The sequence below is a fragment of the Pantoea sp. X-Soil-ISGK-259 genome (assembly GCF_059730705.1).
Genome location: NZ_AP035988.1, coordinates 1 through 115,343, shown reverse-complemented (window position 1 = coordinate 115,343; position 115,343 = coordinate 1). Strand labels below are relative to the sequence as shown.

The following is a 115,343-nucleotide window of genomic DNA, read 5'->3' as shown; positions in this document are numbered from 1 at the left end:
ACTCTTTAGAGTTATATGATTAGGTTTGTTTTTTTCGTGGTTTTTATATTCGGCTAATAGCGTAATGATAATTAATCAGATAGGGTGCGGATATTTGTTATCGGCGATTTCCGAGTCGACTTTAATTTCTTTATTTTCAAAACAATAATGCTGAAGACACGCTAACGGCTTAAGGTGTCCGCCGAAGGGTTTGTTTTTTATCTTTATGATAAATATGGTTATTTTTAAGTTTGAGTTAGGTTAATCTTGCAGTAAATATCGTCATTTTATTCACTGAAAAATAACGGAACGCAATCTATACTCCTTTCTGTTGTTATATGTGTTTCTGAATTTCATACAAAACTCATCTCTTCATACCAATACTGTGCTGCATGAAGCACGTCTGGCTATGTAAAAGAAGAAGTAAAAATAAAATTACAAACCTTATTTTGTCCAGGGCTCACCTGCACGCCTCATACATCAGAGCGGAAAAAATGAAAAAAATACTCGACCGAATTAATCTGCCAGCGAAATTCCTGTTACTGGGATCTTTTGCGCTGGTCCTGTTTATATTACCTACATTTTTGTTTATTCAGACAGGCAATCAGCTTATCAATACAAAAAAAGTTGAGCTCACTGGTATTCCGGTTGAGAAAAAAGTCCTTCAGTTACTGAACCTGCTACAGCGTCATCGGGCTGAAAGCGCAATCGCAATCGGTCAGAACAAACCGGATAATCCGCCGCGTATGGCGTTGGTGACCCAGATTAACAGTTTGTCTGAGAGCATTGCTGACGATTTGCGTCAAAGCGATGAGCAGGCACAGCCATTAAAGCGACTTGAGAAGGTTAATCAGGAATGGCGTCAGCTGCAAGAGGAGCTCAATGGTGGCCGACTGACGCTGGCGAGCAGCCTGGTGCAGCACACTCATCTGATTCAGGTGCTGCTGGACACTAATCAGGATGTGCTGGATTTCTATCAGCTGTCGCTGGATGCTGACTTAAATACCTATCAACTGATTGTTAGCATTTTTGGCCGACTGCCGCTGCTGACTGAAACGCTGGGTCAGATTCGCGGAAATGGTGCTTCATTGATTGCCAGCGGTAAAGCCTCTGATGCTGATCGCAGCCGGCTGGCATTTCAGATTGATAATGGCAAAACGGTACTGTCGCAGTTCAGCAGTAATATGGATAAGGTGTTTATGATTGAACCTGATCTAAAGGCGACTTTTGGTGACCTTGCGCAGAATGCAAAACAACAGGCCCTGAGTGCATTACAGCTGGCTGAAGGTGCCATCATAACCGGACAGGTCAGTATTACGCCGGTTGAATATGTGAGGGTCTTAACCGAGGCGATTAACCGCTACGCCATGCTGGGCAATCAGAGTAGTGGTCGACTGCAGGAACTACTGCAATCTCAAATTGATGAACGTCGTCAGGCGCAATACCTGCTGCTGGCAGGCCTGCTCACCGTCGCGCTGCTGGCTATTCTGCTGGCTGTCATGATCACCCGTTCAGTCACCCGTCCGGTCAAAGAAGCGGTCGAAGTTGCCAGCCGTGTTGCGGCCGGCGATCTGACGGCAGCGCTGACTGTTTCCGGCAGCAATGAAATGGCTGAACTATTGAATGCGCTGATGCGGATGCAGCAGCGTCTTGCCCAGCTGGTTTCGGATATCAAAGGTAACGCAGCCACTATCGCCAATTCCTCTGAAGAGATTGCTCGTGGCAATGGCGACCTTTCATCACGCACCGAACAGCAGGCTGCATCTCTGGCTGAAACAGCGGCCAGTATGGAACAACTGGCATCAATCATTCAGCAGAATGCGGATAACACCCGCTTTGCCTCTGATCGCGCAGAATCAGCCACTCAGGCGGCACTGTTAAGCGGTGCGGCGATGGATTCCGTGATGCAGACGATGCAGAAAATCCGGGGCAGTTCTGGACAGATTGAAGAGATCACCTCCGTCATTGACAGCATCGCTTTCCAGACCAATATCCTGGCACTGAATGCGGCCGTTGAAGCGGCACGTGCGGGTGAGCAGGGCAAAGGCTTTGCGGTTGTCGCGTCGGAAGTGCGTGCGCTGGCACAACGTTCAGCCAGTGCAGCGAAAGAAATCAAGAGCCTGATCGAGCAGTCGGTGACGCATGCGCATGAAGGGATCGCGATGGCCCAGAACGCAGGCGACAAAGTGAAGCAGAGCGTCAGCGCGATTGAACAGACCTCTCAGCTGATGCGCGATATCTCTGCTTCATCTGAAGAGCAGAGCAGCGGTATTTCGCAGGTTAATATTGCGGTGAACCAGATGGATCAGGTGACGCAGCAGAACGCCGTGCTGGTCGAAGAGTCTGCCTCCTCTGCAGAGGAGCTGGCTTCGCGCGCAGGTCAGTTGCGTACGATGGTCGCGGTATTCCAGACCGCATAAGTGAGTTAAAACAGCCGCCACCTGTGGGCGGCTGTTCTCTTCTCCGTGTTTATCGTCCGCTACGCCTGATGTTCCTGCAGACAGGCCAGATACTTCTCTCCTGACCGCATCACTTTCTCTTTTGCCTGATGATGAATATCCTGACCTTCGAACGCGCCATAAAGCTGTCCGAACGTCACGCCGGAAAGCCGATGCATGATGTCACTCACGGTCGCGGCTGACAGTGGCAGCATATTCGGGTAGCTCCACAAAAACGACACGCCATGCGCACCCGGCGTGACCTGAATAATATCACCCGCCAGCATCACGCCTTCGCCTTCATCCCAGTGCAGCACGCAGCCGCCGGGAAAATGACCGCCCAGCCGTAACAGCGTCACACCGGGCATCAGCGTCAGCGACTCACCCTGCCAGAGCTGGATATGCGGACTCTGCCGCACAATCCATTGCCTGTCGCGGGCATGCAGATGAATAGGCGCGTTAAAGACCTCAGCCCACTCCTGCATGGTGGTGTAGTAATGCGGATGTGAAATCGCGATAGCATCAATGCCACCCAGCGCGGCAATAAGCGTATAAGTTGCATCATCCAGGTTGGCAATACAGTCCCATAGCACGTTGCCATGCGGCGTACGCAGCAGAAAAGCGCGCTGGTTGATGGCAAACTCAGGCACAGTTTTAAGGCTTAATAGCGCATCGCTATGGGCCGTCCACTTATTGGCGTGGCTGCCGCGCAGTTCATCAAATGCGATCCAGCGCTGACCCGCAGCCGGAACATACTGGCGTTCATCCTCACAGATTTTACAGTGCTCATCAGGGGCAGCAGAGGGATAAGCGGTTCCACAGGCGGTACATAACATCGTCATAGTGATCTCCTTTGTTTCACTCAAGCTTATGCACACCTGCGAAAACCGCACTTTCGTGAGGCTATTTCGTCACGCGATTAGGGCTGGCGGCGCAGGGTAATCCGGGTCAGTTCGGAGGGACGACCCAGCCTGACCGCCATGCCTGGCCAGAGTGCCGTGCCGTTATTCACATAGAGCTGCATTCCGTCGACCTGATAAAGCCCGGACACAAAACCGCCATTGGGTTTAGCAAACAGCCGGTCCAGCCCGATAATCAGTCCGCCATGCGTATGGCCGGAGAGCTGCACATCTACCCCCTGCGCCGCGTTCTGGCGGGCATTTCGTGGCTGATGATCCAGCAGAATCACCGGCGCGCTTTCAGGTGCCTGTTCCAGTGCGCGGGCCAGATCCGGACCGGTCGCGTTCCTGCCTGGCGCGGAGGCGTCCGGCAGGCCAGCAATCACCAGCTTTGCGGCTCCGCGCTCAATAACGGTATGGTTGTTGAGCAGAGGCTGTAGCCCCAGTGAGGCCAGATGCGCCGTCCAGATTGCCTGATGGAAGAAATATTCGTGATTGCCGGTGATGGCCCATACGCCGTCGCGCGCGGCCAGCTTCCGCAGCGGCGCGACGTCATGCCGACGATGCTCCAGGCTGCCATCGATCACATCGCCTGTCACCACAATCAGATCGGCTTTAAGAGACATCGCTCTTTCAACCATCCTGGCGGTCCAGGCGGCATTAAATAACCGGGTGATGTGAAGATCGGTCAGCTGAAGCAGCTGATAGCCATCGAACTCTGGAGGCAGGTTGGGTAGCACCAGCGTCACCTCTTTGACCGGGGGCACCCGTATCGCCTGCTGAACACCAAAGGCAGCCAGCGCCATTGCCAGCACGACGGCCAGATAGCGAATACCGGGAACCAGCTCCAGCGGATGCCGTAACAGCAGGGCAATCAGCATGACCGCATCCATCAGCATCTGCAGCAGCGCCAGCAACAGTACGGTGCTGTATGCCCAGTTAAACAGGATGATGATGATGCGGGGCATTTCGGCGGAAAAAATTCCGCCTGAGGTAAAGCGGCTTACCAGCAGATACTGTGAAGCCAGCAGCACCAGTGCGGAGAGCAGGATCTTGATGGCCAGAGGCATAGATAATGGAATAATGACGCGCGCAATAACATACCAGCTGGGTAAGCTGAAAATCAGGTGAAACATGGCATTTTTCCGGTAGGGCGCTGAATATCCGCGCAGGCAAAAAAGAGACAAGGGTTTATAGAGCCGTTTTCAGCACTGTAGTGTATACGATGCTGCCGTCAGGGTTACTTCACGCCAGGTGCTTTAACGGGGATAAAGCAGAGAGAAAGGATGAGCAAAAACATCTCTGCAGGGCGGAAAAACAAAAAAGCGTGACCGGTGCACCGGCCACGCTGACAACATTCATATTCTGACATGTCCGATTAGCGTAGAACGCCTGAGGTCATCTGCGTCTCGTCGGTGACGCGCGTCATGGAGATAGGAATGCTTTTATAAGCGGGGATACCGCTTTTGGTATCGTGGCTGTCGAGCGGAACCATCACATTCGCTTCCGGATAGTAAGCGCCAACCGAACCTGAGGCCATATCGATAATCACGATAGTCAGGTTTTTCATCTGGCGAGAAGTGGGATTGCCATCCGGGTCCAGCGCCATCAGATCGACACGGTCACCGACCCGCAGCTGGCGTTTTTCCGCCTCTTCAGCATTGATAAATAGCACGTCACGCCGGCCCGTCACGCCCCGATAGCGGTCATTCAGGCCGTACAGCGTGGTGTTATACTGGTCGTGACTGCGCAGGGTGGTGAGTACCAGATCATGGCATTTCAGCGAGCGGGGATCTTCATTGATGCCCTGCATCACCTTAAACTGAGCACGGCCAGATGGCGTCAGCCAGACGCGTTCTGACGCAGCGTTATGAAGCCGGAATCCTCCCGGATGCTTAATCCTCTCATTGAAGTTTTCAAACGCCGGGAACACCGCTTCAATGGCATCACGGATGCGGCTGTAATCGGCCGCCATGGCTGACCAGTCAACCACGCTGTCTGGCAGAGTTGCCCTGGCAAGGGAGGCCACCAGCGCCGGTTCAGATTTGAGATGAGGCGAAGCCGGGTCCAGCGAGCCGCGTGAGGCATGCACCATCGACATTGAATCTTCAACAGTCACGCTTTGAACACCGGTAGCCTGAACATCGCTTTCAGTACGCCCCAGTACTGGTAGCAGATAGTTGTGCTTACCGAGTAACAGGTGTGAGCGGTTGAGTTTGGTGGCCATATGCACCACCAGATCCAGTTTGCGCATCGCCGGGAACGTGACCTGTGGGTCGGAAATCGCCTCTGCCAGATTGCCGCCCAGACAGAGCAGCGCTTTAGCTTTGCCGTCGCGCATCGCCTTAATCGCCTCAACTGCGCCGTGACCATGCTTCTGCGGCGGGTGGAACCCAAACACCTTCTCTATGCCATCCAGCAGCGACTGCGGCGGGATCTCCGTGATGCCCACCGTGCGATCGCCCTGCACATTGGAGTGACCGCGTAACGGACAAATACCTGCGCCAGGCTTACCGATGTTGCCGCGCATCAGCAGCAGGTTGGCAATTTGCTGCACGTTCTGGGTGCCATACTGGTGCTGGGTAATCCCCATGCCGTAACAGATGATGGTGCGTTCAGCACTGGCGTAGAGCCGGGCGATATGCTGGATCTCTTCGCGCGCCATGCCGGAGACGTTCAGAATATGCTCCCAGTCGGTACTCTCCAGGTCGGCTTTCAGGGCGTCAAAACCTTCGGTGTGTTCAGTGATAAAGGCTTCATCAATGACGCCGGGTTCGCCTTTGCTCAGCGCCTCCTCGTGCATAGTGAGCAGGATCTTCATCACCCCTTTCAGCATCGCCGCGTCGCCGCCTACCCGCACTTTGTAGTAGGTCGATGCCAGCTCAGTGGAGCTCATTGACAGCATCTCAATCGGGCTCTGCGGTGAAGTAAAACGCTCCAGTCCGCGTTCACGCAGCGGGTTGATCGCCACGATAGTCGCACCGCGTTTAGAGACTTCACGCAGCGTGCCCAGCATGCGCGGATGGTTGGTACCTGGGTTGTGGCCGATACAAAGCACCAGGTCGCAGTGATCAAAATCTTCCAGTTCTACCGTGCCTTTGCCGACACCAATTGATTCCGGCAGCCCGACGCTGGTCGGTTCGTGACACATATTTGAGCAATCGGGGAAGTTATTGGTGCCATATTCGCGGGCGAAAAGCTGCCACAGGAACGCCGCTTCATTCGAGGCGCGACCCGAGGTATAAAACTCCACGCTGTCCGGATCGTCATAGCTGCGCAGATGCTCACCAATTTCCCGGAATGCCGTATCCCATTCAATAGGCTGATAGGTGTCGGTAGCGGCATCGTACTTCATCGGATGGGTCAGCCGTCCTTCGCCCTCCAGATGGAGTGCGCTGCGCTCCCACAGTTCAGTCACGGTATGAGCCGCAAAGAACTCTGGCGTGGTGCGCTTGCTGGTCGCTTCCCACGAGACGGCTTTTGCGCCGTTTTCGCAGAACTCAAAGGAGGAAGCATGTTGCGGGTCGGGCCAGGCGCATCCCGGACAGTCGAAGCCCTGCGGCTGGTTGACTTTAAACAGGGCGATCACATCCTGCTTTACTGACATCTGGCCGCGGATCGCATCCGCAACTGCCTTAAGTGCGCCCCAGCCACCGGCAGCCCCCCCATAAGGAGCGATGCCATTTGTGCGATTTTGCTCTTTCATAATGCTCCACAGTGTCTCTATTGTTATCCGATAAGCCTGGTACAGAAACAGTGGCAACAACGTGGAAACTGGCTGTAATTCAGGGAAATTATTTCTCAAAATGTTTCGACAGCCCGAAACGTAAGCCGCACATCAGATGAAGCGCAGCGCATCCGGGCTGTTGCAGAGTAAGCTGCGCCCGAGTTCCGCCGACAGGATGATGAGGCAGGGAAAGGAGGAAGGATAAATCTTTACCATCAGGCAACGGCGGGTAAGTGAGCCCGTTTATTATGGCTGGACGGCGATTGCAGTAACGCACGCCATGTCTGAACAGATGCACCATAATCCGGAGAGCAACCTTATGAAAAGAGCCTTACTTTTGCTGGTTTTACTTTCCACTTATAGTCTGATGCCCGTTAAAGCCAGTGGCCCGGATCGGGCTGGAGAGCTGCGTCCCATGAAGATTATTATGACGATCAACCATCAGTCGTATGAGATTGCGCTGGCGGATAACCCCACCGCGAAAGCATTTTTACAGCAACTTCCGCTCACCATGACGATGGAGGAGCTGAACGGCAACGAGAAGTTTGCAGACCTGCCTGCTGCCCTTAAAAACGATCCGCATAAACCCGGCACGATCCAGCAGGGCGATGTGATGCTGTATGGCAATAAGACGCTGGTGCTTTTTTACGAGACATTCCAGACCTCCTATAGTTACACGCCGATAGGAAAGATGCTGTCGACAGGTAGCCTCAAAAAGAGTGTCGGTGAGGGGGGGATTGATGTACGGTTCACCCGGTCATGACGGATATCAAAATCTGAAATAACCGGCTGGTACAGGATTCATATCGCGCGGAGTCTGGTGAGGGTGGCATCTGGCATGACGGACTACGGTGCGTTGTGGCCGCGGCCAGACGTTGAGATCCTCTTCGGGAAGCGAGACTGTCGGGCCGATCGGCCAGCCTGACAGTTAAGCCATTACTTCTTCTTATTCAGCATCGACTTCAGGTCAGCAAAGGGGTTGTAGGTAGCCTCACCGACATCTTTTTGTGCATCCTCGCCTGCCACTACGCGGGTGCCATACTGGTCAGCCTCGGTGTACTTTGAGTGCTCATGGTCATGACAATAGAGACACAGCAATTCCCAGTTACTGCCATCTTCCGGATTGTTGGTGTGGTCGTGATCGATATGGTGAACCGTCAGCTCGCGCAGGTTTGAATAGACAAACTCGCGTGAGCAGCGTCCACACACCCATGGATAGATTTTAAGTGCTTTCTCACGATAGCCGCCTTCCAGCCGCGTATAGTTTTTGGGGATCAGAGCCATTGCCGGGAATACCTGTTATTCAGAGTAAATGTCACGAGAGTGCAGCTAATATATCCCACAACGGAACCGAAGGAGAAATCATCGTGTTCCGCGGGAAGGGAAGCGATACAATCCGGTATGACTATGCCACCTGGCTAACGAGGCCTGTTTTTAATCTTTATGCGCTTAAGCTCCACCGCCAGCCTGATAATCATCCCTTTGCATGCGTCTTGCTTTCCTCTCTGTCAGCGTTTTACCCGCCGCAGTTCATCATCTCCAGTCCGGCATAAAAGCGACGGTTTTACCCGGCTGCTCAGATCAGCTCAGAGAATCACCATCCTGCCAGCGCTAACCTGGCTTGTCAGCAGCTAAGGGGCAAAATATCGCTGCATTCAGCCTGGTGTAAGAAAAGGTAATGTCAGGATGTTTATCCGAAAGGTACAACCTATAATCAACGCAGTTTGTTGGCCCGCAGGAATGCAGGTCTTGCCCCCGCCCAAAGGAAGAGATCCCGCTGATGTTTTCTCGTTTTTTTATTTATCGTCCCGTCTTTGCATGGGTTGTTGCCATTTTAATTATGCTGCTTGGCGCACTCTCTATCACCCTGTTACCGGTAGAACAGTATCCCGATGTTGCACCGCCCTCAGTGAATATCAGCGCAACTTACACCGGGGCGTCAGCGGAAACGCTGGAGAACAGCGTCACGCAGGTGATTGAACAGCAATTGACCGGGCTGGATAACCTGCTCTATTTCACCTCCAGCAGCAGCTCGCAGGGGAACGTGTCAGTCACTGTAACGTTCAGCCAGGGCACGGATCCCGACACCGCTCAGGTGCAGGTACAGAATAAGGTGCAGCAGGCGCTTTCCCGTCTGCCCAGCGAGGTGCAGCAGCTTGGTGTCACCGTGACGAAATCGCAGTCAAATTTTCTGCTGGTGATGGGGCTGTATGACACCACGGGTAAAAGCAACAGCACAGATATCGGTGACTGGCTGGTCAGTAATATGCAGGAGCCGCTGGCCAGGACCGAAGGGGTCGGCGACATCCAGGTGTTCGGCGGTCAGTACGCGATGCGCATCTGGCTCGATCCTTTCAAACTAAACGCTTATGCGTTGCAGCCGTCTGACGTGTCGGCGGCGATACGCTCGCAAAACATTCAGGTCTCAGCCGGTAAAATCGGCGGCCTGCCATCACCCGATAATCAGCAACTCACCGCCACGGTCAGAGCGCAGTCGCGACTGCAGACGCCAGAGCAGTTCCGCAATATCATCGTCAAAAGTGATAAAAGCGGCGCGATCGTGCGGGTGGGTGATGTGGCGCGGGTGGAACTGGGCGGCGAATCCTATGACATGACCACACGACTTAACGGGCATCCTGCAGCCGGGGTCGGGGTGATGCTGGCACCGGGCGCGAATGCGCTGGCCACCGCGACGCTGGTGAAAAACAAAGTTGAAGAGTATCGCCACTCAATGCCGCAAGGCTACGAAGTGGCCTATGCGCTCGACAGCACCGATTTCATCAAAATCTCCGTTGAGGATGTGGTGATCACCCTGATCGAAGCGATCGCGCTGGTCGTGGTAGTGATGTACCTGTTCCTGCAGAACATACGCGCGACGCTGATCCCGGCGCTGGCGGTGCCGGTCGTGCTGCTCGGCACCTTCGGTGTACTGGCGTTATGCGGCTACACCATCAACACCCTGACGCTTTTTGCCATGGTGCTGGCCATCGGGTTGCTGGTGGACGATGCAATCGTAGTGGTCGAGAACGTCGAACGCATCATGCATGACGAAGGTTTGCCGGCACGAGAGGCAACGGAAAAGTCGATGAAAGAGATCTCCGGCGCGCTGGTGGCTATCGCGCTGGTGCTCTCGGCAGTCTTTCTGCCGATGGCGTTTTTCGCCGGATCGACCGGCGTGATTTACCGGCAGTTCTCCATCACCATCATTGCGGCTATGACCTTCTCCGTGGTGGTGGCGCTGACCCTGACGCCCGCGCTGTGTGGCATGCTGCTGCGGCCAACAACACCGCATCGTAAAGGCTTCTTTGGCGGTTTTAACCGCTTTTATGCCGCCACCGAGCGCCAGTATCGCCACAAAGTGGTCAGCACCTTGCGTCGTCCGCTGGTCATGGTGTCGCTTTATGCGGCAATGGGCGTGGTGCTGTTTGTGATGTTCACCCGATTACCAGGCAGTTTCCTGCCGACCGAAGATCAGGGCAGTATCATGCTTCAGGCTACATTGCCAGCGGGCGCTACGGCCAGTCGTACAGAGGCCGTCAACCAGCAAATAGTTGACTGGTTTCTGACTGAAGAAAAACAGAATGTTGATGTGATCTTCACCATTAACGGCTTTAATTTCAGCGGTGCTGCGCAGAATGCCGGTATGGCGTTTATCAAGCTTAAAAACTGGGACCAGCGACCCGGCAGTGAGAACTCCGCCGAGGCGATTGCCGGACGCGCGACCTATGCGCTGGCGTCGATTCGGGATGCGCAGATCTTTGCACTGACGCCGCCATCGGTGCCAGGTCTGGGACAGAACAACGGCTTCACCTATGAGCTGCTGGCCAGCGGTGGCACCACGCGTGAACAATTGGGTAACCTGCGCGATCAGCTATTACAACGCGCAGCGCAAAGCCCGGAGTTAACGGGCGTGCGGGCGAATATCCTGCCGCAGACCCCGCAGTTGCAGGTTGACATTGATACCAGCAAAGCGGTGGCGCTGGGACTGAATTTGGATGATGTGACCGATACGCTAACCAGCGCCTGGGGTGGTGCTTATATCAATGACTTCATCGATCGTGGACGGGTGAAGCGGGTCTATGTGCAGGGCGACAGTCAGTATCGTTCAGCACCGTCAGATCTGAATAAGTGGTACATCCGGAACAGTGAAGGCACTATGACGCCATTCTCGGCCTTTGCCTCGACCCGGTGGACCATGGGACCAGAAAGCCTTGATCGTTATAACGGCTCTGCCGCCTATGAAATTCAGGGTCAGAATGCCGAAGGGTTTAGCTCCGGCGATGCCATGAATACGATTGAGCGGCTGGCTAATCAATTACCTGCAGGCACGACGGGCGCGTGGAGCGGGCTTTCGCTGCAGGAAAAACAGGCGGGCGGGCAATCGACTACGCTTTATGCGATCTCGATTCTGGTGGTTTTCCTCTGTCTGGCTGCGCTGTATGAAAGCTGGTCGGTGCCGTTCTCAGTGCTGCTGGCGGTGCCGCTTGGTGTGTTGGGTACCGTGCTGGCAGTGGCGCTGCGGGGATTGAGCAACGATATCTATTTCCAGGTGGCGTTGCTGACCACGGTCGGACTGACCTCTAAAAACGCGATATTAATCATCGAATTTGCAGAAGATGCAGTGCGCCGGGGCAGTTCGCTGAGTGCAGCTGCATTGCAGGCAGCACGAACCCGTTTGCGGCCGATTATGATGACGTCACTCGCCTTTATTGCTGGCGTGATCCCGCTGGCGGTGGCAACCGGTGCGGGTGCTAATAGCCGCATTGCCATCGGGACCGGCATCATCGGTGGCACGCTGGCAGGCACGGTCCTGGCGTTGTTCTTTGTTCCGCTGTTCTTTGTGCTGGTGAAGCATTATCTGACCCGCCATCGCAAAGGCTAATCACGCAGACAGCCCGTCTGCAGTTTTCTGCAGACGGGCTGGAGTCGATGAGCAGAAGATTACAGATTCTGTTTAAAGAAAGCCGTCAGTTTGGCGAACGGGATCAGATCAGTGCGATCATAAAGGTCGACATGACCTGCATCAGGTACGATATACAGCTCTTTGGGCTGAGCTGCGCGCTGGAAAGCATCTTCACTGAACTCGCGTGAGTGCGCTTTATCACCGGTGATGAAGAGCATTGGGCGCGGAGAGATGGTCTCAATATCATTGAACGGATAGAAGTTCATGAACTTCACATTGCTGGTGAGCGTCGGGTGCGTGGTTAGTGCAGCTGACGAGCTTTTTGGGGTGAACTCGCCCCGAGGTGTCCGGTAAAAATCATAAAACTCTTTAGCAACTGGCGGTGAATCAGCATCAATTTTGTGTGGTGTACCGCCTGTGTAAGCGATTTTACCCCCGGTAAATTCCGCATAACGTTGCTGTGCTGCTGCTTCAATGATCTGCTTGCGCTGAGCCAGCGTCTGGCTTTTATTCAGCGCATTACGGTTGGCTGATCCCATGTCATACATGCTGACGGTAGCTATCGCTTTCATGCGGGGATCGATCTTTGCCGCGCTGATGACGAAACTGCCACTGCCACAGATGCCCAGCACACCAATCCGATTGCGGTCGACAAATTCGCGTGTCCCCAGGTAATCGACTGCGGCACTGAAGTCTTCGGCATAGATATCCGGAGAAACCGCATTACGTGGCTGGCCTTCACTTTCGCCCCAGAATGAGAGATCGATTGCCAGGGTAACAAAGCCCTGCTCAGCCATCTTTTGCGCATAGAGACTGGCGCTCTGCTCTTTGACTGCGCCCATCGGATGCCCCACCACTATCGCCGGAAGACGCGCTGTTTTACTCGCTTCTTTAGGTCTGAACAGGGTGCCGGTGACGCCCATCTGATACTGGTTTTTAAACGTCACTTTTTCGCGGGTCACTTTATCGCTTTGATAAAAGTTGTCGGCGCCGCGTGACATATCGGCAGCGCTGGCTGCAAATGAACTGATCAACAGTCCAAACATCAGGGTTAATGCTCTCATGAAAGGATCCTCAGGGTTGACGAGAAGTGGGCAACAGGCTGCCCGGTTAAACAATGAATCTGCTATCAGGCGGCGCTTTCTTTGCGCGCAGTGATCAACGCCAGTCCAGCGGCAGCGATGAGTAATGTGGCGCTGATGGCAAAGGTGAGCTGCCAGCCTGCATGGTCAAAGGCCAGACCGCCCAGCGTCGATCCCAGAGCAATCGACAGCTGGACAATGGCAACCATTAATCCGCCACCCGTCTCCGCGTTATCCGGGAAGGTTCTGGCGACCCAGGCCCACCATCCGGTGGGTGCGGCAGTTGCCACCAGTCCCCAGATGCCCAGCAACGGTGCCACCAGCCACAGCTGATGACCGAATACCATGAGCAGCCCTGCGACTGACGCCATGATCAGTGGAATAATCATCAGGGTGAGATAAAATCCACGCTGCAGAACAACCCCGACGATCAGTGTTCCGATAAAACCGGCAACGCCAATGGTCAGCAGCACCAGCGATAGCGTAGAAACGTCAACCTGCGTGACGGTTTCCAGAAACGGACGGAGATAGGTAAAGAGGGTGAATTGCCCCATAAAGAGCAGTCCGCAGGCGGCAAGACCTATTGTTACCAGCGGTGAACGCAGCAGCTGCAGGAGGTTTGCGCTTCGCTGCCGTGCTTTATCGACGGGCATTGACGGCAGTGTAAATCCTTGCCAGAGCAGGGCGAGCAAGGCCACCGGCACCAGACTGAAAAAAGCGCCACGCCAGCCGATGACAGAACCGAGATAGCTCCCCAGCGGTGCAGCGATAACTGTCGCCAGCGCATTACCGCCGTTAAAAATAGCCAGTGCACGCGGCACCTGCCCGGTGGGGACCAGCCGGATAGCCACCGCAGCTGACATCGACCAGAACCCGCCAATCACCACGCCAATCAACGCCCGGCCAGTCATGTAGGTGAGATAGTTGGGTGCCATCGCGACCATCAATCCGGATAGCGCCATTAGAAGTGTCAGCGTCAGCAACAGGATTTTGCGGTCGAGATTGCCTGCAATACGGGTGATCAACAGGCTTGTCATCACCGCCAATGCGCCGGAGATAGCAATGCCCTGTCCGGCCTGACCTTCACTGACCGCCAAATCACGTGATAACGGTGATAAGAGGCTGACTGGCATAAATTCAGATGCGATCAACGCGAATACGCAAAGCGTCATCGCCCAGACGCCACCCCAATGAGCGACGTTGTGCTGAGGGGAATATGCTGTTGTTTCCGGAGAAGTCATGCTGAATCCTGTTTCATTGTTGGGGGTCATGATGAACTCAGGAAATTTTACGGTTTAACTTTATATTGACTAGCTAATGAATCCTTAATGGGGTTATAACCAGCGATTATGAATTCATCGACGGGAGCGCAACATGAAGCGCAACATGAATGATCTGCAGGCTTTTATTACCGTAGCGCGTGAGGGCAGCTTTACCCGTGCAGCGGCACTGCTGGGCGTTACGCAGCCCGCGCTGAGTCAGACGATTACTGCCCTGGAAAACCGGATGGAAATTCGGCTGCTGACCCGCACGACGCGGAACGTCTCACCGACCGCAGCAGGTGAACGGTTAATCCTGGCGATTGGCAATCGATTCGATGAAATTGAGGCGGAGCTGGATATGCTGACTGCGATGCGTGACAAGCCCGCCGGCACGGTACGCATCACTTGTGGCCCGCATATTCTCAGTTCACTCCTGCTGCCAAAACTGACGCCACTGCTGGAGGCTTATCCGGATATCCGACTCGAATTCGATGCGAATCATGGCTTGCGAAACATCGTGGCCGATCGGTTTGATGCCGGAGTCAGAATGGGTGACACAATTGATAAAGATATGGTGGCGATGCCCATAACCCCACCGTTACGAATGGCTGCGGTGGCGGCGCCAGACTATTTTCGTCGTCATGCTGCGCCTCAGGTCCCACACGATCTGCTGCATCACAACTGCATTAATATGCGACAGGCAACAGCGGGTGGGTTGTATGTCTGGGATTTTGACGGAGAAGAAGGGCCGTTGAATGTGCGGGTAAATGGACAGTTAACGTTCAACACTTCGGCACACATTGCAGAAGCGGCAGTGGCCGGTTTGGGAATTGCTTTTCTGCCTGAACAGGAAGTCGCAGAAGGGCTGGAGCAGGGCACGCTGATCCGGGTACTGGAGCGCTGGTGCGAACCGTTTCCCGGTTATTATCTCTATTATCCCAGCCGCAAGCAGCATTCACCGGCTTTTAATCTGGTCAGAGAGGCGTTGAGGCTAAAAGAGGGGGAATGATGAACAGATTCAGAGTGTTGATGGAAGAGATGCCACTCCATGGCGTAATACGTCCTAAAGCGCTTTATTCAGAATTACTTAGAAGGACGTCGACTAATCTTGCCTCCTTTCCGACCGGCTTCCCTGGCCTTTTCAGGATCGTTTCTGAAGTTGCCCCCACTGACCTTGCCTCCTGCACTGCCAGCTTCACTCGCTCGTTCTGGATCGTTGGCAAAATTGCCGGCACCACCTCTGTACTTCTGTTGTGTCATAGGAAGACCTCATATCAATGTTCCATTAGATAAAAAGGACTAGCTAGTCACACCAGGAAGCATAGTCGTCCGCTTCGTTTATGCAAATGCACAGACTGAAGTTGTTGATAATGCTGACATTAATTTTTAATAAAGCGCTGGCGTCGGCATGGTAAGGAGAGATGAACTGCGCATAAAGGCCTGACGAAAAAGGAGAATGTTATGAGTAAAGCGACCTTGCTCGACACGCGGGGAGATTGGCGGGGATCTGCCCGCCGTAGCACGCAAACGCTGCGAAAAGCAGAGGCAACAGATGAGTGACAGATAAACAGGAATAGTGCCAGGCCCTCATTCTGGCTTATTTTATGCTACTAAAATGTAACAACTTCATTCATTAAACCAACTACAGCAATTGCTAAAGGTTTTCCCGCTAGTGGCGATAACCCAATGGCGTTGAGCGCGCCGATCAATGATGAACCCGGTACTCAGCGACGAGTTCTGAACGCGAACGGACCTGCATTTAGCCCTCCTTTTAAAAAACACCAGCAAGCGCGAGTTTAAGCGCAACCTACTCTGATAAAAGCGAAAATAATAATATGTCGATCATTAAGACGATCAAAAGTCGCCTGCCTGTTGCCCGTCTCAGGCGTAGCAGCCAGCCAGCGAATGGCACCTGGGATTGTCGTGCGCTGCCGGAATCACTCTCTTCCATCGGGTTAAGCTCGCGCGCGGGCGGGATCCTGATGACTTTTGTTCCGCCTGAAGCCGATTTTCAGCGGGTCAGTCAGGCCTGGCAACGCTTTAATTCCGCCGATTTGACCGTGCTGACACTCTCTTCCAACGGTGCGCTGAGCAGCAGCCGATCGCAAAGTACTTACTGTGATGGCAATGGCCCGGAGGGAAGTTATCTCTGGCTGCCTGACACGCTGATCGCCAGCCATGAGACGCACATTGTCGACCTGCATGTCGCGGACACTCAGACTGCCAGCCAGCGTATTACCGCCATCCAGCAGGAACTGATGCGGTTGCAGGTGCGGATGCCACTTTCGGCAGACCGTACTTTCGCGATGATTTATTGCGACGGATTGTCCGCGTCCGAAGGTTTTCTGATGCAGGCCTGGTACAACTGCGGACGTTTCCCATGCCTGGCGATTGGCGGTTCAGCGGGCGGTAAAATTACCTTTGATGGCACCTGGATCGGTACTGGTGGCAAGGTGCTGCAGGGCAAAGCTGTGATTATGTTCTGTCAGATGGCACCCGGAAAATCATTTGCTCCGTTTAAAAGTCAGAACTTTACGCCACGCGAACAGAGCTGGCTGATTGCCGAAGCCGATCCGGTTGCGCGCACCGTCACCTCTGTGTTTAATCGCCAGGGTCAGCAGCAGCCGTTTGTCGCATCGCTGTGTGAACACCTTAACTGCACTGAAGCGCAGCTGACCGAACGGCTGAAAGGGTTAACCTTTGGCGTTAAAGTCGGCGGGGAATACTTCATTCGCTCGATCGCCAGAATTGAATCGGGTGGCGTGCAGTTTTTTTGTGACCTCGAGTTTGGTGACCGGCTGTTCCTGATGGAGGAGAAAGACTTCAAACAAGCGACGCAGCAGGAGTGGCAGGCTTTTACCGCGCAGCATGGCAAACCGGCGGCGATTCTGATGAACGACTGTATCCTGCGTCGTGTGGGTAATGCTGATAAGCTTCACAGCGCCCACTTTTTTAAAGGCATCGCTGCCGCCGGCTTCTCCAGCTTTGGCGAAATTCTGGGCGTGCCAATCAATCAGACGCTCTCTGCACTGGTGTTCTTTAATCATGACGTTAAAGCGATGAGCCAGTTCCCGGTGGAGTATGCCGGTTACGCCGCACATTACGCGCAGCGTGCGTTGCGTCGCTGGGAAGCGCTGAACAGTATTCAGACGCGGGTCCTTGATCGGGTTATCAACTATCAGCAGGCATTGACGCCGCTGATGGAAGCGTTGCCAGTGCTGGAAACGGCTACCCAGAGCCAGGGTGAAACGTTGAGCCTGGCAGAAAGCAGCATCCGTAACATCAGCAATATCGCCACTGAGAGTCAGCAGGCCCAGGGACGACTGGACGATGGGTTGGACGATCTGGAAAAAATCTCCAACGGCATCAATGAGATTACGCATGGCATCAGCAATATTGCTTTCCAGACCAACATTCTGGCGCTGAATGCCGCAGTAGAAGCAGCTCGTGCGGGCGAGGCTGGCCGCGGATTTGCCGTGGTCGCGGGCGAAGTCCGGCGTCTGGCGCATTCATCGAAAGAGCAGGCTGAAGCCACAGCCAGTAACATTGGTGAGGCGGTCAGCACCATCTCACGCATCCGGCTGGTGGCCAGTGATTCGGCGCAGACCGCCGCGCAGATGGCAGAGCGCAGTATTTCAGCAGCCGATACGCTGGCGGCGATGAACCAGCAGACGCGTCATGAGCGCGCCGACATCGCGAAGCACCTCGGCAGCCTGCGCGAACTGACGCAGGGAATGGATGCGATGCAGGAAGCCGTCGCGCAGCTCAAGGTGTTACAAACTCTTTCAGGTGCGCAGGTTAAAGGCTGAATTATCTGAATAAAAGACAAAAAAGTGCGGTGTAAGCGCAACGGCCAGGCAAGGCCGGCTTTCAGTTGTTACACTTGTCTGTGATTAATCACGCAGAGGTATGAATGAAAATTAAAAGTTATGCAGCCATGCAGGCTGGCCAGGCCCTTGAACTCTATGAGTACGATGCCGCCGAGCTGGCAGCCGAAGAAGTCGAAGTCCAGGTCGAATATTGTGGCGTCTGCCACTCAGACCTGTCGATGATCGATAACGAGTGGGGCATCTCTCAGTTCCCAGTGATTGCAGGACATGAAGTGATTGGTCGGGTTTCTGCCCTGGGCGAAGCGGCCAAAAATAAAGGTCTCTCAATCGGCCAGCGTGTAGGAATCGGCTGGACAGCAAAAAGCTGTCAGCACTGCGATGCCTGTATTAACGGCGAGCAGGTGAACTGTCAGCAGGGCAGCATCCCGACCATCATGAACAAAGGTGGTTTTGCCGAGAAGCTGCGCGCCGACTGGCAATGGGTTATCCCGCTGCCGGAAAAACTGGATGTAGCAAGCGCCGGTCCGCTGCTGTGTGGTGGTATCACCGTGTTTAAACCACTGCTGATGAGTAACATCACGGCGACCAGCCGCGTAGGTGTGATCGGTATCGGTGGGCTGGGTCATATTGCCATCAAAATCCTGCACGCGATGGGTGCAGAAGTCGTGGCATTCAGCTCAACGCCAGATAAGAAGCAGTCAATCCTGGATATGGGCGCAGATGAAGTGGTAAACAGCCGCGATCCTGAAGCCCTGAAGCAGCAGGCGGGTCGCTTTGACCTGATCCTGAGCACTGTGGCGGTCGATCTGGACTGGAAACCTTATTTCGCCGCGCTGGCACCTCAGGGTAAATTCCACACCGTGGGCGCAGTGATGAAGCCGATTGAAGTGAGTGCTTTTGATCTGATTCTGGGCGACAAAGCGGTAACCGGTTCATCAACCGGCTCACCAGGTCAGCTGCGCTCGCTGCTGCGTCTTGCTTCCCGTGCAGATATCGCCCCACAGGTTGAGTTCTTCCCGATGTCGGACATCAATAAAGCGCTGGATCACGTCCGCGCCGGTAAAGCCAATTACCGTGTCGTACTGAAAGCCGATTTCTGATGGGAATCTAAATGATATGCCGCAGCCTGCTGCGGCATTTTTTTTGCCTTTATTTTGTCAGCAGTCCATCAGACAGGCCAGCCGCAATCACGCTGATTGGGTTTAAGGGTCAACAGTTTAAAAAACCACGCTAAGATTATAATGTATTGTTTTTATTAACAAGTATTCGTTCAGAAAACCCGGCAAGCGCCAGGTTTGTTCTGAGGATTAATGTCCTGAATTTTTTGCGGTTTCTTGTCTGACTTCGTCAATCGTGTCACGCATATTGCTCAGACATTTTGCAGCAGCAGCTCCAGCTTTTTCCAGCACGGGTTCTGCCTTCGCGAAATACTCCTCAATTTTCATCTGATTTGCATGTGTGATTAAAGGTATACCGCATACCATTGATGTGCCAAATCGCTGCTTTAAGGCGTCGGTACTTTTGTCCAGCGAGTTGGTTGCGTTAATTACAGATATTGGATCTTTAATTAACGCCATGCTAAGAGCTGTGGTCAATTCCTCTGTATGAGCAGCGTCAAGGGTATCACCAATACTGTCAATTTTTCCCGGAAACGCATGGAGCGTTTTGTTGTCTGCCTGCTCAATCAGTTGGATATAAGCTTTCCATTCATTTGATGATGCTATGCAGGAGGACGGAATAGTGCAGGCGATCAGCAAGATGATTCGCAAAATCATCTCACTACCTCCAGCGTTTTATCTGTTGACTGAATGATTTTTGTGCGAATAACCGGCCCAAGGATTATGCAACCCTCAGAAGCGAATCCAGGTACTTTCGGCGGCTTCCTTTCACCGTGTATACGAAATAAAGAGCGGCCATAACTTTCGCCAGAGGTTTGTGTCAAAATTATGGTAAATGGTCCCTTTGAACTGGTATGTCCGCCAATATGCCAGGTACCGCGAGGAATTGGCCCCATACCTTTAACGTGTTGACGATCCGGGTTGTTTTTGTTGGTCAGGCTCCCTGAATAACCTTTACCCATTAACTTACCGCGGTGCTACAGTTCGCCGGTACTCTGGTGATATATCCATGCCATATGTTGTTCTCCTATGCCGCGCTACGCTCTTTCCAGGAATCAGAGTGAATAATATTGCCGTCCAGATATTTCCAGGTGATTTTTTCATACGTCATTTCGAGCACTTCAAGGTGATCGTGACGTTCGTAATCCCGGTCCTTAACATCTTCCATAAAGGGTACGACACAGGTAATGCGGACATTTTCAATAAATACGTTAAAATATTCTTCTTTCTGTCCGGCGTAATTAATGCGATAGAATTTAAGCTCGGCAGACTTTAAAAGCTTTCCAGCGCTGACGAACTGATAAAGGTATGGACTTGAAGAGTCCAGCGCTTTGGTCAGCATAAAGGGCGCATGCTCGCGAGTGGCCGTTATCTTACCGGACAGATTATCCGTAGGGAGTCATATGCCGTGAGCCAGTGCGGTTATTTCTATACTTCCTTCTCGTTGCTGCACATCAACAGAGCCTTTGACGGGATTTCCACCATCATCCTTCAGCCATAAGTAAACAGGTATAGCCATTCTGTGAACTCATGTTTCGTGATTAAAGAGCAGGGATTATCGCCTTCTGTTCCTTTATGGCGGAAATGCCAATTGAGTTTTTATTGATTTAAATCAATGGAATGAATTGCTTTTAATTTTCGTTTCGGACGGAAATATGTGGCGTGGGATATGCCCGTTTTCTCTGCCGCTGTTTTAAATGACTGCCCCGGGCGGATCAATCTCAGTGCTGATAATGTCGCACTATGTGGTTTTCAGCCGAACTTCACAGCGGACTCCCTTGCAGCAGCCCGACCGTCATTGGTCCGCTCTTTAAGACCGGTTCTCCCACCTGCCAAAAGATAATTTCACATTTTGGCCCGATCCCATCGAATGCTGACCTTTGGGCCTGTCATGCACACGATGAACAGTGACGTAAAGTAATCGCATAAGCGCCAGTAAAGCTGGCTGATTTTACTGAAACTGTTTATGGAGCCTGGCATGAAGCTAACCCAAATTCGCAACGCTACGCTGTTACTGGAGTATGCAGGAAAAAAATTCCTTATCGATCCTATGCTGGCCGAAAAAGAGGCCTGGCCAGGCTTTGCCGGCAATGCCCGACCTCACCTCAGAAATCCGATGGTAGATCTGCCAGTCCCGCTGGACGAACTGCTGGCAGTAGATGCGGTCATCATCACCCACACCCATGCCGATCACTGGGATGAAGCTGCGCAACAGCAGGTGCCAAAGAATATGATGATTTACAGCCAGAATGAAAGTGATGCTGCGCTGCTTCGTTCACAGGGTTTTGAAAACCTGCGGGTGCTGCAGGATGAAAACCGTTTCATTGATGGTCTCACTCTATATAAAACCGATGGGCAGCATGGCAGTAATGCATTGTATGCTGACAAAGCAATGGGCGAGATTCTGGGTGATGCCTGTGGTCTGGTGTTTATTCATCCGGCAGAAAAAACGCTGTATGTTGCTGGGGATACAGTGTGGGTCAAACCTTATGTCAGAAGTCTGCAACGTTTCCAGCCGCAGGTTGTGGTGTTAAATATTGGCAATGCTACCAACGATCTCTATGGTCCGATTATTATGGGCAAAGAGGATACGCTGCGTACCCTGAACATCCTCCCTGGCGTGATAATTGTTGCTTCTCATATGTAAGCCATCAACCACTGCCTGTTGACCCGTGCTGAACTGCGCGCCTATACCTCAGAACAGGGTATTGCTGACAAAGTGCTGATCCCGGAAGATGGTGACTCCATGACGTTCTAATCGACCCTTCACTGAAGCGAAGGCGCTTTGTGAACGGCTTATGCTTTACAATCGGTTTCCACCGGCATGCTTGTACAGTGAGGGAAGATAATGGCTGGGCTCAGAGTCGCAGTGCTGGCAACCGCAGGTTTTAGTCCATTTCACTTTTCAGTTCCCTGCATTTTATTTGGATCGGCTATGCCCCAGCAGGCGCTGTTTCAGGTTGATGTTTTTGCAGAAAAACCTGGCGTGGTTCGTTCCGATATGGGACTGTCAATCACCGTAGAATATGGCCCAGAACTCCTTGATCAGGCTGCGATTATTATAGTTCCCTACTGGCACAATCTGGCTGAACAACCGGCGCAGGTGCTGCTTAATAAGCTGGTAGCGGCCTGGCAGCGTGGTGCGGAAGTCGTTGGACTGTGTCTGGGCACATATGTACTGGCTTATGCAGGTTTACTTGATCAGCGCCGGGCTGCCACACACTGGGAATTTGAGCAGGACTTCAGTTCCCGCTTTCCGGCCGTTCAGCTCGATAGCAACGCGCTCTATGCCCGTGACGATCGTCTGATAACCTCTGCTGGTACCGCTGCAGGGATCGACTGCTGTCTGGATATCATCCGTCATCACTATGGTAGTGCCATTGCCAATCGGGTAGCGAGACGAATGGTGGTGCCGCCCTACCGTGAAGGCGGTCAGGCGCAGTTTATTGAGCGTCCGGTTCCGGAAACAACGCGTGACAGTAAGATTAATGCACTGCTGGCGTCACTGCGGGAGAATCTGCATAAGCCGCAGAATCTTGATTCCCTCTCGCGCAGGCTCAGCATGAGCCGGCGAACGCTGACCCGTCACTTCCAAAGAGCAACGGGTATGTCTCTGGGTGAGTGGTTGACGGCTGAGCGCCTTCAACGCAGCCAGTGGCTATTGGAAACAACCACTATGAATATTGAAAGTGTGGCCGAAAAGGTGGGTTTTGAGTCGCCGGTTTCATTTCGTCAGCGTTTTAAATCGCGGTTTGGTGTTTCACCCAGCGAGTGGCGTCGAACGTTTCGTGGTTCTGAGCCAGTGATGGCCAATGATAACGTGGAAAAGAAGGACGCCAGGACACCAGGATAAATATCTGTGCCATGGGACTCTGCGGACCGGAATATTGCCGCCCATTGGCGGTCAACACTCCGGCAAGAAATTAGCGCGATTAAATCAGGAAATCATCCAGTGACTGGCCATTTTCGATCGCAGTTTTAATGGCTGAAGGGGTTCGGCCCTGACCCGTCCAGTAACGAACCTGACCGTTTTCATCATTGTAACGATATTTAGCCGGACGCTTCGCCCGTTTCTTTTTGCCGGTTACCAAAGGAGAAGCGCTATTTACCAGTTCCAACGGATTAATTCCTTCTTCCATCAGCAACTCCTGATAAAACGCCAGCTTTTCAGCTTTCTCACGGGCTTCTGCCTCTCGTGCACTTTCCTCTTCACGACGCTCATTTACCACTGTTTCTAATTTCTGGTGTAGCTCTGCCAGCAGATCCAGCGTCATATTGCGTGCCTCAGCACGCATTGTGCGGATATTATTCAGGCTGCTCAGATTCTTACTCATACCAATCCTCAAATACTCAAGTTAATCAATAAAGTGCAAATTATTCAGCCAGCAAAGGTAACATTTCCGTACGCGGCATTTGAAGGGCCAATGTGGTTTTATTCGCTGTTTATCAGGTGAGAATGGTGGTATCTAATCCAGTAAATCGTACAGTTTAAGCGTAATCTGCTGGCTAATGCCTGGTTTTCGTTATAGAAGCGGAGCTGGGTTTAGAATTTTCTTTTTTATTAACTGTGCGTGAATCAGAAATGAGGTTTTATTCAGGACAGGCATGATGCCTTGCCATGATAGTGGTTGGCCATCGCCAAAAATTCGTCGTGGTTTTGAAGCATTATCCTTTGAGATGTTCTGCTCAACGTGGCGGCAACAGGTTTAAATCTGAGGACGAGGCAAAAACCGGAAGAAGGTCGATAACGCGAAAAATATGGCGACAAAGATCCTGCTCATCATCTTGCAGTGTTGCGCTGGTGCGGGTGCAATCTGACAACAGTAAAGATACGCCGCCGGGTCCCTTTGGTTATATTGGTGTGGCCTTTACCCGTCGTGAAGGGATAGATGTCAACGTTGCCCGCGCACGGCTTGACGGTGTTTTGCCTAAGGGACGCTCAGCAATCTGATGCACCAATGGGTAACCGGGCGTTTTTTCCGACCCTGATGGCAATACGCGTGAACTCTCTTATAGTCAGCAGATCGGCCTGGAAATTATCAGCGCTCGTAACATGTAAGCGCTGAATAAATAAATCAGCTCAGGGGAAGAATGAAGCCGGGTGTCTGTTGCGGAAGATGTTCAGCAACTAAGTGTAGTGAAACGCCTGGGAAGAACTGTAGATTGACGGATGAAACAAATTGCAGAAGGGCGGGGTAAGGGCCGACGGATAATGTCAGAGCTACTACCGGATGTCGATGTGATATAAAACAGCCTGCTTAAAGCAGGCTGTTTTCATGTATGCAGACTGAGTTAAATCAGGAAATCATCCAGTGATTTACCTGCATCAACGGCTGATTTAATAGCTGAGGGTGTACGGCCCTGGCCAGTCCATTGCTTAACTTCACCATTTTCGTCGGTGTACTGATATTTAGCTGGTCGAGGTGCGCGTTTTTTCTTCTCAGCGGGTGCAGTTGGCATACCATTTAACAGTTCATTAGGATCGATACCCTCCTGCAACAGTAACTCGCGATATTTTGCCAGTTTCTCGGCTTTTTCACGATTAGCTGCTTCCGAAGCCTGAGCTTCTTCCCGACGCTCACTCACTACAACTGACAGTTTTTCCAGCATTTCTTCCAGGGCAGCCAGGTCAAGCTCGCGAGCGTTTGCGCGAAGGGTACGGATATTATTCAAGCTGTTGAGAGTGTCACTCATCAAAGTCACCATAGTCATGTTCAGATAATAAAATACAGAGCGGGTTCACGCTGATGCTTTTCGTCAGACCTGCTTTTTTAGAATGCTTGCCTTCGAAGAATCAAAATACAGAACCGATAGTTCAACGCTAACATATTAATCGCTTTCTACAAGAGTTTAAACTGTAATTACCGTATCACTCTTAAATTGAAGCAGAGTTACTCTTTGCGGTGCTCTTAGCTCAAAATGTCAAAAAAACGACATCTGAAAAGTTAGTTAATTGGGAGCGGGTATAGGGAAATTGTGCTTTAACGCTGTTTTCAGCAAAGTCGCTTCGCAAATCCTGTACACGCATTGCTCTGAAAATTAAAGGTAATGATTCAGGGCAGACAGCTAAAACTGGATAAGATCATGATGTTAATCGTAATTTTGTTGAATGACTGGCACGGTGACGCTTTAAATAATTAGCCCACTGATTAACTGTGGTTATTTGTAACGCCATGATAATGGGTTGTTTTTTTCTTATGCAGCGCATAGGGTTATTTAAGAGCGGGCCGGCCTGCGTTATGGCTGATTTAAGCGTTTGCATCCACCTACAGCCATCAAATAAATGGATACAAACTCGTCAAAACGAGAGCCACCCGTTGTGGGCTAAAGTCAATTATTTACAAGAGTCATGATTTTTGAAGCTCTGTAAAGATTCAAAGAGGGAGGTAGTTTACAACGTAATCATAGACAGCATTATTTCCCCACGTTATTACCCTGTTGTCATTGATGCTGATAACGGAAGCGATAGCATTTTTCATCGATATTCATTCAGCTCAGTCCGTGAACCATGTGATTTTGCAATCACCTCGCCAGCCTGTCCCAAAACACATCGATGGACATGCTGCCAGACACTGAACTGAAAACGGTGTGCCAGGAAGCGGCTATTATTAACCTGGCTAATTAATTCGTCGTCAGCAGCGCATAATGCCAAAAACCTGTAATAGATATTTCACAGTACAATGTCAGAGCAAATGGGGTCGTCGAAGAATAATCATAGAACAAGAGAGTATGAAAAAAAGCAGTCTGCTAACTTTGTCGCCCATTGTCATCAGTTATCCAGTGCGACGGTTAGCTATACTGTATATGGCATAGGCTTTGTCAGTGTCCTGGGTTTTCTGGAGGATTGACGTGTTCAAAGGCAATAAAAAGTCACTACCGGTGCGCTACTGCAAAACGTGTAACAAACCGATGTCATGGCGAAAAAAATGGGAAAGGTGCTGGGAAGAGGTTCTGTATTGCTCGGAACGGTGCCGTCGGCAGCGTACTGCACAGCAGCAGCAGGATGATGCCCGAATAAATTCCGGCCACAATCGATAAAACCTGTCGGGTCAGTGCTGGCCAGGATTTTACCTGGCCTCTGACAGTTCAATGTCGTTAGTGCTGAATCTCAATCTGTTGCCAGCCTTGTTTGAACATACAGTCTTTCACCAATATGTCTCGCTGACTTTCATTAGCATCGCTGGTTGAGTAATTCGTATCAGTTGTCTTGTGTTTCTTGTCTTTTGAGGTGTATTTACCGCTAACGACATTGTCTGGCGGTAAATCCCTGAGTGCCTGAGCTTTACAGGCTGTTTCTGCCACGAACTCCTGCTGCTCAGATGCGTCAGGCTTGACCCATTTATACTGGACACATCCTGTCAGACAAAGGGTAAATAACATCAACATGAGTGGTTTCATCATCTGTTTCTCACTGCTTTCCGTCAGAGTCATAACGAAAAATGGGTAAAGAAACCGATCAGTCAAGCTGGCTGGTTTCCTCACCCTATAGAAGAGGAGCGTTATCTGATATTAAAATGTCAGGCCGCCACCAATGTAAGGCCCATCGATCAGGGTATGGCCCGGGCGTCCATCTTTGCCATCAACACCTGCATAACGGTAGCCGGCTTTCAAGACCAGCGGCCCCAGCGGTGACCAGCTTATGCCGGCGTTCGCTTCCACAAAATTCTTAACGCTGTTAGTCAGTTGTTCCGGAGCAGAATATCCCTCACCATAAATCGCAAAATCAGCGGGCAGATTGATTTTCACACCGCCACCGACAGGAAATGCGACGCCGTTATCCCCTTTCTTGCCACCAAGATAAGTGGCTTTGGCGCCAGCAGTCAGCATTACCGGACCAAGTTCAAGATTATAACCGGTACCCGCCTGACCAATCTGAACACCATCCGCCGTATTTTTGATCCACTGGCTATCCAGATAAATTCCGCTGGATGAGCGGCCAATTTCTGCGTCCAGCGCAGTGGTATTTTTACCTTGCTCCACATTCAAGCCAATGGCCATTGCAGACGAAGAGACGCACAGCAGCATACCCATGCTGATTACAGAAAGTTTCATTGTTCAGTTCCACTGCTTTTAAATTTTAAAATTAATGATTACGATTGCTGGCTGAATTGATTTATTTTTGTACAATTTCTTTAACGTCGTGCTGCTGCAACTGATGCATATTTCCGTCTGCATCTTTATACGAGATCATGCCAGTTTGTTTATCTTTGGCGGGTTTACCATGAGTCGTGATCATGTGCCCGTCATTGGTAGAGATGACATAATTGCTTGAGCAGGCGGTCATGGATATTACTGCAGCCGTCATCACAATAGCGCAGACGAATTTTTTGCCAGAATTGAAAGATGTCATTTCACTGTCCTGTCATTAGTTTTTAAGAAGATGTGGCATTATTAGCTAAAATTGTTAAACGACACGATAACAATTCCAGCCTTCGGAAAATTATCTGCCAAAAGACTGATGCAGATCAATTGTAATGTGTTGGGGTGTATGATGATTAAGCATGTTTTGTTAAAAAGCTGCAACAGAAAATCAAACATGTATTTGCGATAAATGAAACTTTCAATTCAGATAAAGAAAATCCTGAATGTGCCTCTGATTATAAAATGAACGACGCACTATTTAAATAAGCTGAACTTAAATTTATAACCGCTTTTCTCAGATGATAAAAAATCGGGATGTGAAGGGAATAAGTGTTAGCCGTTCCACAGGAAAATGGAAAGTATAATTTATATTAAGTGATAAAAGAGCAATAACGCGACAGGTTAGTTACAACACCCTGTTAAATTAGTTTCAATAACACGAGAAGGCCTGCTGATTTTGTGTGTTTATTGACGTACTAAAAACAAAGTTATTCTGGAATTCCGAGTGCCTTTTGACTAGCCGCCCCCGCGCCCCGAAGGGGCGTACATAGACGTGATAGACTTATGTATGATGTAACTAATTTTCTGCAAGATCCTGTTTAAGTGCTATTATTGGGTTCTGATTTTTCCCTTTAAATTGATGAATGTATTAACTTTTAGCAGCGATCCCGTAACTGTCCTCTAATCCTTAACAGCTACAACATTAAAACTTGCGTAAGGCTCATATCAGCAAACTATAAATACGTTCCAGCTAACTTCAACGGCGGTATAATCAGCCCTTAAACGCATAGGCCGTAGCCTCAAAGGGCATGTTTCGGTTTTGGCTCTGCCGTTTTATCAATGGGAGGATTAAGACTTGCTACATGCCATGATAATCAACCGTAAATGCCCTTGCAGCAAATAAAAGAGGGAAGATCAGTGTGTTTTTTCACTACTCAGAAACGATATCATCTGAATCGACAAAAACCACAGTTTTATAATCGGTAAGATTCTTTTACGAAGTCCAGTGAAGCTGGAGAAGCGTCATTTTTAACAGAGTGTCCGGGAATATTGTAGTGGTTACACATCCGTAATGCGCACTCCCCATAAATCAATACCGTGAACCGCTGGTGTATCCGCCATTTAAACTACGGTTATAGAGGATGAATTATAAAAATAACTTTTCAATAAAGCTCAAAGGTGGTTAAAAGACAAATTCCTCAGCCTTATTTCGAATGTAAGGCTGATGACGTTTATTGCCTCTCTGACCTCAATAGTGCAGTGGAGACGTCTGAAATGGCGCTGCCTGACCTGATAGATGGCTTAATGCTCAATTTACTGCATCATCCGAATGGTCTGTTTCAAATGCTAAGCTACTACCGGAACCTGATTAAGCCTACTTAGTTACTGTGTTCGGATACCCGTTTTTTACATCTCAAGGGTTCGTAAAAGCCAATCTCTGGATTTAGAGATGAGTGCAGGCAACCCTGAAAATTGCCAGATGTCACCTGAAGGACGGCATCGGCCACCATACCGCCCGCTGTAAATAAGCTAAAAATTATCGAGTGAAACTACCATCACCCACCTGCGCCTGTTCGTACCATGCCATCAGTTCCATGGTGCCAGGCTCATTCTCGGCGGGTGCCCATGGGGCAAGATCCTGTTCAGTAACTGGCTGGTAACCGCCATGCTTTACCTCAAAAATAACCCCGCCTTTATCCATGGAGAGTACCGCATGCCAGATGCCGGCATCCGTTTCGAGCACCTTGCACTCTTCACCCAGCATCACCCGCTGGGTCACATAACCATTGTCATCAAAATTTAATACCAGGAAGCGTCCTCGAAGAGGCATCAGCAATTCAAAAGTATGCGGATGGCGGTGTGGGCGCACATAAGTGCCCGGCTCCATAGCGATGGCCAGACGTTGAACCGGATCGCTTAATTCGGGATGTAGATTACGATTAGCTCGCAAGCGAGGAGAGTGTGCAGCCTGTTCGCTTTGTTTCTGGAGGTCACTCAACGTAATTTGTTTCATATAATCCTTATTGATCCAGGGCTGCTCTCTACCCCAAGGTTACCGTAAGATTTTGTGCCATTCATTATGGCCGAATAGCCTCTGTAGTTGCCTGACATTGTCACCGCTTATGATGCAGGTCTGACTCAGTGGCAACAAGCCATGATGTCTCTATTTACACGTATCAGGCCATCTCACCCGTCACCAGGCTCCTGTGAAAGGATACGTTTTCTTCCACATACGCATTGACGACATGTTTTCTCTCGATTGCTCATTCCAGATCAAAAAGCGAAACGCTTATCATTTATAAAATGAGTGCTTCTTACCTTGAGGCAGAGCGTGTTATGGCAATTAACATGGGCAGTACCTATCGAATTCTTGGCTATAAGCCGTCTGTAAATTTCGCCTGGCGTCAGAAATTACTGACGATGGGCATGCTTCCCGGCGCCGTTTTTGAGACGGTTCGCGTGGCGCCAATGGGGGACCCTGTGCAAATTCGCACGCGCCGTATCAGTCTGGCAGTTCGACAGCGGGACCTGTCCTCTATGATCCTGGAGGAAATCGTCTGATGAAAAAGATCACCATCGGGCTGATTGGAAATCCTAACACCGGCAAAACCACGCTATTTAATCAGCTTACCGGAGCCCGGCAGCAGGTCGGTAACTGGGCGGGTGTGACAGTTGAGCGTAAAGAAGGGCAATTTTTTACTGCACAGTCAGATGTCAGGCTCATCGACCTGCCCGGAACTCGTTCGCTGACGACGCTGTCTGCTGAAAGCGCCATTGATGAGAGCATCGCCTGCCAGTATCTCTATCAGGATCACGCCGATATGGTGATTAACGTGGTCGATGCATCCAGTCTGGAAAGTAATCTGTTCCTGACCCTGCAGCTACTGGAGCTTGGCGTGCCCTGCATTATCGCCCTTAACATGCAGGACGTTGCCGCCAGTCAGAACATCACTACTGATATTCAGGCGTTATCTGCACGTCTTGGCTGTCCGGTTGTTTCCGTGACCTCAACCCGGGGCGATGGTATTGCCCAGCTCAAAACCCTGATCGATCAGGCTCATGTTTACTGCGCTCCGGAACGGGTGCGTTACCCGGCCGCGATTAACTCAGCAATTGAGCAGCTGTGTCTGCAAATGCCCGAAACGATAGCGCCTCAAAAACGTTACTGGCTGGCATTGCAGCTGCTGGAGGGTGATATTAACAGCCAGAAGCTTTGCCCGGAGCTGCTCCCGCATTTGCCTGAGATGATGAAACAGGCGGGCAATGACACCGGCGTACAGATTGCCGATTACCGTTATCGTGCCATCAACGCACTTTGCGCAGCCGTGAGTAATATTCATCAGGTATTACCAGCCGGTCGGACCCGTCAGATTGATAGTATCGTGCTGAATCGCTGGCTGGGCATTCCGATATTCCTGGCAGTGATGTATGTGATGTTTGTGCTCTCAATTAATATCGGTGCCGCACTGCAGCCACTTTTCGACAGTGGTTCTGTGGCCATATTTATTCATGGCATGCAATGGCTGGGCTATGTCGGCCACTTCCCGGACTGGCTGACCGTTTTTCTGGCCCAGGGCATCGGATCCGGCATAAATACCGTGCTGCCGATCATTCCTCAGATTGGCCTGATGTTCCTGTTCCTTTCTTTTCTGGAGGATTCCGGCTACATGGCGCGCGCTGCTTTTGTGATAGATCGGCTTATGCAGTCGCTGGGCCTGCCGGGTAAATCCTTTGTGCCGCTAATCGTCGGCTTTGGCTGTAATGTACCGTCAGTCATGGGCACCCGGACACTCGACACACCGCGTGAGCGCTTGCTTACGGTCCTGATTGCACCTTTTATGTCGTGCGGGGCGCGGCTGGCGATTTTTGCGGTTTTCGCTGCAGCATTTTTTGACGCACATAGCTCCAGCCTGGTTTTCTCACTCTATTTGCTGGGCATTGTTGTTGCGATCATCACCGGGTTGGTACTCAGGCACACCCTGCTGAGCGGGGAAGCATCCCCGTTTATCATGGAAATGCCGGTCTATCACCGGCCTCATCTGAAAAGTCTGCTGTTGCAGACCTGGCAGCGGCTGAAAATGTTTGTCGTCCGGGCCGGACAGGTCATCATTTTGGTGAGCATGCTGGTTGGCGTACTGAGCAGCTTTGCATTTAATGGCCAGCTGGTCGAAGACATTAACCATTCTGCACTGGCGGCATCCAGTAAAGCGATTACACCTGCGTTGTTGCCGATTGGTATCACTCAGGATAACTGGCAGGCGACCGTTGGACTGGTGAGTGGCATTATGGCTAAAGAGGTCGTGGTCGGCACACTCAACAGCCTTTACACCACTGAAGCGCTCCAGAACAACGCGTTTGATCCGCAGACTTTTAACCTTAAAGCTGAGCTGACCGATGCGCTGACACAGACCTGGGCGGGGTTAACAGCTGCATTGAGAATTGATGCACTGGCTCATCCCATCGATGCCAGCAAAGGTGATGGTGAGATGGCATCCGGCTCTATGGGCATCATGTCAGCCAAATTTGGCAGTGGCTTCGCCGCATACAGTTACTTAATCTTTGTCCTGCTCTATGTGCCCTGTGTTTCAGTCATGGGCGCTATTGCGCGCGAAGCCGGCAGAAAGTGGATGATGTTCTCATTCTTCTGGGGACTGAATATTGCTTACACCACGGCCACGCTGTTTTATCAGACCGTCACGTTTACCGAGCATCCTGCATTTAGCGCAACCTGCCTGATTGGCATACTGTTGCTTAACATGGTCATTCTGTTTGCACTGCGAAAAGCAGGAAGCCGGGTGCAGGCAATACCAGGCATGATGCAGGAGGGAAAGGGACGTTGTCACGGCTGCCACGGCAGCTGCGATAAACAGAAAGGTTACGCACAATAAAAAGAAACAACAGATTCAATTACTTTATCCGCTGGGTGACGGGCTTTTCAGCGCCACAGCGGATAAGTGACGTTGATGATATTGTTCAGACAGATGTAAGCTGAATTAAAGTTATCTGGAGTGATGTAAACCGCCTGAGAAGACCTATTAACAACCCCTGTCAGGAGACATGATTTTCCAGTGTGGGAAGCTGATGTTATAGAAGGGTGTGATGCTGGCAGCATCCCTGATCCTGGCTTCTGAAGCGAAATATTTTTCCAGAACAGATGAGCCTAAAACAGCATACCTGGTGAATAAATGCTTTAAATCAGCGAGATAATGGGAACAAAGGCCAGATAACGACCTATTCAGTACAGGCTTACACACAGGCTGTCCACTTTTTCTGTGGATAACTTTAGCCTGAATATAGCTTCAGATGGCCTTTTTAGAAGCTATCAGTCAGATAAGTCAGTGTCAGCATACTGGTCCATAAACTCTACCATTGCGCCTTTATGTGCATCCACATGACGGATATACCGCATCAGGGTTTCCGGTTTTTTCCATGTGCCTTCCTGCATAATACGGGCAATCGGATAACCATTATCCGCCATATCCTGAGCGGCACCCACCCTAGCACTGTGGCCACTCCAGCCACTGTAGCGATTTTTGTTAGCTTTCACCGCGCCAACGTTCCCAGCGCTGCGCCATGCACGGTTAAAGATCTGTTCCAGAGCCCGGGTACTCATTGGCTTTTCGGCAACCAGTACGCGGCCAGATCGATGAACTGCGGTAAACAGATAAGCATCGGGCTGATTAGAGAGTCCGGAGGCTTCTATCCACTGTTCCAGACGTTGGGTTGAGCGGGTGCCGAGCGCCTTGATTAATCCACCGGTCTGAACAATCGTTTTTGTCCAGGCAACATCCAGAATGATACGGCCATCAACGGCGTGCATCACATCACGCACCCTTAATCGCGACAGTTCACTGATACGGAGTAGCGTGGCATAGGCTACGTGTAAAAAGGCCAAATCGCGCACTAACTGAAGGTTTTCAGATCCTGACCATTTTCCATCCAGTACCAGCAGGTCAGTAAGCCTGAAGGGAACAGCCTGGCCAGCACGTTCACCGTTCATCACGGCCACGCGATTTATCTTCTTTATGGTACGAAAAACCAAAGGAGATACATTCGGCACCGGCAATCCGGCGTTACGGTGTAACATCGAGATCAGGGCCGCGTGTGAAGTAATCGTTGAAGAAGCCCGACCACTTTGAGCAAGAAACGAGAGATAGTCGCGCAGGTCATCAGCGCTCATCGGCAGGAAGCTGCGCTGGTTATCTTCCGACCAGCGATTACAGATCCGCATGACGCTAATCAGCTGCCGCCAGGTGTTAGGTGAGAAAGCCTCTTTATCCTGGACGAATTGCCTGAGGCGTTCTGTGATGTCGCTGTTCGGATCCACACTCAAATAGGTGACAGGCTCTAACTCATTCATTTTTGCTCACTTATCAACCAAAACATGTCCAGACAACGCTACGTGAATTCTGAGAAGTTAGCAGGGGGATTACCTGCCAGAATTCACGTAGCGTTGTCATCTATCGGTGTGGCATTGTTATAGTTTCCATCATAACCCGGCAGCATCAGCCTGTCATAACTTCGTATAAGAATAATTATACGAAGTAAGAATGTCTGATACCGTTCAACGTATTGTTAGCCCTGCCGAGGGTGGGATCATGGGACGAGGAGATCTGCATCGCCTCATAGAGCAGTAAATCTCATACTCACTGAAGCATTTGTAGGTGCATCAGCTATGCGGCGAAAAATTGATGACTGTAAGTCATTAACGCTAATAAACATTCTGTAATACTGAATATTTAATTAATAACCCTATGAGCCATCATAAAAAAATAGTTGATAAAATTAAGGATGAAAACAGATTACAATTACGCTCTTGATTGAATTTATTTAATTATTCTATTGTCGCGCTAATGTGCAAAATAATTATGCGTTTTTCACATGGACTTGGATATTTCTTTATTACCTCACTTAGCACAGGCGGTGACTCCAGCCAATGGCGTGGTACAGCGATTACGCTGGAAAAAAATGAGGTGTCAAAATAATGAAAAAAAGTATACTCGCACTGTGCCTGCTGGGCTTTATCACTGCACCAGCGATTACGTTAGCACAGCAACCGGTTACCTGTATAAAAGTGTCTGAACAGGATGTCGCCAGCCTGTTTGATAAATGGAACGATTCTCTGGCAACCGGCGACGCGACAAAAGTCTCTGAGTTATATGTCAGCGATGCCGTTTTACTGCCAACCATTTCAAATAAAGTACGATTAACCGATCAGGAACGTATTGATTATTTCAAAGACTTCCTGAAAAAAGGTCCAAGCGGCAAAATCGATTCGCGCACCATCAGAATGGGTTGTAATAAGGCTATTGATACCGGCGTTTATACTTTCACCTTCAAGGACCATACGCACGTCACAGCACGTTATACGTTTACTTATGTCTGGGATGGTCAGGGCTGGAAGATTTCAACTCACCACTCCTCAGCAATGCCAGAGCCTGTGAGCCTGCCTTAACAGCACGTTCGGCAGGATGATAACCAGCTTCGCATTGCGAAGCTGGTTTTTTAACTCCGGCACTGCAGGATTATCATATAACTGCCCCCGTTCCCGGCAGGCAGTTAATTAATGACACAATCCAATTAAATTAATTTAACACCTGAAACTTATAAAAACCATTGGAGCTTAAAATCCTGGTGCGAATCTTTTTTTGCGGATTGCATCTGTAAAGCGAAAATAAACGCCAGATAGCGTTCGAATTAATTATCAGACTGAACGTTACTGCCGCACCCCATTTTCTATCGACAATATATTTAATCGCCGTTACCAATCTGCCAGATAAACGTCGGATCGTTACCGTTTACCTCCCAGTCACCCACGTTACGTATTTTGTAGATCACTGGATTATGTGATGAGACCGTCCGGGCATTGCGCCAGTGCCGGTCCAGCACCTTGCTGACACGGGTGTCGGAAGCGCCAAGGGCATTGAAGAATTCCGTGGCGGCACGCGTCACTAACTCAACCGCGACCACCTGCGCCCGGGCGGACTCCACCTCTGCCTGTACGTTAGCCGCGTGAAGCTCTGCTTCTTCAACACCGCTTTGTTGCAGTTCAAATGCCCGCTGTAATGAGTGGGTAGCCCGATCCACGGCGGCTTCAGCAGCCCAGGTCCAGCTGCTGATCTGACCGACCACCTGTAAAACCTGCACATCCTGTTTGACCTGAGACGCGTTGCCGTGGCTGTAAATCCTCTTACGGTGCGCAACACCCTGAGACACATCACGAACTATGGCCCGACCTATACCCGCCAGCGTGGCTAATAATACATGCTGATAAAATGCGGTCTGGTAACGAAAGCGCTCACTGAAATCATAAACGTGCGGCTGCTCCACATAGGCATGATTAAAGCGTGTTGTGCCGCTACCGGTCAGACGCTGCCCGAAGCCATCCCAGTCGTCATCACATTCCACCTCACTCTGATGGGTGTTTACCAGAGCAATCACGTCACGACCGTTGTCAGTATGCTTTGCATAGACATCAATCCAGTCCGCATAAAGTGTGCCGGTGCTGTAAAACTTTTCGCCACTGATCCGCCATCCTCCCTCTGTGGGTGAGACCTGAGTGTTGACCTCACCCAGCTTAACCGCCCCGATCTCGCTCCAGCCGCTACCCACCAACTCACCATCCACGAAACGTCGAAACCAGCGCCGCCGATCTTCACTTTCTGGCTGGTTCAGACGATCTTCGATAAAGGCAAAGTGCGCGCGCAGGGCCTGCGGCAGATTCGAATCAGCCTCGGCCAGGCCAGTCAGCAGGGAAAAGAGCTGCGGCAATGAAACACCAAAACCACCTTCCTCTTTTGGGATACGCAGGGTGCCGAATCGCGCCGCTTTCAGCCAGCGAATCGGCTCATGCAGCAGAGTGCGATCGGCTTCACGTGCGGCGGCACCCTCAGCAATGCGGATAAACAGTGGCCTGAACTGTTCGGTCAGTGCGGCAAATTCAGTGCGACTTAATTCAGACATGATTTTCTCCTGATTCGGGGTGTTCATCAATGTCCTGTCGGGTCGGTTCAAACCGGATAATCAACAGGAAAATAATGGGAATAAGGGCGGCGAGAGATACGATCCAGAACATATTAGTGCCATAACGAGCCTGCAAAACGGGCAGGATAAATAACGCCAGCGCACTTCCGATGCCAGAGAGCGAGCGACTAAAACCAACACCGGTTGCACGAATGTGGGTCGGATAGGAGAGCGCCGGATAGATCATTAACTGCGCGCCAGGTCCAAATCCTTCGGCAAACAGCCAGAGTCCCAGCAACAGTACAGCAAACACCACACCGAGGGTGGCCTGCGGATGACCGATCAGTGCCAGCGAAATCAACGCGATAAACTGCAGCGCAAAGCCGGCAATCGCCACATGCCGTGAAGGGAATTTCCAGGCCAGCCGCATGCCAAGCAAACCGCCGGTAAAAGCAAACAACGCATTCAGACCCAGCGAAGCGGAAATCGTCTCAAAGACGCCCGCCCCAAGGAACTGCGCCAGAATGGAGGGCAGGAAGAAAGCAATGGCAGTGTACTCAAACGAGATACAGACGTTCATCACTGCGCTGACGACGGTACGTTCCAGGTAAGGCTTCTGAAACAGTACGCGGATACGCACTTTCGGTGTCGCTTTAATAGTTTCGGCTTTAGCGGGCTGCTCCTCATGCGCAACAATGCCGTAGGAGTCACGCAGAATACGCACGGCACCGCTCAGATCGCCCTGATTAGCTGCCCACAGTGGTGACTCATTCATAAACTTACTGCGCACCGCGATAATCAGCAGCGCCGGTACGGCGCCAAACAGCAGCGAGGCACGCCACAGCCAGTCGATGTGTTCAGCGGGCAGCAGGAAATAGAGTGCAAAAATAATAAAGAAGCAGACTGATGAGGCGGCATACCACATCGGACACCACGCCGCGAGCCGCGACGCTTTGTTTCCCTTGCCGGAGAATTTAGAGAACTCCGCCAGATAAGCCATGGCCACCGGCAGATCGATTCCTACTCCGACTCCCATCAGAAAGCGCGCTCCGATCAACACCCAGACATTGGGTGCCATGCCCGCAGCTATAGCCGAAACCACAAAGAACAGCATGTCCGCCATAAACACTGAGTAGCGGCCATATTTATCAGTCAGCCAGCCGCCGACCAGATTACCGACGATGGTGCCAATCATAATCGAAGAGGTCACCAGTCCGGTCAGGACTGGGGTTAAGCCAAACTCTTTCACTACATCGTCAATACCATAGGAGAGCGTGGTGAGATCGTAAGCGTCGAGAAACACGCCCCCCAGTGCCAGGAAAACGATCCAGCGGGCATAGCTATTTTTCTCTGTATGACTGTTGATAAGCCGGGCCACATCACTCACCGAACCAACCGGTGAGGAGTGAGGCGGCGGGGCGGTCAGGGTGTCGTCAATATTTAATGTACTCATCGTATCCTCGTTATTATATTCAGCAGGTAACGAGGGTTTTATAGGCATTTGCGGCCCAGCTAACAACCAACAAATAAAGATAACTATTTCAATATATTCAATAAGTTATTCACGCAAACTAATCACGACAAAAGCCGGATGAATAGCTGGATTCATCCGGTGAGAAGCAAAGCATTTGTGTTTTTAAAACCTGAAAATCACGGTTTACTGCCAGCCCATAAAGCGTGGGTTCAGGCGTGACACCAGGCACCGTCTCATCCCGACATTTCGGCGCTGTTTATCTGCTGTTCTGTGTCCGCGGTCCGACGATAACCGGCTCCGGGATGCGGCAAGGCCAGTCGTGGCCCCTGTCCAAACAACTTTTCACGCAGCGTGCCGTGCTGATAGTCCTGTTTGTAGACGCCACGCTTTTGCAGTTCCGGCACCAGCAATTCCACCACATCGGTGAAGGTTTCATGGGTCACGGCGTAGGCGAGGTTAAACCCGTCAACGTCGGTTTCTTCAATCCAGCTCTGCAATTCATCAGCCACGGTTTCGGCGCTGCCTGCCAGCAGCGGACCAAAGCCGCCAATGCCCACCCAGTCTGCCAGACCCTGCACCGTCCACTGCCGATGAGGATCGGCAGTAGAGAATGTCTCAACCGCCGACTGAATGGCATTGGTATGGAGATGCCTCAGTACCTGATCCGGCTGATACTGCCCGAAATCGATACCTGTCCAGCCCGAGATCAGCGCCAGCGCGCCTTCGTAACTGACATAGCTTTTGTACTCCTGCCATTTCGCCTGCGCCGCCAGGTCGGTTTCACCCACAATAACCGTCTGCAGATTGAAGATCAGTATTGAACGCGGATCGCGTCCTGCCTCTGCTGCCCTTTGTCGAATATCCGCTACGGTTTTCTTTAGCAGCACTTTTGACGGTGCCGCGACAAATACACATTCAGCATGCTCCGCTGCAAAGGCTTTACCGCGGCTGGAGGCGCCGGCCTGATAAAGCACCGGCGTGCGCTGCGGTGACGGCTCGCAAAGATGAATGCCCGGCACCTGGAAAAACGTGCCCTGATGATTAATCGGGTGGATTTTTTTAGGGTCGCTGAAAATTTGACGTTCACGATCGCACAGGACAGCACCGTCCTCCCAGCTACCTTCAAGCAGCTTATAGATGACCTGCAGATACTCATCGGCATAGTCGTAGCGCGCATCGTGGTCGGTCTGAGCCTGATGCCCGATATTGCGCGCACCACTTTCCAGATAGGAGGTCACAATATTCCAGCCAATACGGCCCTTGGTCAGATGATCCAGGGTCGAGATCCGCCTCGCAAACGGGTAGGGGTGTTCAAAGGACAGCGAGGCAGTCAGGCCAAAGCCCAGATGTTCTGTCACCATGGCCATCGGCGTGATTAACGCCAGCGGATCATTTACCGGCACCTGCGTAGCCTGACGGATAGCGGCATGGTTATTACCGTTGAGCACGTCATAGACACCCAGCACGTCAGCAATAAACAACCCATCAAACTTACCGCGCTCCAGCAGCCGCGCTAAATCGGTCCAGTACTCCAGGTCTTTGTACTGCCATGAGCGGTCACGGGGATGCGCCCACAAGCCGGGTGACTGATGACCGACACAGTTCATATCGAAAGCATTCAGGCGAATTTCACGTTGCGATGACATAGCGACTCCTGAGCGGATGCGGCAATCGCTTGCCGCCCACTATTAATAATGTGGTTTAAGGTCGGGGATTTAGTACGTCAGTGAGCCAGGACATCGCTCGCTGAGCGACAGTGGCGGGGTGCTAAGCAGTTGCCGTGCGACAGATTCAGCATGTTCCGCCACCTGCGGTAATCCCATCAGCTCGCCAAAACGACCCCGAGCGGCAGGCCCGGCGACGTAAAGACTGGAATTCGCTTCACCGTTAACATTCAGCGTCTGTGACAGCGCATTAACATGGATTCCCAGCGCCAGCGGATCGGGCTGAATCACGCCGTCACTCTGCAGCTGTCTCAACAGCGCGTTGCTGTTAAGCAAAGCGTTGTGCGCGGGGCCGGTGGTGACAATCACTTTCTCCACCTCGAGCATATGCGATTGCGCGCCACGCAGGCGCAGCGTAAGCCGGAGCGTTTCGCCACCCGATTCGGCTGCGATCAGGCGCGCCGCCAGCAACGACAGCTGACCGCTGGCCTGCTGCTGGCTGAGAACCTGGCTCACCTGCGGTGCAATCCGGTAGCGATGGACGTCCCACCAGGGGCGAAGATGATGCAGAAAGCGTTGCTGCTCGTGCAGCGACAGACTCTGCCAGATGCGCTGACCGTTACGGCGGATGTCATCCAGTACCAGCTGCCAGGGCAGATTCATCGCCGCCGCATTTCTGACTTCCTGACGCACCCGATGTAACCAACTGCGCGCGGTAGCAGTCTGCGGCTGACTGTAATCCAGCGTGTAGTTCTCTGAACTGCCACTGAGGTTTGCACGCGGAAGCTGTCCACGGCGGGAGAAAGCGGTGATCGCTCCACGATGCTTCTGACGATGTAGCGACGCCACCACATCTGACATCGTCAGACCTGACCCGATGATTGCGACCCGATCGTAAGGGGCGACTTGTGCCAGCGCATCGCTCTGCCACGGATTAGCAATCAATCCCGGATGGTCCTGAAGCGACTTCAGCAGAACAGGAAGGTCCGGCGGTGGATGGCTGATCGCCAGCACGACCTGATCGGCCCGGATCTGCTGCCCTGAAGCCGTGGTCACCACCCCATTCTTAAAAGCGACCGCACTGTCACGAAGATGGTTAAGTTTTACTGGTGAGCGCTGCTGTTGAGACTCAAACTGCGCATTGACCCAGCGACCAAACTCACCACGTTGCGGATAGACGTTATCGTCATGCCACAGTGCCTGCGGATCGGCGCTAAAAGCCGGTGATGCGCGATAGTCGCGGTCGAATGCGCCCTCGTCATCACCTGCCAGCTGCATTTTGGCGGCTGGCACATTAATGCGGTGAGCTGGATCGGTAGTGCCATATGCCACGCCCTGCGCAAGCTGCGCGCGCGGTTCAATGACCGTTACCTGCAATCCCGACTCACCCAGCCGGGCCAGATGGATCGCCAGCGCGGTACCGGTGAACCCACCGCCGATAATGACAATCTGCTGTTGTAACATACACAAGCCTTCTCTTCTTTTAACTGGCTAACTGGCGCTGGCCTGTTTGTCAGGACGACGGTCACCGCCAATGGTTTCACCAAACGGACCTGTGTTCACGCTGCGCTGTTTCTTTTCGGTGTTGGCGGCCAGCGGCAATAGCGGCATCACCAGTTCAGCAAAGCGGTGTGCCTCTTCGAGATGCGGATAGCCCGAGAAAATAAAGTTCCCGATGCCCAGCGCCTGATACTCCCGGATGCGATCGGCAACCTGCTGCGGATTGCCCACCAGCGCGGTTCCGGCACCGCCGCGCACAAGACCGACGCCTGCCCAGAGATTAGGGGCGATGCGCAGGCTCTCTCGCGAGCCCTGATGTAATGCACTCATCCGTGCCTGTCCGGCTGAATCCATACGCGCAAAGATTTTCTGCGCGGCGGCGATAGTCTCTTCATCCAGATGAGAGATCAGCCGATCCGCAGCCGCCCAGGCCTCCTCTTCGGTTTCACGGACAATGACATGCAACCGGATGCCATAAGAGAGAGTACGGCCGCTCTCCTGCGCCCGTTGACGCACCACCGCCAGCTTTTCCGCCACCTGTTCAACCGGCTCGCCCCATGTCAGATAGGTGTCGATCTGATTCGCTGCAACATCGATTGCCGCATCCGACGATCCACCAAAATAGAGCGGCGGCCCCTTTTCCTGCACCGGCGGGAAGAGAATTTCTGCGCCTTCTACGCGGATATGCTCGCCCGCAAAGTCGACCTTCTCGCCTTTCATCAGGCGGGAGTAAACCTCAAGAAACTCCCGGGTCACTGTATAACGCTCTTCATGGCTCAGAAAGATACCGTCACCTTTGTTCTCCACCGGATCGCCACCTGTAACCACGTTAATCAGCAGACGTCCGCCGGATAGACGATCCAGCGTGGCCGCCATCCGCGCCGCCAGGCTCGGCGGTTGCAGACCAGGGCGAACCGCCACTAAATAGCGCAGCGTTTTGGTGACCGGCGCCAGGGCCGAGGCAACCAGCCATGAATCCTCGCAGCTTTTACCGGTCGGGATTAATACACCGTAGTAGCCCAGATTATCTGCCGCCAGCGCAATCTGCTGTAAATAGGGTAAATCAACCGCTCTGCCGCCTTCTGTGGTGCCCAGATAGCGCCCATCACCGTGGGTGGGCAGAAACCAGAAAAGGTTAAGATTTTCCTTTGTCGCATGGCTCATTAGCAGATTCCTTTATAACGATATTTTAATTTATTACATAGGGACTAACGCTTTGGTTATATCGCTATTTGCAGAATGTGTGCCAGTGTGTATTTTGTTTTTTTATCATTAAAATTCAATTGCTTATAGCAAACAGGAATTGCGCTATCCTGCTGCATTTGCGGCAGATAAAGCTGCAGACTGCTGCAATGGCAACAACCCGGCTCGTTTCGCCCCCTCGTTTCCGCCACTGCCACGCGGTATGGTCATGGCTTTCCTGTTAATCCGGTAAACAAGATGCAGATATCCAGCCCTGAGTTAATTGATCCCGCATCGCGCGCCTTTAAAAGCGTACTGGATCAGCTCGCGCCTACCGATGCAACGGTACTGATCATCGGTGAAACCGGCACCGGCAAAGAGGTGATGGCGCGCTATCTGCATCATCATAGCGCCCGCAGCCGGCAGCCATTTCTGGCGGTCAATTGCGGGGCACTCACCGAGAGCCTGGCGGAGTCAGAGCTGTTCGGTCATGAGAAAGGGGCCTTTACCGGCGCGCAGGATCGCCATCGTGGCTGGTTTGAAGCAGCAGAAGGCGGCACGCTGCTGCTGGATGAAGTCGGTGAACTCAGTCCGTCGCTGCAGGTGAAGCTCCTGCGCGTACTACAGGAGCGCGAGATCACTCGCGTGGGCTCGTCTAAAGCGATAAAGGTCAATGTGCGGGTAATTGCGGCCACCAACCGGGATCTGGCTGTGGCGATTCGTGAACGGCGGTTCCGGGAAGACCTCTACTACCGTCTCAATGTCGCCAGCGTCACATTGCCGCCGCTGCGCCAGCGCTGCGAAGATATTCCGGTGCTGGCCAGTCATTTTCTGCAACTCTATGCGCGACGTCTGGGACGTCCTCAGTTACGGCTGAGTGAAGATGCTGTCGCCACGCTAATGGACTACAGCTGGCCGGGTAACATCCGTGAGCTGGAGAACACGCTGCACAATGCGGTGCTACTCAGCAGGACCTCGCTGGTCACGCCGCAACAGCTGCGGCTGAACGCCATTGCTGGCAGCGATTTACCCTCCGGAGAGGAGGCGCTCGACCAGTTTTTACGTCAGCAGATGCAGCAGAGTGAGACGCCACTCTATCCACGAGTGATCGCCGCGCTGGTAAAAAATGCGCTGGAACTCACGCAGGGTAATCAGTTACAGGCGGCCGCGCTGCTGGGCATCAGCCGTCATACACTGCGTACCCAGCTGGGGCATCTGGGTGTGATTAAACCCCGCCGTACCTCATTGCGTCAGCGCGAGGCCTCTCCTCATCATCAGCCTCAGCAGGAGCGTGAACTGCGTATCGGTTATCAGAAGTTTGGCAACCTTGGCATTCTGAAAGCGCGTCAGTCGCTGGAGCAGCAGCTGAGCGATCAGGGCGTCAGCGTGCTGTGGAGCGAGTTTCCAGCGGGTCCACAGCTCCTCCATGCGCTGAGCAATAAGGAGGTCGATTTCGGGACCACCGGCGAAGTTCCTCCCTTGTTTGCGCAAGCCAGCAACAGCCCGATGCTCTACGTCGCCTGGGAACCTGCCGCTCCGCAGAGCGTGGCGCTGCTGGTACCCACTAATAGCCCGGTTCAGCAGATTGGCGATCTCAGAGGCAAACGCATCGCCGTGAATCGTGGTTCTAATGTCCACTATCTGCTGCTGCAAATCCTGGATGAGGCGGGATTAGCGCTGGATGAGGTGCGCATTGTCTATGCCCCCCCCAAATATCCACTAACGCCCAGCGACCTGAGCGCGGTAGATGCCTGGATGATGTGGGATCCGCTCCTCAGTGATGCGGAGAACAGCGGACAGTTCAGGGTAATTGCGGATGGCACTGGCCGGGTCAATAATCATCAGTTTTACCTTGCCGAACGCGGATTTGCGGCGCAGTCGGGCGATCTGTTGCAGATCCTGCTCACCGCCCTGGAACAGACGGGCCGCTACATTGATGCACACCATACTGAAGCCGCCGCGTTGCTCTCCAGCGAACTCGGCATTTCTGCGACCTCACTAATGCACGCCTTAGCCCGGCGCAGCCATCAGACTCAGCGAATGAACCTGGCCATCATCCGGGAACAGCAAACCATCGCTGACCGCTTTTATGCGCTGGGGTTATTCAGTCGGGCCATTCGCGTACGCGAGTCAGTCTGGCATCCATAGCGTTTTTTTAGCTAAGCATCGAACATTTCCTCGCTAAGCGCTTCAATCCGCGTTTGTTATGTTGCGCTGACAACAAACAAACTCAGGAATGAGAAATGAAAAAAGTTTTATTCAGCGCAATGATTATTGCCGCCCAGGCGGGTTTTACATTTAACGCCCGGGCAGCTGCAGAGAAACCCGATACAGTGAATATCGGTTTTCAAAAAGCCAATATCTTCGCGCTGCTGAAGTATCGCGGCACGCTGGATCAGGAATTTAAGAAGCAGGGGATTGCGGTGCACTGGATTGAGTTCCCGGCCGGGCCGCAGATGCTGGAGGGCTTAAACATCGGCAGTATCGATCTGGCCGCCACCGGCGATGCGCCACCGACATTTGCCCAGGCCGCACAGGCCGATCTGGTTTATCTGGGACACTCGCCAGCTAACCCTAAAACCGAAGCGATTGTGGTGCCTGCAGACTCCCCGATTAAAAGCGTGGCGGATCTTAAAGGCAAGCGGGTGGCGCTGAATAAAGGCTCTGACGTTAACTATTTGTTGGTCACGGCGCTGGAGAAGGCAGGGCTGAGCTACAAGGACATTACACCCGTCTATCTGCCGCCTGCCGATGCGCGCGCGGCCTTCCAGCGTGGCGCGGTGGATGCCTGGGTCATCTGGGATCCTTACTACGCCGAAGTGGAAACCACCGCTAAAGCCCGGCTGATTAAAAATGCCGAGGGACTGGTGCCGCACTACACCTTCTATCTTGCCAGTCGCAAGTTCGCAGATACTTATCCTCAAATCGCCGCTCAGGTGGTGGATGAGCTGGACACGCTGAGCTCGTGGGCCAATCAGCATCATGAAGAGGCGGCTAAAATAATGTCCTCCTCAACCGGTCTGCCCCAGCCGATCTGGCAGCAGGCGCTGGCAAGGATGCCGTTTGGTGCAGAGCGGATGACGCCTGAAGTCTTTACGCAGCAGCAGGCACTGGCGGATACCTTTACCCGGATTGGTCTGTTGCCGGTGAAGGTGGATATCCGCAGCGCGACCTGGTCGCTGGATAAGAAGTAAGTAAGGGCCGGGCGTAGTTTGGGTTGAGCGAATTGAAGTCGGTGATTATGTCTGCTTGCCCTTTATATGCCGGCGGCGGATTCTGCGAAAATTACGAGAAAGGATTAACCGGTTAGGGCCTGACGGCAAATCCGGGTTCAGCTGGTGCCGCCTATGGCTTTGCGGCGATGAGCGAATGGGTGGGGGACTGGCGGAGTGACTTCGCGTTCCCTTTGCTGATTTTACCTGTCTGGTATTGCCGCCGGATGCGTCAGAAAAGGAGGAAGACGACGTTATGCTTACAGACAAACATAGCCACGAGGATAACGCCATCACGTTGAATAGCCTTGTCGCATCAACCAAAGCCACGGGCGACATGAGTACGGCAGGCGTTTGTTGTTCCTCAGGAATCCGGAAGAGCAATCCATCCGGCTAAAGAAGGTAAAGTGCATTTCGATTAAGAATCGCCCAGCCGGGCATCCTGTTTAACATAATTAGTATTATGCGCATTCCTAATTTTCTGAATCACATCAGGTTTTCCAGTTTGATTTCAAACTATCGCAGCACCCGATGTTGAGCAATCCTCCTCAGTATTCTACCTTCAGAGAGCGTCTTTAACGCCTCACCTGTCACATCCATTAAACCAACCGGAGGCACGATGACCGACAGTCACAACCCCGCACCCTACAGCGGCACCCTGTTTTTTGATGTCAATGAGACCCTGCTGGATACCACTGAGCTGAACCGGGTTGTCGCGCAGCGACTCGGTGACCGACCGGAGCGTGCTGAAGCCTGGTTTACCTCGCTATTACATCATTCACTCGTGGAGTCGGTGACCGGCAGCTGGCATAACTTTGGTGATATCGCCGAAGCAGTGCTGCAGATGACCGCCACACGCTATGGTATTACTCTGCCTGCAGACGCAACACCGCTGGCTGACATTATCGCAGCCATGCCAGCCCATCCTGATGTCGCCGCAGGACTGAGTGCTCTGCAGCAACAGGGATTTACACTGGTCGCGCTGACCAACTCTTCTGCGGCACTGGCCGAAAAGCAGCTCAGTTCTGCCGGACTGGCTCGGCTGTTCACGCGCATTCTCAGCGTGGAACAGGTTCAGGTTTATAAGCCCGATCTGAAAGTGTATCAGTGGGCAATGCAGGAAATGGATCAGCCTGCATCACAGTGCATGATGGTGGCCGCTCATGGCTGGGATGTGGGTGGAGCAAAACGCGCAGGAATGAAAACCGCATTTGTTACCCGCAAAGGACAGGCACTTTACCCGCTGGCACCTGCACCGGATTTGATTGTCAGCGATATAGGTGCGCTGGCCACAAAACTTAAACCGCTCTGCTAAATGCAGTGCTCAGCGACCTCACATGACACCTGAATACTTAGTCTGTGTGGGTCTCAAACGCTGACCTGACCGCTTCCACAATCCGTTGTGCAGTAGTTGTATCGTCCAGCAGCGGGAACGTTTTTTTGAGCTTGCCAGAAATCTGCCAGCCATTTTCTTTCAGCGAACGGATAATACGACTGGCGTCCTGATCAGGCATCTCAACGACCTCCTTCAGCTGCTGTTGAGCGCGCTGAAATATCACCAATACGCGCGCTTCATCAGCCATTTCAGTCCGGACCGTGTGCTCGATGACTCTGCAGGTATAGAGCACATGCTCGGTTAAGTCGGGATAACGCCAGGCGAAACGGGCATCCTCATACTCGGTGAAAGTGAAATTACTCCGCGTGCCATCTTCATAGGTTTTCAACTCGCCAAACCGATAGCAGCCTGCATAGCGCCGCATTAGCCGTTTAGAAAATACGTCCAGCGTGCGATCGTAACCGACCCGAAAATCCATCGAACTGGTAATGGTGGCTGAAACAGGCAGGATCACGCCATCCGGTATCGCTCCATCACGAATCAGTGTGTCATTGATTAAAAAACGGTGGATGCGGCCATTGCCGTCGCGCATCGGATGGATATAGACAAAGCCAAACGCGATAACCCCCGCACGAGCCAGTGGTGCGGCACCCCGCGTAGCCTGCTCAAAGGCTTTAAGCCCATTCATAAAGCGCGGAACGTCATCATAGTGTGGTGCAATATAGTGGACGATATCTTCACGCATGGTCGACTGTCCGACAAACACGGGCGAACGTCGCAGCCCCAATCCCAGCGCATCCTGCCCGAGAATGCCCTGCTGTATGGTATGCAGGCTGGCATCGCTGAGTGGATCCTCAAGCTGGCCGCAATACTGCGCGATAACGTGGGCAAATCGTTGAATACGATCGCCCTGGTCCGCCTCTTTCTCAATCAGGAAACTGGCACGTGACTCTTTAAATGTCAGCCAGCTGGCGGTGCGCATCAGAATATCCGCGCCAAAGGTGTTATCCAGATCATGCAAAGCATCGTTGAGATCGAACGTGAGCGCCTGCTCAATGGCTGCGGTTCTGCGTACCAGTGGGCAGAAATCAGCGGATCCTGGCAGATTATTATTGATGCGCCAGCGCCTGTTACGGTTCACGGTCGTTCGGGTCAGATACGCTTTGGATGAAATCGCCTCAACATAGCCTCCGTTGGTGACGTCCGGTACCTGTAAGGTATTACCAGTCAGCCATTCATAGAGAAAGCCGGCCCGTCGCGCATACTGTCCGAACGGTTCCTGCCGACACCACGCTTCCAAAGGTTGTGGTCCGATGGTCGTAAACAGGCGTGCGAAAAACTCCAGATGGATCTCTTCGTACTTGAGACCAAAGGCAAAGTGACCCGCAAAATCATCTTCCGGCTGATAGCCTGGTGGATAATGATTTTCTACCTGTCCCTGGCCCTCATGATGTGAGCGTACGGTTCCGATAGCTGACTTTACGCGTAAGGGCTGCGCCAGTTTGATAGCATAACGTTCGCACAGTGCGCTAAAGCCAACCAGCATGTCGAATCCTTTATCCGTCGCCCGAAAACGATAACAAAATGGATCTTTATCATGAAAACGCTAAACAATCCATCATGACGGCATTAACTACCGCCCGGAAACGTTAATAAAAACGGTGTTCATTGCGGAAATGGTAAAAGAAGAAATGTTCAGGGCTTAACAACAATGCACAGTAGCCCGATTACAATAATCACCACACCGGCTAAGCTGCGCCAGCTAAATGCTTCGTGAAATACCGGTAAGCAAACCGCCACCAGCCAGACCAGCACGTAACTCAGGCTGAGCAGTGGATAGACCCGATTAAGCGGAAAATAGTGCAGCGCCCGAATCCAGCAGAGCATGGAAACAGCATAAGCTCCCAACCCGGCCAGCAGCAACAAGGCAGGCAGTATGGCAACTGTTGGCAGCGACGTCAGGCTACTGACATCGGGCAGGCGCGGCATCGCCCAGCGCATCATCAGCTGTGCCGCTGAGACCAGCAGCACGCTGCACGTAACCCATCCATATCCTTTCATAGCTGGCTCGCCATTAGCGCGACGCCCGTCACCACCAGCAGCGTGCCTGCAATCTGACGAAGCGTTAGCCGTTCGCGCCACAAAATGCGTCCGGCCAGCGCAACGAAGATGAAATTAAGGCTCAGCATGGGATACGCCTGGCTGACGGGCACCCGCTGCAGCACCAGCAGCCAGAGGAGCATCGCGATACCCAACAGCAGCACGCTTACGCCAATCCAGCTTAAGCGGATGCGGCCTGATACCGCGTGGGTCGCCTGTTTCTGACACAGCTGCGCGCTGCAGCTGAGCAGACTCACCAGCACAATCAGCAGCAGCATTTACTTCATCTGACCGTAATAAAGGCAGACAAGCCTGCCCTGGCGATAGACCGCATCCGGAACCGGCACATCCTCGCCGATATCACTGTGTGGGGAATCAACCAGTAACAGCAGGGACACGCTTCCCATACGGCGATGATCGGCAAGCCAGCCGCCAAAATCCGCCTGAGAGACAAAGCGGGATTGCGCATCCGGGTAGCTCAGCCCATATTGCAGCTCACCTTTATTATCATAGAAGCCGATATCACTGCGTTGCAGGTGCCAGGCTGCGGCAGATGCCACGCCCGGATTGTCCGCCAGAATAAAATGACTGGATGCCAGACGCTCGCTGATCACAGAGACAAAGTGTTGCGGCTGTTTGGCATCACGGATTTTATCCGGGATAGCTGAGCCAATAAACAGAGCGACCCCCAGCGGGCAAAGCGCGGCCACCAGCCAGCGGCGTTGTGAAAATCGGCAGCTGTATGCGCCCGCCAGTCCCCAGATGAGAAACGCCAGCGCTCCCAGTCCCAGCTTCAGCATCTCATGAGTGGCAAACAGGGGGTGATGCGTTACGCTCCAGGGCGCGAGTACCAATAGCACGGTTGCCAGCGTGAGGATGCCGAAAATCAGGTTGATCCAGCCATTAACGGTTAATGCGCGCCCTGCCCGCTGCGCCGCGTTCAGCCCATAATGGGCCATCAACAGCGACAGCGGCACAAAACAGGGCAGGATATAGGTTGGCAGTTTGCCTTTTGCCAGACTGAAAAACAGCAGCGGCATCACCGTCCAGCTCAGCAGATACAGTGCGCCGGGATTCTGCTGACGCTCGCGCCAGCCGGTCATCAGTGCACCCGGTAACAGCGCCAGCCACGGTAGTGTTCCCAGCAGCAGAACCGGCAGGTAGTACCAGAAAGGGGCTTTGTGCTGTGCATTCTCTTCTGCAAAGCGCTGAATATGCTCAACCCAGAAGAAGTAGTGCCAGAAATCAGGGGCCTGATGATAGATCGCCAGCGCCCAGGGTGCGCTGATTGCTGCGGCAGAGAGAATCGCCAGCGGCCCGAAGCAAAGCAGCTCAGGTATTCTCTTTCGCCAGATCACCCATGGCAGAATCGCCAGCACCGGTAGCGCCAGCGCCAGAAATCCTTTGGTCATGAATCCCATGCCGCAGGCGAGACCCAGCAGCAGATAGCCGCCCGCGCGCCCGGCGCGTCCGCTGGCCTCCGTCGCCAGCCAGAAGCTGCACATTGCGGCCGCCAGCCAGAGCATCAGCATCGGATCGAGCACGGCATAAGTGCCAACACCATAAACCAGCAGTGAACTCAGGAAAATCAGAGAACCCACAGCAGCGGTGCGGACCGAACCAAACATCCGCCTGCCGAGCCAGAAGATCAACGCGGCGGTTATCGCTGTTGAGAATATTGATCCTGCCCGTACACCAAAATTGTTATGGCCGAACAGCCATTGGCCCAGTGAGTTTATCCAGTAACCCGCAATCGGTTTTTCAAAATAGCGAAGACCGAAGAAGTGTGGCGTCACCCAGTTACCGGTTGCCAGCATCTCCCGGCTGATCTCTGCGTAACGTGTCTCATCCGGTTGCCAGAGGTCGCGGAACATCGGCGGCAGAAGGTAATAGAGAATGAAAAAGCTAAAAAAAATGAGCCACTTCGTGTTCTTATGTATCCGCACTAGTTCGCCTCTTTAGTCAGTTTCTGGCAGCCCAGCCACCCTTCCCGTCCGGGAATTTCACCTCTGACGATCCTTCCCACGGGTAAGGTGGTCAGGTCGTCGGGCAATAGCTCGCTTAACGGACAGAACTGAATGCCATTACGGGTTGCTGCATTCAGCAATTTGTCGAAGTCTGGTAAGCCAATAATCCCCTCCACTTCGGCATGCACGGTATAGACAGCGCCATCATCAGAAGCGAGCATTTTCGCCAGAATGTAATCGTTATAGCCTTCTGCGCTGACCTCACGGCCAACCACTTCATCCCATGTGGGTAACGTCACCGGAATCTGTACAGTGCCGATCTGGCCATCTGGCAGTATGGGCCTGAATGGCCCGCTGCCGCGGCAGTCACTGTTGTAGTGAAAGCCAAAATCCTGTTTGGCGGCAACGACCCGACCATCAGCACGCCAGCCTGCAACGGCCGAACAGCTGACAGGATGACCAAGGATCTCACTGAGCGTTTCGGTGCCGCGTGCTATCTGCTCAACCAGTTTATCCTGCGGCCAGACACCCGCCCAGGTCTGCCAGGCAAAGTGGTCCCAGGCATGCAGACCGACTTCATGCTGGCGTGTGGCATCCTGCATAATGTTCCGCAGGCCACGTCCCATCTGCTTTCCCGGCCAGGCCGTTCCGGCGAGCAGAATGTCCCAGCCATATAGTGATGCGGCGCGGGAGCGCAGCATCTTCATGAGAAACGCCGGTTTCACCAGCCGCCAGAGATGGCGGCCCATGTTGTCCGGTCCCACGCTGAAGAAAAAGCTGGCCCGCACTGCGTGACGCTGGAAGAGCTCAAGCAGCGCCGGCACACCCTGCTTCGTGCCGCGCCAGGTATCTACGTCAATCCGCAGACCGATCTTCTTCATCACTTATCAGCCTGTTGCTCAACGGTACGCAGGAAGAAATCGAGCGTGTTGTCGATAGTGACATCCATCGTGACGGTTGGCGTCCAGCCAAGTAGGCGACGCGCATTGCGGATAGCCGGTTTGCGGTGCTCCACATCCTGATAGCCTTTACCGTAGTAACTGCTGCTTTCCACTTCGCGGAAACCGGCAAACGGCGGGAACTGGCTGCGCAGCGGGTGACGCTCGAAGCTGGCCAGCAACTGCTCCGCGAGTTCTTTGATACTGGCTTCATTGTCCGGATTACCGATGTTGATGATCTGACCATCACAATTCTGCTGCTTGTTTTCGATAATGCGGAACAATGCTTCCACACCATCCTGAATATCGGTAAAACAGCGCTTTTGTTTGCCGCCGTCGATCAACTTAATCGGTGAACCTTCAACCAGATTGAGGATAAGTTGCGTGATCGCGCGAGAACTGCCGATGCGTGCTGCGTTGAGGTTATCCAGACGCGGTCCCATCCAGTTGAACGGACGGAACAGGGTAAAACGCAGCCCCTCTTTTTCGCCATAAGCCCAGATCACACGGTCCAGCAGCTGTTTCGATACCGAATAAATCCAGCGCTGTTTGTTGATCGGCCCGACCACCAGATTCGAGCTATCCTCATCGAAGCTGGCATCAGTACACATGCCGTAGACTTCAGAGGTGGATGGGAAAATAATGCGCTTCTGATACTTCACGCAGTCACGGATGATTTTCAGGTTCTCTTCGAAATCGAGCTCAAAGACGCGCAGCGGATTACGGGTGTATTCAATCGGCGTGGCGATCGCCACCAGCGGCAGGATGACATCACATTTTTTGATGTGATACTCAATCCATTCGGAATGAATAGCGATATCCCCTTCAACGAAATGGAAGCGCGGATGTTCCAGGAAGCGGCTGATGGCGTCTGAGCTGATATCAAGACCATAGACTTCAAAATGCTCATCCTGCAATAAACGCTCGGTGAGATGATTACCAATAAAGCCGTTAACCCCGAGGATGAGCACGCGTGTACGACGTTGCAGCGCCGACTGCGGTTTTGAATAGAGCAGTGCGCCAGGCACCATGCCCAGGCTTTGCGCCAGCTGGCTGCCATTCATGTAAACGCCATGCTCGGACTGTCCGGTCAGAATTTCCAGTGCACCCTCACCACAGGCGATCAGGAATGGCTGCTTAGAAATCACCGTACCTGGCTTCGCCTGATGCGAGTGCGTATGAACCCGGCTCTTCCAGACGATAAATTTAACCGAACCGGCGAAGGCGAAGGCGCCTGGCCACGGATCGGTAACCGCTCTGACCAGATTGTGAATCTTCTCTGCGGGTTGATTCCAGTCGATGCGGCCATCTTCGGCCGTGCGACGGCCAACACAGGTCGCCTGACTCTCATCCTGTGGCGTCTCACTGACCTCACCCGTGCGCAGGCGAGGTAAGACGTCGTTAAGTAACTGCTCTGCAGCCTGGGTCAGTTTACGATGCAGCGTCAGCGCGTTGTCTGCATCCTCAATGGCCACCTTCTGCTGCGCCAGAATATTACCGGCATCCGCACGCTTCACCATGCGATGTAACGTAACGCCGGTTTCCGTCTCACCGTTGACCAGCGCCCAGTTGAGTGGCGCCCGACCGCGGTATTTTGGCAGCAGTGAACCGTGCAGGTTAAAAGCCCCCTTTTCAGCGCATTGCAGGATCTCATCGCTCAGCAGATGGCGATAGTAGAAGGAGAAGATCATTTCTGGCGCCATGGTGCGGATGCGGTCAAGCCAGATTGGGTGATTCGCCTCGTCCGGTGCATAGACCGGAATGCCGTGCTCTGCCGCCAGACGCGCGACTGAGCCGAAAAAGTGATTTTCGGTAGCCACATCGTTGTGCGTAAAAATGGCGGTGATCTCATAGCCTGCGCTAAGCAGTGCATTGATGCCGACACAGCCCAGATCGTGATAGGCGAAAACAACGGTCTTCATGATTGAGTATCCTGTACTGAAGGCTCTTCAGGAGCCTGAACAATGCGTTGAACGAAATAGCGCGGACGCGCCCGAACGTCGTTATAAATTCGCCCGATATACTCCCCGAGCAGTCCCATACCCACAAACTGGGCACCGATAAACATGAACAGCACGGCGAACAGGACGAAAACACCATCTCCCGCCCATGCCGCACCGAAAAAGAGTCGCAATACGATAAGCACCAGCGAGAAAGCGAAGCCGGAGAGTGCAATCAGGCTGCCTACTACGCTGAGCAATCGCAGCGGCGTGGTGGTCAGGCAGGTCACCAGGTCGTACATCAGGTTGATCAGGCGCATAAAGCTGTATTTCGAATCGCCAAAGGCCCGCTCAGCGTGGAGCACCGGCAGTTCAATGGTGTTTCGGGCAAAGGTGTTGGCCAGAATCGGAATGAACGTACTGCGTTCGTGACAATTGAGCATCGCCTCGACGATATGGCGCCGATAGGCACGCAACATACAGCCGTAATCGCCCATCGCTTTGCCGGTGACCCGCTGAATCAGGTGGTTGAGCGTGCGCGAGGCCTTGCGACGGAACCAGGTATCCTGACGCTGCTGGCGGACTGTACCCACCACGTCATAACCCTGACGCGCAGCTTCAACCAGTCGCGGGATCTCTTCCGGAGGGTTCTGCAGATCGGCATCCAGTGTCACAATCAGATCGCCACGGACCTGGCTGAATCCGGCCATAATGGCGGAGTGCTGACCGTAGTTGCGATTGAGCAGTACGCCCGTTATGCGGCTGCCGGGAATGATGGCAGCCTGTTCAATCACTTCGGCTGAACGGTCACTGCTGCCGTCATCAACCAGCAGAATTTCATACTCAATTTCAATGGCGTCACATGCCGCGCTGGTCCGCTGCAGCAACTCCGGCAGGCTTTCCTGTTCGTTATAGACCGGGATGACCACGGAGAGCATATTGATCGGTTTGATATCGCGCATTTCAGGCTCCGGCAATGTCATGTAAAGCCTGAATCACACGCTCGATATCCTGATCCGTCATTGACGGAAACAGCGGAATCGAACACATCTGCTGGCTATTCAGTTCACTGGCAGGTAAACGTAAATCGGGATAGTGTTCGCGATAATATTTGTGGGTATGCGCCGCACGGAAATGCAATCCGCTGCCTATATCCCGCGACTTAAGTGCCTGCATAAAGGCATCACGCGTCAGACCGCAGCGCTGCTCATCAATGCGAATAATGAACAGGTGCCACGCGTGCTGATGTGGCCAGGCAGGCAGTGACAATGGCGTAAACGGCAGCGTGTGCAGCGCTTCCAGATAGCGCTCAGCTATCTCACGGCGGCGAGCAATAAAACCGGGTAGCTTCTGTAACTGCACCAGCGCAATGGCTGCGCTGATATCAGGCAGATTATATTTAAAGCCCGGCATCATCACTTCTGCCTGTGGCAGACGCCCCTTGGTCTGGCGATCAAAAGCATCAACCGCCAGGCCATGAAACTTGAGGCTGCGAATACGATCGGCGAGAGCAGCGTCATCGGTCACCACCAGGCCGCCTTCCGCACAGGTGATATTCTTGATGGCGTGGAAAGAGAAAATAGCCGTGCCGCGATGCCCGATTGGCTTCTCGTGATAAGTCGTGCCCACCGCGTGAGCCGCATCTTCAATAATGGCGATGCCATGCTGCTCAGCAAGCTGATAGATTGGCGTGAGATCGGCGGGAGCACCAGCGTAATGCACCGGAATAATCGCGCGGGTACGTGAGGTAATCGCCTGAGCTATGAGTTCCGGCGTCACCATCAGGTTGTCAGGATCGACATCAATCATCACCGGCGTGGCGCCCAGCAGCGTGATCAGGTTCAGAGTGGAGACCCAGGTCATGGACGGCGTAATGACCTCATCGCCAGGCCCGATTCCCATCGCCATCAGCGTTACATGCATCCCCGCTGTGGCAGAACTCACCGCAATGGCGTGCTGGTTGCCAGTCAGTTGTACAAAAGCCTGCTCCAGTTCCGCGCATTTAGCGCCTGTTGTTATCCACCCAGAGTCAAATACCGCTTTAACAGCAGCCAGCTCTTCATCACCAAATGAAGGGCGGGAAAATGGCAAAAAATCCATGCTAAAACTCCTGCAGATCAAACTCATTAGCTGTCGCGCGTTGTTAATCAGACACAACGCCGGCAAAAGAATTGAAATAGCGAATTATCAACATCCGGTTATGGCGTTATCGACACCTTATTTTCCCATTCTGGAATTGAGGTTACCGGACTGCTAATACAAACTAACGTATGAAACTTAACTGAACATTAAATGAATAGTGTTCATTGCAATAAAATGAATGAAGAGTGAGTTAAGGTTTTACGAAAAAGTTCACATTTAAGTTAATAATAATGACTCAGCTCTCAATTTTTGATTTATTGATGTTTTGTTTAAGATCGCAAGGGCTGCCACTTCTCAGATTATAAACCCACCCACCAGAGAAGCAATATCTGAGATTCAATACAACTAACTGATTTTACTGAAAATAAATCCAGACACACCAGACAACTCCTGATCAAATCAGTATCCTGTTAATTTCACCGAAAACATCCGCCGATAAAAGCGCCTTAATGTATTCTTAATATTGTACGTTATTAATGTTCAGCCCTAACAATAATTATTACACTTTGGTGAAACTAAGGTGACAGTCAGTTAATATTTGTCAGATTACCTGTGCATGAAGGGTGAAAACAGTGCTAAAAAAATCGAATAAGATCGTGGTTTGAGGCGTTAACGTCTGGTCTGCCTAAAAAAGAGAAAATTGTGATGATGCGTGTCGCCTGTTTATGCACCCTGTTCGCCCTGCTCAGTCCGGTACTTTACGCCGCGCCAGTAACCTATACCATAACACCTGATAAAACATCGATTGGCCTCTCATGGCGTGCCTTTGGTCACGATTTTTCGCAAGCCAGACTACAGGGTGTGTCTGGCACGGTGACACTTAATCCGGATGAAGACCATGACGATCGTATCGAAGTGAATATTCCAGTGGGCACACTGGTGGCATCGAACAGTCTGTTGACCTGGCAATTGAAAAGCGATCTCTTTTTTGATGCGGAGCGTTACCCGCAGATTCACTTTGTGAGCAGTCGTGTTGCCTCACTAGGTGAGGGTAACTACCGTATTTTTGGCGTGCTAACGGTTAAAAATGTCAGCCGGTCAGTGGTGATGCAGGCCTCACTGGACAGTGGTAAAACAATTGATCCGGCGTCACGCTCTCTGGCGCTGCATGTCTCCACCGCGATATCCCGCTCTGCCTTTGGAATGGATCGATTGGTTGGAGTGGTTGATGATCGGGTAAACATTGCGCTGATTATTGCCGCACAGGCCAGATAATCGCTGTTGAAGCAAGCGCTCAGGGACAGACTTTTTTAACTGAGCGTGGTCACCAATGTTTCAGCGATGGCAGCCAACTGAGCAGAGGGATTACGCCCTATCAACACATACTGATAGCCACCGCGCTTCCACCAGGCCAGCTGCATGCCGTGGCGCTGTTCCTGAGTAATCGGGTTCGAATCCTGTGGTGCAGGCGAGATACAGAGCGCCATCGGACCATAATCAGCATGCAGCCAGGCGATCTGTGCAATCGACGTTCGTTCGTAACGCAGGATCCGCACCATTTTCAGTTCAGCGCCTGGCAGGCGAAGTTGCTGCGGGTGCAGCTCCAGTCCTAAATCCAGCCGTGTACGGTCGAGACCTCTCTGCAGCATTGCGGCGTCATTGGGGGTATCGGCCAGCGTTTCAGCACTGTAAAGCGACATATAGCGCGCCTCCAGATCGCGGATATTCTGACTTTCATCCTTCCCATCATCTGAGGGTCTTGCCAGAAAACCAATGCCGCTGCCCACCAGTAAAAAGCTGACCGATGCGGCAATAAGCGCGCGACGACTATACCCGGTGGCCACCTCGGGTGCCGGAATGGTCGCCAGGCGCTGGGCCATTCTGGCCTGTGGTGCCTGTTCGAGTAGCGGCGAAAAAGCCTGTTCAAAATCGAGACTGGTGTGCTGAAAATGCGCAACCCGCTCGACCAGTTCAGCATCCTCATCCATCGCCTGTTCAAACTGCGCAGCTTCTCGCGGCGTCATCTCACCATCCAGCCAGGCGACAATCGCCTCATCGCGCCACGGCGGCGTAAAAGTTTCCCTGTTCATCTCCGTTTCTCCTTCGGTGAGGGCGTGGTCGCCGGTTGTCTGGCTAGCGTGGCGCGTGCGGCGGCCAGACGGCTCATAATGGTGCCAACCGGGACAGCCAGCGTCTCTGCTGCCTCCTGATAGGTGAGTCCTTCCACGTAAACCAGAAACAGCGCATTTCGCTGTGCCTCGGGTAAGGCGTTAACGTGTTGCATAATGCGCTGGAAATGGCGATTGTCGTCGCTGGTGGCGTGATTATCCGCGGCCAGCAGCGCATCGGGATCCACAAATCCCTGCCCCTGCCGCACTTTTCGTGCGCGTAAATCGCTAACCCAGATGGAATGGAGGATGGAAAACAGCCATCGATCAATACGCGTGCCCGGCATGAACTGCGCGCTGCGTTCCAGCGCGCGCACGCAGGTTGACTGTACCAGCTCTTCTGCCATGTCACGGTTGTGTGACAACACATAGCCATAACGCCAGAGCCGCGTCAGATGTTCCGCAAGGTGCTGACGGATGTCACTGTGAGTGATTTTTCGCTCCTCCCTGCCGCATCAAACCTCAGGATGGCCATTGATCGCGGCTTGCAGATCGCGGTACTCCTCGCAATCTGTACCACAAATCCCGGCAATGGTTTTTAACTGTTCGCGAGCCAAATCGGGACGCCCTTTAATCATCCAGGCTTCGCCCAGATATTCACGCACTTTAGCGTAACGAGGATCAAGCGCAATGGCGCGCTGATAATAGCCAATACCCTCGTCGGTACGCCCCAGCTTGCGGGTGGCATAACCACGGTAGTTCCAGGCTTCGCGCGTATCCTGATTTTTCAGTGTATCCAGCAGGTTCAGCGCCGCCTGATATTCGCCCTTTTTTGCCAGATGATAGGCATAGCGCGTTTTATCATCGTCACTCAACTTGCTGGTTTTTTCGGGCACACAGCTTTTCGTATGACTGTCATAGACCTGACCTTTTGGACAGTCGGGCGTTTTTTTATCACTGTCATTATCACCCATCGCCATACTCAGCGGAGAGTGCAGCATCAGCAATAGAGCCGGAACAGCAAGCAGAGAAATACCAGAACGCGTTGTCATAATTTATCCTTATCGGGTCTGTGAGGCAGGCAATAAAGTCCGCCGGATGCAGTCCGCTATCGCGGCGCTGTACGGTAAACACCTCAGCGCCGGTTTCTATTCGATAAAAATAAAATTATTTTTTATCAGCCTGCCATGCCTGATCAAATCAGCAGTTTTTCCACCTGGCAAAAGCGCCCTTCTGCCAGCGAAATTACGGCGGCTTCCGCAATTGCCTGTGCTTTCAGACCATCCTCAAGGTTCGGCAGATCGTCAATCTGCTCACCATTCAGCGAGCGGATAAACGCATCCAGATGGGCATAGTAAGTGGGCTGCACCCGGCTAAACCAGTCGGGTAGCAGCCCCGGCTGCAGAATCTGCGCACTCTGATAGCAGCTGACTCCCCGCTGTGGCTGAGAAGCCGATTCGAGCATCCCGAGCGGTCCCATCACACTGATACGTTCATCGTAGCCATAACCAGTGCGGCGAGCATTGTCCAGCTGTGCCAGCGCCCCGCCGTGCAGCCGCAATAGCAACGTGCTGGTATCCACATCGTCAAATTCGCTGATCGCGGGTAACGCCAGCGCTGCCCCCATAGCAGCAACCTCCGTGACCTCATCTTCAGTCAGCCAGCGCAGCAGGTCAAAAAAGTGGATAGCCTGATCGCGCATCTGGCCACCGGAAGCTTTCAGATAACTCAGCGGCGGCATGGCCGAAGAGCGGCAGACCATTTGTATCAGTTCTGCCGGCCCAATCCGCCCCAGGCGGAGTTGCTGTTTAAGCTGCTGATGACTGACATCGAAACGGCGATTAAACCCCACAGTGACTGGTACGTTGTAAGGGAGGACATTAGCCACAGCTGAGCGTGCACGCTCAAGAGAGAGATCGATCGGTTTTTCACAGTAGATTGCTTTACCGGCACGGGCGGCGGTTTCCAGCAAATCGGCATGAGTCGGCGTTGCGCTGGCGATTAACACCATATCGATCTCTGCATCATTGATCGCCTCACTCACGGATGCTGCACGGGTCGAAAAGCGCGTCGCGAACGCGTCAGCGCGTGCAGGTTCTGCATCGGCCACCCAAACCAGTTCAACCTCAGGATGCGCCTGAAGATTCGTGGCATGAACTTCGCCAATAAAGCCACATCCCAACAGGGCAACACGTTGCTTTTTATTCATTTTGAACTCCGTCATAGTCCAGCAGAAAGCTGAACCAGCAGGATAACGCGGCGTCTTAAACTCATCGCATGGTGTTTTGAGGTGTTTACCTCAAAGGAGCAGACATGTCGCTGAACGACGTTGCCCTAAGGGCAGGGGTTGGGCTGGCAACCGTGGTTCGGGTGCTCAATGAATGTTTCAGAAAGATTGGCACCCCTGTTAAACAGACCTCAAAACTGACATTTTTATAAAAATTAAAATATAAATCTATTTAGGATTCATTTGGCATTTTAATAGTTTACCCCGCTCAAGAGTTGTTATCATCACAGCGAATATGGAACGCAGTCATGCCGAAACAAAAGCCGAAGCAACATAGTTGCTCTGAAACCGACAACGGGGCACCCTGCAGAACGTTTTAGCATTCAGATACTGATGGCAGGATAGTCCTGCATTTTTCCTGCACCCATTACGGTGCCTGACTAATCAATGAGAGTTTGCTTTGGAACACTATTTATCCCCGGTGCGCACCACCAAAGAGAGAGTGCTGCACGCGGTTGTTTTCGAAGTTGCTGCCAATGTGCTGGTATTCATTATCCTGATGATTTGGGCCTCAGCTGCCCCCGCACAATCGGCACTGTTGACGATCGTCTCATCAACGCTGGCAATGGGATGGAACTACCTGTTCAATCTGATGTTTGACAGCATCCAGCTCCGAACAGGATTTAAAAAAGACTGGCGAATGAGATGCCTCCATGCCGTTTTGTTTGAGGCTGGACTGTTAGTGGTGCTGATACCTTTTGCAGCATGGTGGCTGAATATTACGCTACTCGCAGCGCTGAAACTGGAATGCGGGCTGGTGCTGTTTTTTCTGGTCTATGCTTACCTGTTTAATCTGATTTGGGATTACGCTAGTGCTGCTCGTAAAAAGAACAGTTAAATTAATTTCAGATAGCACAATGAATAAATCCTTTTATCTGAACAAATTAAACAAACTTTCTTCTTTCGAAATTTTTAGCATCCCGAAATTTAGATATGCAGAAATAAATTATAAACATAACTTTTCTTTCAGCGAAAAAACACATCAAAAAAACAGGATGATAACGAAAGAGACCTGCAGAAAAGTGCGTCCAGAAACAGGAATCGGAGTGTGTTGTTCCGTTAATTTGTTAAGATTTTTTAATTGCACACCCTGTAAAGAAACTCATAAAAAAATTATTTTCAGCGACTGCACTTAATAAAAAAATTTAGCCACATTTCCTTTGACAGGAATGAGGCCAGAAACGTTAATCATTCCAGTTGAAAAGAAAACTCATTGAATAACGGAACGGTAATTAATAAATATTCATTACAAAACCAGGCAAAACTATTTATAATACAATACAGTTAAGCATCATCATGCTGACTATTGAATAATCCAGGAACTATTTAGAATGATCACGATGAAATAACGCCCACTGCTTAATCTTTTCTCCTGATGGCAAAACGCAATAGAGCGCACTGCCGCTGGATGATGCCTCTTGCACCAGCTTTCCACCGCGCTGAAGACACCACTCGCTGGCGGGATTACGCATTATCAGGCGCTGTGGTTCAGCATTGTGAGACGTGCAGCCACTCATTTGCACGGTAGCCAGCATCAGAGAACAGATTGCTATTTTATTGGCGACTTCCATTTAACTCTCTCAACATTAATTTCAGGAAAAATCTTAATTAACAGGCTAATTCTCACATACTTTTGATTATTCTAAAAATGAAGTTGTTTAGGTATTTTCAGCATTCTGAAACGTGTATTAATTTTTATAACGATAGCATCTTCTCATTAAACTCTTTCATAACGATGTCATAAGTTTGTCACTCCTCTCAACCGACAAAAAAAGAACAACCGAACCACATCAAAAAGAGACATTGTCGATTAAGGCTCTGGGGTATCAATAATTCCTTTATAAAGCTCAAACACAGAAAGATCATTGATAAATGCGTTAAATTGCCTGTCACCGTTGAGTGAAAACTTTTTCATTACATTATACTTATGTGTGTAAACAGTTTTAACTGAAAGATTAAGATGCTTAGCTATTTGCCCGACATTATACCCTTTTTTTAAAAAACTCAGCACCTGCAACTGGACTATCGTCACACGTGCAAAAACACAGCCTGCGCAATATGACGGTAGAAAACCTTGTCTGTTTCCCTGATGACCGACCCAGAAGCGAATGATTTTCTCGTGAATATCCCGAATGGAATCATTGCGCGAAATAATAATAATAGAGTGATAGCATACAGGAAGTTGCTCAAGGGTGATGTCTTCTACATCGTCAGTGAACACTATTATAATGCTACCGGGCTTCCGAGCACGGTAGGCCGGCTGACACATATAAAGACGCCACTGAGCAGCATTAATGAGTATAAAATCGGCCAGGCCCAGACTTTGTGAACTGTCAGTTCGTAAAAACTCCACAGATGAATCAGATAGTAATGCCTCCTCAATTATTTTTGAGATGCCCAACCGAAAGAAGTAGTTTTCATTTGTACAAACAACTTTAAAATCCATTTTTTCCTTAAGCATCTCAAAAGTTAAAATAATCAGGTAAACTTGCCATTAACCAGGGTGAGTTCACCTTTCTCTTTCAATTCTTTCAGCACTCTGCAAATTGAGCTTTTTGAAAGATGTGAACTACTTTGAATCAGACAAAGTGCTGAAAATCGCTTTTTCAGGTGCGGTGGTAGCTTTTCCCAATGCCGGATTAAGGAAACCACTTCATCATAGGAATTATTTTTAGATAACTGTATATAGTTCATCAGGTCAGAATATTGGCCAGATAAAATAGACATAGCGTCATTGAAAAGGTCTTTCTCGAAGATCAGTTGCCAGAATAGATCGTAATCAATAAAACTGACTTTTCCATAATCAATCCTTTCCAGATAAACGGGAGGTTCATCGAGTGCTGGCGTAACGCCGACAACAAAGGGAGCCGATAAGACATTCAACACCTTATGATCGCCCTTTAACTTGAGTAAGAAATCACCATCAAGAATGAACATAATTCGGCGTAGATTATCTTTAGTAAGATGATAGCGACGCTTCCCACGCGAAATCTCATCTGGATTTGCAGCCTGGGTATATCCGGCTAATGCATCAATGACCCGCTCATGATTTTCGGTTACTCTAAACATAATAATTAACTCAATCTGACTAACACAAGGTTAGTGATTAGTAGAAAAATCAGTAAATATCATTACACCACTTAAATGCTTGTAAATTAGCAGACAAAAGCACACGTCAGAATTTTAACGAAGTAAATGATAGCGTTGTCGTTTTCTCAGGAAATCATAATCACCTGAGCATACAGGTTATCGATTCGTCATATCAGGCATACAAAAAAGCCTTACAGTGTTGAGATATAGCCAAAGTTGAGAATAAAAATATTCAGCCATCATTGTGAAGTCCTGTATTGATAAAATAACAAAACATCCGTCAGGCTTAATTAGGACACACCGCTCCCAAAATGGACATTTAAATCCACAACAATCTAATAATTAGGTTTTTATTCTATTTTAATGCATCAATATAGGTTAAAGCTCCAAAAGGAGATTTTGCACCCAGCACCCTATCTTACCTGCAGGTGTACATAGTGTAAGTTCTGCACTCTCTATTTTGGTAAGATCCGCTTTTGTCCTCGCATTCAAATCTTGATGGCAGAATGCATACCATCCGTATTATCAATACTCTGGCAAACGGGATTTTAAAAACCAAAAAAAACGCTCATCTGAACGCCTATATTTATTACCAACCGGGGATTTACGTTGCGCCTGAAAAATGGCATCAGAAAAATACCCGTAAGAGCATTCTATCTTACGGGTATAATTCCCACTAAAAACTGACGGGTTTAATACCGCTGGCAGGTAAATAAACTTGAAAGGGGACCACTTATAAGATAAGTATTCCGATTTAGCCGGGTGAAGTCCAGCTGCAAATAATTGGGGTCGAGTGTAATCTCAGCCAGCAAAATATTAAAGACATCGTCTGGTGTTGAATCATTCGTAGAAGTGATCATCTTTGTGATTTTATAACGGTATGTATCACTGTCTATTTTCCGGCCCTGACTTAACGCAATACGCCGATTAAGTCCTGTAATCTTATCATCAACTGTAACCTGACCATTTAATAACAGATATCCTGTATCAGAATCGATAAAACGCAGATCCTGTGTTACAGCAAACTCAATTCTACTCGCATCATGACGGCTTAGCTCGTAGCGACTGAATGCTGAGCAGCGGAAAGGCAGATCGTTAGCCCGGGATTTGAAAAAGTTAAATCCTGTAAAAATCACCAGTAAAAGTGCAGCCAGGGATATTGTCAGCGTGGCATTTCGTTTCAAGACGTTCTCCAGTCCAGATAATAGAAGTTGTCACAGGAAACGATATGACCACGACTGTTAAGATTGCATGCAGAGAGCATCGTTCTGCCATAATTAGTCGTCGTTAATGAGGTTTTTTTATCAAAATAGATACGGCGTCCTGGTATACAGGATTGATTATTTTCTTTCAGGATTTCTGTAATTTCTTTATTAAGTGATTTTTTTTCAAAAACATTGAGCCCTTGCAATATCACAGCTTCGCAGCCGCCTTCCAGTTTGATGGTACTCATAGAGTAACTCTTTTCATCAAAGCCAGACCCGGCGTAATACCAGAGAGAACTGCCCAGTAACACCAATATAATAATGAAAAAAATCATCTTACTGAAGTTGAGGAGCGGTTTTTTGACATTGACATCCTGATTAACAGACTCAGTTAATAGAGTGTGGCTTTTCTCCACTGAACCAGAATCTTCAGCGTTCACCTCATCCGTTTGGGCATCTGTCACATCCGTAGCCTGTGGGCTTTCACGTTCAATGCTGATGTCAGTGTTGAGTCTGATGCCAATTTTCGGAATGGTGATAATTAAATTTTCACAGCCATAAGCGGCGAGCGCTCTGCGCAGCATACTTAGATACTGATTCAGATTACTGTTTGAGCCGCGCAGGCCATATTTATCCCAGACTTCAGTCAGCAGGATTTCGCGTGCCAGGACTTCTCCCTGAGAATTCAGTAGCTGCTCAAAAAGACGACCAGAAGAAATACTCAGACTCAGCGTTTCCTGGGTAGGCATGTGCGTGAGGGTACAGTCGTCAGAATTGTAGGTGATCTGGCCATCAATAATGTAAATCATTAAAAAACCACTGAATTTTCCTTCATTCCCGACAGTATAATTCAGCTCAATTAAAGAAGCACTCAAGAAACCTGAATCTGACATTTCACTAAGATGATGTTTAGCTGGCACTACTATGGCGTATCCAGAGGAGATTCGATTGTTTGATCCTTCTCACCGATAAGGTACTGAGTCACATAAACAGTGCCCGACTCTCTCCATCTTATCCGGACTGTAGATTTTCACCGCAGCTCAGCCTAACATGTGACCATTAATAACAGTGGTCACTGAGTTTTCATCCACCTTTACTCTGTCAGGTTTTAACAATGATCCAGTCTGTAACAGAAAATGCGACACGTGGTCCGGCCGGGCACAACGTTCGTGACCAGATTGTTGATGCTGCCATGCAACACTTTGCACATTATGGCTATGAAAAAACGACGGTTTCTGATCTCGCAAGAGCTATTGGTTTTTCGAAAGCGTATATCTATAAATTTTTTGAATCTAAACAGGCGATTGGAGAAGTAATATGTGCCAATCGGCTGGCGATGATTATGCAGCGTGTCGAAGAAGCGATGGTTGATACACCTGGGGCATCAGAACAACTGCGACGGCTGTTTCGCACGCTTTCTGCCACCGGCACTGAATTGTTTTTTCATGAACGCAAACTCTACGATATTGCCGCTGTGGCATCTCGCGATCGCTGGCCATCAGCCTCAGCTCATGAAGAGCGACTGCTTAACCTGATTCTGCAAATACTGCGCCTGGGGCGCGAAACGGGTGAGTTTGAGCGTAAAACACCGGCTGATGAAGCAGCAGAAGCGATCTATCGGGTTCTTAAACCTTATGCCAGTCCGGTATTGCTCCAGTACAGTCTTGACGACGCTGAGGAAGCCTCTGCGCAGCTGGCAGCGCTGGTATTACGCAGCCTGGCGCCCTGAGCATTCCGCATAATGTGACTATTGACTTAATTAGTCACCAGATCAAATATAGCGACTTGTTTTGTCATCGCTCTGGATTCTGATGCTACTTCGCTTATCTCAGCCTGTGATGTTCCATCTCTGCGCGCGTCCATCGCACTATCCTGTGCTGGGCCTCGCTATTTGCGCTTCAGGCGCGTTTCACCTCTCCGCGTCAGCATGTCAATCGCTGCCCGGACAGCTTACGGGAGCAACCTCATGAGTCACTCATCCTCATCACAACGCATCGTCATTACCGGCGCGGGCGTCGTTTCGCCATTAGGTTGTGGCGTTAACAACGTCTGGCAGCGATTAACGGCGGGTGAGTCCGGTATCCGCACGCTGCCCGACACACTCACTGCCGGCACCGGGATTTCAGTAGGTGGCCTTGTGCCAGGCATTGATGAAGATCCGCTGGCGGGATATGACCCGGAGTCATTCATTGCGCCGAAAGAGCGTAAGAAAATGTCGCGATTTATTGAATTTGCGCTGCTTGCGGCAGAAGAAGCGCTGGCTCAGGCGGGCTGGCATCCTGAAGATGAGGCCGCGCGTGAACGCACCGCGACCATTATTGCCTCCGGCGTCGGCGGTTTTGGCGCAATTGCTGACGCCGTGCGCACCACGGATGGGCGCGGTCCGCGCAGACTTTCGCCCTTCACTGCCCCCTCGTTTCTGGCCAATATGGCCGCGGGTCATGTCTCTATTAAATACGGTTTTACCGGCCCGCTGGGCGCACCGGTTACAGCCTGTGCCGCAGGCGTGCAGGCTATTGGTGATGCAGCAAGGTTAATCAGAAGCGGCGAAGCGGACATTGCGATTTGTGGCGGGACCGAAGCGGCGCTGGATCGCGTAACGCTGGGCTGTTTCGCGGCAGCGCGTGCCCTATGCACGGGCTATGAGGAGCATCCGCATCTCGCATCACGTCCGTTTGATCGCGACAGAAACGGCTTTGTGATGGCCGAAGGTGCTGGTTTGCTGGTGATCGAGTCGCTTGCCCATGCCCAGGCTCGGGGTGCGACGCCACTGGCGGAAATTATCGGTTATGGCACCAGCGCCGATGCTTACCATCTTACCGCAGGTCCGGAAGATGGCAGTGGCGCTGCGCGGGCAATGAGAACCGCTCTGCGCCAGGCGTGTATCAGCGCGGATGACGTTCATCACATCAATGCTCATGCAACCTCAACACAGGTTGGCGATCACGGCGAGCTGGCCGCTATTCGAGCTGTATTTGGCGATAATTCCCAGGTCGCGATCTCTTCAACCAAATCTGCCACCGGCCATCTGCTGGGTGCAGCGGGCGGCGTTGAGGCGATATTCACCCTGATGGCGCTGCGTCAGCAGCTTATCCCGCCGACACTGAACCTTCATCATCCCGATGACGCAGCAGGCAATCTTGACCTGGTGGCGCTCACTGCACGCCCGGCGGAGTTGACCTATGCCATGTCGAACGGTTTCGGCTTTGGCGGCGTCAACGCCAGCCTCCTGCTTCGTAAGTGGCATTGACGTCATCGTGAAGACTCAACCTGCGCCACCAGACATCCTGGTCGCGCAGGGTTTAAATCTCCAGAAGGTCACGCTTTGCTGGATAATTCCAGAGGCTCCCCGTCAGCAATAGCGTCATAAACCTGTATCCTTCCTGACTTCCCGACCCTCTCCTTTTCTTTCAACAATGGCACCGGCGACGTCAATCAGGAGGCCGTTGTCTTCTGTAACCAGGTCATTGATGAACTGCTGGCACAGGGTATGACTCCCTTTATTACGCTGTTTCACTTCAATATGCCGATGGCGATGCCGGAACAGGAAGGCAGGAAAAATCATCAGGTCGTTGCAGCATTTTCACCCACCTGCGGCTGAATGATGATAATCCTCGCTGCGCCTCACACCAACTCATAGCCGCTGCAGTGCCCTATCCCTGTACCGGCGCATCGAACAGACTCAACGCCACAACAATCACTGCATAAACCAGCAGATACAACAGAATCAGCGCAGCAAGCAAACGACGGTGGCTGCGCATCCCGTTTTTCTTCATGGTGCCATTCAGAAGGTATAACTCAATGCCAGGGTTGCCGATGCGCCATTGTGCCGCGCGACAATCGGGCTATCTGAGGCAAGTTTATCCAGCCATGTGTAATCACCGATGACACTGGCAGCCCAGGCGGGCGTGAACTGATGGCTCCAGGTCAGGCTGGCGTCGGTGCCATAAAATCCACCCGCAGCGTCATAACGTTCATAACCGCTACGCGCGCTTTGCTCGCGGTTAACACCGTACCAGGTGTTCATGTAACGTCCGTCGCCAAACAGACCTGCCACCTGCAGTGCCACCGTATCATCGCTGGTCTGCCAGGGAATCAACGTTACGGATGTCCGATACTGCACGCCCTGACTGTCACTTAGTGGCAGCGTCGCTTTGCCCTCCAGCACAAACCATGGTGTGACTGACCATCCCACCGCAAGCGCGGTGTTCACCGTGGCATCGATCTTTCCCATGCCCCTGAGCCGGTCATCACCGTCACGCCATGAGGAATTGCGGTCAGATCGGCCTAACCCATAGCCCAGGGTATGTTCCAGATACAACCCATTATCTGCCTGTAGATCGTAGCCAATCCCTTTTTGCGAATCGAGAAAGAAAGCCCCGTCGCGCGCCTGAATAATCGGCGTCAGCTGCCAGTGCTGCTTATCTGCGCCGCTGTAACGCGGTGCATTGATGCCTGCAATGCCCACCGTCACACTGGACGAAGGCGTGGCACTGTCATCCGCTCTTGCGGCAGCCGCGCTTAATGCCAGTGAAAAACAGACCATGTGAAGCGTTATTTTTCCGGTTATCATCTCGTTTCCTCATTATCACATCAGGTGCGGAGCTGAGGGATTCAGGGCCGCGTCACTGGCCGGAGTATGCGGGGCGAGTGTCAATGAACGACCAGGGATTTATGAAGAAACAGTCAAGGTGATCTGAAATGCAGCTAAAACGTATCCTGATTATTGAAGATGATGCTGACGCGGCCGGCGTCCTTGAGGCCTATCTGAAACGTGAAAATTATGAGGTTATGATTGTCGGTGACGGACCTGGCGGGCTGGATGCCGCCAGACGCTGGCAGCCCGATCTGATCCTGCTGGATATCATGTTGCCTGGCATGAACGGCACCGAAGTGCTGGCCGCACTGCGACGTCGCGACGATACGCCGGTGATCATGGTGACGGCGATGAGCGATGCGCCGGACCGCATCGGTGCACTCCGCTATGGCGCTGATGACTATGTGGTCAAGCCCTATCATCCAGGCGAAGTCGTGGCGCGCGTGCAGGCGGTGTTGCGCCGCAGTCAGAATAGCGCGCCGGTCACCGAAATCCTGCGCTGGGCCGGTCTGGTCGTTGATCCGATCGCCCTCACAGCCGTAATTGAATGCGACAGTGGCACATCGCGCCGTCTCGATCTGACACCCACTGAATTTTCCCTGCTGGTCACCCTGATGCGCGCACCAACGCGTCCGTTTACCCGTCTGTTTCTGCTGGAGCACTGTCTGCCGGAAAGCGATGCGCTGGAGCGGGTGGTGGATACACACGTCTACAACCTGCGCCGTAAACTGGAAGCTGCAGGCATCTCTGACGTGTTACCTGCGGTGCGTAGCGTGGGTTACCGGTTCAGACAGCCATGAATAAAAACATCTACAACTCTCTGTGGCGCTGGATCTGCGTCAGGGTCATGTTTCTGGCGATTGGCAGTGTCATTCTGATCGCCTTCTGTATGTGGTTGCGCTTCGCGGTGCAGGCGTACTGGGTCTATTACCGTATGCCACCCGCACTGCTGGAGGAGTTTTCACAGCTACGGCGCCATCCTGCCAGCGACCCGGCACGCTTTCACCAGATCGTGGATCAATGGTGGGGGCTCACTTTTTCTGATCCGTCGCTGGCCTCGTCGGACTGGTTTACTGTGATTGCGCTGGTGGTCGTCACCATCCCGTTTATGGTGTTTATGGCACTGCGTTTCGCGCGCCCACTCTCCACGCAGTTCAGTCAGCTGGCGACCGCGGCGCGCGCGGTATCAAAAGGGGAATTTGGCCGAACAGCCGCAGTGGTAAAAGAAGCTCCGCAGGAGCTGGTGCGCTTTACCGAAGATTTTAATCAGATGACGCAGCAACTGGCGCGTTACGAGCGCGAGCTGCGCACCTCGCATGTGGCGATGGCACATGAACTTCGCTCACCCCTGACGGCGGCGATGGGCCGGTTGCAGGGTATTCTGGATGGCGTCTTTCCAGCGGAGCCGCAGCAACTGGCAATGATCATGAAGCAACTGACGCAGCTCAGCCGACTGATCGATGAACTGCATTTGTTGTCACTGGCGGATGCCGGTCAGCTGGTCCTGAACCGGGAACGGTTTAATCTCAGTGAGTTACTGCGCGAGCGTACGGGCTGGCTGCTGCCGCAGGCAGAACAGGCAGGTGTGACCATCAGCGTCATCGCACCAGAGGCTCTGATGCTCGATGCCGATGCATTCCGCCTGGGCCAGGTGGTGACGATCCTTTGTGAGAATGCGCTGCGCTACGCGGCGGACGGGGGTGCGTTGCTGATCTCCGCCAGCCAGAACGATCGGGCGGTTACCCTGACTTTTCGCGATTATGGTCAGGGTGTAGAGCCGGACTTTCTGCCGCAGCTGTTTGATCGCTTTACCCGAGCTGACTCCTCTCGTGCTCGCCACTCTGGCGGGAGCGGTCTGGGATTGTCGATCGCCAAAGCTATCATCGAGGCGCACGGCGGATCACTTCGCGCCACGTTACCCGCTGACGGCGGCCTGTTAATCGGGATAACGCTGCCGGGGAGATAAATTGTTCTGGCTTGACCATTTCTTGATGGTTCATGCAACGTTTCTGGACACAAGCCGGGTTCAATGAGCACAACTCATTAAAGGAACCCGGCTATGACTGATTTAATCCCGGATGCTGCCCGCCAGGTGTGGCGTCACCTTTTTAGTGTTCAGATCTTTGCACCAGCCATGTTTGTGCTGCTTGGCGTGCTCATCATGACTGGCTGCCGGGACAATAATTCTGCCCCGCCCGCTGCCCCGCCGCGACCAGTTAAAACGGTGATTGTTCCGCCGCTCGGAAGTGATGCTTCACTGGTGCTGACCGGAGAAATCCGCGCCCATGAAGAGGTCGCGCTTGCTTTCAGGCTGGATGGCCAGGTCGTGAGTCGTGCGGCTGAACTGGGCGATCGCGTCAGCGCCGGACAACCGCTTGCAGCGCTGGAAAATGATCAGTCACGTAATCAGCTCAGTAGCGCACAGGCCGATCTCGACAGCGCTCGCGCCGCCGAACGGGTCGCCGCACTTAATCTTCATCGAATGCGGCTGTTGATGCCCGGTGGCGCCATCGCCCGCAGCCAGCTTGACAGCGCCCAGGCAGACTGGCAAAGCGCGCAGTCACGCCGTCTCAGCAGCGAAGCAGCGCTAAAAAATGCCCAGGACACTCTCAGCTGGACTCAACTCACTGCACCCACCGCAGGCCGGATCACCGCCATCACGGTTCAGCCTGGCCAGGTGGTCAGCGCTGGACAAAATGTGATGACGCTGGCAGCGGGAGATGCACGCGATGCGGTGTTTGACCTGACCACACCAGCGCTTTTGCGTCCTGACGGCCAAATACCACTAAAGGTGACGCTGCTCGCCGATCCCACCGTGCAGGCCAGCGGCACGGTGCGTGACATCAGCCCACAAGCCGATCCGCAGACCCGCACGTGGCGACTGCGCATCTCGTTGATAAATCCACCTGAGGCGATGGCACCCGGTGCCACGGTCACCGTCAGCCTGCCCGATGCACAACCGCCAGTGATCGCCCTGCCCGCCAGCGCTCTGACCCGTTTCTCAGACAAACCCGCGCTGCTGGTTGTTGATGCAGCGTCACGCTTGCAGCTTCGTCCGGTAGTCCTGGCCCGCTTTAACGCGCATCAAATCTTTGTAACTGCCGGGATCCAGCCGGGCGAGCGCGTTGTGACGGCCGGCGTTAATACCCTGCAGCCCGGCGAAAAGGTCTCGCTGATGCAGGAGGCGCCATGAAAAAACCGGCTGGCTTTAACCTCTCTGGCTGGGCGCTGGCGCATCAGCAACTGGTCATCTTTTTCATGCTGCTGGTGATGGCGGCAGGTGTACTGAGCTATGAACGTCTCTCCCGCAATGAAGATCCGGCGTTTACCATCAAAACTGCCGTCATCTCGGCCCAATGGCCGGGCGCGGACGTGGACAATATGGTGCAACTGGTCACTGACGTACTGGAACAGAAGGTACAGGAGATCCCGTCGCTGGACGCCGTTGAGAGCGAAACCCGCGCCGGGCAAACGGTGATATATGTCAACCTGCGTGATGACACACCACCCTCTCAGGTGGCTGGCACCTGGTATCAGTTACGTAAAAAGATGAAAGACGTTGCCGCTTCACTGCCTCAGGGCGTGCAGGGTCCGGCAGTGAACGATGAGTTTGATGACACCTTCGGCACAATTTATGGGTTTACGGCTGATGGTTTTACCGCCAGAGAGTTGCGCGATCGGGTCGATAACCTGCGGCGAAGTCTGACGAGTCTGCCCGACATCGGAAAAACCACCCTGCTGGGTGTGCAGGAGCAGCAGGTGGTTATCGCCTTTTCCCCGCGCAAGCTAAACGGCATGGGACTCGATTTACAGCAGGTCAGCGACGCCATCAAAGCGCAGAACGACGTGGTACCCGCGGGCAGCCTGCGAACCGACCGCGAGAACATTGCGCTGCGGGTCAGTGGCACCCTGACCTCGGTCGAAAACCTGCGGGCAATTACCCTGCATATCGGAGAGCGTTTCATCCCGCTGACTGAACTGGCTACCATCACTCTTCAACCTGCCGATCCCCCGGCACCCACGTTTCGGGTTAACGGCGTTCCGGCTATCGGGCTGGCGATTTCCATGGCCCCAGGCGGCAACATGCTCGATTTCGGCAAGCAGCTTAACCAGCGCATGCAGACACTGGCCAGTCAGTTACCGCACGGCATCACCCTGACCCGCGTGGCTGACCAGTCATCCGTGGTGAAAAATGCGGTCAGCGGCTTTGTCCGGATACTGGGCGAAGCGGTCGTCATCGTGTTAGCCGTCTCTTTCGTCTCGCTGGGACTGCGTGCTGGTCTGGTGGTGGCAGCGGCCATTCCGCTGGTGCTGGCCATGACCTTTACCGGCATGTTGCTGGCGGGCATCGGCCTGCAACGAATTTCACTGGGTGCGCTGATCATTGCGCTGGGGCTGCTGGTGGATGACGCGATGATCACTGTCGAAGCGATGGTGGCGCGGCTGGAAGCAGGCGACAGTAAGTGGCAGGCCGCGACGTATGCGTTCAAAACCACCGCATTCCCTATGCTGACCGGCACGCTGGTGATGATTGCGGGTTTTATTCCGGTCGGGTTCGCTGCCTCCAGTGCCGGAGAGTACTGCTATTCGCTGTTTGTGGTGATTGCGCTTGCATTGCTTTGCTCGTGGGTGGTCGCAGTAATCTTTTCTCCACTCACCGGCTGCTGGCTGCTGTCTGTAAAGCACATAACAGCCCACCCGTCGCCGGGCGTGCTTGCGCGCACTTATCACCGACTTCTGGACGTGATTCTGCGTAACCGACTGGTGACAATGGGCGTGGCAATGGCAGTGCTGTTAGTCAGCCTTTATGCCACCACCTTTATGCAGGGTGAGTTTTTCCCGGCGTCAGACCGCCCCGAATTGCTGGTCAGCCTGACGCTGCCCGCCAATGCCGCGCAGGCCGAAACCCTGCGTCGTACCGTACAACTTGAAAAAATGCTCCAGAATGACCGGGATGTGGCGAACTTCACCAGCTACGTTGGCTCAGGTGCAATCCGCTTCTATCTACCGATGGATGTGCTGCTGGATAATGAAAACATCGCGCAGCTGGTGGTGGTGGCAAAAGATCTCACCGTGCGCGATCGGCTGCGCAGCCGGCTGGAACGAAAACTGGCAGCAGATTTTAACGATATCAGTACTCGCGTCTCACCGCTTGAGCTGGGGCCGCCGGTTGGCTGGCCACTGAAATATCGCATCACCGGTCCGGACAATGCACAGGTTCGGCAGGTCGCCGATCGGCTGGCGGCACAGCTTGCTCGCTCACCGCTGACCCGGGGTGTCAATCTCACCGCCGGAGAGCCAGAACGCGTTATCAGGCTGGCAGTAAACCAGACAGCGGCCCGCGCGGCTGGACTCTCATCAGACACGATAGCCACCGCGCTGAATACGCTGATGTCCGGCAGCGTGGTGACCACGCTGCGCGATCGCAACCGCCTGATCGATGTGGTGCTGCGCGGCGATGACAAGGCGCGCCAGGACACTGACTTGCTGGCAGGATTGATGATTACCAATGCCAGCGGACAAAAAATTCCGCTGCGGCAGGTCGCGACGCTGAACTGGGGGGTGGACGACCCGGTGATCTGGCGCCGTCAGCGGCTGGCTTACATCACCGTACAGACCGATATCGCACCCGGTCAGCGGGCTGAACAGGTTTCGCAACAGCTCGCGCCAGGTGTCGCCGCTCTGCGTGCTTCACTGCCTGCCGGATATGGTATTGAAGAAGGTGGCGTGGCGGCAGAATCAGACAAAGGCAACGGTTCTGTGTTTGCTCTGTTGCCGGTAACGATCTGCGCCATGCTGATCCTGCTGATGATTCAGCTGCAACGTTTCTCAGGCATGCTGCTGGCGCTAAGCATGGCACCGTTTGGTTTGCCAGGCATCATATCCGCAATGCTGCCTGCGGGTACTCCGCTGGGGTTTGTGGCGCTGCTGGGGATTATTGCACTGGCGGGAATCATCATCCGCAACGCCGTGATTATGATCAGTGAAGTGGATACGAACAGCCGCGCCGGACTTGCCGCTGGTGAAGCTATCCGGCAGGCCGCCCATCACCGGGCGCGTCCAATCGTGCTGACCGCGTGTGCCGCAATCCTGGGCATGATCCCTATTTCTCATCAGGTTTTCTGGGGGCCGATGGCACTGGCGATTATTGGTGGGCTGGTGAGCGGTACGCTGGTGACACTTACGGTATTGCCCGCTGCGTTAAGTCTGATGATGGAACGCCGTTCACGTTAAATCCGTTCAAAAAAAGTCCGGCGATTCTGTACCAGGAACAGCAGAATCGCCGGACGTCCTCAGTTCATCACCTCGACCAGAATCAGTGGGCACTTTCTGACTTTGCAGGCCTGACTGTAGGCCAGCGAGCAGACCGAACAAAGGTCACGCACGTCAGACTGGTACTCATACTCCATGAAATAGCGGAACTGGCCGCCTGCCGAATCTGTTCTCCAGAATCGCTGCGGCTCCAGAATTTCATCCAGTTGCCTGAATGTCAGGGCTGACGGGTTATGAAACCCGACTCTTACGCGATATATAGTCATGCACCGATTATTGGCATCCCGGCTTCGTGCCGCCAGTTGGTTATTGTTTTCATTACAATAGCTGGCGCTTATCAACCCATCTCTTAGTGTGGCGCAGGCAGTTCTGCCAGCATTGCCAGCAGATGCAGCACCGCTTTTGACGGATGAAGCCGACGCCAGGCAAAGGCCACGTCGGTAAACAGCGTGTTGTTTTCGATATCGCAGAAGCTCACGTCGGGGTTATCGACGCAGCGCATCGACTCCGGCACCAGCGCAATCCCGCAGCCGGCCGCGACCATACCCAACGACGTGGTGATTTGCGGCGCCTGCTGGAAGGTGTGGCGCGAAAAGCCCGCCCGCAGACAGGCAGTGACAATCAGCTCATACAGGCTCGGCGAGACGTCACGCGGGAAAATGATCAGGGTTTCATCCGCCAGCGCGGAGAGCGGCACAGTGGGTGTACCGCTTAAGGGATGAGAACGCGGCAGCGCAATCAGCATTTTTTCGGTGGAAATGACACGCAGATTAAACGCTTTGCTGCTTTCGCACGGCAGCCGGATAAAGGCCGCATCCAGTAATCCCTCCTGTAAATCCTGCATCAGCAACGCCATATTCTCTTCACGCGTCAGCAACGTCATCGCGGGATAACGTTCCTTAAACTTATGGATTAGCGTGAAGATGCGCGAATTAAACGCCACCGAACTGGCAAATCCCAGCGACAACTGACCGCTGATCCCGCGCGCAATGCCACGCGCGTTTTCCAGCGCCTGATCGGCCAGCTGCACAATCTGTCGGGCATCCGCCAGAAACGCTTCTCCCGCTTCAGTGAGTTCAACCCCGCGCGTCAGCCGCTTCAACAATGGCGTGCCGATCTCCTGCTCCAGCCGCAATATCTGCTGACTCAGTGGCGGCTGCGATATCCCCAGCAATTCAGCGGCTCGGGTAAAGTGAAGCGTCTCGGCTACGGCAACAAAATAACGCAGATGGCGAAGTTCCATATCAAAAACGTCTCAAAGTTAACAGGTTTCGCTATTGGACCCACCGACTGAATCGGTTCACCATTAGGTTAACACGGCTTAACGGTTAATCGACGAGGCATCAAATGAGCAATTGTGTAACTGATTGTTCCTGCGAGGATCAACTAAAACATACTGTCTTAACGCTTTCCCAGGATGCGCCAGAAAGTGTTATCTATCAGACCTCTTTAATGAGTGCGCTGCTGAGCGGCGTCTATGACGGTAATGTCCGCATTGCCGACCTGCTGCGCAAAGGGGATTTCGGCCTGGGCACCTTCAACCGGCTGGATGGCGAGATGATCGCGTTTGACAGCAAAGTCTATCAGTTGCACGCCGACGGCAGCGCGCATCCAGCCGATCCGGCGCAGAAAACTCCGTTTGCGGTCATGACCTTTTTCAAGCCGCAGCACCTGTTTGAGTTTGACCGGCCGCTGTCACGCGAGGAAATCCATCGGGTGATCGACAGCGAAATCACCTCCGATAACCAGTTCTGTGCGCTACGCATCAGCGGTCGTTTCAGCCGCGTCGATACCCGCACCGTGCCGTGCCAGTGCCGCCCGTATCGATCCATGCCGGAAGTGCTGGACGATCAGCCTACCTTTTCCTTTAGCCAGCGTGCGGGGGAACTGATTGGATTCCGCACGCCGCAATATATGCAGGGCATTAACGTTGCGGGCTATCACGAACATTTTATTACCGACGACCGCGAAGGCGGCGGCCACATTCTCGATTACGCGCTGGAACAGGGCACCCTGACCTTTGGTGCCATCAGCAAGCTGGTCGTGGATCTGCCGCAGGACAGTGACTTTCTCAATGCCGACCTGAACCCCGCCAATCTTGACGCCGCGATCCGAGCGGTAGAAAGCTAATCAGAGGAATGACGATGAAAACTTCAACCGATACCACGCTCTGGACCTGTGGCGCTGACCTGGTGGTCGCGCAACTTGAGGCACAGGGTGTCCAGCATGTCTTTGGCATCCCTGGCGCAAAGATCGATAAGGTTTTTGACTCGCTGCTGGACTCATCCATTCAGACCATACCGGTTCGCCACGAAGCTAACGCCGCGTTTATGGCCGCCGCAGTTGGCCGTCTCACCGGCAACGCGGGTGTGGCGCTGGTTACCTCAGGGCCGGGCTGCTCTAACCTGATCACCGGTATGGCTACCGCCACCAGCGAAGGTGATCCGGTGGTCGCTATCGGCGGCCAGGTGAAACGTTCCGACAGTGCAAAGCAGGTTCATCAGAGCATGGACACCGTTTCGATGTTTCGCCCGATCACCAAATATGCGGTTGAAGTGACCGATCCCTCTGCGCTTTCTGAATGCCTGTCAAATGCGTTTCGCCATGCGGAACATGGCCGCGGCGGCGGTGCCTTTATCAGCCTGCCACAGGATATTGTCGATCAGCCGGTGACCGGCAAAGCGCTGAGCAGTAAAGGCCGTCCGGTGTTAGGTGCCGCGCCAGACGCGATGATTGAGGCAGTCAGCAGGGCGATTGCCGTGGCTAAAAATCCGGTTATCCTGCTGGGATTGATGGCGAGCCAGACGGAGAACAGCGAAGCCATCGACGAGCTGCTGACCCGTAGTCATATTCCGGTCACCAGCACCTATCAGGCAGCCGGGGCCGTCAGACAGGATCACTTCTCACGTTTTGCCGGGCGTGTCGGGCTGTTTAATAACCAGGCAGGCGACCGGCTGCTGCAACAGGCTGACCTGATCATGACCATCGGCTACAGCCCGGTAGAATATGAACCGGCGATGTGGAACAGCGGCAATGCCACGTTGATTCATATCGACGTGATACCCGCAGAGACCGACAACCGCTATCTGCCCGATGCGGAGCTGGTGGGGGATATCGCGGCCACGGTGCGTAAACTGGCTGCGCGTATTACTGCGCCACGGCAACTGACTGCAGAAACTGCCTCTATTCTTGACGATCGCCAGCAGCAACGAAAATTACTGGCAATGCAGGGTGCCAGCCTCAATCAGTTTGCCCTGCATCCGCTGCGCATCGTGCGCGCCATGCAGGACATTATTAACAGCGATGTCAGCCTCACCGTTGATATGGGTAGCTTCCACATCTGGATCGCCCGCTATCTCTACAGCTTCCGCGCCCGCCAGATCATGATCTCCAATGGTCAGCAGACCATGGGCGTGGCCCTGCCGTGGGCGATTGGCGCCTGGCTGGTCGATCCGCAACGCAAAGTGGTGTCGGTTTCAGGTGATGGCGGCTTCCTGCAGTCCAGCATGGAGCTGGAAACCGCCGTCCGGTTAAAAGCAAATATTCTGCACATCGTCTGGGTTGATAACGCCTACAACATGGTGGCGATGCAGGAAGAGAAGAAATATCACCGTGTCTCTGGTGTTCATTTTGGCCCGATTGATTTTAAAGCCTACGCAGAAGCATTTGGGGCTGCGGGCTTTGCGGTGACTAGTGCAGCAGAACTGGAGCCTACGCTGCGAAAAGCGATGGATGTTCAGGGACCTGCAGTTGTGGCTGTGCCTGTTGATTACGCTGACAACCCGTTACTGATGGGCCAGCTGCATCTGAGTCAGCTTCTTTAAGTTCATGTAAAAAGGAAATCATGATGAAAAACAGAGTGGCATTTGTGACTGGCGCAGGCCAGGGCATTGGTGAAGCGATCGCCCTGCGTCTGGCGAAAGATGGACTGGCGGTCGCGGTGGCCGATTTCAATCAGGAGACCGCCCGCCAGGTCGCAGACAAGATCAACCAGTTGGGCGGAAAAGCGATAGCCCTGAAGGTCGATGTCTCGCAGCGCGATCAGGTGTTGGCCGCAGTCGAAGAGGCTCGTCTCGCACTGGGTGGTTTTGACGTCATCGTTAACAACGCAGGTATTGCGCCCTCCACGCCAATTGCGGAGATTACCGAAGCGGTGGTCGACAAGGTCTACAACGTCAATGTCAAAGGGGTGATCTGGGGTATGCAGGCCGCGATTAAAGCGTTTGCTGCAGAAGGTCACGGTGGCAAAATCATCAACGCCTGCTCCCAGGCGGGTCACGTTGGTAATCCGGAGCTGGCGGTTTACAGCTCAAGCAAGTTCGCCGTGCGCGGCCTGACACAGACCGCCGCGCGTGATCTGGCGCCTGCCGGGATCACGGTAAATGCCTTTTGCCCGGGTATTGTCAGAACGCCAATGTGGCAAGAGATCGACAGACAGATTTCCGAAGCAGCTGGAAAGCCCGCCGGTTACGGCACGGAGGAATTTGCGAAACGTATTACGCTGGGACGTCTTTCTGAACCGGAAGATGTTGCCGCCTGCGTCGCCTACCTCGCCAGTCCCGACTCCGATTACATGACTGGCCAGTCACTTTTGATTGATGGCGGCATGGTGTTTAACTGATCTGCCCTCGCCTGCTTCGTTCCGGCGCAGCAGGCTCTGCTTCTGCACCCATTAAAACATTAGTTTCTTTTATCTCAAAAACGGTTAGCCATCAGCCTGTTGACCGTTTAATCGCGCCAGACCTGCGTTTTTGTCGCCTGAGAGATTAAAGCTGCTTATTATCCTGCCGATAAAACAGAGACTCCTCTCCCTGTTCAAAGCGACCATGTTAACGATCAACCATAACGAGCCCGCCGCCATCACGAACAAAATGCGGTACAGCACTGACTCTGTTCTGGGACGAACGGTTGAAAGGTTATCATCAGGGATGCGGATTAACAGTGCGAAAGACGATGCGGCAGGTCAGGCGATTGCCAACCGCATGACGGCCAATATCAACGCCGATGCGGTGGTAGCGCGCGGCCTCAATGACGCTATCAGCTATTCCCAGACCGCCAGCGGCGGCCTGGGTAGCATTGTCGATCTGCTGATCCAGGCCCGCACGCTTTCGGTTCAGGCAGCCAACGGCACGCTATCGGATGCGGACAGGCAGAGCGTCAACGGTGCATATCAGCAGATTCTGGCAGGCATCAATGACATCGCGGATCACACCGAGATTTTCGGGCGTTATCCGCTGGCGACCAATAATCCCGATCTGCCTCCTGCGAAACTGGGTAACGTTGACCCTATCAACACGAAGTTCCCGGTTCCAGGCAAGAATTACTCTTTTACCTCCGGCGTGATCCCGCTGGCCTATATTCCGGCAGGCTCGACAGCGATAAGCATCACCATCGACTCGCTGGGTATGGATGACGATCTCCAGCTCTTTACCCGCGACGGTAAGCATCTGGTCGGTACACCGCTGGATGGCAGTGCGCCCGATTACACCTGGGCCAGCAAAGGCATCACCAATGCGGCTACCGCAGATACCCGCCTGCTGACCAGCAAAAACGGTTTTGGCAGCGGTGCGGCATATGACAGTTCGCAACTGCTCGAGGGCGGTACAAGCTGGGCGCTGGCGGGCAGCAACAGCAGCACTTATAACGGCATGAACATCACGTATAGCGGTGATGGCGATCGTTATGAAGATGTCGCCAGCGGCGATTTCAATAACGGGACCATCACCAGTAACCGGCTTGAGCGCATCACGCTGGATACTGTAAACGAAGATTTGATTGTGGTGGTGGTGGGCAATGGCTCTTTCACGGGTAATCTGACCTGGGGAAAACTGCCCGAACCTAAAGGCGTGCCTGAAACGCCGCCACATGAGAGTCGTCCTCTGGAAGTGGTCACCAGCGCAGATTATGGTCAGCCAGTGCAATCGGATACCATCCCGGCTACACCGTCAGATACCAAAACCCTGGGGCTGAACAACACAACACTGCTGAACAGTCAGGACATCTCCAGCACCATGAAAGCGCTGGAGCGCGCGCTGGCGAAGATCAGCGGCTATCAGTCGACTTATGGCGCGAAGATTAACCGTTACGAATCAAACCGTAATGTGCTGGCGCAGCAGGGCGTGGATACCTCAGCAGCTCGCAGCCGCATACAGGATGCGGACTATGCAGAAGAAGCCAGTCAGCTGGCTCGTAACCAGATTATTCAGCAGGGCCAGACTGCCGTCAGTAAAATGGCGAACAAAACACCTGAAATGATTATTCAGCTGTTAGGCAGCTAATACTTTTAACCGGCAGGGCGTCCTGCCTCAGCCGTTTTCCCTGTTTCTTCTCCATTAACATCGCCTGATTCGGCCCTCTGCTGGCCCGAAATCCCCGGTTACCCCTCGTCACGCTTTGATCCCAGTCACACAAACTCGTTTAAGATTCGTTTAAGAATGGTCGTCATCACCTTTTTTTGTTAAATAAATGCTAAATGCTGATAACAATTTAATATCACCATCCTGCGCAGGATTAACTAAAACAACAGGTTAATCGTTACCAGACTAAGTAATTACCTGAATTTTCCTGCGGTCATAAGCACTTTTCATTACTTTTACGCCATTGCGAGGGCTGTTATTTTGCTGACAATACTGGGTTTTACCATGGTTGTTTGCTTCATGTATCTGATCATGACCAAACGCATGTCAGCCTTGATTGCGCTGATTCTGATACCAACCGTATTTGCGCTGATTGGCGGTTTTTACGCGGGCCTGGGTGACATGATGCTGGACGGCGTCAAGAAGCTGGCTCCTACCGGCGTCATGCTGACTTTCTCCATTCTCTATTTTGGTCTGATGATTGATGCCGGACTGTTTGATCCGCTGGTGCGCTTTATTCTCCGGATGGTGCGCGGCGATCCCCTGAAAGTGCTGGTCGGCACGGCGGTGCTGACCCTGCTGGTTTCACTGGATGGTGACAGCTCCACGACGTATATGATCGCTATCGCCGCGTTCCTGCCGCTCTATCACCGGCTGGGTATGAATGTGCTGATGATGACCTGTCTGGTCAACCTCGCCAGCGGTATCATGAACCTCTCGCCATGGGGTGGCCCGACAGCCCGTGCCGCAGCGGCACTGCGCATTGATGCCCTCGACATCTTTATTCCGATGCTTCCGGCCATGTTGCTGGCCTGCGTTAGCCTTGTGGCCATGGCAGTGCTGTTTGGTCTTCGTGAACGTAAGCGTTTAGGCGTGATGACCATGAAAGATCACCATCTCGACAATATTGAACTGGGTCTGGGGGATGCCGAAGAGTGCGCCGCCAATCGCCGGCCAAAAATGTTCTGGCCTAACTTCATCCTGACCACTGTGCTACTGGTGCTGCTGGTGGTTGGGTTAATGCCGATTCAGATCCTGTTTATGCTGGCATTTGCGATAGCGGTGATGCTCAACTATCCCACGCTGGAAGAGCAGAAAGCGCGCATCAGCTCCCATGCCGGTAACGTTCTGGCGGTAACCGCGCTGATTTTTGCCGCCGGTATTTTCACCGGTATCCTTTCCGGCACCGGTATGGTTGATGCAATGGCGAAAAGTTTGCTGGCGGTCATCCCGCACAGCTTTGGCCCTTACCTGGCAGTATTTACCGCGCTTGTCAGCCTGCCGTTCACCTTCTTTATGTCGAATGATGCGTTTTACTTTGGCATTCTGCCCGTTATTGCTCAGACAGCGGCCAGCTATGGCATTACCGCTGAAGAGATTGCTCGCGCTTCCATTGTCGGCCAGCCATTCCACCTGCTGAGCCCGCTGGTACCGTCAGTCTACCTGCTGGTGGGTCTGGCGAAGGTCGACATCGGTGACCATCAGCGCTTTGCAATCAAGTGGGGAATTCTGGTGAGTCTGGTATTGATGGCTGGCGGTCTGCTGACCGGTGCTTTCCCGTTGTTCCACCGTTAATCCTCTGCTTTCGGGTGGATAGCCGGCAATGTTCCCGGTTATTCGCTTCCCGAACTACAACAGTCATTGTACAATGACTTGTATTGTTCATTACGGAGGTTTTATGAGAGCAATCAGTTACAGCGAAGCCAGACAGAATCTTTCTGCCACGATGGTTCAGACAGTTGAAGATAAGGCACCGGTGTTAATCACTCGCCAGAACGGCGAATCCTGCGTGCTGATGTCGCTTGATGAATATAACTCACTGGAAGAGACGGCCTATCTGCTGCGTTCGCCTAAGAATGCTCGCAGATTGATGGATGCTATCGAAAGCCTGCAAAGCGGTAAAGGGACTGACAGGGATATTATTGAGTGAAACTGACCTGGTCCGCAGAAGCCTGGGAAGATTATCTGTACTGGCAGGATACTGATAAAAAAACCGTCAAAAAGATTAACGAACTCCTTAAAGATGCCAGCAGGACGCCTTTTGAAGGCAAGGGAAAACCCGAGCCCCTGAAGCATAATCTTGCGGGATTCTGGTCCCGCAGGATTACGGCGGAACATCGACTGGTCTACGCCGTCACTGAGGAGGCATTATTAATCGCCTCATGCCGTTATCACTACTGACCAGAAGTCGCCTTCCTGACATTGACGATCAACCGAGTGATTCGGTACAGGAAGCATCACACGGTTCCTGCACCCAGACACGGCCCCCATCCCGCAACAGATCGCTATGCCACCCGATTAATCCGGATCGCCTGCCCTCTTTTTCAGCTGCGCCGAAAGCCAGGGAGCTGTCAGACTTTCTGCAGAGAGACTCACCTCTTCCGGTAAGCCGGATGAAACAATCTTTCCTCCCCTGAGCCCCGAGCCGGGCCCCAGATCAATCACCCAGTCCGCTTCAGCCACAATGCGCATAGTATGTTCCGCCATAATCACCGTGTGGCCGCGCTTTACCAGTTCATCGAGCACAATCAGCAGCTTATCCATATCAGACGGGTGCAAACCAGTCGATGGTTCATCAAGCAGATAGAGTGTAGGCGTACGCTGTAAACGCTGCAGTTCCCAGGCGAGTTTGATGCGCTGGCACTCGCCGCCAGACAACTCAGTGGCGGGTTGACCCAGCGTCAGATATCCCAGTCCCAGTGACGTCAAAGCTTTTAACGAACGCTGAATACCGTCATACGCGTGAAAGAGCGCAGTGGCGTCGTCCACGGTCAGAGCAAGCACATCCGCAATCGTCAGGTTGTTCCACTTCACTTCCAGCGTGTCGGGATTATAACGGCCTCCCGCACAGACTGAGCAGGTTGCGGTGGCGCTGGGCATAAACAGCAGCTCAATTGAAATCTGCCCCTGCCCTTCACATGCAGGACAGCGTCCGGCGGGTAAATTGAATGAGAAACGGCTGGCACTGAAGCCTTTGGCTTTCGCTGCAGGGGTTTCTGCAAACAACCTGCGGATAATGTCGAAAAATCCGGTGTAAGTGGCCAGATTTGATCGAGGCGTTCTGCCAATAGGACGCTGATCGATTCTCACCAGTCGGCCGATGGCGTCACTTCCGCTCACCACCTGTCCTCTGACGTCTGCCACCAGATCCTCTTCCTCGCCCTCGTCGCTGTCAGCGATTTTATCAAAACGTCCGAGCATTTCCGGGAGCACGCGATTCAACAGTGTTGATTTACCGGAACCAGAAACCCCGGTGACAGCTGTCATTCTTGCCAGCGGAATAGCGATATCCATTGCGGAAATATTGTTGCAATGGACCTGCTCAAACCTGAGCCAGCTCTCTGCAGGCCGGCGCTGGCGCAGTCCGGTATAGCTCCGCGAGAAGAGATAGTCAGACGTGGGTGAAGCGATGTTTTTAAGTCCTGCGGGTTCGCCGTTATAAACGATCTCACCGCCATGCGTTCCCGGACCCGGGCCAACCTCAATGAGCCAGTTAGCCTCGGCGATGAGGTCCATATTATGTTCGACAACCACCAGCGAATTACCGGCGCGCACCAGGTTTTTCAGGGAAGTGAGCAGCGCTTTAACATCATCGGGATGCAGGCCGGCAGAAGGCTCATCCAGTACGTAAAGCACGCCAAACAATCGTGATATCAACTGGGTTGCCAGACGCACGCGCTGCAACTCGCCGGATGAGAGCTGGGTGGTCCGGCGGCCCGGTGCCAGATGGCCCAGCCCCAGCGTGTCCAGTTGCTGAAGCCGCATACTGATATCACACGTCATCCGGATAACCGCCTCCCGCAGGGCAGCCTCTACAGGCAGGTTGGATGAGGTGCCATCAGCATAAGGCTTCAGCAGTTCTGCGAGCGCCGAGACAGAAAGCTCACTCAGGCTGGCAATGTCATAACCCGCAAAGGTGACGGATAAGGCATCCCGATTCAGTCTTTTACCGTGGCACGCTGAACAGGGCGTGACCGTGACATAACGGGCAAGCCGTTTCTTCGTCGTCTCACTGCCACCCGAATAACTCTGTAGTACGATTTTTGCGGCACTGGTGTAGGTCCCGGTATAAGCGGGCTCTTCACCCGCAGCCAACGCTTCTTCACGTTGTTCAGCATTCAGACCGATAAAAATCGGCACCGAAGGCTGTTCGTCCGTCAGCAATATCCACTGCTGGTCACGGGATGAAAGCGTATGCCAGGGCGCATCGACATCGTAACCGAGTGTCTCAAGGATGCTTCGCAGATTTTTGTTATGCCAGCCTCGGGGCCATGACGCGATGGCGCCCTGGCGGATACTCAGTGAGTCATCCGGCACCATTGAGTCGGTTTTGACGGTGTGTACGCTTCCCAGTCCCTGGCAATGCGGACAGGCTCCTTCTGGATTGTTAGGCGAGAAATAATCGGCGGTCATAAAAGGTACACCGTCGGGTCGTGCACCTGCCCGGGAAAACAGCAGACGCAGCGTAACGGAAATTCGGGTGAGGCTGCCCACCGTTGAGCGCTCCTGAGCACCCGCCCGGCTCTGTTGCAGAGCCACCGCAGGCGGAAGTCCATCAATATTATCTACATCCGGTGCCGCGGCCTGATCGATCAGTCTGCGGGCATGGGGCGAAACCGACTCAATAAACCGGCGCTGGGCTTCTGCGTAAAGCGTATCAAAGGCAAGTGACGATTTACCGGAACCTGACACGCCGGTAAACACCACCATGGCGTTGCGGGGAAACCGAAACGAGACATCTTTAAGATTATGCGTTCTTGCACCCTGTACCGAAACATAAGGGTCGATATGCTCATCAGCGCGGTTACGTTCAGCATTGCGTTGGTCTGTCATGATTTCCCTGTTTAAAAATGCATGGCAGCCTGACATTCGCCTGCCATTAATGATTGAAACATTTCAGATGCTCATCGGGTCTTCAGGCTATCCGGCCCGTTTGAGAATTGAAGCAACAGCAAGGGTAGTCACGGATTTCTATCTTCACAACGCAACAGGTCGTTGAATGACTCCTGATAAATTCTGCTACGCACTCCTGAATCAGTACATCCCGACCATTTACTACCTGAACCTAATAGTCTGAACCAGAGGCGAAATAGTGCATGACTTTGGTAAATAGAAGTAAAGAGAAGTAAACATAATTTTGCTGATCAGGTGCTGATGCAGGTCTTTAATGAAACCGTGATTTAAAAAACAATCGTTATTTAAATATGAACCCCATACATCTTGTTAGCATTTCCCTCGATAATTTAACGGCAGACTTTAGCTGAGCACCACTGGTTTATTTTACCTATTCAGAACTCATTATTTCCCGCAAACCAAAATAATCATTCAATCAAATGCCAAAAATTAAAGAGATCAATATATTCAATTAGTTAAAAGGTAACCATCTGATTTCCCATTGGTGATAACTATGGATGATTTGATTTAAAATCACTTTACCTATCAATCGCGTTAGCCGACCTCCGTTGACTATCACTCCCCGAAATATAAAGATGTTTCACATCGGGCAAGACGGATATCAATATTAAATTAAGAAAAGTTTATCTCGTCAGCATTAAGGATTCATTGAATGCGGACAGACCTTATCATTTCTGAAAATGTCTGCGATGAATATCCTGATGAAATCGATTTTATCTGGATGTATGGGAAAGTTAATCAGCGCATCGGATCAAATGATAATGGAAATGAAAATGGTTACTTTTACAGATCTGAGCGCCTGATGACCGATGTTGAAGGTGCATTCCTTGATGATACAGGAATATTAAACCATTAATCAGCAGATGTTATATTATGAATATTCAATTACATAACAGCGCTTAATTATCGCTGAAAAATTCACCGACAGCGGTGGCGCTTACTATATTACTGGCTCCTTCAGTAACGCTTATTGCCAATGACCAAATTTAAATTCAGCAAAAAAATTGAGCACCAGTTCATGCTGATTAAAATTATCGCTTACACCTATGAGCCTCAGCAGCAAAATAGCCAGAAATTGAATAAAAACGCACTTATCAAAATCAGAATGAAATTTTAATTATATATACCAGGTGATAGATAGCGTCATTATCAGATTTTTTAATTTTCATTAAACAGAGACTATATCTCTGAGCTTATCTAAACTCAAAATGTGAGGTGTTCACTATGCGTAAAAACATTCTTTTATTATCAACGTTTTTATTTTTATTTAACGTATCAGCCGGTGCGATGGCTTCATGAATGCTCAGCCACCGGACTGAGCATTCATGAAGCGGAAAAATCCCTCGCGAAAAAAGCGGAAGCAAAAGGGGTTAACTATAAAATAATCGGCGCACACTATGGTAATTATGTGTATCTGATTGCCAAAACGGAGCCGTAATTTTCAGTAATGGTTAATAGCTAAAACGACTTACCGGCTGTGAAGTATATAAAAGTGATATTTCAGTGCCGGTTTCTTAACACACTTCATAAAAGGATAGATTATGAAAAAAAGTATGTTGCTTTTACTGACTGCTTTCTCAGTCAATGCTTTTGCACAGACTACGCAGGATTGTGTAAAAACGGATCAACAAGAGATTGCAGGATTATTTGACCGCTGGAACAACTCTCTGCAGACCGGCGATGCCCACAAAGTCGCTGAAAACTATCTGAGCGATGCGGTTCTTCTGCCCACCCTCTCAAACAAAGTAAGAAAGAGTGATGCGGAGCATGTGGATTATTTTGAGCATTTTCTGGAGAAAAAACCTGTCGGTAAAATTGAGAGCCGGACCATTCGCACCGGTTGCAACAAGGCAACCGACAGCGGGGTCTATACCTTTACCTTTGCAGATAAGTCTTCAGTAAAAGCGCGCTACACCTTTACCTATGTCTGGGATGGGAAAGCGTGGAAAATCTCGTCGCATCACTCCTCCGCAATGCCGGAAGGCTGAATCTTTGCTGATGCTCAGGCCGGCCTGAGAGATAACTAAAGCGGTAATGGCTTCTTATTACAGCCAGTCAGGCTGGATGTTCAGTGACCCTGCCCGGTGCCCTTTCTCATTCAGGTAAAGGCACCGGGCAAGTGACGCAGGGAATGTCTTAGTGACTGACGAGGATAAAAGGTGATGCTCAGCGCACTGGTCAGCCTTTTTGCGAAACGAAAGTGCGCTTTACTAATCAATCAGTTTGCCTTTGTCCAGTTGAACCGCGCCCGTTTCCCGGAGCTTCTTCAATACCCGTGATGCCGTGCTTTTGGATAAAAAAGTGCTATTGGTCAGAAAGTAAAGCACTGAAAATCGCTTTTTTATATGACACGGAAACGCACTCCACCGGCTGATTGCATTAGTGACCTGCACTTCCGAATTGGCATAATGTGACTGAAGGCAGTTCAGCAGATCGGTGTGATAGCTTGACATGATTTTCATAACGTCCGGAAACAGCCCTTTATGGTTTACGAGGCTCCAGAACTGGTTATATTCAATGCTGTAGATTTTTCCGTAGTCGACTTTCTCAATGAATATCGGCGGTGCTTCCAGTGCCGGCATGGCGCCGATGACAAACGGCCCCGTAATGATATTGATGATTTTATTTCCATTTTTTGAACGGATAATAAAATCCCCTTCCTTAATCAGGTATACCTTTCTCTCCTGACCAGTGAAAAAATCGAAGAACTGCTTCCCCCGTGAAAGTCGATCGAATCTTGCCGGTTTAATGTAAGGCTCCATATTATGGATGATATTAAGATGACTTTCCGCAACATGCCTGGACATAAAAAACTTCCTTTTGATTGCTCCTTAACGAATGAAGATAGTATTTAAAAATAATTCAGCTTATGTATAAGCTGGAAATAAAAATAGTCTCAAATGCATACGCTTGTATATATGACTGATTTGTTTTTAGTCACGCCCTGATTTCGTAAACTTCACAAGATTTTAACTTGCTGGCTCGTATGCTACTTATGTGAATAACAATACAGCACTAATCTATTTTTCATATCCACAACCTTTAAAAGAAAAAATTGTGTCGTGATTATCATGTAGAAAAAAACCTTTAATCCAGGCTTAGGGGATGGCAGTTAATAACAAGATCAAACTGCAATATGAATCACTGTATTCGTGTCTTGAGAGGGTGCGTCTTTTAAAGAGGAATTCTTAAAACCATGACATCACCTATCTTTTACGCTTCAGCTGCGGCAAACCGGGCTGGCAATGCCCGACCCGATAAACCGCTGTAATCGTATTTACTCAAAATGTTGCATCCACCGTCATGGCATTACGGTTTTTTGAATTTGTCTTCAACCTTCTCTTTCGCTTCCGCGATTTTATCCCCAGTTTTTTCTGTAAAGCTGTCTTTATGAGCTGGCCCACTTCCTGGTGTTACCGGACGGGTGTTGTAGCCATGGTCAGCGCGAGCCTGACCCGTGCTCTCAACCAGCGGATCGGTCGCAGTGTGATTGCCGGTCACCGGGTCTGCACTTAACGGATCTCTGCTGGCATGGTCAATATCTACTTCCTGACGGCGTACAGAATCATTAATGGTTTCGACACGATCGCTGGCCTCTTTACGCAGCACCACTTCTTCAATAATTTCCGCGGTCTTATTAATGACAGGCTGCTCATGCGACTCTTCCACTTCAACCGTTTTTTCAGACCAATCGACATTGCCCGGTGAGCCTGTTCCGCTGACCGGACGACGGAAGATTTCGGCATGTTGCTCACGCAGCGAAATATTTTCTGATACGGGTTCCGTGACAGTGTAGCGACGAACGCGGGTTGAGCCTTCACTGACCAGACGTTTGCCTACTTCCAGACGTTCTTCTGCCAGCCGCAGCACGTCTTCGTTACTTTCATCACCGGTTAATGGAGTACGACCCGCGACACGATGAGCCGGTTCAGTATGAAGTGGTTCAACTGCTGCGCTATCCTGAAACGTTCCGCTAGCGGGTGCAGTCAGGCCATCATTTGTTACGTCGTCGTCAGGTAACGCAGCACGACGTTCTGTCAGTTCTTCATGCGCATCAAGGATACCTAACGCTCGCGGTAGCTCATCTTCATCCGCCCGAAGCGACAGCACTACACCGCCAGTACGCATCGCGTCTTCATAGACTTCGGCCTGATCTTCTTCCAGCGTATTGCCAAACAGGCGCTGCCAGAAACCAGGGTGACGGGCTTCGTGTCCTTCAGTACGCAAGCGATCGCCGGAAATGATGTCAATGTCATCATCCAGGAAACCGGCCTTAATCAGGTTACGCTTTGCACCCTCAGCCAGTGAGAGACTGCTGAACATTGTGACGATTGTTTCACGTGCCATGTTGTGTTCCTCGATGATGGATTTGGACGGCTCTGAGTGGGATGTTCGGGTCAGATAAGCGTGCTGTTTACGCAGGGTGACGATCTCTTCTGTCTCTTCCATGCTGACAACCTTGCGGATATGCCACTCCTCTTTCAGCACCAGATGACGAACAATCTCGATTTCCTCTTCGACGATTGGAATGATCAGCACACCATTCTCTTCACGGATCTCCGGCATCGCCGTCAGCCGCTCCGACTTAGTAATGCGGTCAATCTCCGCTGTCTGATGCCGGAGCATCAGCGCAATTTTTTGCTGATGCTCAGTGACCTGTCGGGTAACTCTGACATGGCCATCAGTGACCCGCTGTCTGGAAATCTCAATGACTTCTTCCGCCAGTCTTATTACCTGGTCGTTACCCTCTGACCCTGGTTCTTCAGGAGGTTGATTGTTCATGGTTAACCTGCCTGTGATACAGAGCGATCATTTGTACTTTTCCTGACCTTGAGCATAAGTGACTGCTTTCCGGCTGATTAAAGCCTGGCACAAAGAACAACAAAAGATAGAAAAAATGCAGTAAAATGCAGGAAATTTAAGTAAAAGTGTCGCTAAAAGACGCTAAGCGATGCGGCAGATTAAATCACTAATCGCAGCGGGAAACAGTCAAATCTGTTTTGCTGCTTCCCGGGGAGAATAAAGAGATAGGATCAGGGATTAACCGGGTATGACGTAAATCAGCTACCTCACATCACGGGTTGAGCCATTCGCTTTCCTGCAAGCTTCCATGAGGAGAGTAATGAAACAGGGCACGCTGATTATCATTTCGCTGAAGCTGATAAGCGTCCAGTACGCTGACCCGCACGATCACCACGCCAAAGCGAGACGCTCCCGACTCCACGGCTGTCGCTTCACGTCTCTCATCAGCGGCTACCCGTACTTCACCCGGTGGTCCACCGGTGTAAGTCTGCTGCGTATGCTGCGGTAACTCACGCCACGCTGACCGGGCAACATCACTCCCTGCCGCATAGCACTCAACCCGACCCACCATCCGCAACTGCAGGCGCCGCTGATGACAATATCCCAGCACGCTAACCTGCGGGTTAGCCGCCATCTCCTGCCACTTCGGGCTGCGGACATCGGTATGAAATGTCAGCATCCGGTGGCTGTCATCACACTGGCGCAGCACCACGATGCGCGCCTGTGGTTGCTGCGCACTATCTACGGTACAGAGCGTCAGATAACGAAACCCGCTCTGTGGATCGGCTGCGCCAGCCACCAGTTCCGCCCAGGCGGTTGCTTCAAACGTTTTCAGATCCATTGGATATTATTCTCATCAGTGTCGGCTTTCAGCCATCTGGCTAAAAGCGTAGCAACGAAGTGGGCAGATGAACGTTCATCGCAGCGATATCGGCAAATGCGCCCAGCGAAGACAGGCGGTCAACACTCAGGATTGTGCAGAGAATGAACTAAATTCAGAATGACGAGAACGCGTGAAGAGCAGCAAAAAGTGAATGCCATCAGTCAGCGATGCTGTGCTATTTTGCACCATTGATTGCAGATTCGACATGCAGGGAGTTGTATCATGTCTGGTGAATTCACGTCAGAAATGCCACCGCAAATCACGTCGCCACGCCTGACCTATCGCCCGCTGCGCGAGGAAGACTGGCCATTCTATCTGGCGGTCAGTCAGGATCGAACGGTAATGAAGTACATTAGCGATCCGCGCAGCGCAGACGCGATCAGAAGTCTCTCTTTTGATGTCCGCCTGCCCGCCTGGTATCCGGGCTGTAATCACTGGCTGTGTCTGGTAATTGAGGAAAAAACAACCGGTTCAATGGCTGGCTTCTGCGGGTTCATCGATCGCGGAGAAGGCATTGCCGAGTTTGGATTTATTCTTGCGGCCAACGCGCAGGGCAAAGGCTATGGCAGCGAGTCACTGCATGCCACTATCGCCTTTTGCTTTGAGCAACTGGACTATCGCAAGCTGACCGCCACGGTGACCGCAGGCAATGAGGCCTCATGCCGGACTTTGCTTTCTGCGGGCTTTGTTCAGGAAGGGACAATACGGCAGAATTTCTTTCTCGACGGCAAGTGGCAGGATGACTGGCTATTTGGCCTGCTGAAACAGGAATACCGGCCAGCAGGCTGACCTGACACGGTAACGGACTGGCGTCGCTCATCCTGCACTTTGCCTGTCACGGGCGCATCAACTAATGGGGCATGACGTCGTGTCCGCTGGCGACAACTGGCGGATAGTGTTCTTCACCGCACAGCATCGTCTCAAAGTCCGCTGGCGTCATTGGCCGGCAAAGGCCATTGCCCTGCATAATGTCGCATCCGGCAGTAGTCACAAAAGCGACCTGCTCTTTGTCTTCCACGCCTTCTGCCGCCACACGAATCCCCAGGCTTTTGCCGAGCGCGGTAATCGATCGGAACATCATCCGCACCCGCATGCTTGAACTCAGCTCGTGCGTCAGCGACTTATCAATTTTAAAGCCTGCTACAAAGCTATAACGAAGCAGGTTAATCGCCCCTAGCGTACGTCCGTAATGATCGATAATGAATGAAGCGCCTGTCCGGCGTACCGCCTCAACCTGAACAGGCAAATCCTGCACCAGTACAGCAAGCAATGGCTCATCCACCTCCAGCTCAACAAAACCGGCATCACCGCCCGCACTCTCGCGTATCACCGCCTCCAGGCTATTACCGGCTAACTGACGCGGAAAAAGGTTGATACTGACACGAAGCTGAGGCGCGCGAACCTGCCACTGCCGGACCTGTGCCAGCGCACTGCGAATGATCCACTCTCCCAGTGTCACGGAAAGCGGACTCTTTACCAGCATGCCGATAAATTCGGCGGGCAACAGCAGCCCGCGAGTCGGATGCTGCCAGCGTACCAGTGTCTCGCAGCCAACAAGCTTTCCGCTTTCAACGTCGTAGCGGGGCTGGTAATAAAGCGTAAACTGCTGCTGCCGCACCGCCGTTTCCAGCTCGCGCTCAAAGCGGCGGCGTTGCTGTTCCGCTTCGCGAAACGCGGGCATAAATAGCATACTGCAGCCTTTCCCAGATGCTTTGGCGCGATAAAGTGCAAGGTCAGCCGCGGACATGACAGATGAGGGATCACGCCCATGCTCCGGATAAGAGGCGATGCCGGTGCTGGCACCCACGACTACCGGCGAGTCGTGATAGCGGAACGGCGTCTGTACGGCTGCAATCAGCCTTTCCGCCGTGATTGCCGCTTCTGCGCTGCCGCCAGCTAGCAGGATCACAAATTCGTCACCGCCCAGCCGGGCAGCCGTCACCGCACTGGCGCAGACCGCACGAATCTGTTCCGCCACATGGCACAGCAACGCATCCCCGGCAGCATGCCCCAGCGTATCGTTAACTTCTTTGAAACCATCAAGATCGGTCATCAGTAATGTATAAGGCACGGCTGCTTTAGTCAGTTGCCCGACCTGGTCCATAAACGCGCTACGGCTGGCGAGACGCGTTAGCATATCTATTGAGGCCAGCTCACAAAGCCGCGCTTCACTCTCATAGCGAGCCGTCACATCACGGATAATCATGCCTACCAGCCGATCGCCTTCTTCACGCCAGCCAGAAAAAGAGACCTCTGCCGGGAATTCACGACCGTCGCGCGTCACACCCCATATCTGCAACGAACGAGGATGCGAAATAGCGGCTTCGTCAGAGGTAATCCTGGCCAGTTCGTTTCGGTAGTCAGTCTGGCAGCGGGCCGGAATCAACTCGCTGACGTACTGACCACGCATCTCCTCTGCACTGTAACCGAACAGCGCTGTAGCAGCCGGATTCCAGAAGGTAATGCCGCGACGCAGGTCTGTACAGACAATGGCGTCGGGAGAGGTGGAAGAGATCGCCTGAAGCCGCTGCTGACTGGTATAGCGCAATAATTCCAGACGATGCATTTCCATGCGATCCATGACCAGCGCGGCAATGTCAGCCAGATGCTTTCGATCCTCTGCAGTCAGCGGCTCACGAGGATGAGTGTCGGTCAGGCAGACCGTACCAATGTGGTGACCATCCGGAGTCGAGAGCGGAATCCCCGCATAAAAGCGGATAAAGGGGTAACCGTGAACCAGCGGACTGTCGCGAAAGCGCGGATCTTTCAACGTATCGGGCACGCAGAGAATCTCGCCCTGCGCCAGGGTATGATGGCAGAAAGCAACGTTTCGCGATGTACCTGAGATATTTAAACCGTAGCGGGAGGCAAAAAACTGCCGCTTCTCGTCGATAAGCGACACAAAAGCGACCGGCACCCGGAACAGCCTGGCAGCAAGCGTGGTCAGACGATCCAGCGCATCGGTCGGCGGTGAATCCATCAGGTTGTACTGCTTAAGTGCGTTGAGGCGAGCCGCCTCGGCATCATGATAAACTGGACGTTTCAGCGTAACTCTCCTCTGATGTTATCTGCTGCAGTCGGCACGACACAGCGTAAAGAGGACTCGTTCAATCAGACAGGACACGCAGAATTTGCTATCGACCCGTTGCCAGAAGAAAGGCCCACCAGTGAACTCTGCAACAAAAGATCGCCGCGATGAGCCCGATGAAGCTGGCACCGCAGATAAAGGGACACCAGTTAATACGTTATGCCTGGCAGAGGAATTGCAGCGGATCAGCAGCTTATGGCGGACCACGCCAGGAAACTCTGGCCAGGGCTTATCAGACGAGCGCTAAAAGCGCTTCGCTTGACTCACTATATCGGCCTGGAATAGCTTTACTTAAGTGTTAATACAGGCTGAAAACCTGACTTTGCCAGCTTTGACAGGTGCTCATAATGCAGATGTCCTTCGGCCAGCAACATCAGCACTTCATACTTTTCCTGGCAGACCTGCGCCGGCTTGGTGATGCTTTCGTGCCCTGCCAGATGCGCTGACTAACGTCAAAATTGTTCTGTTACCCTTTCCTGAGAAAAAATCAGCAGCCTCGCGCAATTCATACCCATTACGCTGTACGGAAACAGGCGGTCTTAAACGCTGATTTCCCGGATGAGTGACTCCCTGTTCAGTGCCCCGGTGACGAAACCTCTGGGGATGAAAGGGTGGCAGCGGAAATATGAATTTGAGTTAAGTTTAGAGTGCCAGGCAATCCGCAGCTGTCAGAAAGCGTCAGACATGCATAAAACTGAATAAATTAACTGAAGTTTTATCTTATTTTCCTGCCGCATAAAGATTATGCGACTGAGAATAATAATAGCCATTACTAAGGGTGATGTTGACCAGGTGATGATCAACGTCGATCACGCGCTCCGTAAAGTGAGGCATTCATTCAATTATTAAATAAAAATCATCGTGAATTTTTATTTCGACACCTAAAGCCATTGTTTACCGGTCTGATTGTTATCTGGCCGGGCGATACCTGATCGGCACTCGCCCAGCCAGCTTTTCAACGGCCGTAACATACTAATTAACCGTGGCAACAGCTTGATTCGGCAAAGTGAAACGCGTAATCACACTGCCCAGCGTCTGGGTCTGTCCACTGAGACTGCCTGCCGTCACGGAAACCTGCTGAACCAGTGTCGCATTCTGCTGAGTAACGCGGTCAAGTTCAGCAACGGCCACGGTGACCTGGGCAATACCTTTGCTCTGCTCATCCGATGCCAGCGCAATCTGTCCAATCAGTTCATTGACCCCATCGACGCCACGCAGCACGGCTCCCATGGTGGTTCCCGCACTCTCGGCTGCCCGACGGCCATCCTCAACGCGCGTCACGGTATCGGCAATCAGTTCTTCAATCTCTTTTGAGGCAGCTGCGCTTCGCTGTGCCAGTGAACGAACTTCACTAGCGACCACCGCAAAACCCCGGCCCTGCTCGCCCGCACGGGCGGCCTCTACGGCGGCATTGAGCGCCAGAATGTTGGTCTGAAACGCAATGCCATTAATGGTTGTAGTGAACTGCCGGATTTTTTCAGACCCCTGCGCGATGCTGGTGATGGCTGCCGATACTAACTGAACCAGTTCCACGCCCTGATGAGTGGTATTCGTGGTCGTGGCAGCCAGTTCACGTGCTTCACGCGCATTTTGTGCATTATGACGCACGGTGACCGTGATCTCCTCCATGCTGGCTGCGGTCTGCTCCAGTGCAGCGGCCTGTGTCGATGTCCGATCGGAAAGGTCGGCGTTACCCGCGGCAATGTCACCCGCTTCACGATGAAGAATGGCGGCGTTGTCGCGGATAGCACTGACCGTCTGCAACAGACTGTATTGCATCTCTTTGATCAGCGGCACCAGTTGCCCGACACAGTTACGCCCCAGATCGTCCGGCTCACGCGTAAGATCACCGCCAGCAATGATGTTTAAATGAGCGCGAATTTTACCGACAGGACGTACCAGATGAACAACCAGATAACGGTCACAAAACAACAGCAAGGCCAGAACAGCCACCAGCGCTGCCAGTAATACGCTCTCCAGCCGATGTCGATCAGTTTTCAGTGGGGCCTGATTCCGGGCTAACTGTTGCGTGATTTTATCCAGCTGGGCGCGGGCAACAGATGCGAATTCAGAAGGTGTGGCTGTGAGTGCATTACGGAAGTTATCCCAGCCAGCATCGGCTGGGGTTAAAGCGACGAGAGCACTCTTCTCGGCTGCCGTACCGCTTTGCATAATAATAGCGCTGTTCGTCAGAAAACGTAGTTGTTGCGTCAGTTCCTCAGAACGATCAGTTTGTCGATAGATGTCGCGCACGAAATGGCTGCTGAAGCCGCCAGCTAATGCCACCACGCCCAGTGAGACGATCATCATCCACAGTACCACGCGGCGAATAGTGAAATGCCTGAGTGAATTCATGAGTTTTCCCCGATGTTGTCATTGGTGTAGATAAAGAAAGTAAAAGTAAATTATGCCATTTGATTTATCGCGTTATTATATAGCGCGCTATGTTTATAGTGGGTATACTGGCAGGATATTTAAGAAATTAATAGTTTTTGACGACGAAATAATAGAATCAGCAATACGAAAATATTTCGTTAAAGAAAAAATATTTGCTTACCTGGCCAGTGATGGCGTGCGGTGCGATAAAAAATAAATCATTAAACTTCTTCTTTTTTTACAGAAATAGCCTATATTCATGTCGTCAAACCCTTTAGTTTTTCTGTTTAATTCCACTCCGTAACCAGCCGATGCAGAGGAATCCATGCTTATGAGCCTAAGCGGCGGCGATGAATGCCGTACGCAGACCCTGCACGCGTTGCGCAGTAACGATGAAAGCCGTGACGATGTGCTGCGACAATTCGTTCGGCTGTCGAGCCAGGCACTCGGTATTCCCGGCAGCTTTATCTCGGTGCTGGATGATGAGATGCAGTATGTTAAAGCAGCGCATAATTTCACCCTTACACAATCCTCCAGACAGGACTCACTCTGCAGACACGTAGTGGATAATGACAGTATTGTCGTGGTGCCCGATACGCTGCTTGATGTCCGCTTTGCTGAACATCCACTGATTACCGGTGCGCCTTTTATTCGTTTCTATGCAGGTGTGCCACTGAAAAGCAGCACCGGTCTGATACTGGGCACGATGTGTGTGACCGATACCGCACCTCACCCCTTTAGTCGCGATCAGGCGGCGATGCTTAAAATGCTGGCAGCACTGGTGATCTCTTTTCTTGATGCCTGGTACTCGGCTGGCTTTTCCGACCCCGTCACAGGATTGCCCAACCGTCAGCGTTTGATTCGTGATCTGCAATTCCTGGCTGCTTCCGGAGACACCACCCCACGGCGGCTGGTACTGATTGACTGTATCGATATGCCACGCGCTTATGAACTTGCGCGTTCAATGGGAATGGGACCAGTTGAAAGCCTGCTGAAGGATGTGGCCACGCTATTGCCGCTGCGCCTGCGTCCTGCACCTTGTGAAATGCTCTATACCATAGCAACCGGGCGCTTTGCCCTGCTGACTCGTCAGGAGAGCAGGCTCACAGCTAACTGGGTGGCAACGAAGCTGGCTGGGATCAGTGCCGATATCGGTGATGGGCTATCGGTTGCATTAATGACCCACACCGGGGAAGCGAGTTTCAAAACCGGAGAGTTGCCCGCTAAGGAGATCCTGCGGCGCGCACTCAGTGCGCTGCACGAAGCCATTACCCGAGACATTGCTTCGATGCCTTTTAGTGAGGCCACCGATACGCGCCACACGCAGGATTTCACCCTGATGCATGATCTGGCTACGGCAATACGCCAGGACAAAGGATTATGGCTCGCTTATCAGCCTAAAATCTGTCTGCACAGCGGCAAACCGATTGGACTGGAAGCCCTGATCCGCTGGCAGCATCCGCAGCGCGGCGAACTGTCGCCTGCACAGTTTTTACCTTTTGCCGGGCAAACCGAGCTGCTCAGCGAGTTAACGACGTGGGTCACAGAGCACGTGATCGCCCGGCTATCCCGGCTTCGTAACAGCTATATACAGTTGCCGATCACAATTAATGTCAGCAGTAGCGATTTTTCCCGTGAAGGATTTGCAGACGAGCTGGAAGAACGGATGATCAGCGCAAAGCTGCCGGTTTCGCTGCTGGGCGTTGAGTGTCTGGAAACAGAACGGATTCTGGAAAGCCCGGCCGCAATACAGGGTCTGGAGATGCTTAAACTTCGTGGATTTGATATTTCACTGGATGACTTTGGCACCGGCTACAGCAACATCAGCTATCTCCGACGCATGCCTCTGGACGTAATCAAACTTGACCGTTCACTGATCAGCGAAATTGCGTCTGATACCGCATCGCGTGTCATCGCTCGCAGTATTATTGCCATGCTTAAGGATCTCGATTACAGGGTGCTGGCTGAAGGTGTGGAGAATGCGGAAACTGTTACGGCGCTGACCGAATTTGGTTGTGATCAGGCTCAGGGATTTTTCTACTCCAGACCACTGCCGGAAGCGGCACTGGATGAGTGGCTGGGCTGGCGATTACGCAGTCAGTGCTAAGCCTGACTCACCCGCCCCACCCTCTTATTTTTCCGACCCAAATGCGCTGAAGCCGCCTGGCCCGGCAATCCTGACAGTGTTACGCCCGGCGGCTTTTGCCTCGTAGAGCGCTTCATCAGCACGCCGTAGCACAGCCTCGCGATTGCCAGCCAGTTCAGCGCCTGAAGCCACGCCTGCTGATATTGTCACTGTTCCGGCAAACGGGAAGGTGGTGATGCTGACGACCTCACGAATTCGTTCTGCGGTGCGGGCCGCATCCTCCAGCGTAGTGTGGGGCAGCAGCAGGATAAACTCCTCTCCGCCAAACCGGCTAACGATATCGCCGATCCGACTGAGCTGACGCAGCAACGCCGCCAGATTCACCAGCACCGCATCACCTGCGTCATGCCCATACCAGTCGTTTATCTTCTTAAAATGGTCGATATCAATGGCGATGACACTCTGTTCATGCTCACTGTCAGACCGCGCTGCCAGTACAGAGAATCCACGCCGGTTACAAAGACTGGTCAGGGGATCGGTCATCACTTCATCGTTCAGCGCGGCCAGATGACCCGCCACGGCGTGACGATGAGCCTGTACCGCTTCTTTAAGTCGATCAGCCTCGTAATACCAGGTTTTAACCGTGGCGAGTGATTCGGCCTGCGCTTCGCTGCCGCCATCACGCACTCTGTCCGCCAGTTTTTCCAGTGGAGAAGCAATGCGACCTGCCATAAACGCAATAACGCCCGCGGTCACGATGATAATGCCCAGAACAAACCAGACTGCGCTCTCCGCCGTGCGCATCAGAATATGCCTGACCGTTTCAGACGTGCCGGTAATAAATACATTCCAGCCGGTTTTGTGCAGCGTGCCGTAACCGGTGAGGTAGTTCTGTCCATCACTCTCCAGCGTGAAGTGCCCACTTTCTGAGGTGGCAAGTTGCTTCTGCAATGCCAGGCTAAGCAGCATCTTTGTTCCGACACGCGCCGGATCGTGACTGAAAATAATCAGCCCTTCATTGCTGACCACGCTGACCATCGACCCTTTGGTGTAAAAATGCTGGCTCAGGATTTCGCTCAGCATGCTCTGTTTTTTGAGATAGATGGTGCCACCTATGTATCCCAGATAATGGCCCTCCTCGCTGAACAGAGGCTGTGATAAAAAAACCACATAGTTACCCGCAGCAGAGGTAAAGGGAGGGGAAATAAAAGGCTTCTGTGTCGAAATAGCCTTCAGGCTGGCCGCAGAGTGCAGCTTAACGCCAATCAGATTCAGACTATCCGGTGAGGTGGCCGCAATGATGGCGTCATGATTAACGACCACGACTGAATTGAAAAAGCCCGACTGCATTCTTAAGCGCTCGGTCTCTTCTTCCAGTTGTTGAACATCACCGAGCGTCTTGATCTGTGTTGCACTCCAGGCCAGTTCACGCTGCGCTATCGCCAGGTAACGATCGGTGGTATCGGCCAGTTTACGCGCATAAGCAATGTTCCCTTCCAGCAGGCTGTTTTCGATATTGGCTTTCTGAAACAGCAGTAACGCGCTCAGCAGAAGACCGGAAGTCAGAATGACGCCCCCAATGGAAAGCAAAGTCAGTAGCGAACGCAGGCGCATTTTTTTACGGCGCATTACAGTCAGGATCCAGGATAAACGTCATCTGAGTGTAACAGTTGTCACTACAGGTCAAGGGAAGAACAGAAGAAGATTAAGACGGGATCACGACCTATTGCGGGGTTGAGCACGAAATGGCTCTGTATTACTCACGCATTGTTTAGCGTGTAGAGGGTTATGATAAGCAACAGCAGCGAATGATTAAGCCGTAATAATGATATCTGTTAAGCCTGGCACGATGCACCTGATGTTTAAAATTATCGCTGATCACGATGATAAAGCCCTTCAATAGCATTGAATAACGGGGCAGAGGTTGCCCCGGTTATGATCATGAATAAAATAAGCTGAAAACAGTTAAATCAGACCAGTATCAAAAACAGACAGATTTGCACGAATTTAATCATTTAATAGAATTTAACGCCAGAACGCTTTAATATAAGAACGGCTGCTGATTCTTTTAATAAAATGATGCGGACAGTTAAAGCGAACCCCATCCCACTCAAGATTAAACCATTGAAATTCATCATTTTTAATTTTTTCTAACAAGGTCATTGCCTGCATAGGCGTCTGAAACGCATAAGCTTTCATCACGCCATCTTTGGTACATAAATCAATATGAACCATATAACCCCCGGGTGTTTAAAAAATCGGAACTTTATAATTATTGAACTGCCTGTTTAGCATAATCCATTTATTAGCTGCCGATTATCTGATTTCGTCATATTTACGTAAAAATTTCGTTTATAATTTTTCATTATTTTTTTGGGCAACTCAGCCATATTCAGTCAATTAATTTGACCATGTCAGCATAGGTGAGTCAGACCTGATTAGATTTATATCTAAGGCTTTCCTTCCATTCAGACAACGGCGAAATAGCTGTTCGCAGAACAGGACGTTTATCGCGTCGCTTTTCAGCACTCCGCCGTCCGCCAGTGCAGGGCAGCCATACTGCAGAAAAGGAATGCTTCGTGCTGACAGGTTGAGATGGTCATAAACAGAGCACATCGTTTACACTCTCAGCAGTCTCATTTTAACCCGGCAACGGTTTAGACAGATCGCTGAAGAGGCAGGAGATCACTCACGGCGGGCAATAAGGAATCTTATGCTGGATTATATGATGTCGCTCTACCGTGCTGTTCCTGTTTCATCGGACTGTCTCAGCGACTGGCTTGCCCGCTGGCTGGCACAACAGCAGACCCGATGCCACGACCATCATTTTTCCGCCGCCTTTCCCTGGCGAGAAACCGGGTTGCCCCAGCACACTTTTTTGCAGCGTGAACTGAGGATTAATGGCCAGCGTTATCTCACCGGGCCGCGCTATCTGGGTGGTGATCCTGCTCAGCCTTTTATTGAAATTGTGGCCCGTGACAGCGTCATTGATTACGCGGTGGCTGACGCTATCATAAAGGCGTGGCAGCCGCTGAAACCGCTAAAGTTGCGTGTCCTGTTGCCTGCGACCCATCCCGACATTGGGTTTACCGATCAACTGATATTCCTCAGCGATCCGGCTGCCGTTACGAAGCCTCCCGATAAAAACATTTCACTGGTGAAGGCTGCCCGGAGAGATTATCCCGCCTGTCTTCAGATGATTAACAACGCCTATCGTGCCAGCTGGCACACGCTGCCGCATCTGCGTGATCAGCTGATGGCTTCGAGCAAACAGGAATTACGTGAGGATATTGCCGCGGGTCATGTACTTATGATTGTCTGGCAGGGCATGCTGGCAGGGCTGATGATTTGCGAACGCCGGCGACTGGCCTTTATTGAGGGCGTTCAGATTATGGATGAAGTGATTATACCCGCTTATCAAGGACGCGGACTCGCCGCATGTGCACAGCAGCGTTTACTGCAACAACTTTCTCATCACCCTGGTGTGCAGGAGCTGCTGACTGGCACCATCCTTCCAGGCAATTTTCCTTCTGTTCGAAGCGCACAAAGTGCCGGACGACGCTGCGTGCTGAAATATCAGTTTTTTGCCCCTGCCGATTTAGGTCCCGACCGGGTCATTATTTGATCTCACCCTCAACACCCGCTCAATCGAACAACCTGTCAGCGTGCCAAATGAATGTGAAGCTTTCATGACTAAAAATTTAAAAAAATACATTAAAATTAATAACCTGCTTGTATTTAGCTGACATTTCACACCATTCACATTTTGACAATAAAATAATCACACGGAGTTATCTTTTCGTGCCTAAATTAGTGCCAGCTTTTATCAACGGAGCAGGCAAATGACTCACTTTGTGGCTATTTTTTTCTCTTCCCTCTTTATGTGCAGTAACGTTTTTGCAGGTTCGGTTTCCTCTGTTTCTATGAGCGCTCTTTCTGGCGCATTGAATGAACGTATGCAGGTAATGAAAGTGGTGGCAGGTTATAAAGCACAGCATCATTTACCTATTGAGGATCTGCCACGTGAGCAGGTGGTGCTGGATCACATGCTGCAGAACGCTGAGCAGGCCGGGCTTGAACCCCACTCCGTGGAGCCGTTTGTTCACGCGCTAATGAATGCCAGCAAAGCAGTTCAGTATCGCTATCGCGCAGACTGGCTCTCAGTCCCGGACAGTGATCGCCCCATTCCGGATCTGGCCGAGACCAGGCAGCAAATAGAGAAGCTGGATACTCAGCTCCTTACCGCAATCAGCCAGCGTCTGATGACCGGTATCTTCTCACAAGAAGATAAAGCGTTCCTGATGTCACAACTGACGGCACCCCACCTCAGTCAGCAGGATAAAAACAGCCTTTTCGCTTCCCTCGGCCGCATTAAGCGTTTGCGTTAATCCTCAGGCAGCGGAGTGAGCTATGCAACTACAGGAACTCATGAATCCCGACTACTCAGACAATCCTTTTCCGCTTTACCGCAAACTGCATCAGCAGGGACCGCTCATTCCTGCCGGAGATAAGATCATCATCAGCGGCAGTCATGCAGTCGTAGAAGCGCTGCTGAACGATCGTCGGGTTGGTAAAAATTATATGGAAAGTGTCAGGCTGAGATTTGGTGATGATGCCGCCGACATGCCGCTGTTTCAGGGGATCAGCAGAATGTTTCTGGTGCTTAATCCACCAGAGCATTCCCGGCTGAAAGGACTGGTGATGAAGTCGTTTAGCGCCCGGGAGATCAAACCTCTCAGGGAGATGGCACTGACTGTAGCGAATGAATTGGTTGATGCGCTGGCAGACCGTCGCGCCTGCGATCTGGCTCAGGCATTCGCTTTTCCACTGCCGGTGCGCATCATCTGCAGGATGCTGGATATCTCAGAGTCCGACGCGCCGGAACTTGGGCGCCTTACCTCTGTGCTGGTGAAAGTTTTCGATCCTCAAATCAGTCAGGCAGACCTGCTCGAAGCCGCTGACGCTTTTGCTGTGCTGGAAAGATACTTCAGCGCATTGATCGTCTCCCGCCGTGACAGCACGGCGAATGATCTGGTGTCGCTGTTTCTGCGCAGTGGCAGTGAAGACGACCGACTAAGTCACGATGAGATCATCGCCAATGTAGTACTTCTGTTTCTTGCCGGCCATGAGACCACATCAAATATGATCTGCAACACCATTCTGGCCCTGCATGACCATCCACAGGAACTGGCATGCCTGAAACGGAACCCTGCGCTGATACCCAATGCCATAGAGGAGTGTCTGCGTTACGATAGTTCGGTTCAGATGCTCTACCGGACGACTCTGGAAGAGATAGAGCTGGCAGGTCAGTTGATCCCGACCGGAACCCGCTTCTTTTTGAGTCTGGGCGCAGCTAATCACGATCCGCGGGTATTTACCTCGCCAGAACGAGTGAATATCCGACGGCATGAAGGACGCTGTCTGGCATTTGGTGGCGGAATTCATCACTGCATGGGCTACCGGCTGGCCCTTGCAGAAATGGAAGTAGCCCTTCATGTATTACTGACCCGGTTACCAGAGTTGCGCCCCATAACCGCTGGCGTTCGCCGCAATCACAGGGCCAATTTACGCGGCGTCAACGCTCTGCCGGTCGAATGGTGAGGTATTGTATTGTCGGGCCAGAAGAACCGACGATCAGACACGCAGCCGCAGAGTAGCTGGCAGGATAAGCTGGCTGTTAACGGGATCCTCTCCGGCAATCATGGTCGTCAGCATAGTGAAGCAGGCCTGCGCGAGTGCCGGAACGTTCTGCTCTACCGTATCGATCGGAATGGAAAGTGAATCATAGAGATAGTGATCATCGAAACTGGCGATACGGATGTCGCTGGTCAGCAGACTATGCTCGCTCATGTAACGCAGAACCCCCTCCAGCAGACCGCAGGCGGCGGTAAACATCGCTTTGGGCGGTCGGCCCAGCCGGTTACAGAGCGCTGCAAACATTTCATAGCCACTGCCAGGGTGGTAGTTACCCTGAATAATCCACTCAGGCTGCAGCGTTACACCCGCCCGAGCCAGCCCCTCCCTGAATCCCGCCAGACGATTCTGGGTCGGGGAGAGATCAGACTGTCCACCCATAAAGTAGATCTCCTCCGGGCAGGCGCGTGCCAGCTTTTCAACCAGTTCAGCTGTAGGCGTTATCGAGTCGGTGATGACCCAGGGCAGCTTAGTATTGTTCATGGTCCTGTCAAACAGCAGTACCGGCAACTGTTCGCTGAGACTGACATAGTCACTGTCGGTCAGCATACTGGAGGCAACAATGAGTCCGTCGACCTGCCGCGCGACCAGGTTGTTGACCACCACCATCTCCTGACCGGCATTTTCGTCGGTGCAGGAAATCAGCAGCTGCAGCCCGGACGCGCGGCAAAGATTCTCCAGTGCATGAGAAAAGGCAGCGAAGCCGTGGTTAGTGATTTCTGGCACCACCAGCCCCAGTGTATGACTGCGGGCATCATGCAGCATCCGGGCGTGGATGCTGGGCTGATAATGGTGTTCGCGGGCAAGCGTAAGAACCCGCTCACGCGTCTCCTTCGCGACCCGTAACTCTTCGCCACGGCCGTTAAGCACCAGGCTGGCCGTGGCTTTTGAAACCCCGGCAAGCCCGGCAATGTCACTGATAGTAACGCGTTTTGTTTTTCTCACGGCAAGGCATCGTTTAGTGAAACAAGTACTTATTCTACCATGCAGCGGCGTAACGACCAGTAGCGGACCTGCAGTTCTGCGTGCCCGTGCAGGGTTAGCAACGCAGGATGGTCTGGAAAATAGCGGCTACTCATCACCCCTTCCCCATCGTTAATGAAAATCTCAACACTGGAGTGATCACACAGGATCTGTAACCGACTAGCGACTCCGGTCCAGTAGCGATATGTCCACTCACCCGTTACCAGGCTGCGACGGGCAAGCCGCAGTTCATTCTGTTGCCATGTCAGGATCAGCGTATTCGCAAAATTGAGTTCAACGTCGCCCCGACTCTCCAGCTCAAGCTCCAGCCGCTCTGCGTCCATAGGTGGCGCATCATCTGCACGCCCCTTATAGTGCTGCTCTTTCTCCCGCAACGCCTGCAGTTCCACCACCGGCTGCTGACAGAGCCGCCCATTGCGTGAGCTCAGTTCGCGCACACAGGTCATCTGGTGGATCCAGCCCTGTGCCACGGTTGGCTGAGCCATCTCTTCACCGTCCGGCGTCCCCATCCAGCCCACCAGCAGACGTCTCCCGTCAGCGGTCAACGTAGTTTGCGGGGCATAAAATTCAAACCCTGCATCCATTTCGTTAAGCGGACCGTGTTGATATAGAGGTTGCTGATAATCAAGCGAACCACTCAGCCAGGCGCAGGCGTGACTGTTCAGATAGCGCTTCTCTTCGGGTACTACGCCCTGAGGACAGCAAATCAGATAGGTGCTGTCGCCGAGCGTGAACATATCCGGGCACTCCCACATATAGCCTGCCGCGTCCAGACCCCCCCGTTCGCTTCCCGCAATCTCGCCGAGATTCTGCCACTCCCGCAGATTGTCAGAACGCAACAGCAATACCCTGCCCTGTAACTGCGTCGTCTGCGCGGCCAGCACCATGTACCAGTAATCTTCATGGCGCCATACTTTGGGATCGCGAACGTGACCGGTATACCCTTCCGGTACAGCAATAACCGGGCCGAGCTTGTCAAAACCCCCCGCACTGTTCTGCTGCGCCAGACACTGCCACGCCGTACGCGAACCATCATCAAACTTGACGTTGCCGGTATAGATCAGCGTCAGCTGACCGTTATCGTCTACCGCGCTGCCGGAGTAGCAGCCGCTGCGGTCATACTCCTCATCCGGCATCAGGGCAATGGGCTGATGCTCCCAATGCAGCAGATCGGCTGAACGCCAGTGTCCCCAGCATTTGTGCTGATGCGCACAGCCGAGCGCGTTCCACTGGTAGAAAAGATGGTAGTCACCGTTGAAATGGATAAATCCATTAGGATCGTTCAGTAACCCGGTGACCGGAGCCAGATGCCAGCCTGGATAATGGCTGTCGCCCAGCGCCTTTGGCATACCCTGCATCACCGCCTGCAGAATGGTGGCAAGACGTGTTGATGAGGCCATTATTCAGAATCCGTTTTGTATTTGAGAAGATATGAAATCACAAACGCGGTGGTAAAGGCGATTGCGATGCCGATGACATAATTCAGCAGAGATCCAGCCTGGACAATCGCCATGCCCGGTAGTCCGGTCAGCCCGACCGCTGTCATATAAACGTGAACCGACACGACCCAGGCACCGCCCAGCGCACCGCCCACCAGTCCGGCGATAAAGGGCTTCATAAACCGCAGGTTGATACCAAAAATGGCCGCTTCGGTGATCCCCAGTAATGCAGAAAACGCGGAGGGCAACGAAATCGCCTTGATCTTCGCATCACGGGTTTTGAACCACACTGCCAGACAGGCACCGCCCTGAGCCACGTTCGCCATCGCCCAGATGGGCAGCAGGAAATTCACGCCGATTGAAGGATTGCCCAGTAGTCCCGCTTCAATGGCGTGGAAGCTATGATGGACGCCGGTGATGACAATCACCGAGTAAAGCCCACCAAATACCAGCCCGGCCAGCCATCCGGCGTGCGCAATCAGCGTGCTGAGGACAAAGGAGATGCCATCACCCAGCATACGGCCCGCAGGACCAATAATCAGTAGCGCAATGAATCCGGAGATAATCACCGTCAGAAACGGGGTCAGGATCAAATCCAGCGCATCCGGTATTACCCGACGTAGCTGTTTTTCGAGCATGCTCATGAACCACACCGCCAGCAGTACCGGGAATACCGTGCCCTGATAGCCAATCATCGCGACTTCAATGCCGAAGAAGTTCATCGTGTGGAAACCGGCTGCCACGCCCCAGGCGTTGGTCAGCGCCGGGTGGGTCAGAATGCCACCCAGCGTTGCGCCCAGAAATGGGTTACCGCCAAACTCACGCGCTGCCGTAAAGCCAATCAGTATCGGCAGAATAATAAAGGCCGCCGAGCTGCACATATCCAGCATGATGTAGAGTGCATTTTCCGGATTGACCCAGCCGTAGGTTTTGACCATCCCCAGCAGGCCCATCAGCAGACCTGACGCCACAATCGCCGGAATGATCGGCACAAAGATGTTCGACAGCAGTCGGGCGATGCGCTGGAAAGGGTTAAGCTTGCGTGCGGCAATATCAGCAGCCTCAGACTTGCTCGATTCGCTAATACCCGCCTCGGCGATAAAGGCAGCGTAAACCTTGTTTACCACGCCAGTCCCAAAGATAACCTGAAGCTGTCCCGCATTACGGAAGCAGCCTTTAACCCCTTCAATCCGGCCGATCGCGGTAGTGTCCGCCTTTTCATCATCCGCCAGCACCAGACGCAGCCGGGTCGCACAGTGTGCTGCGCTGGCGATGTTCTCTTTACCACCCAGCAGCGGCAGTAAGGCCCGCGATATTTTTACATAGTCCATATACACCTCAGTCTTGTTTTGTTTTTATTCGTGTGGCGTTGAGGCCCCGGTCTCCGGGGCCATCCGGTCAGAACCAGGTTTCCATCTGTACACCGAAGTTCCATTCGCCACCGGCATCAAAGCCCTTGCTGCCGAACGCGTCGTCACTGGCATAGTTATTGAGCCGATGATCCCAGTTCATCCAGGTTGCAAACAGACGAATTTCCGGACGCTTAAGGAAGTCACCGACATCACCGGCTTTCAGGGTTGGCGCAATAGTGAGTTTGGTAAAGCTGCCGCTGACCGCGTTACGGTTGTTGTAACCTTCCGGACGCAGATCCATGTACTGATAAGAGCCTTCATACTGCATCTCAAAATTCTGGGTGATTTCCTGAATCAGACGCAGGTTAACTGTCGCCCAGTCATAGCTGTCACCTTTGACGTACCGATCGTCACTGCGCTGTGCCAGTACGGCAGGCGCAATGTGCCAGCCACCGCCCAGCGGGGTGATGCCGTAACTCGCCAGCCGCCAGGTGTTCGCTTCTGGCAACAGTGCGCCGTCAGACCCAATTGACTTCACCTCTGCGCCCAGGCCATGGCCATAGAGCAGTGCCGTTTTGGAAGTGCCCTCTGTCAGCCCATAGAAGCTGTCGTTATGCAGGCCCAGCAAAGCATGTACGCCGGTTTCGGCCGCATCGCCTTTGACTCTGAGTCCGTCGATATCCCGGCGATCGTCGTTATCTTTCGCCCGCATACCACTGAGCATCATCTGCACCGGGCCGACAAAGTTATTCAGCGTCAGGATGTAGTTCTGCGCCGTATTTTCATTGTTTTCGATGTCGCCAAAGGTACGACCGTACAGCGAAATGTTGCTACGCGTCTGATCGCTCCACTTCATGTCGTAAATGCCGGCACCGGTACCTGCAAGAAACACAACATCAGAATCGATCCAATGGATATCAAAGTTATCACGGTCAAAACGCTTACCGGCCCACACGGTAGAGTTATCAAATGCACCGCTGAAAGTGGGAAGTTGCCCAAGCTCGACAAATGCCTGACGCAGGTTGAGATCGCTGCTGGATGCGGTCCAGTCGTTATAGGTGCGCTGCCCGTCAGCCAGCATGGCTTTGAAACGGGTGGTAGCACCATTATCCAGCGTCTGCTTATGTTCGAGGTTGAGCTCAACATACGTATCCGGCTCATTACCGAGACGTCCAACGTGACCGCCGGTTTCGCCAGCAGGAGTGAGTGTCGGACCACCCTGCGTTTTAGTGGCTGAGCTGTTCATCAGCAATCCGGAACGGGCGTAACCGTGGAACTCAAAGCCACCTTCATCGGCAGATTTTTGTTCCAGCTTCGCGGTGCGCTGAGCAACCTCGGCGGTGGAAGTCTGGGTCTGCTGCTGTACGGCTGCCAACTGTTGAGCCTGCTTCTCAGCCACCTGTGCCTGCTTTTCGGCGACCTGAGCGCGGGTTTCAGCAACATTTGCTCGCTGCTCGGCTGCCTGAAGTCGTCGCTCCATCGCCGCAAGGCGTGCCTCAATGCTGCTCATGCTGGAATCGGCCCAGACTGATGTAGAAAAGAATATTAAAGAGAGGGCGACTGCTAACGTGCTTTTTTTCATTTTTTATTCCCTGAGGAGAGGCTATCATCACCGGCTTTTTTGCTAAACCGGTTTAGGCGCAAATCATAGCCACGGGTAATTTCCCTCTGCAATGAAAATAGCTAAACCGGTTTAGTGATTGTGAGATAGCTCCCAAAACAGGGGCGTCAGGGATGATTAGCCGGCCAGATTGCCCAGCTGATGGAGCCAGGGAAGTGCTGTCATGGCACCTTTCGCGGTGGTTGCCAGGGCGCCACAGCGTTGTGCTGTGGCAAGACAAATGGACAGCTTTGATTCATCGGCAGGCAGACCTGACGTCGCCAGAACCCAGAGTAATCCGGCCACGAAGGCATCACCTGCACCTGTGGTGTCGACGCTGTCCACGGGCGTCGTCGCATGGTGAGTGATCTCGCCCTGATAGCAGGCGATTACCCCTTCCCTGCCCCGCGTCACCAGTAATAAGCGAATACCAAATCGTTTGGCCAGCTGCGGCAAGCTGACAGCTGGTTCCTGTCCCGGACAGAGGAAATCCAGTTCCTCGTCTGAGAATTTAACCACGTCGGTATGACTCAGCGCCTCGTTCACCACCAAATGCAGCAGTGCCGGATCGGACCAGAGGTCTTCACGCAGATTTAAATCAAAGCTGACATGGCCGCCTGCAGCACGAATCTGCTTCATGGCGGTAAGCGTGGCGGTGCGTGATGGCTCAGCTGCTAAGGCGATCGAACAGCAGTGCAACCATTCACCGCGCTGGAACTCAGGCAGATCCGACGGTTCAAGAAACAGATCGGCGCTTGGGCGCACCATAAAGGTAAAGGAGCGTTCGCCCTGCACATCCAGCCCGACCACCACCGTTGACGTGCGGTGCTGTGAATCAGCGATCATGTAGCGAGTATCAACGTTCTCCTCTCTGAGCGTCTGCCGCATAAATTCACCAAAAGGATCAGCGCCTATCCGGCCAATAAAAGCACTGTTTCCCTGCAGACGTGCAATGCCAACGGCGACATTAGCCGGTGCTCCGCCCGGACACTGCATCAGGTGGCCCGGCTTTTCGGGTAGCAAATCGACCACGGCATCCCCGAGACACCATACGCGAACAGACATAGACAACTCCTGTGATTGAATTTAAAAGCTAAACCGTTTTAGCTATAGCGTTAAACTGTACCAGGATCAAGCGTAATACTGCTGAAATGAGGCGCGTCGTACAGAACATCTCTTCAGGCGAAGAAGAAAATGCGGATAAGGCAGGTATGCCTCTGGGTGGATAGCAGATAAAAAAACCGGCCAGTGGCCGGTTTCGAAGGCGATACAGGGTGACGATTAATTCATTGTAGAAAGAATCTGTCTTATTGATGCGTCAATCTGCTCAGCGATCTCTTTTGGCAGACGACTGAATTCATATTGCACGGTCCGCTTCTCATCATTGGTTTTGCGTCGTGCATAGGTATTAGCCGTGGTAAATGTTGCCAGTTTCTCCGTCACAGTTTTGCTGACGGGTGTCGGTTTCTTTAACTGACGACGCGCGCTTTTGAAGCCATTCAGGATAGCGCTCTTCTTATCATCCGGGTTGGTGATTCGCAGGAGATCATCTTCATTCAGCTTTTGCTGAATCTCGCTGACCAGCGCAGAGACCTCAACCGCTTCCGCTTTAGCCTCCTCCCAGACATCAAGCAGCAACTGGTAATCCTGAAGCGTCAGCTCAGAGACAACCGGGAAGAGTTCAATGAACTCAGCAGGCACAGCTGCTGCCTGGAACGCACGAGTGACCTTGGCATTAGAGATACCTTCTGCTTTGGCAATCTCGGATTTGCTCATGCCATTTTCGTTCATCAGCATAAAGCGTAACCCTAATTCGCGCAGGTTATGCTCTTTAGCGGTCTGTATATCAGCGGCCAGTTGACGCGCATCACTGATGCTCAGTTCATCAGCGGTGACCAGTACCTCCAGGCTTGCCCCCGAAAGAATACATGCAGCGCGGCGGCGTGAACCATCCATGATCTCAATCTGATCACCGTTGATGCGACCAATCGCCGGGAAAAACTGCTGCAACGTAATGGTACGGGTGATCTCCTGCAGCGATTCCGGTGTCAGTGTGCTCTGGTCACGACCGTTGATTTGGGGATCAACCGTTGTTCTGGTCTCAATATCATCATGCAGGATGAGCTGGCGAACGAAAGTTGCCTTCGCACCCGATTTCAGCGTAAAGGTGCGTGACTGACTGCTACTGTCAATCATGTTCGCGATAGCTGAATCACCAAATTTGCGGCCAATGCGCTGTATAGGTTTGCTCACAAGGTGCTCCTGATATATTCGATGCGGTCAAACACAGCCCTGGAGAACTGTTCGGCTTCATATTTAGCTTTGCGCAAAGCGTCCGCACTGCCTGGATAAGATGAGGGATTGGCACTGATGACGGTATCAAAGGATTCACCGCAGCGTTCAAACCCGTCCAGTCTTGGCAGGCTGCAGTCCAGCATTGATTTGGTAAACACTTCACGAGCATAACTTTGAGAGGTCAGGTGATCGTGTTTAGAGGTCATTTTCGACATAAAGCCAATATTTGCTTTAAGACGCGGTTCAATGCCTTCTGACTCAATACGTTCGAGCATTTCTGGCAGGCGAGTCAGATACTTCATAGTTGAATGGAAATCGACCTGTGCCGGCGGCGTCGGTGTCAGCAGCACATCACTGGCCGCAATAGCATTCAACATGAACGAATCAAGGTGAGGACCGGTATCGAGAAAGATGAAATCATAATCACCGGCCAGACGATCAATCACGTTGCGGCGCAATACTTCGGACGGTGCAACGCCAGGCAGATGTTCAGCAACCAACTCTTCCCAGTCACTGGCAACGAAACCATCGTCTATTGAGGCGGGAATTACATCCACTCCCGGCATGACAGTTGGCTTAATAAACTGTTCGCGAAGCTGGTCGGCATCCAGGTCGTTCAGCATGGCCTGCGCTGCGGTCTCAAGAACGGAGCCTACGCTATTAGTGTGACTCAGGAACATTGTGCTTGATGCCTGTGGATCCAGGTCAATAACCAGAATGCGCAGGTCATTATGCAACATAGAGGGATGAGCGCGCATACCGTGGGCCAGTGTGACAGTACTGACTGTTTTAGAAACACCGCCCTTAAGACTTACAACAAAGACGACGAAGGGTCCATCATGGCGATCGCGATATTTTGGGACTTTACGGTGCTCATAGATGTCGACTACGTTCTGAATGGTCAGTGCGTATTGTGAGGTACTGCCGGTTTGTTTCTTACCAAACTGATAACCTGCTTCTTCCATATCACCAATGGCAGCAACAACAGCGTGCTTACTCAGTAATGGCATATTGGCGACGGCATTACGTGAGAAAGTCTGGTAAAAACCGGTCTGATTGAACTCCTGACGTTGTTGTTCAATGTGGCTACTCAGTCCATGTAACATGGAATTGGCTCTGGTCGCCATTTCCAGCACTCCACCATAATCGCGCTTCATAAGCCCCTCTGCTTTACTGTTTTTTGCATACTACACAAAAAGGCTAAACCTGCCAATTTTTTAGAAAAATGACAAAAACCTGGATTTTTTATTAATGACATTAAGATGACGATGAGATGGATGGGAGAGTTATGAAAAGGGTGGGTCAAATTGACGGTTTCTCTCGCTGAAATGAATGAATTCGATGTTTCAGGATTACCTCCCTAAAGAGGCTTCAGGGCGTTTTCAACTGTCGTTTCACCCCTTTATATTACAGCATACCATTCTGTTTATTGTGCAAAGAGTTATAAAGTTCATATGTTTTCCATGGTATTTTCAGCATGAAAATTTAAATAAATTTCATATTAATCATCAACATAAAAGAGAAATTGAATGGTGAAAAAATGCGTTGCAACGTGTTGAAGATAAGCTCTAACTTTGATTTTTAGCCTTTTTATGATTGCTTCAGCTTATTAATTTTATCAACAGGGCTTGCAAGTCTGGTAAGTCGATTAATGGCGGTGTCCTTTCAATTTCCATCGCTTAAACTTGAAATTTTTACTCTCCTTAAATCATCATGTGTCATGACTTTTTCATACTCTTGATTGCCGGGCTTCATCGAAGCTTTATAGTATTTTAAGTCTGACAAACACTCTATTACTTACTCAGGTTGCGTTTGAACAACATATCCAGTCGTTATGCCGGTTGATAAATTTTGTGAATTCACTGATCTTTCCGTACCCGTTTCAGACCGGGGGCAGGGCTCATACTTATAAAGCAGGTATCAAATCTTAACCGGACATTTTGACGATTAAGTGA

The 115,343-nt window shown here is 52.2% G+C and carries 95 protein-coding genes and 4 pseudogenes; 41 read left to right on the top strand and 58 right to left on the bottom strand.

What is annotated here, in order from left to right; translation table 11 throughout:
• The first annotated feature begins 473 nt into the window (after positions 1-473).
• Positions 474-2,399, top strand: coding sequence for a methyl-accepting chemotaxis protein (locus AC6I77_RS22145; RefSeq protein WP_003850672.1), 1,926 nt, complete (start codon positions 474-476; stop codon positions 2,397-2,399).
• Between the two features lie 59 nt (positions 2,400-2,458).
• On the opposite strand, the gene AC6I77_RS22140 is transcribed toward AC6I77_RS22145, so the two are convergent.
• The 3 genes from AC6I77_RS22140 to AC6I77_RS22130 form a co-directional block, all read right to left on the bottom strand.
• The gene (locus AC6I77_RS22140) at positions 2,459-3,259 is read right to left on the bottom strand and encodes an MBL fold metallo-hydrolase (RefSeq protein ID WP_003850675.1); all 801 of its coding nucleotides are present in this window, start codon (positions 3,257-3,259) and stop codon (positions 2,459-2,461) included.
• A 77-nt stretch (positions 3,260-3,336) separates the two neighbouring features.
• Complete coding sequence (locus AC6I77_RS22135; protein ID WP_039661930.1) at positions 3,337-4,452, bottom strand: metallophosphoesterase; 1,116 nt, start codon at positions 4,450-4,452, stop codon at positions 3,337-3,339.
• 242 nt (positions 4,453-4,694) lie between these two features.
• Complete coding sequence (locus AC6I77_RS22130; RefSeq protein ID WP_110412150.1) at positions 4,695-7,022, bottom strand: FdhF/YdeP family oxidoreductase; 2,328 nt, start codon at positions 7,020-7,022, stop codon at positions 4,695-4,697.
• Positions 7,023-7,362: 340 nt separating this feature from the next.
• Between AC6I77_RS22130 and AC6I77_RS22125 the strand changes: the two genes are divergently transcribed.
• On the top strand, positions 7,363-7,806 hold the full coding sequence (locus AC6I77_RS22125) for a cyclophilin-like fold protein (protein WP_110412151.1): 444 nt from the start codon (positions 7,363-7,365) through the stop codon (positions 7,804-7,806).
• 173 nt (positions 7,807-7,979) lie between these two features.
• Here AC6I77_RS22125 and yajD read toward each other — a convergent pair whose 3' ends face one another.
• Positions 7,980-8,327 (bottom strand): HNH nuclease YajD, encoded by a 348-nt coding sequence (yajD, locus tag AC6I77_RS22120; protein ID WP_008926775.1) that lies wholly within the window; start codon positions 8,325-8,327, stop codon positions 7,980-7,982.
• 496 nt (positions 8,328-8,823) lie between these two features.
• Between yajD and AC6I77_RS22115 the strand changes: the two genes are divergently transcribed.
• A complete protein-coding gene (locus tag AC6I77_RS22115) occupies positions 8,824-11,925 on the top strand; it encodes an efflux RND transporter permease subunit (RefSeq protein WP_105100061.1) in 3,102 nt (1,033 codons plus the stop codon).
• Between the two features lie 59 nt (positions 11,926-11,984).
• Here AC6I77_RS22115 and AC6I77_RS22110 read toward each other — a convergent pair whose 3' ends face one another.
• Together AC6I77_RS22110 and AC6I77_RS22105 are read right to left on the bottom strand one after the other, a co-directional pair.
• Positions 11,985-13,010, bottom strand: coding sequence for an alpha/beta hydrolase (locus tag AC6I77_RS22110; RefSeq protein ID WP_105100062.1), 1,026 nt, complete (start codon positions 13,008-13,010; stop codon positions 11,985-11,987).
• Positions 13,011-13,075: 65 nt separating this feature from the next.
• Positions 13,076-14,200 (bottom strand): MFS transporter, encoded by a 1,125-nt coding sequence (locus AC6I77_RS22105; RefSeq protein ID WP_497817367.1) that lies wholly within the window; start codon positions 14,198-14,200, stop codon positions 13,076-13,078.
• A gap of 202 nt (positions 14,201-14,402) precedes the next feature.
• Here AC6I77_RS22105 and AC6I77_RS22100 point away from each other — a divergent pair, with 202 nt between their 5' ends.
• On the top strand, positions 14,403-15,299 hold the full coding sequence (locus tag AC6I77_RS22100) for a LysR family transcriptional regulator (RefSeq protein WP_039661915.1): 897 nt from the start codon (positions 14,403-14,405) through the stop codon (positions 15,297-15,299).
• Between the two features lie 74 nt (positions 15,300-15,373).
• On the opposite strand, the gene AC6I77_RS22095 is transcribed toward AC6I77_RS22100, so the two are convergent.
• Positions 15,374-15,550 carry a con-10 family general stress protein gene (locus tag AC6I77_RS22095; protein ID WP_008926846.1) on the bottom strand — a complete coding sequence of 59 codons (177 nt, stop codon included), beginning with the start codon at positions 15,548-15,550 and terminating at the stop codon, positions 15,374-15,376.
• 575 nt (positions 15,551-16,125) lie between these two features.
• Between AC6I77_RS22095 and AC6I77_RS22090 the strand changes: the two genes are divergently transcribed.
• Both AC6I77_RS22090 and ahr read left to right on the top strand, forming a co-directional pair.
• Positions 16,126-18,099 (top strand): methyl-accepting chemotaxis protein, encoded by a 1,974-nt coding sequence (locus AC6I77_RS22090; protein WP_008926845.1) that lies wholly within the window; start codon positions 16,126-16,128, stop codon positions 18,097-18,099.
• 104 nt (positions 18,100-18,203) lie between these two features.
• Positions 18,204-19,220 (top strand): NADPH-dependent aldehyde reductase Ahr, encoded by a 1,017-nt coding sequence (gene ahr / locus AC6I77_RS22085; RefSeq protein ID WP_039661912.1) that lies wholly within the window; start codon positions 18,204-18,206, stop codon positions 19,218-19,220.
• Positions 19,221-19,427: 207 nt separating this feature from the next.
• On the opposite strand, the gene AC6I77_RS22080 is transcribed toward ahr, so the two are convergent.
• The 3 genes and pseudogenes from AC6I77_RS22080 to AC6I77_RS22070 all read right to left on the bottom strand — a co-directional run bounded on the left by AC6I77_RS22080 (position 19,428) and on the right by AC6I77_RS22070 (position 20,757).
• Positions 19,428-19,895, bottom strand: a complete 468-nt coding sequence (locus tag AC6I77_RS22080; protein WP_033762109.1) for a hypothetical protein — start codon at positions 19,893-19,895, stop codon at positions 19,428-19,430.
• Positions 19,892-20,200 carry a tlde1 domain-containing protein gene (locus tag AC6I77_RS22075; protein WP_260805624.1) on the bottom strand — a complete coding sequence of 103 codons (309 nt, stop codon included), beginning with the start codon at positions 20,198-20,200 and terminating at the stop codon, positions 19,892-19,894. The genes AC6I77_RS22080 and AC6I77_RS22075 overlap by 4 nt, the downstream gene beginning before the upstream one ends.
• 65 nt (positions 20,201-20,265) lie before the next feature.
• Positions 20,266-20,757: pseudogene (locus AC6I77_RS22070) on the bottom strand (Hcp family type VI secretion system effector).
• Between the two features lie 459 nt (positions 20,758-21,216).
• Between AC6I77_RS22070 and AC6I77_RS22065 the strand changes: the two are divergent.
• Together AC6I77_RS22065 and AC6I77_RS22060 are read left to right on the top strand one after the other, a co-directional pair.
• A pseudogene (locus AC6I77_RS22065) lies at positions 21,217-21,996 on the top strand (MBL fold metallo-hydrolase).
• A 90-nt stretch (positions 21,997-22,086) separates the two neighbouring features.
• Positions 22,087-23,091 carry a GlxA family transcriptional regulator gene (locus AC6I77_RS22060; protein ID WP_003850525.1) on the top strand — a complete coding sequence of 335 codons (1,005 nt, stop codon included), beginning with the start codon at positions 22,087-22,089 and terminating at the stop codon, positions 23,089-23,091.
• Between the two features lie 79 nt (positions 23,092-23,170).
• On the opposite strand, the gene AC6I77_RS22055 is transcribed toward AC6I77_RS22060, so the two are convergent.
• Positions 23,171-23,572: an H-NS family histone-like protein gene (locus AC6I77_RS22055; protein WP_003850526.1), complete on the bottom strand. Its 402-nt coding sequence runs from the start codon at positions 23,570-23,572 to the stop codon at positions 23,171-23,173.
• 473 nt (positions 23,573-24,045) lie between these two features.
• Between AC6I77_RS22055 and AC6I77_RS22050 the strand changes: the two genes are divergently transcribed.
• Complete coding sequence (locus tag AC6I77_RS22050; protein WP_003850528.1) at positions 24,046-24,189, top strand: hypothetical protein; 144 nt, start codon at positions 24,046-24,048, stop codon at positions 24,187-24,189.
• Positions 24,190-24,530: 341 nt separating this feature from the next.
• Here the strand turns inward: AC6I77_RS22050 and AC6I77_RS22045 are convergent, their stop codons facing one another.
• A complete protein-coding gene (locus AC6I77_RS22045; protein WP_003850529.1) occupies positions 24,531-24,932 on the bottom strand; it encodes an H-NS family histone-like protein in 402 nt (133 codons plus the stop codon).
• 1,155 nt (positions 24,933-26,087) lie between these two features.
• Between AC6I77_RS22045 and AC6I77_RS22040 the strand changes: the two genes are divergently transcribed.
• Positions 26,088-26,276: a DUF2256 domain-containing protein gene (locus AC6I77_RS22040; protein ID WP_072040393.1), complete on the top strand. Its 189-nt coding sequence runs from the start codon at positions 26,088-26,090 to the stop codon at positions 26,274-26,276.
• A gap of 57 nt (positions 26,277-26,333) precedes the next feature.
• On the opposite strand, the gene AC6I77_RS22035 is transcribed toward AC6I77_RS22040, so the two are convergent.
• The 4 genes from AC6I77_RS22035 to AC6I77_RS22020 all read right to left on the bottom strand — a co-directional run bounded on the left by AC6I77_RS22035 (position 26,334) and on the right by AC6I77_RS22020 (position 29,613).
• Positions 26,334-26,639, bottom strand: coding sequence for a hypothetical protein (locus AC6I77_RS22035; protein ID WP_008926834.1), 306 nt, complete (start codon positions 26,637-26,639; stop codon positions 26,334-26,336).
• Between the two features lie 108 nt (positions 26,640-26,747).
• On the bottom strand, positions 26,748-27,290 hold the full coding sequence (locus AC6I77_RS22030) for a YfaZ family outer membrane protein (protein WP_003850534.1): 543 nt from the start codon (positions 27,288-27,290) through the stop codon (positions 26,748-26,750).
• A gap of 61 nt (positions 27,291-27,351) precedes the next feature.
• The gene (locus tag AC6I77_RS22025) at positions 27,352-27,588 is read right to left on the bottom strand and encodes a YgdI/YgdR family lipoprotein (protein ID WP_003850536.1); all 237 of its coding nucleotides are present in this window, start codon (positions 27,586-27,588) and stop codon (positions 27,352-27,354) included.
• 1,548 nt (positions 27,589-29,136) lie between these two features.
• Entirely contained in the window at positions 29,137-29,613 is a 477-nt protein-coding gene (locus AC6I77_RS22020; protein WP_003850539.1) for a WbuC family cupin fold metalloprotein, read from the bottom strand.
• 323 nt (positions 29,614-29,936) lie between these two features.
• Here AC6I77_RS22020 and AC6I77_RS22015 point away from each other — a divergent pair, with 323 nt between their 5' ends.
• Both AC6I77_RS22015 and feoB read left to right on the top strand, forming a co-directional pair.
• Positions 29,937-30,161, top strand: a complete 225-nt coding sequence (locus AC6I77_RS22015; protein WP_008926832.1) for a FeoA domain-containing protein — start codon at positions 29,937-29,939, stop codon at positions 30,159-30,161.
• Positions 30,161-32,488, top strand: coding sequence for a Fe(2+) transporter permease subunit FeoB (gene feoB, locus AC6I77_RS22010; RefSeq protein ID WP_008926831.1), 2,328 nt, complete (start codon positions 30,161-30,163; stop codon positions 32,486-32,488). Before AC6I77_RS22015 ends, feoB begins: the two co-directional genes overlap by 1 nt.
• Before the next feature lie 434 nt (positions 32,489-32,922).
• On the opposite strand, the gene AC6I77_RS22005 is transcribed toward feoB, so the two are convergent.
• Positions 32,923-33,960: a tyrosine-type recombinase/integrase gene (locus AC6I77_RS22005; RefSeq protein WP_003850543.1), complete on the bottom strand. Its 1,038-nt coding sequence runs from the start codon at positions 33,958-33,960 to the stop codon at positions 32,923-32,925.
• Between the two features lie 624 nt (positions 33,961-34,584).
• Here AC6I77_RS22005 and AC6I77_RS22000 point away from each other — a divergent pair.
• Positions 34,585-35,055 (top strand): SgcJ/EcaC family oxidoreductase, encoded by a 471-nt coding sequence (locus AC6I77_RS22000; protein WP_140915786.1) that lies wholly within the window; start codon positions 34,585-34,587, stop codon positions 35,053-35,055.
• Between the two features lie 296 nt (positions 35,056-35,351).
• Here the strand turns inward: AC6I77_RS22000 and AC6I77_RS21995 are convergent, their stop codons facing one another.
• From AC6I77_RS21995 to ssuD, 5 genes are all read right to left on the bottom strand, one after another.
• A complete protein-coding gene (locus AC6I77_RS21995) occupies positions 35,352-36,563 on the bottom strand; it encodes an acyl-CoA dehydrogenase family protein (RefSeq protein ID WP_039662020.1) in 1,212 nt (403 codons plus the stop codon).
• A complete protein-coding gene (locus tag AC6I77_RS21990) occupies positions 36,556-38,016 on the bottom strand; it encodes an MFS transporter (protein WP_078805302.1) in 1,461 nt (486 codons plus the stop codon). The genes AC6I77_RS21995 and AC6I77_RS21990 overlap by 8 nt, the downstream gene beginning before the upstream one ends.
• A 254-nt stretch (positions 38,017-38,270) precedes the next feature.
• Positions 38,271-39,683, bottom strand: a complete 1,413-nt coding sequence (locus AC6I77_RS21985; protein ID WP_110412159.1) for an LLM class flavin-dependent oxidoreductase — start codon at positions 39,681-39,683, stop codon at positions 38,271-38,273.
• Between the two features lie 69 nt (positions 39,684-39,752).
• Positions 39,753-41,165: an FAD/NAD(P)-binding protein gene (locus AC6I77_RS21980; RefSeq protein ID WP_039662028.1), complete on the bottom strand. Its 1,413-nt coding sequence runs from the start codon at positions 41,163-41,165 to the stop codon at positions 39,753-39,755.
• 27 nt (positions 41,166-41,192) lie between these two features.
• Positions 41,193-42,365: an FMNH2-dependent alkanesulfonate monooxygenase gene (gene ssuD / locus AC6I77_RS21975; protein ID WP_008926825.1), complete on the bottom strand. Its 1,173-nt coding sequence runs from the start codon at positions 42,363-42,365 to the stop codon at positions 41,193-41,195.
• 276 nt (positions 42,366-42,641) lie between these two features.
• Here ssuD and AC6I77_RS21970 point away from each other — a divergent pair, with 276 nt between their 5' ends.
• The 4 genes and pseudogenes from AC6I77_RS21970 (at position 42,642) to AC6I77_RS21955 (ending at position 46,910) form a co-directional block, all read left to right on the top strand.
• A complete protein-coding gene (locus AC6I77_RS21970) occupies positions 42,642-44,531 on the top strand; it encodes a sigma-54-dependent Fis family transcriptional regulator (RefSeq protein ID WP_497817364.1) in 1,890 nt (629 codons plus the stop codon).
• 119 nt (positions 44,532-44,650) lie between these two features.
• Positions 44,651-45,577 carry a sulfonate ABC transporter substrate-binding protein gene (locus AC6I77_RS21965; RefSeq protein ID WP_238329356.1) on the top strand — a complete coding sequence of 309 codons (927 nt, stop codon included), beginning with the start codon at positions 44,651-44,653 and terminating at the stop codon, positions 45,575-45,577.
• A gap of 22 nt (positions 45,578-45,599) precedes the next feature.
• Positions 45,600-46,014, top strand: a pseudogene (locus tag AC6I77_RS21960) (aldehyde dehydrogenase); the annotation flags it as partial.
• 200 nt (positions 46,015-46,214) lie between these two features.
• On the top strand, positions 46,215-46,910 hold the full coding sequence (locus AC6I77_RS21955; RefSeq protein ID WP_008926822.1) for a haloacid dehalogenase type II: 696 nt from the start codon (positions 46,215-46,217) through the stop codon (positions 46,908-46,910).
• Between the two features lie 37 nt (positions 46,911-46,947).
• Here the strand turns inward: AC6I77_RS21955 and AC6I77_RS21950 are convergent, their stop codons facing one another.
• The 8 genes from AC6I77_RS21950 to arnB all read right to left on the bottom strand — a co-directional run bounded on the left by AC6I77_RS21950 (position 46,948) and on the right by arnB (position 55,976).
• A complete protein-coding gene (locus tag AC6I77_RS21950; RefSeq protein ID WP_008926821.1) occupies positions 46,948-48,477 on the bottom strand; it encodes a Fic family protein in 1,530 nt (509 codons plus the stop codon).
• 149 nt (positions 48,478-48,626) lie between these two features.
• Positions 48,627-48,992 carry a 4-amino-4-deoxy-L-arabinose-phosphoundecaprenol flippase subunit ArnF gene (gene arnF / locus AC6I77_RS21945; RefSeq protein WP_008926820.1) on the bottom strand — a complete coding sequence of 122 codons (366 nt, stop codon included), beginning with the start codon at positions 48,990-48,992 and terminating at the stop codon, positions 48,627-48,629.
• Entirely contained in the window at positions 48,989-49,309 is a 321-nt protein-coding gene (gene arnE / locus AC6I77_RS21940) for a 4-amino-4-deoxy-L-arabinose-phosphoundecaprenol flippase subunit ArnE (protein WP_003850557.1), read from the bottom strand. Before arnE ends, arnF begins: the two co-directional genes overlap by 4 nt.
• Positions 49,310-50,977, bottom strand: coding sequence for a lipid IV(A) 4-amino-4-deoxy-L-arabinosyltransferase (arnT, locus tag AC6I77_RS21935; RefSeq protein WP_003850558.1), 1,668 nt, complete (start codon positions 50,975-50,977; stop codon positions 49,310-49,312). It lies immediately after the preceding gene.
• Complete coding sequence (arnD, locus tag AC6I77_RS21930) at positions 50,977-51,879, bottom strand: 4-deoxy-4-formamido-L-arabinose-phosphoundecaprenol deformylase (protein ID WP_003850559.1); 903 nt, start codon at positions 51,877-51,879, stop codon at positions 50,977-50,979. The genes arnT and arnD overlap by 1 nt, the downstream gene beginning before the upstream one ends.
• Entirely contained in the window at positions 51,879-53,858 is a 1,980-nt protein-coding gene (gene arnA, locus AC6I77_RS21925; RefSeq protein ID WP_140915798.1) for a bifunctional UDP-4-amino-4-deoxy-L-arabinose formyltransferase/UDP-glucuronic acid oxidase ArnA, read from the bottom strand. Before arnA ends, arnD begins: the two co-directional genes overlap by 1 nt.
• Complete coding sequence (arnC, locus tag AC6I77_RS21920) at positions 53,855-54,838, bottom strand: undecaprenyl-phosphate 4-deoxy-4-formamido-L-arabinose transferase (RefSeq protein ID WP_497817363.1); 984 nt, start codon at positions 54,836-54,838, stop codon at positions 53,855-53,857. The genes arnA and arnC overlap by 4 nt, the downstream gene beginning before the upstream one ends.
• A 1-nt stretch (position 54,839) precedes the next feature.
• A complete protein-coding gene (gene arnB, locus AC6I77_RS21915; protein ID WP_003850562.1) occupies positions 54,840-55,976 on the bottom strand; it encodes a UDP-4-amino-4-deoxy-L-arabinose aminotransferase in 1,137 nt (378 codons plus the stop codon).
• A gap of 687 nt (positions 55,977-56,663) precedes the next feature.
• Between arnB and AC6I77_RS21910 the strand changes: the two genes are divergently transcribed.
• Positions 56,664-57,233, top strand: coding sequence for a YceI family protein (locus AC6I77_RS21910; protein ID WP_497817366.1), 570 nt, complete (start codon positions 56,664-56,666; stop codon positions 57,231-57,233).
• 35 nt (positions 57,234-57,268) lie between these two features.
• On the opposite strand, the gene AC6I77_RS21905 is transcribed toward AC6I77_RS21910, so the two are convergent.
• From AC6I77_RS21905 to AC6I77_RS21890, 4 genes are all read right to left on the bottom strand, one after another.
• A complete protein-coding gene (locus AC6I77_RS21905; protein WP_003850564.1) occupies positions 57,269-58,048 on the bottom strand; it encodes an anti-sigma factor family protein in 780 nt (259 codons plus the stop codon).
• On the bottom strand, positions 58,045-58,494 hold the full coding sequence (locus AC6I77_RS21900) for a sigma-70 family RNA polymerase sigma factor (protein ID WP_003850565.1): 450 nt from the start codon (positions 58,492-58,494) through the stop codon (positions 58,045-58,047). The genes AC6I77_RS21905 and AC6I77_RS21900 overlap by 4 nt, the downstream gene beginning before the upstream one ends.
• Before the next feature lie 87 nt (positions 58,495-58,581).
• Positions 58,582-59,118 carry a tetratricopeptide repeat protein gene (locus AC6I77_RS21895; protein ID WP_003850566.1) on the bottom strand — a complete coding sequence of 179 codons (537 nt, stop codon included), beginning with the start codon at positions 59,116-59,118 and terminating at the stop codon, positions 58,582-58,584.
• A 143-nt stretch (positions 59,119-59,261) separates the two neighbouring features.
• Entirely contained in the window at positions 59,262-60,275 is a 1,014-nt protein-coding gene (locus AC6I77_RS21890) for a Gfo/Idh/MocA family oxidoreductase (protein ID WP_008926818.1), read from the bottom strand.
• A gap of 104 nt (positions 60,276-60,379) precedes the next feature.
• Here AC6I77_RS21890 and AC6I77_RS21885 point away from each other — a divergent pair, with 104 nt between their 5' ends.
• Together AC6I77_RS21885 and AC6I77_RS21880 are read left to right on the top strand one after the other, a co-directional pair.
• Complete coding sequence (locus tag AC6I77_RS21885; protein WP_192378220.1) at positions 60,380-60,505, top strand: LacI family DNA-binding transcriptional regulator; 126 nt, start codon at positions 60,380-60,382, stop codon at positions 60,503-60,505.
• A gap of 248 nt (positions 60,506-60,753) precedes the next feature.
• Positions 60,754-61,191 (top strand): PACE efflux transporter, encoded by a 438-nt coding sequence (locus AC6I77_RS21880; RefSeq protein ID WP_105100072.1) that lies wholly within the window; start codon positions 60,754-60,756, stop codon positions 61,189-61,191.
• 484 nt (positions 61,192-61,675) lie between these two features.
• Here AC6I77_RS21880 and AC6I77_RS21875 read toward each other — a convergent pair whose 3' ends face one another.
• From AC6I77_RS21875 to AC6I77_RS21855, 5 genes are all read right to left on the bottom strand, one after another.
• On the bottom strand, positions 61,676-61,924 hold the full coding sequence (locus tag AC6I77_RS21875; protein ID WP_008926816.1) for a putative hemolysin: 249 nt from the start codon (positions 61,922-61,924) through the stop codon (positions 61,676-61,678).
• A 239-nt stretch (positions 61,925-62,163) separates the two neighbouring features.
• A complete protein-coding gene (locus tag AC6I77_RS21870; protein ID WP_008926815.1) occupies positions 62,164-62,799 on the bottom strand; it encodes a helix-turn-helix transcriptional regulator in 636 nt (211 codons plus the stop codon).
• Between the two features lie 32 nt (positions 62,800-62,831).
• Entirely contained in the window at positions 62,832-63,422 is a 591-nt protein-coding gene (locus tag AC6I77_RS21865; RefSeq protein WP_008926814.1) for a helix-turn-helix domain-containing protein, read from the bottom strand.
• A 713-nt stretch (positions 63,423-64,135) separates the two neighbouring features.
• Complete coding sequence (locus AC6I77_RS21860) at positions 64,136-64,627, bottom strand: FidL-like protein (RefSeq protein ID WP_008926813.1); 492 nt, start codon at positions 64,625-64,627, stop codon at positions 64,136-64,138.
• Positions 64,624-65,568, bottom strand: a complete 945-nt coding sequence (locus tag AC6I77_RS21855; protein WP_008926812.1) for a winged helix-turn-helix domain-containing protein — start codon at positions 65,566-65,568, stop codon at positions 64,624-64,626. Before AC6I77_RS21855 ends, AC6I77_RS21860 begins: the two co-directional genes overlap by 4 nt.
• Positions 65,569-65,762: 194 nt before the next feature.
• Here AC6I77_RS21855 and AC6I77_RS21850 point away from each other — a divergent pair, with 194 nt between their 5' ends.
• The 3 genes and pseudogenes from AC6I77_RS21850 to AC6I77_RS21840 all read left to right on the top strand — a co-directional run.
• Positions 65,763-66,377 carry a TetR/AcrR family transcriptional regulator gene (locus tag AC6I77_RS21850; RefSeq protein WP_003850575.1) on the top strand — a complete coding sequence of 205 codons (615 nt, stop codon included), beginning with the start codon at positions 65,763-65,765 and terminating at the stop codon, positions 66,375-66,377.
• A 237-nt stretch (positions 66,378-66,614) separates the two neighbouring features.
• Positions 66,615-67,898 (top strand): beta-ketoacyl-ACP synthase II, encoded by a 1,284-nt coding sequence (gene fabF, locus AC6I77_RS21845; RefSeq protein ID WP_008926810.1) that lies wholly within the window; start codon positions 66,615-66,617, stop codon positions 67,896-67,898.
• A gap of 165 nt (positions 67,899-68,063) precedes the next feature.
• A pseudogene (locus AC6I77_RS21840) lies at positions 68,064-68,231 on the top strand (family 1 glycosylhydrolase); the annotation flags it as partial.
• A gap of 70 nt (positions 68,232-68,301) precedes the next feature.
• Here AC6I77_RS21840 and AC6I77_RS21835 read toward each other — a convergent pair.
• Together AC6I77_RS21835 and AC6I77_RS21830 are read right to left on the bottom strand one after the other, a co-directional pair.
• Complete coding sequence (locus AC6I77_RS21835; RefSeq protein ID WP_255348852.1) at positions 68,302-68,424, bottom strand: hypothetical protein; 123 nt, start codon at positions 68,422-68,424, stop codon at positions 68,302-68,304.
• A gap of 8 nt (positions 68,425-68,432) precedes the next feature.
• Positions 68,433-69,221 carry a MipA/OmpV family protein gene (locus tag AC6I77_RS21830; RefSeq protein ID WP_497817362.1) on the bottom strand — a complete coding sequence of 263 codons (789 nt, stop codon included), beginning with the start codon at positions 69,219-69,221 and terminating at the stop codon, positions 68,433-68,435.
• Positions 69,222-69,349: 128 nt separating this feature from the next.
• On the opposite strand from AC6I77_RS21830, the gene AC6I77_RS21825 reads away from it, so the two are divergent.
• From AC6I77_RS21825 to AC6I77_RS21810, 4 genes are all read left to right on the top strand, one after another.
• Positions 69,350-70,045 carry a response regulator gene (locus AC6I77_RS21825; RefSeq protein ID WP_008926808.1) on the top strand — a complete coding sequence of 232 codons (696 nt, stop codon included), beginning with the start codon at positions 69,350-69,352 and terminating at the stop codon, positions 70,043-70,045.
• Entirely contained in the window at positions 70,042-71,211 is a 1,170-nt protein-coding gene (locus AC6I77_RS21820; protein ID WP_008926807.1) for a sensor histidine kinase, read from the top strand. The genes AC6I77_RS21825 and AC6I77_RS21820 overlap by 4 nt, the downstream gene beginning before the upstream one ends.
• 93 nt (positions 71,212-71,304) lie before the next feature.
• Positions 71,305-72,438, top strand: a complete 1,134-nt coding sequence (locus AC6I77_RS21815) for an efflux RND transporter periplasmic adaptor subunit (RefSeq protein WP_497817361.1) — start codon at positions 71,305-71,307, stop codon at positions 72,436-72,438.
• Positions 72,435-75,479, top strand: coding sequence for an efflux RND transporter permease subunit (locus AC6I77_RS21810; protein ID WP_140915803.1), 3,045 nt, complete (start codon positions 72,435-72,437; stop codon positions 75,477-75,479). Before AC6I77_RS21815 ends, AC6I77_RS21810 begins: the two co-directional genes overlap by 4 nt.
• A gap of 59 nt (positions 75,480-75,538) precedes the next feature.
• Here AC6I77_RS21810 and AC6I77_RS21805 read toward each other — a convergent pair whose 3' ends face one another.
• Complete coding sequence (locus AC6I77_RS21805; protein WP_003850587.1) at positions 75,539-75,784, bottom strand: hypothetical protein; 246 nt, start codon at positions 75,782-75,784, stop codon at positions 75,539-75,541.
• An 83-nt stretch (positions 75,785-75,867) separates the two neighbouring features.
• Entirely contained in the window at positions 75,868-76,761 is an 894-nt protein-coding gene (locus tag AC6I77_RS21800) for a LysR family transcriptional regulator (protein ID WP_003850589.1), read from the bottom strand.
• A gap of 104 nt (positions 76,762-76,865) precedes the next feature.
• Here AC6I77_RS21800 and budA point away from each other — a divergent pair, with 104 nt between their 5' ends.
• The 7 genes from budA to AC6I77_RS21765 all read left to right on the top strand — a co-directional run bounded on the left by budA (position 76,866) and on the right by AC6I77_RS21765 (position 84,055).
• Positions 76,866-77,648, top strand: coding sequence for an acetolactate decarboxylase (gene budA / locus AC6I77_RS21795; protein WP_105100083.1), 783 nt, complete (start codon positions 76,866-76,868; stop codon positions 77,646-77,648).
• A 14-nt stretch (positions 77,649-77,662) separates the two neighbouring features.
• A complete protein-coding gene (gene alsS / locus AC6I77_RS21790; protein ID WP_110412147.1) occupies positions 77,663-79,342 on the top strand; it encodes an acetolactate synthase AlsS in 1,680 nt (559 codons plus the stop codon).
• Between the two features lie 23 nt (positions 79,343-79,365).
• Positions 79,366-80,139 (top strand): (S)-acetoin forming diacetyl reductase, encoded by a 774-nt coding sequence (locus AC6I77_RS21785; protein WP_003850595.1) that lies wholly within the window; start codon positions 79,366-79,368, stop codon positions 80,137-80,139.
• 205 nt (positions 80,140-80,344) lie between these two features.
• On the top strand, positions 80,345-81,796 hold the full coding sequence (locus AC6I77_RS21780) for a flagellin N-terminal helical domain-containing protein (protein WP_071778552.1): 1,452 nt from the start codon (positions 80,345-80,347) through the stop codon (positions 81,794-81,796).
• 339 nt (positions 81,797-82,135) lie between these two features.
• The gene (locus AC6I77_RS21775; RefSeq protein ID WP_033762133.1) at positions 82,136-83,449 is read left to right on the top strand and encodes a CitMHS family transporter; all 1,314 of its coding nucleotides are present in this window, start codon (positions 82,136-82,138) and stop codon (positions 83,447-83,449) included.
• A gap of 103 nt (positions 83,450-83,552) precedes the next feature.
• The gene (gene yefM, locus AC6I77_RS21770) at positions 83,553-83,804 is read left to right on the top strand and encodes a YoeB-YefM toxin-antitoxin system antitoxin YefM (protein ID WP_003850602.1); all 252 of its coding nucleotides are present in this window, start codon (positions 83,553-83,555) and stop codon (positions 83,802-83,804) included.
• Positions 83,801-84,055 (top strand): Txe/YoeB family addiction module toxin, encoded by a 255-nt coding sequence (locus tag AC6I77_RS21765; RefSeq protein WP_003850603.1) that lies wholly within the window; start codon positions 83,801-83,803, stop codon positions 84,053-84,055. Before yefM ends, AC6I77_RS21765 begins: the two co-directional genes overlap by 4 nt.
• Before the next feature lie 117 nt (positions 84,056-84,172).
• Here the strand turns inward: AC6I77_RS21765 and AC6I77_RS21760 are convergent, their stop codons facing one another.
• Entirely contained in the window at positions 84,173-86,707 is a 2,535-nt protein-coding gene (locus AC6I77_RS21760) for an excinuclease ABC subunit UvrA (protein WP_497817360.1), read from the bottom strand.
• Between the two features lie 733 nt (positions 86,708-87,440).
• Between AC6I77_RS21760 and AC6I77_RS21755 the strand changes: the two genes are divergently transcribed.
• Together AC6I77_RS21755 and AC6I77_RS21750 are read left to right on the top strand one after the other, a co-directional pair.
• Positions 87,441-87,644, top strand: a complete 204-nt coding sequence (locus tag AC6I77_RS21755; RefSeq protein WP_497817359.1) for a hypothetical protein — start codon at positions 87,441-87,443, stop codon at positions 87,642-87,644.
• Positions 87,645-88,329: 685 nt separating this feature from the next.
• Entirely contained in the window at positions 88,330-88,776 is a 447-nt protein-coding gene (locus AC6I77_RS21750; RefSeq protein WP_497817358.1) for an SgcJ/EcaC family oxidoreductase, read from the top strand.
• 222 nt (positions 88,777-88,998) lie between these two features.
• On the opposite strand, the gene AC6I77_RS21745 is transcribed toward AC6I77_RS21750, so the two are convergent.
• From AC6I77_RS21745 to AC6I77_RS21735, 3 genes are all read right to left on the bottom strand, one after another.
• Positions 88,999-89,595: a cyclic nucleotide-binding domain-containing protein gene (locus AC6I77_RS21745; RefSeq protein WP_497817357.1), complete on the bottom strand. Its 597-nt coding sequence runs from the start codon at positions 89,593-89,595 to the stop codon at positions 88,999-89,001.
• A gap of 502 nt (positions 89,596-90,097) precedes the next feature.
• Positions 90,098-91,570 (bottom strand): DUF2382 domain-containing protein, encoded by a 1,473-nt coding sequence (locus AC6I77_RS21740; RefSeq protein ID WP_033762136.1) that lies wholly within the window; start codon positions 91,568-91,570, stop codon positions 90,098-90,100.
• A gap of 292 nt (positions 91,571-91,862) precedes the next feature.
• Positions 91,863-92,432 carry a pyridoxamine 5'-phosphate oxidase family protein gene (locus AC6I77_RS21735; protein ID WP_003850614.1) on the bottom strand — a complete coding sequence of 190 codons (570 nt, stop codon included), beginning with the start codon at positions 92,430-92,432 and terminating at the stop codon, positions 91,863-91,865.
• Positions 92,433-92,696: 264 nt separating this feature from the next.
• On the opposite strand from AC6I77_RS21735, the gene AC6I77_RS21730 reads away from it, so the two are divergent.
• Positions 92,697-93,263 (top strand): GNAT family N-acetyltransferase, encoded by a 567-nt coding sequence (locus AC6I77_RS21730; protein WP_003850617.1) that lies wholly within the window; start codon positions 92,697-92,699, stop codon positions 93,261-93,263.
• 61 nt (positions 93,264-93,324) lie between these two features.
• Here AC6I77_RS21730 and AC6I77_RS21725 read toward each other — a convergent pair whose 3' ends face one another.
• The gene (locus AC6I77_RS21725; RefSeq protein WP_008926797.1) at positions 93,325-95,454 is read right to left on the bottom strand and encodes a putative bifunctional diguanylate cyclase/phosphodiesterase; all 2,130 of its coding nucleotides are present in this window, start codon (positions 95,452-95,454) and stop codon (positions 93,325-93,327) included.
• A 1,080-nt stretch (positions 95,455-96,534) separates the two neighbouring features.
• Positions 96,535-97,917: a methyl-accepting chemotaxis protein gene (locus tag AC6I77_RS21720; protein ID WP_008926796.1), complete on the bottom strand. Its 1,383-nt coding sequence runs from the start codon at positions 97,915-97,917 to the stop codon at positions 96,535-96,537.
• Positions 97,918-98,263: 346 nt separating this feature from the next.
• Here AC6I77_RS21720 and AC6I77_RS21715 point away from each other — a divergent pair, with 346 nt between their 5' ends.
• Complete coding sequence (locus tag AC6I77_RS21715) at positions 98,264-100,045, top strand: sensor domain-containing diguanylate cyclase (RefSeq protein WP_039661957.1); 1,782 nt, start codon at positions 98,264-98,266, stop codon at positions 100,043-100,045.
• Positions 100,046-100,069: 24 nt separating this feature from the next.
• Here the strand turns inward: AC6I77_RS21715 and AC6I77_RS21710 are convergent, their stop codons facing one another.
• Positions 100,070-101,653 (bottom strand): sensor domain-containing diguanylate cyclase, encoded by a 1,584-nt coding sequence (locus AC6I77_RS21710; protein WP_039661955.1) that lies wholly within the window; start codon positions 101,651-101,653, stop codon positions 100,070-100,072.
• A gap of 396 nt (positions 101,654-102,049) precedes the next feature.
• The gene (locus AC6I77_RS21705) at positions 102,050-102,259 is read right to left on the bottom strand and encodes a hypothetical protein (protein ID WP_497817356.1); all 210 of its coding nucleotides are present in this window, start codon (positions 102,257-102,259) and stop codon (positions 102,050-102,052) included.
• A 478-nt stretch (positions 102,260-102,737) separates the two neighbouring features.
• On the opposite strand from AC6I77_RS21705, the gene AC6I77_RS21700 reads away from it, so the two are divergent.
• The 3 genes from AC6I77_RS21700 to AC6I77_RS21690 all read left to right on the top strand — a co-directional run bounded on the left by AC6I77_RS21700 (position 102,738) and on the right by AC6I77_RS21690 (position 105,625).
• Positions 102,738-103,649: a GNAT family N-acetyltransferase gene (locus tag AC6I77_RS21700; RefSeq protein WP_078805284.1), complete on the top strand. Its 912-nt coding sequence runs from the start codon at positions 102,738-102,740 to the stop codon at positions 103,647-103,649.
• A gap of 217 nt (positions 103,650-103,866) precedes the next feature.
• Positions 103,867-104,412: a chorismate mutase gene (locus AC6I77_RS21695; protein WP_008926793.1), complete on the top strand. Its 546-nt coding sequence runs from the start codon at positions 103,867-103,869 to the stop codon at positions 104,410-104,412.
• Between the two features lie 22 nt (positions 104,413-104,434).
• Positions 104,435-105,625, top strand: a complete 1,191-nt coding sequence (locus tag AC6I77_RS21690) for a cytochrome P450 (protein WP_033762138.1) — start codon at positions 104,435-104,437, stop codon at positions 105,623-105,625.
• A 33-nt stretch (positions 105,626-105,658) separates the two neighbouring features.
• Here the strand turns inward: AC6I77_RS21690 and AC6I77_RS21685 are convergent, their stop codons facing one another.
• The 7 genes from AC6I77_RS21685 to AC6I77_RS21655 form a co-directional block, all read right to left on the bottom strand.
• Positions 105,659-106,663, bottom strand: coding sequence for a substrate-binding domain-containing protein (locus AC6I77_RS21685; protein ID WP_003850633.1), 1,005 nt, complete (start codon positions 106,661-106,663; stop codon positions 105,659-105,661).
• A gap of 29 nt (positions 106,664-106,692) precedes the next feature.
• On the bottom strand, positions 106,693-108,102 hold the full coding sequence (locus tag AC6I77_RS21680; RefSeq protein WP_039661950.1) for a sucrose-6-phosphate hydrolase: 1,410 nt from the start codon (positions 108,100-108,102) through the stop codon (positions 106,693-106,695).
• Positions 108,102-109,472 carry a sucrose-specific PTS transporter subunit IIBC gene (locus tag AC6I77_RS21675; protein WP_003850636.1) on the bottom strand — a complete coding sequence of 457 codons (1,371 nt, stop codon included), beginning with the start codon at positions 109,470-109,472 and terminating at the stop codon, positions 108,102-108,104. The genes AC6I77_RS21680 and AC6I77_RS21675 overlap by 1 nt, the downstream gene beginning before the upstream one ends.
• 67 nt (positions 109,473-109,539) lie before the next feature.
• On the bottom strand, positions 109,540-111,075 hold the full coding sequence (locus AC6I77_RS21670) for a carbohydrate porin (protein ID WP_039661948.1): 1,536 nt from the start codon (positions 111,073-111,075) through the stop codon (positions 109,540-109,542).
• Positions 111,076-111,231: 156 nt separating this feature from the next.
• Positions 111,232-112,158 (bottom strand): fructokinase, encoded by a 927-nt coding sequence (cscK, locus tag AC6I77_RS21665; protein ID WP_039661946.1) that lies wholly within the window; start codon positions 112,156-112,158, stop codon positions 111,232-111,234.
• A 216-nt stretch (positions 112,159-112,374) separates the two neighbouring features.
• Entirely contained in the window at positions 112,375-113,346 is a 972-nt protein-coding gene (locus tag AC6I77_RS21660; RefSeq protein ID WP_039661945.1) for a ParB family protein, read from the bottom strand.
• The gene (locus tag AC6I77_RS21655; protein WP_003850644.1) at positions 113,343-114,545 is read right to left on the bottom strand and encodes an AAA family ATPase; all 1,203 of its coding nucleotides are present in this window, start codon (positions 114,543-114,545) and stop codon (positions 113,343-113,345) included. The genes AC6I77_RS21660 and AC6I77_RS21655 overlap by 4 nt, the downstream gene beginning before the upstream one ends.
• Between the last annotated feature and the right edge of the window lie 798 nt (positions 114,546-115,343).

Bases quoted from the DNA above. Each gene is read 5' to 3' on its own strand.
- arnA (WP_140915798.1), bottom strand. From the start codon at position 53,858: ATGAAGACCGTTGTTTTCGCCTATCACGATCTGGGCTGTGTCGGCATC.
- AC6I77_RS22015 (WP_008926832.1), top strand. From the start codon at position 29,937: ATGGCAATTAACATGGGCAGTACCTATCGAATTCTTGGCTATAAGCCG.
- ssuD (WP_008926825.1), bottom strand. From the start codon at position 42,365: ATGAGCCATGCGACAAAGGAAAATCTTAACCTTTTCTGGTTTCTGCCC.
- AC6I77_RS21725 (WP_008926797.1), bottom strand. From the start codon at position 95,454: ATGGATTCACCGCCGACCGATGCGCTGGATCGTCTGACCACGCTTGCT.
- AC6I77_RS21680 (WP_039661950.1), bottom strand. From the start codon at position 108,102: ATGGCCTCATCAACACGTCTTGCCACCATTCTGCAGGCGGTGATGCAG.
- AC6I77_RS21810 (WP_140915803.1), top strand. From the start codon at position 72,435: ATGAAAAAACCGGCTGGCTTTAACCTCTCTGGCTGGGCGCTGGCGCAT.
- yefM (WP_003850602.1), top strand. From the start codon at position 83,553: ATGAGAGCAATCAGTTACAGCGAAGCCAGACAGAATCTTTCTGCCACG.
- AC6I77_RS21955 (WP_008926822.1), top strand. From the start codon at position 46,215: ATGACCGACAGTCACAACCCCGCACCCTACAGCGGCACCCTGTTTTTT.
- AC6I77_RS22045 (WP_003850529.1), bottom strand. From the start codon at position 24,932: ATGAGTGACACTCTCAACAGCTTGAATAATATCCGTACCCTTCGCGCA.
- AC6I77_RS21785 (WP_003850595.1), top strand. From the start codon at position 79,366: ATGAAAAACAGAGTGGCATTTGTGACTGGCGCAGGCCAGGGCATTGGT.
- AC6I77_RS21740 (WP_033762136.1), bottom strand. From the start codon at position 91,570: ATGAACAATCAACCTCCTGAAGAACCAGGGTCAGAGGGTAACGACCAG.
- AC6I77_RS21870 (WP_008926815.1), bottom strand. From the start codon at position 62,799: ATGGATTTTAAAGTTGTTTGTACAAATGAAAACTACTTCTTTCGGTTG.
- AC6I77_RS21885 (WP_192378220.1), top strand. From the start codon at position 60,380: ATGTCGCTGAACGACGTTGCCCTAAGGGCAGGGGTTGGGCTGGCAACC.
- arnB (WP_003850562.1), bottom strand. From the start codon at position 55,976: ATGGATTTTTTGCCATTTTCCCGCCCTTCATTTGGTGATGAAGAGCTG.
- AC6I77_RS22125 (WP_110412151.1), top strand. From the start codon at position 7,363: ATGAAAAGAGCCTTACTTTTGCTGGTTTTACTTTCCACTTATAGTCTG.
- AC6I77_RS21895 (WP_003850566.1), bottom strand. From the start codon at position 59,118: ATGACAACGCGTTCTGGTATTTCTCTGCTTGCTGTTCCGGCTCTATTG.
- arnD (WP_003850559.1), bottom strand. From the start codon at position 51,879: ATGAAGAAGATCGGTCTGCGGATTGACGTAGATACCTGGCGCGGCACG.
- AC6I77_RS21700 (WP_078805284.1), top strand. From the start codon at position 102,738: ATGCTGGATTATATGATGTCGCTCTACCGTGCTGTTCCTGTTTCATCG.
- AC6I77_RS22055 (WP_003850526.1), bottom strand. From the start codon at position 23,572: ATGAGTAAGAATCTGAGCAGCCTGAATAATATCCGCACAATGCGTGCT.
- AC6I77_RS22115 (WP_105100061.1), top strand. From the start codon at position 8,824: ATGTTTTCTCGTTTTTTTATTTATCGTCCCGTCTTTGCATGGGTTGTT.
- AC6I77_RS21835 (WP_255348852.1), bottom strand. From the start codon at position 68,424: ATGAAGAAAAACGGGATGCGCAGCCACCGTCGTTTGCTTGCTGCGCTG.
- ahr (WP_039661912.1), top strand. From the start codon at position 18,204: ATGAAAATTAAAAGTTATGCAGCCATGCAGGCTGGCCAGGCCCTTGAA.
- AC6I77_RS22100 (WP_039661915.1), top strand. From the start codon at position 14,403: ATGAAGCGCAACATGAATGATCTGCAGGCTTTTATTACCGTAGCGCGT.
- cscK (WP_039661946.1), bottom strand. From the start codon at position 112,158: ATGTCTGTTCGCGTATGGTGTCTCGGGGATGCCGTGGTCGATTTGCTA.
- AC6I77_RS22030 (WP_003850534.1), bottom strand. From the start codon at position 27,290: ATGAAACTTTCTGTAATCAGCATGGGTATGCTGCTGTGCGTCTCTTCG.
- AC6I77_RS21755 (WP_497817359.1), top strand. From the start codon at position 87,441: ATGCGGACAGACCTTATCATTTCTGAAAATGTCTGCGATGAATATCCT.
- AC6I77_RS22090 (WP_008926845.1), top strand. From the start codon at position 16,126: ATGTCGATCATTAAGACGATCAAAAGTCGCCTGCCTGTTGCCCGTCTC.
- AC6I77_RS21690 (WP_033762138.1), top strand. From the start codon at position 104,435: ATGCAACTACAGGAACTCATGAATCCCGACTACTCAGACAATCCTTTT.
- AC6I77_RS22080 (WP_033762109.1), bottom strand. From the start codon at position 19,895: ATGATTTTGCGAATCATCTTGCTGATCGCCTGCACTATTCCGTCCTCC.
- AC6I77_RS21910 (WP_497817366.1), top strand. From the start codon at position 56,664: ATGATGCGTGTCGCCTGTTTATGCACCCTGTTCGCCCTGCTCAGTCCG.
- AC6I77_RS21805 (WP_003850587.1), bottom strand. From the start codon at position 75,784: ATGACTATATATCGCGTAAGAGTCGGGTTTCATAACCCGTCAGCCCTG.
- AC6I77_RS22005 (WP_003850543.1), bottom strand. From the start codon at position 33,960: ATGAATGAGTTAGAGCCTGTCACCTATTTGAGTGTGGATCCGAACAGC.
- AC6I77_RS22135 (WP_039661930.1), bottom strand. From the start codon at position 4,452: ATGTTTCACCTGATTTTCAGCTTACCCAGCTGGTATGTTATTGCGCGC.
- AC6I77_RS22020 (WP_003850539.1), bottom strand. From the start codon at position 29,613: ATGAAACAAATTACGTTGAGTGACCTCCAGAAACAAAGCGAACAGGCT.
- AC6I77_RS21760 (WP_497817360.1), bottom strand. From the start codon at position 86,707: ATGACAGACCAACGCAATGCTGAACGTAACCGCGCTGATGAGCATATC.
- AC6I77_RS21745 (WP_497817357.1), bottom strand. From the start codon at position 89,595: ATGTCCAGGCATGTTGCGGAAAGTCATCTTAATATCATCCATAATATG.
- alsS (WP_110412147.1), top strand. From the start codon at position 77,663: ATGAAAACTTCAACCGATACCACGCTCTGGACCTGTGGCGCTGACCTG.
- AC6I77_RS21735 (WP_003850614.1), bottom strand. From the start codon at position 92,432: ATGGATCTGAAAACGTTTGAAGCAACCGCCTGGGCGGAACTGGTGGCT.
- AC6I77_RS21830 (WP_497817362.1), bottom strand. From the start codon at position 69,221: ATGATAACCGGAAAAATAACGCTTCACATGGTCTGTTTTTCACTGGCA.
- AC6I77_RS22075 (WP_260805624.1), bottom strand. From the start codon at position 20,200: ATGGGTAAAGGTTATTCAGGGAGCCTGACCAACAAAAACAACCCGGAT.
- AC6I77_RS21970 (WP_497817364.1), top strand. From the start codon at position 42,642: ATGCAGATATCCAGCCCTGAGTTAATTGATCCCGCATCGCGCGCCTTT.
- AC6I77_RS21815 (WP_497817361.1), top strand. From the start codon at position 71,305: ATGACTGATTTAATCCCGGATGCTGCCCGCCAGGTGTGGCGTCACCTT.
- AC6I77_RS21990 (WP_078805302.1), bottom strand. From the start codon at position 38,016: ATGAGTACATTAAATATTGACGACACCCTGACCGCCCCGCCGCCTCAC.
- AC6I77_RS21985 (WP_110412159.1), bottom strand. From the start codon at position 39,683: ATGTCATCGCAACGTGAAATTCGCCTGAATGCTTTCGATATGAACTGT.
- fabF (WP_008926810.1), top strand. From the start codon at position 66,615: ATGAGTCACTCATCCTCATCACAACGCATCGTCATTACCGGCGCGGGC.
- AC6I77_RS21800 (WP_003850589.1), bottom strand. From the start codon at position 76,761: ATGGAACTTCGCCATCTGCGTTATTTTGTTGCCGTAGCCGAGACGCTT.
- AC6I77_RS21715 (WP_039661957.1), top strand. From the start codon at position 98,264: ATGCTTATGAGCCTAAGCGGCGGCGATGAATGCCGTACGCAGACCCTG.
- feoB (WP_008926831.1), top strand. From the start codon at position 30,161: ATGAAAAAGATCACCATCGGGCTGATTGGAAATCCTAACACCGGCAAA.
- AC6I77_RS21675 (WP_003850636.1), bottom strand. From the start codon at position 109,472: ATGGACTATGTAAAAATATCGCGGGCCTTACTGCCGCTGCTGGGTGGT.
- AC6I77_RS22025 (WP_003850536.1), bottom strand. From the start codon at position 27,588: ATGACATCTTTCAATTCTGGCAAAAAATTCGTCTGCGCTATTGTGATG.
- AC6I77_RS21995 (WP_039662020.1), bottom strand. From the start codon at position 36,563: ATGTCTGAATTAAGTCGCACTGAATTTGCCGCACTGACCGAACAGTTC.
- AC6I77_RS21850 (WP_003850575.1), top strand. From the start codon at position 65,763: ATGATCCAGTCTGTAACAGAAAATGCGACACGTGGTCCGGCCGGGCAC.
- AC6I77_RS22060 (WP_003850525.1), top strand. From the start codon at position 22,087: ATGGCTGGGCTCAGAGTCGCAGTGCTGGCAACCGCAGGTTTTAGTCCA.
- AC6I77_RS22035 (WP_008926834.1), bottom strand. From the start codon at position 26,639: ATGATGAAACCACTCATGTTGATGTTATTTACCCTTTGTCTGACAGGA.
- AC6I77_RS21950 (WP_008926821.1), bottom strand. From the start codon at position 48,477: ATGCTGGTTGGCTTTAGCGCACTGTGCGAACGTTATGCTATCAAACTG.
- AC6I77_RS22095 (WP_008926846.1), bottom strand. From the start codon at position 15,550: ATGACACAACAGAAGTACAGAGGTGGTGCCGGCAATTTTGCCAACGAT.
- AC6I77_RS22130 (WP_110412150.1), bottom strand. From the start codon at position 7,022: ATGAAAGAGCAAAATCGCACAAATGGCATCGCTCCTTATGGGGGGGCT.
- AC6I77_RS21980 (WP_039662028.1), bottom strand. From the start codon at position 41,165: ATGTTACAACAGCAGATTGTCATTATCGGCGGTGGGTTCACCGGTACC.
- AC6I77_RS22000 (WP_140915786.1), top strand. From the start codon at position 34,585: ATGAAAAAAAGTATACTCGCACTGTGCCTGCTGGGCTTTATCACTGCA.
- arnF (WP_008926820.1), bottom strand. From the start codon at position 48,992: ATGAAAGGATATGGATGGGTTACGTGCAGCGTGCTGCTGGTCTCAGCG.
- AC6I77_RS21710 (WP_039661955.1), bottom strand. From the start codon at position 101,653: ATGCGCCGTAAAAAAATGCGCCTGCGTTCGCTACTGACTTTGCTTTCC.
- AC6I77_RS21670 (WP_039661948.1), bottom strand. From the start codon at position 111,075: ATGAAAAAAAGCACGTTAGCAGTCGCCCTCTCTTTAATATTCTTTTCT.
- yajD (WP_008926775.1), bottom strand. From the start codon at position 8,327: ATGGCTCTGATCCCCAAAAACTATACGCGGCTGGAAGGCGGCTATCGT.
- AC6I77_RS21825 (WP_008926808.1), top strand. From the start codon at position 69,350: ATGCAGCTAAAACGTATCCTGATTATTGAAGATGATGCTGACGCGGCC.
- arnE (WP_003850557.1), bottom strand. From the start codon at position 49,309: ATGCTGCTGCTGATTGTGCTGGTGAGTCTGCTCAGCTGCAGCGCGCAG.
- AC6I77_RS21730 (WP_003850617.1), top strand. From the start codon at position 92,697: ATGTCTGGTGAATTCACGTCAGAAATGCCACCGCAAATCACGTCGCCA.
- AC6I77_RS21875 (WP_008926816.1), bottom strand. From the start codon at position 61,924: ATGGAAGTCGCCAATAAAATAGCAATCTGTTCTCTGATGCTGGCTACC.
- AC6I77_RS21720 (WP_008926796.1), bottom strand. From the start codon at position 97,917: ATGAATTCACTCAGGCATTTCACTATTCGCCGCGTGGTACTGTGGATG.
- arnC (WP_497817363.1), bottom strand. From the start codon at position 54,838: ATGCGCGATATCAAACCGATCAATATGCTCTCCGTGGTCATCCCGGTC.
- AC6I77_RS21865 (WP_008926814.1), bottom strand. From the start codon at position 63,422: ATGTTTAGAGTAACCGAAAATCATGAGCGGGTCATTGATGCATTAGCC.
- AC6I77_RS21965 (WP_238329356.1), top strand. From the start codon at position 44,651: ATGATTATTGCCGCCCAGGCGGGTTTTACATTTAACGCCCGGGCAGCT.
- AC6I77_RS22140 (WP_003850675.1), bottom strand. From the start codon at position 3,259: ATGACGATGTTATGTACCGCCTGTGGAACCGCTTATCCCTCTGCTGCC.
- AC6I77_RS21905 (WP_003850564.1), bottom strand. From the start codon at position 58,048: ATGAACAGGGAAACTTTTACGCCGCCGTGGCGCGATGAGGCGATTGTC.
- AC6I77_RS21705 (WP_497817356.1), bottom strand. From the start codon at position 102,259: ATGGTTCATATTGATTTATGTACCAAAGATGGCGTGATGAAAGCTTAT.
- AC6I77_RS21655 (WP_003850644.1), bottom strand. From the start codon at position 114,545: ATGAAGCGCGATTATGGTGGAGTGCTGGAAATGGCGACCAGAGCCAAT.
- AC6I77_RS22110 (WP_105100062.1), bottom strand. From the start codon at position 13,010: ATGAGAGCATTAACCCTGATGTTTGGACTGTTGATCAGTTCATTTGCA.
- AC6I77_RS21890 (WP_008926818.1), bottom strand. From the start codon at position 60,275: ATGAATAAAAAGCAACGTGTTGCCCTGTTGGGATGTGGCTTTATTGGC.
- AC6I77_RS21695 (WP_008926793.1), top strand. From the start codon at position 103,867: ATGACTCACTTTGTGGCTATTTTTTTCTCTTCCCTCTTTATGTGCAGT.
- AC6I77_RS21750 (WP_497817358.1), top strand. From the start codon at position 88,330: ATGAAAAAAAGTATGTTGCTTTTACTGACTGCTTTCTCAGTCAATGCT.
- budA (WP_105100083.1), top strand. From the start codon at position 76,866: ATGAGCAATTGTGTAACTGATTGTTCCTGCGAGGATCAACTAAAACAT.
- AC6I77_RS21780 (WP_071778552.1), top strand. From the start codon at position 80,345: ATGTTAACGATCAACCATAACGAGCCCGCCGCCATCACGAACAAAATG.
- AC6I77_RS21820 (WP_008926807.1), top strand. From the start codon at position 70,042: ATGAATAAAAACATCTACAACTCTCTGTGGCGCTGGATCTGCGTCAGG.
- AC6I77_RS22105 (WP_497817367.1), bottom strand. From the start codon at position 14,200: ATGACGCTTTGCGTATTCGCGTTGATCGCATCTGAATTTATGCCAGTC.
- AC6I77_RS22145 (WP_003850672.1), top strand. From the start codon at position 474: ATGAAAAAAATACTCGACCGAATTAATCTGCCAGCGAAATTCCTGTTA.